The organism is Pseudomonas sp. 43NM1 (assembly GCF_002836905.1).
GTDB classification, from domain to species: Bacteria; Pseudomonadota; Gammaproteobacteria; order Pseudomonadales; family Pseudomonadaceae; genus Aquipseudomonas; species Aquipseudomonas prosekii.
Genome location: NZ_MKGS01000162.1, coordinates 1 through 112454 on the forward strand (window position 1 = coordinate 1; position 112454 = coordinate 112454).

The 112454-nt window shown below is 59.5% G+C and carries 109 protein-coding genes and 1 pseudogene (1 of these 110 running past the window's edge); 52 read left to right on the plus strand and 58 right to left on the minus strand.

Features of this window, described 5'->3' with window-relative positions; translation table 11 throughout:
* Nucleotides 1–621 (minus strand): DEAD/DEAH box helicase (locus tag BI292_RS19425; RefSeq protein WP_157831283.1); only part of this gene is annotated, 621 nt, incomplete at its 3' end.
* A 273-nt stretch (nt 622–894) separates the two neighbouring features.
* Between BI292_RS19425 and BI292_RS19430 the strand changes: the two genes are divergently transcribed.
* Together BI292_RS19430 and BI292_RS19435 are read left to right on the plus strand one after the other, a co-directional pair.
* On the plus strand, nt 895–1314 hold the full coding sequence (locus BI292_RS19430; RefSeq protein WP_092277683.1) for a polyribonucleotide nucleotidyltransferase: 420 nt from the start codon (nt 895–897) through the stop codon (nt 1312–1314).
* Nucleotides 1315–1343: 29 nt separating this feature from the next.
* Nucleotides 1344–2249: a cation diffusion facilitator family transporter gene (locus tag BI292_RS19435; RefSeq protein WP_092277681.1), complete on the plus strand. Its 906-nt coding sequence runs from the start codon at nt 1344–1346 to the stop codon at nt 2247–2249.
* On the opposite strand, the gene BI292_RS19440 is transcribed toward BI292_RS19435, so the two are convergent.
* Nucleotides 2234–3277 carry a DUF6515 family protein gene (locus tag BI292_RS19440; RefSeq protein WP_101208830.1) on the minus strand — a complete coding sequence of 348 codons (1044 nt, stop codon included), beginning with the start codon at nt 3275–3277 and terminating at the stop codon, nt 2234–2236. The genes BI292_RS19435 and BI292_RS19440 overlap by 16 nt on opposite strands.
* Before the next feature lie 452 nt (nt 3278–3729).
* Between BI292_RS19440 and BI292_RS19445 the strand changes: the two genes are divergently transcribed.
* Together BI292_RS19445 and BI292_RS19450 are read left to right on the plus strand one after the other, a co-directional pair.
* Nucleotides 3730–4209 carry an Lrp/AsnC family transcriptional regulator gene (locus BI292_RS19445; protein ID WP_007937367.1) on the plus strand — a complete coding sequence of 160 codons (480 nt, stop codon included), beginning with the start codon at nt 3730–3732 and terminating at the stop codon, nt 4207–4209.
* A 147-nt stretch (nt 4210–4356) separates the two neighbouring features.
* The gene (locus tag BI292_RS19450) at nt 4357–4566 is read left to right on the plus strand and encodes a DUF2788 domain-containing protein (protein WP_092277677.1); all 210 of its coding nucleotides are present in this window, start codon (nt 4357–4359) and stop codon (nt 4564–4566) included.
* Here BI292_RS19450 and BI292_RS19455 read toward each other — a convergent pair.
* The 4 genes and pseudogenes from BI292_RS19455 to BI292_RS19475 all read right to left on the minus strand — a co-directional run bounded on the left by BI292_RS19455 (nt 4561) and on the right by BI292_RS19475 (nt 11063).
* The gene (locus BI292_RS19455; protein ID WP_101208831.1) at nt 4561–5196 is read right to left on the minus strand and encodes a pseudouridine synthase; all 636 of its coding nucleotides are present in this window, start codon (nt 5194–5196) and stop codon (nt 4561–4563) included. The genes BI292_RS19450 and BI292_RS19455 overlap by 6 nt on opposite strands.
* A 72-nt stretch (nt 5197–5268) precedes the next feature.
* Nucleotides 5269–6768: an AMP nucleosidase gene (gene amn / locus BI292_RS19460; protein ID WP_167370433.1), complete on the minus strand. Its 1500-nt coding sequence runs from the start codon at nt 6766–6768 to the stop codon at nt 5269–5271.
* A gap of 190 nt (nt 6769–6958) precedes the next feature.
* Nucleotides 6959–8605 carry an acyl-CoA dehydrogenase family protein gene (locus tag BI292_RS19470; RefSeq protein ID WP_101208833.1) on the minus strand — a complete coding sequence of 549 codons (1647 nt, stop codon included), beginning with the start codon at nt 8603–8605 and terminating at the stop codon, nt 6959–6961.
* Nucleotides 8606–8659: 54 nt separating this feature from the next.
* Nucleotides 8660–11063: pseudogene (locus BI292_RS19475) on the minus strand (7TM diverse intracellular signaling domain-containing protein).
* Nucleotides 11064–11500: 437 nt separating this feature from the next.
* On the opposite strand from BI292_RS19475, the gene BI292_RS19480 reads away from it, so the two are divergent.
* The 4 genes from BI292_RS19480 (at nt 11501) to BI292_RS19495 (ending at nt 15086) form a co-directional block, all read left to right on the plus strand.
* Complete coding sequence (locus tag BI292_RS19480) at nt 11501–12298, plus strand: hydroxymethylpyrimidine/phosphomethylpyrimidine kinase (RefSeq protein ID WP_101208835.1); 798 nt, start codon at nt 11501–11503, stop codon at nt 12296–12298.
* A gap of 70 nt (nt 12299–12368) precedes the next feature.
* A complete protein-coding gene (thiE, locus tag BI292_RS19485) occupies nt 12369–12995 on the plus strand; it encodes a thiamine phosphate synthase (RefSeq protein WP_101208836.1) in 627 nt (208 codons plus the stop codon).
* Between the two features lie 28 nt (nt 12996–13023).
* Nucleotides 13024–14307: a glutamate-1-semialdehyde 2,1-aminomutase gene (gene hemL, locus BI292_RS19490; RefSeq protein WP_101208837.1), complete on the plus strand. Its 1284-nt coding sequence runs from the start codon at nt 13024–13026 to the stop codon at nt 14305–14307.
* A 224-nt stretch (nt 14308–14531) separates the two neighbouring features.
* Nucleotides 14532–15086, plus strand: a complete 555-nt coding sequence (locus BI292_RS19495; protein WP_092277663.1) for a tetratricopeptide repeat protein — start codon at nt 14532–14534, stop codon at nt 15084–15086.
* 178 nt (nt 15087–15264) lie between these two features.
* Here BI292_RS19495 and BI292_RS19500 read toward each other — a convergent pair whose 3' ends face one another.
* The gene (locus BI292_RS19500; protein WP_007894425.1) at nt 15265–15594 is read right to left on the minus strand and encodes a DUF1820 family protein; all 330 of its coding nucleotides are present in this window, start codon (nt 15592–15594) and stop codon (nt 15265–15267) included.
* A 134-nt stretch (nt 15595–15728) separates the two neighbouring features.
* On the opposite strand from BI292_RS19500, the gene miaB reads away from it, so the two are divergent.
* From miaB to lnt, 5 genes are all read left to right on the plus strand, one after another.
* Nucleotides 15729–17057, plus strand: coding sequence for a tRNA (N6-isopentenyl adenosine(37)-C2)-methylthiotransferase MiaB (gene miaB / locus BI292_RS19505; RefSeq protein WP_167370432.1), 1329 nt, complete (start codon nt 15729–15731; stop codon nt 17055–17057).
* Between the two features lie 229 nt (nt 17058–17286).
* Nucleotides 17287–18291, plus strand: coding sequence for a PhoH family protein (locus BI292_RS19510; RefSeq protein WP_101208838.1), 1005 nt, complete (start codon nt 17287–17289; stop codon nt 18289–18291).
* On the plus strand, nt 18284–18778 hold the full coding sequence (gene ybeY / locus BI292_RS19515) for an rRNA maturation RNase YbeY (RefSeq protein WP_092277657.1): 495 nt from the start codon (nt 18284–18286) through the stop codon (nt 18776–18778). The genes BI292_RS19510 and ybeY overlap by 8 nt, the downstream gene beginning before the upstream one ends.
* Nucleotides 18779–18783: 5 nt before the next feature.
* Nucleotides 18784–19623: an HlyC/CorC family transporter gene (locus BI292_RS19520; protein WP_045062079.1), complete on the plus strand. Its 840-nt coding sequence runs from the start codon at nt 18784–18786 to the stop codon at nt 19621–19623.
* Between the two features lie 14 nt (nt 19624–19637).
* Complete coding sequence (gene lnt, locus BI292_RS19525; protein ID WP_101208839.1) at nt 19638–21161, plus strand: apolipoprotein N-acyltransferase; 1524 nt, start codon at nt 19638–19640, stop codon at nt 21159–21161.
* Nucleotides 21162–21293: 132 nt separating this feature from the next.
* Here lnt and BI292_RS19530 read toward each other — a convergent pair whose 3' ends face one another.
* Nucleotides 21294–22055, minus strand: coding sequence for a YdcF family protein (locus BI292_RS19530; RefSeq protein WP_101208840.1), 762 nt, complete (start codon nt 22053–22055; stop codon nt 21294–21296).
* A gap of 88 nt (nt 22056–22143) precedes the next feature.
* The gene (locus tag BI292_RS19535; protein WP_092277651.1) at nt 22144–22482 is read right to left on the minus strand and encodes a hypothetical protein; all 339 of its coding nucleotides are present in this window, start codon (nt 22480–22482) and stop codon (nt 22144–22146) included.
* Between the two features lie 281 nt (nt 22483–22763).
* Here BI292_RS19535 and leuS point away from each other — a divergent pair, with 281 nt between their 5' ends.
* The 5 genes from leuS to BI292_RS19560 all read left to right on the plus strand — a co-directional run bounded on the left by leuS (nt 22764) and on the right by BI292_RS19560 (nt 28899).
* Nucleotides 22764–25370 (plus strand): leucine--tRNA ligase, encoded by a 2607-nt coding sequence (leuS, locus tag BI292_RS19540; RefSeq protein ID WP_101208841.1) that lies wholly within the window; start codon nt 22764–22766, stop codon nt 25368–25370.
* Between the two features lie 87 nt (nt 25371–25457).
* Nucleotides 25458–26063 carry an LPS assembly lipoprotein LptE gene (gene lptE / locus BI292_RS19545; RefSeq protein WP_092277647.1) on the plus strand — a complete coding sequence of 202 codons (606 nt, stop codon included), beginning with the start codon at nt 25458–25460 and terminating at the stop codon, nt 26061–26063.
* Nucleotides 26064–26102: 39 nt separating this feature from the next.
* The gene (gene holA, locus BI292_RS19550; protein ID WP_101208842.1) at nt 26103–27140 is read left to right on the plus strand and encodes a DNA polymerase III subunit delta; all 1038 of its coding nucleotides are present in this window, start codon (nt 26103–26105) and stop codon (nt 27138–27140) included.
* 210 nt (nt 27141–27350) lie between these two features.
* Nucleotides 27351–27515, plus strand: a complete 165-nt coding sequence (arfA, locus tag BI292_RS19555; protein ID WP_092277643.1) for an alternative ribosome rescue factor ArfA — start codon at nt 27351–27353, stop codon at nt 27513–27515.
* Nucleotides 27516–27576: 61 nt separating this feature from the next.
* Nucleotides 27577–28899: a lytic murein transglycosylase gene (locus BI292_RS19560; RefSeq protein WP_101208843.1), complete on the plus strand. Its 1323-nt coding sequence runs from the start codon at nt 27577–27579 to the stop codon at nt 28897–28899.
* Nucleotides 28900–28993: 94 nt separating this feature from the next.
* Here the strand turns inward: BI292_RS19560 and BI292_RS19565 are convergent, their stop codons facing one another.
* The 13 genes from BI292_RS19565 to BI292_RS19625 all read right to left on the minus strand — a co-directional run bounded on the left by BI292_RS19565 (nt 28994) and on the right by BI292_RS19625 (nt 41609).
* Complete coding sequence (locus BI292_RS19565; RefSeq protein WP_092277639.1) at nt 28994–29944, minus strand: LD-carboxypeptidase; 951 nt, start codon at nt 29942–29944, stop codon at nt 28994–28996.
* 174 nt (nt 29945–30118) lie between these two features.
* Nucleotides 30119–31144, minus strand: a complete 1026-nt coding sequence (lipA, locus tag BI292_RS19570) for a lipoyl synthase (protein WP_054052430.1) — start codon at nt 31142–31144, stop codon at nt 30119–30121.
* A 1-nt stretch (nt 31145) separates the two neighbouring features.
* Entirely contained in the window at nt 31146–31793 is a 648-nt protein-coding gene (gene lipB, locus BI292_RS19575; RefSeq protein ID WP_101208844.1) for a lipoyl(octanoyl) transferase LipB, read from the minus strand.
* Nucleotides 31793–32068: a DUF493 domain-containing protein gene (locus BI292_RS19580; RefSeq protein WP_092277635.1), complete on the minus strand. Its 276-nt coding sequence runs from the start codon at nt 32066–32068 to the stop codon at nt 31793–31795. The genes lipB and BI292_RS19580 overlap by 1 nt, the downstream gene beginning before the upstream one ends.
* A gap of 80 nt (nt 32069–32148) precedes the next feature.
* Complete coding sequence (locus BI292_RS19585) at nt 32149–33306, minus strand: D-alanyl-D-alanine carboxypeptidase family protein (protein ID WP_101208845.1); 1158 nt, start codon at nt 33304–33306, stop codon at nt 32149–32151.
* 211 nt (nt 33307–33517) lie between these two features.
* The gene (locus BI292_RS19590; protein WP_092277631.1) at nt 33518–34537 is read right to left on the minus strand and encodes a septal ring lytic transglycosylase RlpA family protein; all 1020 of its coding nucleotides are present in this window, start codon (nt 34535–34537) and stop codon (nt 33518–33520) included.
* On the minus strand, nt 34537–35544 hold the full coding sequence (gene mltB / locus BI292_RS19595) for a lytic murein transglycosylase B (protein WP_092277629.1): 1008 nt from the start codon (nt 35542–35544) through the stop codon (nt 34537–34539). Before mltB ends, BI292_RS19590 begins: the two co-directional genes overlap by 1 nt.
* A gap of 17 nt (nt 35545–35561) precedes the next feature.
* Nucleotides 35562–36665, minus strand: coding sequence for a rod shape-determining protein RodA (gene rodA, locus BI292_RS19600; protein WP_167370477.1), 1104 nt, complete (start codon nt 36663–36665; stop codon nt 35562–35564).
* Nucleotides 36666–36696: 31 nt separating this feature from the next.
* Nucleotides 36697–38592: a penicillin-binding protein 2 gene (mrdA, locus tag BI292_RS19605; protein WP_092277625.1), complete on the minus strand. Its 1896-nt coding sequence runs from the start codon at nt 38590–38592 to the stop codon at nt 36697–36699.
* 10 nt (nt 38593–38602) lie between these two features.
* Nucleotides 38603–39070, minus strand: a complete 468-nt coding sequence (gene rlmH / locus BI292_RS19610) for a 23S rRNA (pseudouridine(1915)-N(3))-methyltransferase RlmH (protein ID WP_003185785.1) — start codon at nt 39068–39070, stop codon at nt 38603–38605.
* A 9-nt stretch (nt 39071–39079) separates the two neighbouring features.
* Complete coding sequence (gene rsfS, locus BI292_RS19615) at nt 39080–39574, minus strand: ribosome silencing factor (RefSeq protein WP_092277623.1); 495 nt, start codon at nt 39572–39574, stop codon at nt 39080–39082.
* A 72-nt stretch (nt 39575–39646) separates the two neighbouring features.
* Complete coding sequence (gene nadD, locus BI292_RS19620; RefSeq protein WP_092277621.1) at nt 39647–40336, minus strand: nicotinate-nucleotide adenylyltransferase; 690 nt, start codon at nt 40334–40336, stop codon at nt 39647–39649.
* 1 nt (nt 40337) lies between these two features.
* On the minus strand, nt 40338–41609 hold the full coding sequence (locus BI292_RS19625; protein WP_101208846.1) for a glutamate-5-semialdehyde dehydrogenase: 1272 nt from the start codon (nt 41607–41609) through the stop codon (nt 40338–40340).
* 177 nt (nt 41610–41786) lie between these two features.
* Here BI292_RS19625 and BI292_RS19630 point away from each other — a divergent pair, with 177 nt between their 5' ends.
* The gene (locus BI292_RS19630; RefSeq protein ID WP_101208847.1) at nt 41787–42485 is read left to right on the plus strand and encodes a DNA-3-methyladenine glycosylase; all 699 of its coding nucleotides are present in this window, start codon (nt 41787–41789) and stop codon (nt 42483–42485) included.
* A 160-nt stretch (nt 42486–42645) separates the two neighbouring features.
* Nucleotides 42646–43962, plus strand: a complete 1317-nt coding sequence (locus tag BI292_RS19635; protein ID WP_092277615.1) for a bifunctional DedA family/phosphatase PAP2 family protein — start codon at nt 42646–42648, stop codon at nt 43960–43962.
* Nucleotides 43963–44031: 69 nt separating this feature from the next.
* On the opposite strand, the gene BI292_RS19640 is transcribed toward BI292_RS19635, so the two are convergent.
* The 5 genes from BI292_RS19640 to BI292_RS19660 form a co-directional block, all read right to left on the minus strand.
* Complete coding sequence (locus tag BI292_RS19640; protein ID WP_101208848.1) at nt 44032–44610, minus strand: hypothetical protein; 579 nt, start codon at nt 44608–44610, stop codon at nt 44032–44034.
* Between the two features lie 95 nt (nt 44611–44705).
* Nucleotides 44706–44921: a hypothetical protein gene (locus tag BI292_RS19645; RefSeq protein WP_101208849.1), complete on the minus strand. Its 216-nt coding sequence runs from the start codon at nt 44919–44921 to the stop codon at nt 44706–44708.
* Nucleotides 44922–45127: 206 nt separating this feature from the next.
* Complete coding sequence (locus tag BI292_RS19650; RefSeq protein ID WP_092277609.1) at nt 45128–45718, minus strand: LON peptidase substrate-binding domain-containing protein; 591 nt, start codon at nt 45716–45718, stop codon at nt 45128–45130.
* Between the two features lie 10 nt (nt 45719–45728).
* The gene (locus BI292_RS19655) at nt 45729–46445 is read right to left on the minus strand and encodes an LrgB family protein (protein WP_101208850.1); all 717 of its coding nucleotides are present in this window, start codon (nt 46443–46445) and stop codon (nt 45729–45731) included.
* Nucleotides 46442–46804, minus strand: a complete 363-nt coding sequence (locus BI292_RS19660) for a CidA/LrgA family protein (protein ID WP_092277605.1) — start codon at nt 46802–46804, stop codon at nt 46442–46444. Before BI292_RS19660 ends, BI292_RS19655 begins: the two co-directional genes overlap by 4 nt.
* Nucleotides 46805–46998: 194 nt before the next feature.
* On the opposite strand from BI292_RS19660, the gene BI292_RS19665 reads away from it, so the two are divergent.
* The 3 genes from BI292_RS19665 (at nt 46999) to BI292_RS19675 (ending at nt 49953) form a co-directional block, all read left to right on the plus strand.
* Nucleotides 46999–47454 carry a MaoC family dehydratase gene (locus tag BI292_RS19665; RefSeq protein ID WP_092277603.1) on the plus strand — a complete coding sequence of 152 codons (456 nt, stop codon included), beginning with the start codon at nt 46999–47001 and terminating at the stop codon, nt 47452–47454.
* Between the two features lie 111 nt (nt 47455–47565).
* Nucleotides 47566–49284 carry a C13 family peptidase gene (locus BI292_RS19670; RefSeq protein WP_101208851.1) on the plus strand — a complete coding sequence of 573 codons (1719 nt, stop codon included), beginning with the start codon at nt 47566–47568 and terminating at the stop codon, nt 49282–49284.
* A 27-nt stretch (nt 49285–49311) separates the two neighbouring features.
* Nucleotides 49312–49953, plus strand: coding sequence for an oxidoreductase (locus BI292_RS19675; RefSeq protein WP_092277599.1), 642 nt, complete (start codon nt 49312–49314; stop codon nt 49951–49953).
* A gap of 117 nt (nt 49954–50070) precedes the next feature.
* Here the strand turns inward: BI292_RS19675 and BI292_RS19680 are convergent, their stop codons facing one another.
* The 4 genes from BI292_RS19680 to BI292_RS19695 all read right to left on the minus strand — a co-directional run bounded on the left by BI292_RS19680 (nt 50071) and on the right by BI292_RS19695 (nt 54576).
* Entirely contained in the window at nt 50071–50367 is a 297-nt protein-coding gene (locus BI292_RS19680) for a YceK/YidQ family lipoprotein (RefSeq protein WP_101208852.1), read from the minus strand.
* A 20-nt stretch (nt 50368–50387) separates the two neighbouring features.
* Nucleotides 50388–51020 carry a flavin prenyltransferase UbiX gene (ubiX, locus tag BI292_RS19685; protein WP_092281636.1) on the minus strand — a complete coding sequence of 211 codons (633 nt, stop codon included), beginning with the start codon at nt 51018–51020 and terminating at the stop codon, nt 50388–50390.
* Nucleotides 51021–51031: 11 nt separating this feature from the next.
* Complete coding sequence (gene mpl, locus BI292_RS19690; protein ID WP_101208853.1) at nt 51032–52381, minus strand: UDP-N-acetylmuramate:L-alanyl-gamma-D-glutamyl-meso-diaminopimelate ligase; 1350 nt, start codon at nt 52379–52381, stop codon at nt 51032–51034.
* A gap of 263 nt (nt 52382–52644) precedes the next feature.
* On the minus strand, nt 52645–54576 hold the full coding sequence (locus BI292_RS19695; RefSeq protein WP_101208854.1) for a sigma-54-dependent Fis family transcriptional regulator: 1932 nt from the start codon (nt 54574–54576) through the stop codon (nt 52645–52647).
* Nucleotides 54577–55057: 481 nt separating this feature from the next.
* Here BI292_RS19695 and BI292_RS19700 point away from each other — a divergent pair, with 481 nt between their 5' ends.
* The 10 genes from BI292_RS19700 (at nt 55058) to BI292_RS19745 (ending at nt 66282) form a co-directional block, all read left to right on the plus strand.
* The gene (locus tag BI292_RS19700) at nt 55058–56578 is read left to right on the plus strand and encodes an aldehyde dehydrogenase family protein (protein WP_092277591.1); all 1521 of its coding nucleotides are present in this window, start codon (nt 55058–55060) and stop codon (nt 56576–56578) included.
* A 178-nt stretch (nt 56579–56756) separates the two neighbouring features.
* Complete coding sequence (gene eat, locus BI292_RS19705; protein ID WP_101208855.1) at nt 56757–58205, plus strand: ethanolamine permease; 1449 nt, start codon at nt 56757–56759, stop codon at nt 58203–58205.
* Between the two features lie 73 nt (nt 58206–58278).
* Entirely contained in the window at nt 58279–59673 is a 1395-nt protein-coding gene (locus BI292_RS19710; RefSeq protein WP_092277587.1) for an ethanolamine ammonia-lyase subunit EutB, read from the plus strand.
* Between the two features lie 8 nt (nt 59674–59681).
* The gene (gene eutC, locus BI292_RS19715) at nt 59682–60506 is read left to right on the plus strand and encodes an ethanolamine ammonia-lyase subunit EutC (protein ID WP_092277585.1); all 825 of its coding nucleotides are present in this window, start codon (nt 59682–59684) and stop codon (nt 60504–60506) included.
* A gap of 113 nt (nt 60507–60619) precedes the next feature.
* Complete coding sequence (locus tag BI292_RS19720) at nt 60620–61078, plus strand: N-acetyltransferase (protein WP_092277583.1); 459 nt, start codon at nt 60620–60622, stop codon at nt 61076–61078.
* Between the two features lie 354 nt (nt 61079–61432).
* Nucleotides 61433–62089, plus strand: a complete 657-nt coding sequence (locus BI292_RS19725; RefSeq protein ID WP_092277581.1) for a DedA family protein — start codon at nt 61433–61435, stop codon at nt 62087–62089.
* 10 nt (nt 62090–62099) lie between these two features.
* Entirely contained in the window at nt 62100–62912 is an 813-nt protein-coding gene (locus BI292_RS19730; RefSeq protein WP_101208856.1) for a zinc-dependent peptidase, read from the plus strand.
* Between the two features lie 113 nt (nt 62913–63025).
* Nucleotides 63026–63553, plus strand: coding sequence for an inorganic diphosphatase (gene ppa / locus BI292_RS19735; protein WP_045061525.1), 528 nt, complete (start codon nt 63026–63028; stop codon nt 63551–63553).
* Nucleotides 63554–63783: 230 nt separating this feature from the next.
* Complete coding sequence (locus BI292_RS19740; RefSeq protein ID WP_101208857.1) at nt 63784–64521, plus strand: helix-turn-helix transcriptional regulator; 738 nt, start codon at nt 63784–63786, stop codon at nt 64519–64521.
* Between the two features lie 552 nt (nt 64522–65073).
* The gene (locus BI292_RS19745; RefSeq protein ID WP_101208858.1) at nt 65074–66282 is read left to right on the plus strand and encodes an integrase arm-type DNA-binding domain-containing protein; all 1209 of its coding nucleotides are present in this window, start codon (nt 65074–65076) and stop codon (nt 66280–66282) included.
* A 289-nt stretch (nt 66283–66571) separates the two neighbouring features.
* Here the strand turns inward: BI292_RS19745 and BI292_RS19750 are convergent, their stop codons facing one another.
* From BI292_RS19750 to BI292_RS19760, 3 genes are all read right to left on the minus strand, one after another.
* On the minus strand, nt 66572–67684 hold the full coding sequence (locus BI292_RS19750; protein ID WP_101208859.1) for a hypothetical protein: 1113 nt from the start codon (nt 67682–67684) through the stop codon (nt 66572–66574).
* A 46-nt stretch (nt 67685–67730) separates the two neighbouring features.
* Nucleotides 67731–69158, minus strand: a complete 1428-nt coding sequence (locus BI292_RS19755; protein WP_101208860.1) for a DUF3987 domain-containing protein — start codon at nt 69156–69158, stop codon at nt 67731–67733.
* A 64-nt stretch (nt 69159–69222) separates the two neighbouring features.
* Nucleotides 69223–69474, minus strand: a complete 252-nt coding sequence (locus BI292_RS19760) for a helix-turn-helix transcriptional regulator (protein WP_371918741.1) — start codon at nt 69472–69474, stop codon at nt 69223–69225.
* Between the two features lie 328 nt (nt 69475–69802).
* Here BI292_RS19760 and BI292_RS29215 point away from each other — a divergent pair, with 328 nt between their 5' ends.
* From BI292_RS29215 to BI292_RS19775, 3 genes are all read left to right on the plus strand, one after another.
* The gene (locus tag BI292_RS29215) at nt 69803–70075 is read left to right on the plus strand and encodes a hypothetical protein (protein ID WP_256592713.1); all 273 of its coding nucleotides are present in this window, start codon (nt 69803–69805) and stop codon (nt 70073–70075) included.
* 78 nt (nt 70076–70153) lie between these two features.
* Nucleotides 70154–71122 carry a DUF932 domain-containing protein gene (locus BI292_RS19770; RefSeq protein ID WP_101208863.1) on the plus strand — a complete coding sequence of 323 codons (969 nt, stop codon included), beginning with the start codon at nt 70154–70156 and terminating at the stop codon, nt 71120–71122.
* 334 nt (nt 71123–71456) lie between these two features.
* Nucleotides 71457–71666 (plus strand): hypothetical protein, encoded by a 210-nt coding sequence (locus BI292_RS19775; RefSeq protein WP_101208864.1) that lies wholly within the window; start codon nt 71457–71459, stop codon nt 71664–71666.
* A 40-nt stretch (nt 71667–71706) separates the two neighbouring features.
* On the opposite strand, the gene BI292_RS19780 is transcribed toward BI292_RS19775, so the two are convergent.
* Nucleotides 71707–72054: a helix-turn-helix domain-containing protein gene (locus tag BI292_RS19780; RefSeq protein ID WP_101208865.1), complete on the minus strand. Its 348-nt coding sequence runs from the start codon at nt 72052–72054 to the stop codon at nt 71707–71709.
* A 139-nt stretch (nt 72055–72193) separates the two neighbouring features.
* Here BI292_RS19780 and BI292_RS19785 point away from each other — a divergent pair, with 139 nt between their 5' ends.
* Together BI292_RS19785 and BI292_RS19790 are read left to right on the plus strand one after the other, a co-directional pair.
* The gene (locus BI292_RS19785; protein ID WP_101208866.1) at nt 72194–72547 is read left to right on the plus strand and encodes a hypothetical protein; all 354 of its coding nucleotides are present in this window, start codon (nt 72194–72196) and stop codon (nt 72545–72547) included.
* 126 nt (nt 72548–72673) lie between these two features.
* Nucleotides 72674–73465 (plus strand): hypothetical protein, encoded by a 792-nt coding sequence (locus tag BI292_RS19790; RefSeq protein ID WP_101208867.1) that lies wholly within the window; start codon nt 72674–72676, stop codon nt 73463–73465.
* A 138-nt stretch (nt 73466–73603) separates the two neighbouring features.
* Here the strand turns inward: BI292_RS19790 and BI292_RS19795 are convergent, their stop codons facing one another.
* Entirely contained in the window at nt 73604–74281 is a 678-nt protein-coding gene (locus tag BI292_RS19795; protein WP_101208868.1) for an inovirus-type Gp2 protein, read from the minus strand.
* Between the two features lie 1154 nt (nt 74282–75435).
* Between BI292_RS19795 and BI292_RS19800 the strand changes: the two genes are divergently transcribed.
* Nucleotides 75436–76416, plus strand: coding sequence for a DNA cytosine methyltransferase (locus tag BI292_RS19800; RefSeq protein WP_101208869.1), 981 nt, complete (start codon nt 75436–75438; stop codon nt 76414–76416).
* On the opposite strand, the gene BI292_RS19805 is transcribed toward BI292_RS19800, so the two are convergent.
* From BI292_RS19805 to BI292_RS19820, 4 genes are all read right to left on the minus strand, one after another.
* Nucleotides 76387–77559, minus strand: coding sequence for an HNH endonuclease (locus BI292_RS19805; RefSeq protein WP_101208870.1), 1173 nt, complete (start codon nt 77557–77559; stop codon nt 76387–76389). The genes BI292_RS19800 and BI292_RS19805 overlap by 30 nt on opposite strands.
* Entirely contained in the window at nt 77556–77789 is a 234-nt protein-coding gene (locus BI292_RS19810; protein WP_101208871.1) for a helix-turn-helix domain-containing protein, read from the minus strand. Before BI292_RS19810 ends, BI292_RS19805 begins: the two co-directional genes overlap by 4 nt.
* Before the next feature lie 219 nt (nt 77790–78008).
* Entirely contained in the window at nt 78009–79631 is a 1623-nt protein-coding gene (locus BI292_RS19815; protein WP_101208897.1) for a hypothetical protein, read from the minus strand.
* Nucleotide 79632: 1 nt separating this feature from the next.
* Nucleotides 79633–80388, minus strand: a complete 756-nt coding sequence (locus tag BI292_RS19820) for a hypothetical protein (RefSeq protein ID WP_101208872.1) — start codon at nt 80386–80388, stop codon at nt 79633–79635.
* Nucleotides 80389–80868: 480 nt separating this feature from the next.
* Here BI292_RS19820 and BI292_RS19825 point away from each other — a divergent pair, with 480 nt between their 5' ends.
* Nucleotides 80869–81108 carry a type II toxin-antitoxin system RelB/DinJ family antitoxin gene (locus BI292_RS19825; protein ID WP_054616768.1) on the plus strand — a complete coding sequence of 80 codons (240 nt, stop codon included), beginning with the start codon at nt 80869–80871 and terminating at the stop codon, nt 81106–81108.
* Nucleotides 81098–81400: a type II toxin-antitoxin system RelE/ParE family toxin gene (locus BI292_RS19830; protein WP_101208873.1), complete on the plus strand. Its 303-nt coding sequence runs from the start codon at nt 81098–81100 to the stop codon at nt 81398–81400. The genes BI292_RS19825 and BI292_RS19830 overlap by 11 nt, the downstream gene beginning before the upstream one ends.
* Nucleotides 81401–81437: 37 nt before the next feature.
* Here BI292_RS19830 and BI292_RS19835 read toward each other — a convergent pair whose 3' ends face one another.
* The 6 genes from BI292_RS19835 to BI292_RS19860 are packed head-to-tail and all read right to left on the minus strand — an operon-like array spanning nt 81438 to nt 91636.
* On the minus strand, nt 81438–82247 hold the full coding sequence (locus BI292_RS19835; protein WP_101208874.1) for a YfaP family protein: 810 nt from the start codon (nt 82245–82247) through the stop codon (nt 81438–81440).
* 3 nt (nt 82248–82250) lie between these two features.
* Nucleotides 82251–83870 (minus strand): DUF2300 domain-containing protein, encoded by a 1620-nt coding sequence (locus BI292_RS19840; protein ID WP_101208875.1) that lies wholly within the window; start codon nt 83868–83870, stop codon nt 82251–82253.
* 1 nt (nt 83871) lies between these two features.
* Entirely contained in the window at nt 83872–88437 is a 4566-nt protein-coding gene (locus tag BI292_RS19845) for an alpha-2-macroglobulin (RefSeq protein ID WP_101208876.1), read from the minus strand.
* Nucleotides 88434–89099, minus strand: a complete 666-nt coding sequence (locus BI292_RS19850; protein ID WP_371918742.1) for a DUF1175 domain-containing protein — start codon at nt 89097–89099, stop codon at nt 88434–88436. Before BI292_RS19850 ends, BI292_RS19845 begins: the two co-directional genes overlap by 4 nt.
* Nucleotides 89069–90793 (minus strand): DUF2138 domain-containing protein, encoded by a 1725-nt coding sequence (locus BI292_RS19855; protein WP_101208877.1) that lies wholly within the window; start codon nt 90791–90793, stop codon nt 89069–89071. Before BI292_RS19855 ends, BI292_RS19850 begins: the two co-directional genes overlap by 31 nt.
* 51 nt (nt 90794–90844) lie before the next feature.
* The gene (locus tag BI292_RS19860; RefSeq protein WP_101208878.1) at nt 90845–91636 is read right to left on the minus strand and encodes a YfaP family protein; all 792 of its coding nucleotides are present in this window, start codon (nt 91634–91636) and stop codon (nt 90845–90847) included.
* A gap of 278 nt (nt 91637–91914) precedes the next feature.
* Between BI292_RS19860 and BI292_RS19865 the strand changes: the two genes are divergently transcribed.
* The 5 genes from BI292_RS19865 (at nt 91915) to BI292_RS19885 (ending at nt 98447) form a co-directional block, all read left to right on the plus strand.
* A complete protein-coding gene (locus BI292_RS19865; RefSeq protein WP_101208879.1) occupies nt 91915–93060 on the plus strand; it encodes a Fic family protein in 1146 nt (381 codons plus the stop codon).
* A 260-nt stretch (nt 93061–93320) separates the two neighbouring features.
* Nucleotides 93321–93563 carry an exodeoxyribonuclease VII small subunit gene (locus BI292_RS19870; RefSeq protein WP_056743654.1) on the plus strand — a complete coding sequence of 81 codons (243 nt, stop codon included), beginning with the start codon at nt 93321–93323 and terminating at the stop codon, nt 93561–93563.
* Nucleotides 93560–94447, plus strand: a complete 888-nt coding sequence (gene ispA / locus BI292_RS19875; RefSeq protein WP_101208880.1) for a (2E,6E)-farnesyl diphosphate synthase — start codon at nt 93560–93562, stop codon at nt 94445–94447. The genes BI292_RS19870 and ispA overlap by 4 nt, the downstream gene beginning before the upstream one ends.
* Nucleotides 94448–94538: 91 nt before the next feature.
* Nucleotides 94539–96437 (plus strand): 1-deoxy-D-xylulose-5-phosphate synthase, encoded by a 1899-nt coding sequence (dxs, locus tag BI292_RS19880; RefSeq protein WP_101208881.1) that lies wholly within the window; start codon nt 94539–94541, stop codon nt 96435–96437.
* Between the two features lie 129 nt (nt 96438–96566).
* Entirely contained in the window at nt 96567–98447 is a 1881-nt protein-coding gene (locus BI292_RS19885) for a TonB-dependent receptor domain-containing protein (protein ID WP_101208882.1), read from the plus strand.
* A gap of 168 nt (nt 98448–98615) precedes the next feature.
* Here the strand turns inward: BI292_RS19885 and BI292_RS19890 are convergent, their stop codons facing one another.
* From BI292_RS19890 to nrdR, 11 genes are all read right to left on the minus strand, one after another.
* Nucleotides 98616–99428, minus strand: a complete 813-nt coding sequence (locus tag BI292_RS19890) for a cobalamin-binding protein (protein ID WP_101208883.1) — start codon at nt 99426–99428, stop codon at nt 98616–98618.
* Nucleotides 99428–99847, minus strand: a complete 420-nt coding sequence (locus BI292_RS19895) for an MFS transporter (protein WP_092277515.1) — start codon at nt 99845–99847, stop codon at nt 99428–99430. The genes BI292_RS19890 and BI292_RS19895 overlap by 1 nt, the downstream gene beginning before the upstream one ends.
* The gene (gene ribA / locus BI292_RS19900; protein WP_092277512.1) at nt 99844–100461 is read right to left on the minus strand and encodes a GTP cyclohydrolase II; all 618 of its coding nucleotides are present in this window, start codon (nt 100459–100461) and stop codon (nt 99844–99846) included. The genes BI292_RS19895 and ribA overlap by 4 nt, the downstream gene beginning before the upstream one ends.
* A gap of 251 nt (nt 100462–100712) precedes the next feature.
* Nucleotides 100713–101471 carry an ABC transporter substrate-binding protein gene (locus BI292_RS19905; protein WP_101208884.1) on the minus strand — a complete coding sequence of 253 codons (759 nt, stop codon included), beginning with the start codon at nt 101469–101471 and terminating at the stop codon, nt 100713–100715.
* A gap of 222 nt (nt 101472–101693) precedes the next feature.
* Nucleotides 101694–102659 (minus strand): thiamine-phosphate kinase, encoded by a 966-nt coding sequence (gene thiL / locus BI292_RS19910; protein ID WP_092277506.1) that lies wholly within the window; start codon nt 102657–102659, stop codon nt 101694–101696.
* 18 nt (nt 102660–102677) lie between these two features.
* On the minus strand, nt 102678–103178 hold the full coding sequence (gene nusB / locus BI292_RS19915) for a transcription antitermination factor NusB (protein ID WP_092277503.1): 501 nt from the start codon (nt 103176–103178) through the stop codon (nt 102678–102680).
* Complete coding sequence (ribE, locus tag BI292_RS19920; RefSeq protein WP_003185938.1) at nt 103175–103651, minus strand: 6,7-dimethyl-8-ribityllumazine synthase; 477 nt, start codon at nt 103649–103651, stop codon at nt 103175–103177. Before ribE ends, nusB begins: the two co-directional genes overlap by 4 nt.
* Before the next feature lie 91 nt (nt 103652–103742).
* Nucleotides 103743–104834, minus strand: coding sequence for a bifunctional 3,4-dihydroxy-2-butanone-4-phosphate synthase/GTP cyclohydrolase II (ribBA, locus tag BI292_RS19925; RefSeq protein ID WP_101208885.1), 1092 nt, complete (start codon nt 104832–104834; stop codon nt 103743–103745).
* 28 nt (nt 104835–104862) lie between these two features.
* Nucleotides 104863–105528 carry a riboflavin synthase gene (locus BI292_RS19930; protein ID WP_101208886.1) on the minus strand — a complete coding sequence of 222 codons (666 nt, stop codon included), beginning with the start codon at nt 105526–105528 and terminating at the stop codon, nt 104863–104865.
* Nucleotides 105529–105574: 46 nt separating this feature from the next.
* Nucleotides 105575–106708, minus strand: coding sequence for a bifunctional diaminohydroxyphosphoribosylaminopyrimidine deaminase/5-amino-6-(5-phosphoribosylamino)uracil reductase RibD (gene ribD / locus BI292_RS19935; RefSeq protein WP_101208887.1), 1134 nt, complete (start codon nt 106706–106708; stop codon nt 105575–105577).
* Nucleotides 106705–107169, minus strand: coding sequence for a transcriptional regulator NrdR (gene nrdR, locus BI292_RS19940; RefSeq protein WP_003228656.1), 465 nt, complete (start codon nt 107167–107169; stop codon nt 106705–106707). Before nrdR ends, ribD begins: the two co-directional genes overlap by 4 nt.
* A gap of 128 nt (nt 107170–107297) precedes the next feature.
* On the opposite strand from nrdR, the gene BI292_RS19945 reads away from it, so the two are divergent.
* The 3 genes from BI292_RS19945 (at nt 107298) to trxA (ending at nt 109459) form a co-directional block, all read left to right on the plus strand.
* The gene (locus tag BI292_RS19945) at nt 107298–107762 is read left to right on the plus strand and encodes a YbaY family lipoprotein (RefSeq protein WP_101208889.1); all 465 of its coding nucleotides are present in this window, start codon (nt 107298–107300) and stop codon (nt 107760–107762) included.
* The gene (locus tag BI292_RS19950) at nt 107759–108415 is read left to right on the plus strand and encodes a methyltransferase (RefSeq protein WP_101208890.1); all 657 of its coding nucleotides are present in this window, start codon (nt 107759–107761) and stop codon (nt 108413–108415) included. Before BI292_RS19945 ends, BI292_RS19950 begins: the two co-directional genes overlap by 4 nt.
* 171 nt (nt 108416–108586) lie before the next feature.
* A complete protein-coding gene (gene trxA, locus BI292_RS19955; protein ID WP_101208891.1) occupies nt 108587–109459 on the plus strand; it encodes a thioredoxin in 873 nt (290 codons plus the stop codon).
* 237 nt (nt 109460–109696) lie between these two features.
* On the opposite strand, the gene BI292_RS19960 is transcribed toward trxA, so the two are convergent.
* Complete coding sequence (locus tag BI292_RS19960) at nt 109697–110047, minus strand: hypothetical protein (RefSeq protein WP_101208892.1); 351 nt, start codon at nt 110045–110047, stop codon at nt 109697–109699.
* A gap of 135 nt (nt 110048–110182) precedes the next feature.
* Between BI292_RS19960 and BI292_RS19965 the strand changes: the two genes are divergently transcribed.
* The 3 genes from BI292_RS19965 to BI292_RS19975 form a co-directional block, all read left to right on the plus strand.
* Nucleotides 110183–110773, plus strand: coding sequence for a DUF2796 domain-containing protein (locus tag BI292_RS19965; protein WP_101208893.1), 591 nt, complete (start codon nt 110183–110185; stop codon nt 110771–110773).
* A 138-nt stretch (nt 110774–110911) separates the two neighbouring features.
* Nucleotides 110912–111622: an ABC transporter ATP-binding protein gene (locus BI292_RS19970; protein WP_092277477.1), complete on the plus strand. Its 711-nt coding sequence runs from the start codon at nt 110912–110914 to the stop codon at nt 111620–111622.
* A 1-nt stretch (nt 111623) separates the two neighbouring features.
* Nucleotides 111624–112454 carry the 5' portion of an ABC transporter permease gene (locus BI292_RS19975; protein WP_101208894.1) on the plus strand. The gene runs 435 nt beyond the window's last position, so 831 of the gene's 1266 nt are visible here — the first part of the coding sequence; the start codon lies at nt 111624–111626; the stop codon falls past the right edge of the window.

The following is a 112454-nucleotide window of genomic DNA, read 5'->3' on the forward strand; positions in this document are numbered from 1 at the left end:
GGTCTGGACCAAACGTGGTTCGATGAATTCACCGGGCTGAAACGGCCGGCCCCAGCGCATCGCCACCGGGTACATCCGGCCTTCGCTGCGCAGGATCGGCGCACCGTCGAGCAACCCGGCGAGGCGCTCGCCTTCCAGCGTCGCTGACATCAGCAGGATTTTCAGCGGCTGGTCGTCACGAAACAGTTCGCGGCCATTCAGGCTCAGAGCCAGCGCCAGATCGGCGTCGAGGCTGCGTTCGTGAAATTCATCGAAGATCAGCAAACCGACGCCATCCAGTGCCGGATCATCCTGCAAACGCCGGGTGAGAATGCCTTCGGTGACCACTTCGATGCGCGTGTTCGGCCCGACTTTGCTGTCCAGCCGAATGCGATAACCGACGGTTTCGCCGACCTTCTCGCCGAGCTCACTGGCCAAGCGCTCCGCCGCCGCCCGCGCCGCCAGCCGCCGTGGTTCAAGCATCAGGATGGTCTGCCCGGCAAGCCACGGCTCATGCAACAAGGCCAACGGCACGCGCGTGGTTTTACCGGCACCGGGCGGCGCTTCGAGCACCGCTTCGTGGCGCGTCGCCAAGGCTTCACGCAGCGCGGGTAAAACTTCATCAATCGGCAGAGAATTCATGCTGGCTCCACAGGGCGTGCCCACAGTAAATTGCGAGTCGCAATTTCAGCCCGAAGGGCCGAACCGCAAAAAAATTCATTGGCCTTTACACGTTGTCGATCTGAAAAAAACAACTTCAATCCTCAGCGATTGCACTAGGGGTGAGACGCGGGCGCAATTTACTGTGGGCACGCCCTGCCGCCGCGAGTATAACGGCGAACTGCCAAGTGTTCGTTGCGGTCCTAATTCGTATCGACGACGCTTCGTTTCCAGATGACTCAGGAGATTTTTTCCATGCGTATTCCTTTTCGCCTGATCGGCGGTGTGCTGGTCGCGACCTTGCTGACCCAAGTCACCGCTTGCGGATCGATTTTCTATCCTGACCGGCGTGGCCAGATCGACGGCAAGATCGACCCGGCGATTGCCGTGCTCGATGCCGTCGGCCTGCTGTTTTATGTGATTCCCGGGCTGATTGCGTTTGCCGTGGACTTTGCCACTGGCGCGATTTATTTCGAGCCAGGCAAGACTGCGCAAGTGGCGCCGGAAAAACTCAAGGAAGCCATCGGCCCGGACGGTCAGGTGGATAACCGCAAGTTGCAGACCATTCTTGAAACCGAACTGGGCCGCAGCTTCCCGCTCGACGACCCACGCCTGATTCAGCACAAGGGCAGCACGCAGCAACTGGCGATGTTCGGCCTGCAACCTGCCGCCTGATTTGCGCACTTAAAGGACATGCCGCAGCTATGACCACCAGCCTCGAACACGCTCGCCTGCTGCGATTGGCGACCCGCGCCTCAGTGGCGGTGGCTTGCACGTTGATTGTTGCCAAAGCCATTGCCTGGTGGTTGAGCGGCTCGGTGAGCATGCTCGCCGGGCTGACCGACTCGGCGCTCGACGGCATCGCCTCGTTGCTCAATTTGCTCGCGGTGCATTACGCCTTGCGCCCGGCGGATGACGATCACCGTTACGGCCACGGCAAGGCTGAATCGTTGTCGGGCATGGCGCAGGCGTTGTTCATCGGTGGCAGTGCGGTGTTGATCGCGTTTCACGCGTTTGATCGCTTGCAACATCCGGAGCCGGTCGGCGCGCCGTGGGTGAGCATCGGCGTGATTGTTTTCTCCCTGGCGCTGACCGTGGCGTTGCTGATGTTGCAGCATCGGGTGATCAAGGCCACTGGCTCCAACGCCGTGCGCGCCGACTCGCTGCATTACCGTTCCGACCTGATGCTCAACGGCAGCATTTTGCTGGCGCTGGTGCTCGCCGGGTTTGGTTTCAACCAACTGGATGCGTGGTTTGGTCTGGGGATTGCCGCGTACATTCTCTGGAGCGCGGTGCAGATCGCCCGGGAAAGTTTTGCCGTGCTGATGGACGAGGAGCTGCCGACGGACGTCAGCCAGCACATGCTCGAATTGGCCTGCGCGGTGCCCGGCGTGTTGGGCGCGCATGACCTGCGCACACGGATTTCCGGTAATCACTGGTTTGTGCAGTTGCATCTGGAGTTGCCGGGGGAACTGACGCTGTCAGTCGCCCACGGCATCAGCGATCAAGCCGCCGAGGCGATTCATGCCGCTTACCCGCGAGCCGAAGTGCTGGTGCACGCCGACCCGCAGGAAGTGGTGTTGGCCGCCAAGGCTCAGAACGTCACCTGATAACCGCGACTGGCCAGGCAGTTGCCCTGCGCCTGTCGATAGGCCTGCACCACCGATGGATCAGGCTGATACGTGGCGGTTTGCGGGTTGAAGCCACTTTGCTGCGTCGCGTATTGCGAGCACTCGTAACCGTCCTGGGCGACTTGCTGCGGCGACTGGCCATTGGCCGGGTACGCCGTCACGTCGATCCCAGTGCTGGTCGGTTGCTGCGGCGCAACGCCGACCGGCGGCTCGACCACCACGTAATCCTGAGTGCTTTGCTGGTAGGCGTAATACGAACCGGCGGCAAGGAACAGCAGCGCGCCACCGACCCACACTTCGCGCGCGTAATCGGGCATGTATTGCACGCGAATCCCGCGCGGCGGCTGCACCACCACATAACGCGGACCTTGCGGGCGATACCAGTAGCCGCCGGAATAGTAGTAATCCTGGCCACGGTACGGCACGCGGAAATCGCGGTCCGGGAAGCGGTCGACCATCTGTCCGGGGCGATACTGCGGGCCCGGTCCCCAACCGTTGCCGTGGCCAGTCGGGCGACCTACCCAACGATAATCGTCGGGACGTGAACCAGGGCCGCCAGCCTGCCAATGCTGGTTGTTATCGTTGCGCCGCGGGATGTCCTGATAGTAACCACGGCGCGGTTCCTGGGTCTGGCGCACGGCGTCGGGCCGGGGCTGGATCGGCAGGCTGTTGGCCGGCAGCTGCGGCGGTGGCGGCGCCGGGCGAACTTGCGTATTGGCATCCCGTGGGCCACGGTTCTGCCATTGGCTGTTCTGGTTATGATCGTGGTTCTGGTTCTGACCGTCGTGCTCGAACTGGCGGCTGTTGTCGCCACGAATAATCTGGTTATTCTGCGGTCGCGGCTGATTCTGCTGCTCACCACCACGGCCCTGATTGTTACCCTGCTGCTCCGGCCCGCGCTGTCCACCCTGCGGGCCGCGACTTTGCGGGTCATCGGCGAGCGTTTGCGCGCTGACACTTACACACAGCAAACCAACACCGGCCAAACGCCAGATGCGCGACTTCATGCTCTTCCTCACTGCGGGTTAGGACCTGTACGTAAGACTGGGAAAGCACAGGCTCGTTCTGCAACAGGTTATCAGTCACGCAACTTATTTATTGAGCGCTGATTGGCTCAACGTCCTGCAATAAATCGCGGGCAAAAGAAAAGGGAGACCCGTCGGCCTCCCTTTGAGAACTTCGTCCGTGCTCAACGCTTTTGACGTTGGCTCACCTCACGCCGTCTTCTGGACAGTGTGTAGCTCGGGGGCCGGCGCATCCCCGGTGGGGGCTGGCGGCCGCAGCTGGCCTGATTGGGCGAGCCGCTGTGGACTGTTTGTCCGAGCAGTGATTCTGGTGTTAAGAATAGGCTCGAGGCGCTGGCACAGGATTGCGAAGATTGCTGAATTAAACATCACTTGCGCAATTTTTAACCCTGGATAGATAATCCGCCGCAATAGTTACGACAAAGGACTGATTGATGAGCAAACTCGACCGATACGACCTGAGCATTTTGGCGGAATTGCAGCGTGACGCGCGCATTTCCAACCAGGAGCTGGCCGAACGCATCGGCCTGTCGCCTTCACCCTGCTCGCGCCGCGTTAAACAGCTGGAGGACGACGGTTACATCTCGCGTCAGGTCGCGCTGCTGGACCGCAAGATGCTCGGCCTGAGCCTCACGGCGTACGTGTTGATCGGCATGGACCGGCACACGCCCGAGCGTTTCGAGAACTTCGAAGCGGCGATCCGCACCTTGCCACAAGTGCTGGAATGCAGTTTGGTGACGGGAATGGATGCCGATTACCAGTTGAAAGTGGTGGTGCCGGACATGGATCACTATCAGAAACTGCTATTGGGGCATTTGACCCGGATTGAAGGCGTGACCAGCGTTCGCTCGAGTTTTGTGTTGAATCAGGTGTTGAACAGCACCGAATTGCCGCTGACCCATCTGCGCAGTTAATCGTGGCGAGGGGGCTTGCCCCCGTTGATCGTTCCCAAGCTCTGCATGGGAACGATCAGCTTCCCGACGCAGGTCAATGCCCCGCGATCAGCGCATGGCGTATACTCGCCCCCGCCCTTTTAGCCCTGCCCGCGCTGGAGATGTTCGATGGATCCTGCACTATTCGAAGAGTGGATGATGACCGGCCTGGTCACCATCCTGATCGGTTTCATGGGTTTCATCGTCTGGGATCTGGCGAAAAAGTCCAAGGCCGGCAAGTTCGGCACGTTCATTCTGTTCTTCGTGCTGGGCCTGGGGATTCTCGCGTTCATCATCAAAAGCGTGGTTATCGCCTACATAGAAAACGGCTCGTCATAAGCGCGCCGGCACATCCTTCCACTGGCCCTGATCGAGCCCATCGATCGACCAGTCGCCGATTTTGACCCGCACCAGACGCAACGTCGGCAAACCCACCGCCGCCGTCATGCGCCGCACCTGCCGATTGCGCCCCTCACGAATCACCAGTTCCAGCCAACTGGTCGGCACGCTTTTGCGAAAACGCACTGGCGGGTTGCGCGGCCACAGCTCAGGTTCTTCAAGCTGCCGTGCCTCGGCGGGCAAGGTCATGCCATCGTTCAGCTCGACGCCATCACGCAAGCGCTGCAACTGCTCGGCGCTCGGCTCGCCTTCCACTTGCACCCAATAGGTCTTGGCCAGTTTGTGTTTCGGGTCAGCGATGCGCGCCTGCAGTTGTCCGTCATTGGTCAGCAACAGCAAGCCTTCGCTGTCACGGTCCAGGCGCCCGGCCGGGTAAATCCCCGGAATCTCGATGTAATCCTTGAGCGTCGCCCGCCCTTCGCCGTCGCTGAATTGCGTCAGCACATCAAACGGTTTGTTGAACAGGATCAGCTTCGGCTCGGCCGGCGGCGCTTTAGCAACACGGCGCGCGGCAGATTGCGGAGTATTCGCGCCAGGGCGGCGGGAAACGGGACGTTGAGGACGGGACATGGCAAAAGGAACATCTAACGGTCAGGGCTGCTAATGCTAGTGCCCCGACCGCCAAATGACCATGACCAACCGTTAGCGGAACGGCGGCTCGTCGAAGCTGCGCAGTTTGCGCGAGTGCAGGGAGTTGAGCTCGGTGCGCAACAGGTCCACCGCTTCGATGCCGATCTTCAAGTGCTGGCTGACCGCGCGTTCATAGAAAGCGTTGGCCGAACCCGGCAGTTTGATTTCACTGTGCAGCGGTTTATCGGAAACGCACAACAAGGTGCCGTAAGGCACGCGCAAACGATAACCCTGGGCGGCGATGGTGCCGCTTTCCATGTCCACGGCAACCGCGCGGGACAGGTTGATCAACGGCCGTTCCTGGGCCCAGCGCAGTTCCCAGTTGCGGTCGTCGTAGGTCAGCACAGTGCCGGTGCGCAGGCGTTTCTTCAGCTCGTCGCCCTTCTCGCCGGTGACGTTGGCCGCTGCTTGTTGCAAGGCCATTTGCACTTCGGCCAGCGCCGGGATCGGGATGTTCGGCGGCACCACACGGTCGAGAATCCCGTCGCGGCGCATGTAGGCGTGGGCCAGCACGTAGTCGCCAATGGTCTGCGACTGCCGCAGGCCGCCGCAGTGGCCGATCATCAGCCAGCAATGCGGGCGCAGCACGGCCAGGTGATCGGTGATGTTCTTGGCGTTGGACGGGCCGACGCCGATGTTCACCAGCGTCACGCCGTGGCCATCGTTGGCGATCAGGTGATAGGCCGGCATCTGGTAACGGTGCCAGACCACGCCGGCAGCAATCGCCGACGCCTCGCCATGGTCCATGGTTTTTTCGATGATCACGTTGCCCGGCAACACCATGCGCACAAAACGCGGATCGCTGCGCAACTGCTCCAGACCGTGGACGATGAACTGGTCGACGTAACGGTGGTAGTTGGTCAACAGAATCCACGGCTGCACATGACGCCAGTCGCTGCCGGTGTAGTGCACCAGTCGGCGCAGGGAGAAATCCACACGTGCCGCATCGAACAGCGCCAGCGGCAGCGGATCGGTGTTTTCCCAATCGTAGAGGCCATCGGCGATGCCATCGGTGGCGGCGGACAGGTCGGTACTCGGGAACACCCGCGCCAGCACCGCAGCGGTGACGCCGGAACCGGCCAGCTCATCGCCCTGCTCGACCACGTACGGATACGGAATGTTTTGCTGGCTGACGCCGACTTCGACCGTGACGGTGAAGTCGTGCATCAACGGCACCAGTTGCTCCAGCAGGTACTTACGAAACGCCGCCGGATGGGTCACGGTGACGCTGTAAGTGCCGGGCAACTGCACTTTGGCGTAGGCGCGAGTGGTTTGTGGGACTTCGCCCTGGCACAGGTAGGTCAGGCGCAATTCGGGATAACGAAACATCGCACGCTGTTCGGCGTCGGGTTCGATACGGTCCTTGAGGTAACGCTTGAGCGCCTGATTCAGCGCAGAGGTTGCCTGCTCATGCAGGACGGCGAGCCGGTCGACGGCTTGTTCGGCGGTTTGAACAACAATAAACGCTTCGGTCACGATCAGCTTCCTGTGTTCTGACTTGCAGGCGTTCATCTTGCCTGCATCGTCGGCGGACGGGAACAGTGACGTGTTGATACAAATCGCCGCAATCAGCGCAGTCCCCTTCAGCACAAGCCCCTGTGGGAGCGAGCTTGCTCGCGATGACGGTGTAACAGGCGACTTTGTTGTCGACTGTCTTACCGCTATCGCGAGCAGGCTCACTCCTACAGGGGATTTGTGTTGTTTAGAGAGGTGGGGTTGAGCGCGCGACGAGCGCTTCGACATCCAGCCCGCGCGGCAACGCGCCATACACGCGCCCCGCCGAGCCGAGGCGGCTGGCGATAAACCCATCGCTGACCGCCGCGTTCCCCGCTTCCAGCAGCAGCTTTGCCTGCAAACCGAGGGCAATGTCTTCGGTCAATTGCCGGGCGCGGTACTGGATGTCGCTGGTGTCCTTGAACGCGCTGTGCAATTGGCTGATATGCGCGGCCAGACGCTTGTCGCCGTGGCCATCGCCGAGTTCACTGAACAGCACATCAAGCACGCCCGGCTCTTTCGACAAGGCGCGCAGCACGTCGAGGCATTGCACGTTGCCGGAACCTTCCCACGTCGAATTGACCGGCGCCTCACGGTACAGGCGCGGCAAGATGCTTTCTTCGACATAACCGGCGCCGCCCATGCATTCGGCGGCTTCGTTGATCATTCCCGGCGCGCGTTTGCAGATCCAGTATTTGCCCACCGCCGTCACCAGTCGGGCGAATTTGGCTTCGTGGCTGTCGTCCAGATGATCCAGAGCCTGGCCCATGCGCAAGCTCAATGCCAGCGCGGCTTCGCTTTCCAGCGCGAGGTCGGCCAGCACGTTTTGCATCAATGGTTGTTCGCTGAGCAACTTGCCGCCGACGCTGCGGTGCGCGCAGTGATGGCTGGCCTGGGTCAGCGCCTGACGCATCAAAGCGCTGGAGCCGACCATGCAATCGAAGCGCGTCATCGCGACCATTTCGATAATCGTCGGTACGCCGCGCCCTTCTTCGCCGACCATCCATGCCAGCGCGCCGCGAAATTCGACTTCGCTGGACGCGTTCGAGCAATTGCCGAGCTTGTTTTTCAGACGCTGGATGTAGAACTGATTGCGCGTGTCGTCCGGGCGATGGCGCGGAAGCAGGAAGCAGGTCAGGCCTTTGTCGGTCTGGGCCAACGTCAGAAACGCATCGCACATCGGCGCCGAGCAGAACCACTTGTGCCCCACCAGTTCATAAGCCTGACCCGGCCCGGCAGCGCCCACCGGAAAGGCTTTGGTGGTGTTGGCGCGGACGTCGGTGCCGCCCTGTTTTTCGGTCATCGCCATGCCGATAGTGACGCCGGCCTTGTGCGCCATGCCGACGTTACGCGGGTCGTACTCGGTGGCGAGAATCTTCGGCAACCAGTGCTCGGCGAGGTCCGGTTGCAGGCGCATGGCCGGGACGCTGGCAAATGTCATGGTCAGCGGACAACCGCTGCCTGCCTCGGCCTGACTGTGCAGATAAGTCATGGACGCGCGGGCGACATGCGCGCCGGGCTGCGGCTGGGTCCATGGCAACGAGGTCAAACCGTGCTCGACCGCCGTGCGCATCAACTGGTGATACGCCGGGTGAAATTCCACCAGATCGATGCGATGGCCATAACGGTCATGGCTGACGAACACTGGTTTGTTCTGATTGGCGAGGAACCCGGCTTCCATCAGCGGCCCGCCGGCCAGCGCGCCATAGGCGTCAATCCGCGACTCGGCCCAACCGGCGCCAAACCGTCGCGACCACTCCTGCAACGGCAGGTCGATGCGATAGAGGTTGCTGCCGTCCAGCGACGGTGGCTGGTTGGTGACTTCGTGGGTTTCGGCGAACTGATGCAGGTTCATGACGGGGTTCCTTGGGTCAGCCAGAGGGCCAGTTAAGCACCGCCCCTCGGCTGATCAAAGTGTCATAAGCGCCGAACTGTCGGCGCTTTCACCCTGCCTCGCTGCACAGCACGCGGCGATGCAGCGCGGCTTGCAGGTCTTCGAATTTCAGCGGTTTGTTCAGGAAATCAATCAGCGCGCCGCTCGGGCACTGTTCGCGGTCAACACTCGGGGCAAGCATGAACACCGGCAAGTCGGCACAACCCGGCACACCGCGAATCTGGCAGCACAACGACGCGCCGTTCTGCGCCGGCAACTGGCAATCGAGCAGCACCGCGTCGAAGCGCTCGCGTTCCAATAGCTGCAACGCAGTCGCGGCGCTGTCAGCGGTACGCACGCGAAAGCCGAGTTTCAGCAGCATGCCGCGCATGACCAGTTGATTGATGCCGCTGTCATCGACCAGCAACACCGTGCAGTCCTGCGGCAACCGCGAACGCGGCAAATCGCGGCTCATGTACGGTGCCGGCGCGGATTCGACCACGGGCAATTCGACTTCTATATCCAGTTGAAAACGGCTGCCGCTGCCCGGCTCGGAACGATGGGTCAGTCGGCCGCCAAGCAATTCGACCAGTTGCCGACAAATCGCCAGGCCCACGCCGAGGCCGCCATATTCGCGAGTCATCGAACCGTCGAGCTGGAAGAAGCGCTGATACAGAGTCGCCTCGCCCAGATCGGTGAAACCGATGCCGGTGTCGATCACCGCGAAGGACAGCGCCATCCGCCCGGTTTCCAGCGGTTTGCCGCTGACCCGCAGCGCAACGCCGCCGACGCGGGTGAACTTGATTGCGTTGTCGAGCAGGCATTCGAGGCATTGCGCGAGTTTGCTGCTGTCGCCGATCAAACGATCCGGCAGCCCGGGCGTGACATCGACTTTCAGATCGAGGGATTTGCCCGAGGCATTGCCGTCGAACTGCACGCGCAAGGCTTCGACCACACCGCGCAAACTGAAAGTCGCCGCAGACGCCTTGAGCTTGCCGGCCTGCAATTCGGTGAGCGTGAGAATGCCGTTGACCATGCGCATCATGTCCCGCGCCGAACCGGCGGCGGTTTGCTGGTATTGCTCCAGTTCCGGGTCCATCTCGACGGTTTGCATCAACTCCAGCGAACCGATCACGCCATTCATTGGCGTGCGCAATTCGTGGGTCAGGGTGGCGAGGAATTCGTCTTTGAGCTTGTTGCTGCGCGCCAGTTGCTGGTTGAGCACTTCAAGCTTTTGCCCGGCATCGAACAGCGTTTGCGCCTGTTGCTCGCGCATGGCGTTGATGCGGTCGGCCAGCGCCAGCGACAGCAGCGCCACTTCAATGGCCGAGCCGATCTGGCTGGCGTACATGGTCAGGAACACGTTCGGCAGGTAACCCAGGACCATCAGCGTATTGACGATGCCGCCGAGCAAAAACGCCGACCAGGCAATGATGAAATACCGCGCCACCCGCAAGCCGCGCAGCCAGACCAGAATACCGGCGGCGAAAATCACCACGGTAAACAGCAACGCCAGGGTCGTCGCCAACCGCAGCGCCAGCGCATAACTGGTCATCAGCGACAACCCGACCACTACCGCGCCAAACGCGATCAGCCCCAGCAACAAACGATCGAGCCAGCGACTGTGCTGGGCGGTTTGCAGGAAGCTGCGAGCAAACTGGCTGCCGAACAGCCCCGCGCAACCAATGAAAAACGGCGTCGCGGCGTTGGCCCACCACGGGTTGTTCGGCCAGAAATACTCGACTGCCGCGCCGTTCACTGACAGCTGATACAAGCCGAACGAGGCGATATAGAAGATGTAATAGAGGTAACTGGTGTCGCGCACGCTGAGGAAGATGAACAGGTTGTAAACCACCATCCCCAGCAGCACGCCATAGATCAGCCCGAGCACATAGAGGCGCACCGGCTGTTCTTCGAGGTATGCGGTGCTCGACCATAAAGTCACCGGCGCCTGGATCGAACCTTGGCTTTGCAGGCGCAGGTAAACGGTGCGCGCCTGTTCGGGTTTGAAGTTCAGATTGAACAGGTAGTTGTTCTGGCGAATTTCGCGGCTGTCGAACGGCAGCGCATCGCCGGTGCGGCGGCTGAGCTGATAGTCGCCGGCGGCATCGGGCAGGTACAGGTCGAGATGATCGAGCGGCGGATACGCCAGTTCGAGCAACCAGGTGCGGCGCGCCTCGGGGTTGGTCGGACGATAAAGCAGGTCGATTTTCAGCCAGAACACCGAACGCGAATAACCGGCGTTGAGCGTGGCTTTGTCGTGGGGTTTGAAGTTTCCGGCAGCGTCTTGCGCGCGAACATCGGCAATGGTCGCCTGACCGTCCGCGTCCTCGAACACCTGCATGTCCCGACCCAGGGGCAGGCTCTGGGTGAACTCATCAAATTCAACGGCACTCGCCAGGAGGGGCAAGCACAACAGCAACATCAGCAAATAGCGCATTTAAGCCCCAGCGTGGCCTGTCCGGTCCTGTCAGGAAGCCCCCCCATTCCTTTTGAGTAGACGTAAAACCGGTAATACCTGTTATTAGTTTGGATCCACTCTAGCATAGCCGTTGATGGCCATTGAGCACCATTGAAATTTTTCCTACAAGGGCTCTAGCACGGGCGTTCCAGCGCTATGCATTGAGATAGAGCCGTCGGCATGCCGCCCGGAGTTCGCTTGGGTATGTAGCAGCTGCCGAGGTACGAGGCTGCGTTCGGCTGCGAAGCAGTCGTGAAATCAGGCGATGCGGTGTATCAGGAAGACCGCGTGCTCAGGTTTGACGACTGCTGCGCAGCCGAACGCAGCCTCGTGCCTCGGCAGCTGCTACGGGGTGCTTTGCCGTTGCTACTGGGCGCTCATGACTCGCTGGTCGTCTGGTGGTAAGCTCGCGCACCATGAATATCTACAGCTCTCGCCCCGTTGTCCTCTGTCTCTCCGGCCACGACCCAAGTGGTGGCGCCGGCTTGCAGGCAGATATCGAAGCCCTGCTCGCTCAGGGTTGTCATGCGGCCCCGGCCGTCACTGCGCTGACTGTGCAAGACACGGTCAACGTCACTGACTTCCGCGTCCTCGACCGCGAGTGGGTGTTGGCTCAGGCCAATGCCGTGCTCAACGACTCCGAAGTCGCGGCAGTGAAACTGGGCATGCTCGGTTCGCTGGCCATGGTCGACACCGTGGTCGAGCTGCTCTCGGCGCATCCGCATTTGCCAGTGGTCTGCGACCCGGTGCTGCGGGCCGGTGGCGGCGGACGCCTGGGCAAGGACGAGGTCGGCTACGCCATGCGCGAACGCCTGCTGCCGCTGTCGATCATTGCCACGCCCAACCTGCCCGAAGCGCGGATCCTCGCCGAACTGCCTGAAGGCACCGCCGACGAGTGCGCGGAAAAACTCCTGCCGTTCGTCAAACACCTGCTGATCACCGGCGGCCATGGCGATGAGCTGGAAATCCACAATCGCCTGTACAGCCGCGACGGTCGCCGCGAAACCTTCACCTGCCAGCGTTTGCCCGGCAGTTATCACGGTTCCGGTTGCACCTTGGCCAGCGCGTTGGCCGGTCGTCTGGCCCAGGGTGAAAACCTCGCCAGCGCCGTGCAGACCGCGCTTAACTACACGTGGCGGACCCTGCGCGATGCCGAGCAACTGGGCAAAGGCCAGTTCGTGCCGCGCCGCTTGCCGCTGGATTTCTGTTCATAACGCTGGTTCGCCAATGCGTTCGAAACAGCTTGTTCGACACTTTGATGCGTAAAGCGCAGAGGCTTGCCCGATGAAACTACGTGGCCTGTACGCCATTACCGACAGCCAGTTGCTGGCCGGTAAATTCCTGTCCTACGTCGAGGCGGCGCTGGAAGGCGGCGTCACCCTGCTGCAATATCGCGACAAAAGCAGCGATGACGCCCGCCGCTTGCGTGAGGCCGAAGCGCTGCGCGAGTTGTGTGATCGCTACAAGACAACATTGATCATCAACGACGACGCCGAACTCGCCGCGCGCCTTAACGTCGGCGTGCACCTGGGCCAGACCGACGGCCCGCTGACGCCGGCACGCGCCTTGCTCGGTCGCCTGGCGATCATTGGCTCGACGTGCCACGCGCAACTCGAACTCGCCGAGCAAGCGGCCAAAGAAGGCGCCAGTTATGTCGCGTTCGGGCGCTTTTTCAATTCCAATACCAAACCCGGCGCGCCGACCTGCAGCCTCGACTTGCTCGACCAGGCGCGCAGCAAACTGCACCTGCCGATCTGCGCGATCGGCGGCATCACCCTCGACAATGCCGCGCCGCTGGTGGCCCACGGCGTCGATCTGCTGGCGGTGGTGCATGGCCTGTTTGGCGCCGAGAGCACGGCTGAAGTGACCCGCCGCGCCCGCGCCTTCAACGAACTGCTTTGCATTAAGTAGCTTAAAAATTCTGATTAGAGAGCCCAACATGTCTCGTTCCGAAACGCTGTTTGCCAATGCCCAGAAACACATCCCCGGTGGCGTCAACTCGCCGGTCCGCGCGTTCAAGAGCGTGGGTGGCACGCCGCTGTTTTTCAAACACGCTGAAGGCGCCTACGTCACCGACGAAGACGACAAGCGTTATGTCGATTACGTCGGCTCGTGGGGCCCGATGATCCTCGGCCACAGCCATCCGGACGTGCTGGACGCGGTGCGCAAACAACTGGAACACGGCTTGTCCTACGGCGCGCCGACGGCGATGGAAACCGAGATGGCCGACCTGGTCTGCTCGATCGTGCCGTCGATGGAAATGGTACGCATGGTCAGCTCCGGCACCGAAGCGACCATGAGCGCAATTAGGCTGGCCCGTGGTTTCACCGGCCGCGACGCCATCATCAAATTCGAAGGCTGCTACCACGGCCACTCCGACAGCCTGCTGGTCAAGGCCGGTTCGGGCCTGCTGACCCAGGGCGTACCGAGCTCCGCAGGTGTGCCGGCGGACTTCGCCAAACACACGCTGACCCTGCCGTTCAACGACATCGACGCGGTCGAAACCATGCTCGGCGAAGTGGGCCAGGACGTGGCGTGCATCATCGTCGAGCCCGTCGCTGGCAACATGAACTGCGTGCCGCCGGCGCCAGGTTTCCTCGAAGGTTTGCGGACTCTGTGCGACAAGCACGGCGTGGTGCTGATTTTCGACGAAGTGATGACCGGTTTCCGTGTCGCTCTTGGCGGCGCCCAGGCGCATTTCGGCGTGAAGCCAGACCTGAGCACGTTCGGCAAAATCATTGGCGGCGGGATGCCGGTCGGCTGTTTCGGCGGCAAACGCGAAATCATGTCGCACATTGCGCCGCTGGGCCCGGTCTATCAGGCCGGCACCTTGTCGGGTAACCCGCTGGCGATGGCCGCTGGCCTGACCACGCTGCGCCTGATCAGCCGTCCGGGTTTCCATGACGAGCTGACCGACTACACCAGTCGCCTGCTCGATGGCCTGCAGCAACGCGCCGATGCCGCGGGTATTCCGTTCGTGACCACGCAAGCGGGTGGCATGTTCGGTCTGTACTTCAGCGGCGCCGACGACATCGTGACCTTCGAGGACGTGATGTCCAGCGACGCCAATCTGTTCAAACGCTTCTTCCACTTGATGCTGGAAGGTGGCGTGTACCTGGCGCCGAGTGCGTTCGAAGCCGGTTTCACCTCGATTGCCCACGGCGAAACCGAGTTGCAACTGACGCTGGACGCTGCCGAACGCGCCTTCGCCGCATTGAAATAAAGCTGTGCCGCTGACGTTGGCGATTGCCAGCGTCAGCATTTACCTACATTTGCCGGTCTTTTCCTGTGCGTGTGCCGATAATCTTCCACAAACTGGACGATATATTCCCCACGCAGCAGAAAAACGAGTAAAGACTTTGTAAGGTTGGCCCTGCTTATTTCATAATGCGCGCTTATTGGATCCCTCGATGGGTCCGCGCGCCCTTCAGAGGTAAGTCGATTCCCATGAACCGCACCGGCCGCACCCTTGCATTGGGCTGCCTGTTGCTCCTTCAGCCCCTGCTCGCGCACGCACAAGCAGGCGGCAACTCGTTGTTGATCCCAGCGATGGGTCGCTGCACCCTCAATACTCAGCCGCAAGACCTGACGCAAGCGCTTGCCGCCTGCCAGAAAGCGGCGGATGAAGGGGATGCGCAAGCACAATACGAGTTGGGTGAGTTCTACTACGACGGCCAAAATGCGCCGCGTGACCTCGATAAAGCGCTGAAATTTTTCGAAAAGGCCTCGCTGCAAGGTCACGCCCAGGCGCAATACAAACTCGGCAGCATGTTTTTCCACGGCGAAGGCGTACCGGCCAATAACGTTCAGGCGTACATCGTGCTGAAAATGGCGGCGGTCAATGGCGCCGAAGATGCGCTGGACACGGCTGACGAAGTCGCCGAGAAAATGCCCCGCGAAGATCTGGAAGTTGCCACGCAAGTGCTGGGGCAAATCTTCCGTAAATACCTGATGGAATTGCAAAGCGCGGATGGGCGAACGCCGTTTTCGCCATTGCCTTGACTGCCGCGAGGGCATTTGTGGCGAGGGGGCATGCCCCCGTTCGGCTGCGTAGCAGTCGTAATGTCAGCAAACGCGGTGTGTCTGAAGGGTAGCGTTGGATGATTTCAGGGCTGCTTCGCAACCCGACGGGGGCAAGCCCCCTCGCCACAACAAGCTCCGCTAGCCAATCAACTCGCTTCTACTTCTCAGGCATCGGCATCGGGAACGGCATGACGTTGCCGACTGCACCGCGGGCTTCGCTGATTTTCGGCGTGCCGAGGCGCTCGACTTCATCGATGCGCACAATCGAATGCATCGGCACAAAACTGCGCACCACGCCTTCGAACTGAGCCTTGAGTTTTTCTTCGCTCGGGTCGACGACCACTTGTGTGCGCTCGCCAAAGACGAACTCTTCCACTTCCAGAAAACCCCACAGATCACTTTGATAGATCTGCTTGGCATACATTTCGTACACCTGGCCCTGGTTGAGGAAAATCACCTTATAGATTGGGGCTTCACGTTTGGTCATGGTGGGCGGGCAACACATCGGGGATAAAAATGAGGGCGCGAACTATAGCATAGCCACCGGACGCACAGCGGTAGGAACCTTGGGACATGTTCCCTATAATGCGCGGTTCTTTGAATCACGTGATGACTCTTTCCATGGCCAAGAAGCTTTACATCGAAACCCACGGTTGCCAGATGAACGAGTACGACAGCTCGCGCATGGTCGATCTGCTGGGCGAACATCAGGCCCTGGAAGTCACCGCTCGCGCTGAAGATGCCGACGTGATCCTGCTCAACACCTGCTCCATCCGCGAGCGCGCCCAGGATCGGGTTTACTCGCAGCTAGGCCGCTGGCGCGAACTGAAACTGGCCAACCCGGACATGGTGATCGCCGTCGGCGGTTGCGTGGCCAGCCAGGAAGGCGCGGCGATCCGCGACCGCGCACCGTACGTCGACGTGGTTTTCGGCCCGCAAACCCTGCATCGCCTGCCGGAAATGATCGACGCCGCGCGCGCCACCAAGCTGCCGCAAGTCGACGTCTCGTTCCCGGAAATCGAAAAGTTCGACCATTTGCCCGAGCCGCGTATCGACGGCCCGAGCGCTTATGTGTCGGTGATGGAAGGCTGCAGCAAATACTGCACGTTCTGCGTAGTGCCTTACACGCGTGGCGAAGAAGTCAGCCGGCCATTCGACGACGTGATTGCCGAGATCATTCACCTCGCCGAAAACGGTGTGCGCGAAGTGACCCTGCTCGGGCAGAACGTCAACGGCTATCGCGGGACCACCCACGACGGGCGCCTGGCGGACCTCGCCGAGCTGATCCGCGTCGTCGCCGCCGTCGATGGCATCGACCGGATTCGCTACACCACCTCGCACCCGCTGGAGTTTTCCGACAGCCTGATTCAGGCGCACGCCGACGTCCCGGAACTGGTGAAACACCTGCATTTGCCGGTGCAATCGGGTTCGGACCGCATTCTGTCGGCGATGAAGCGCAACCACACTGCGCTCGAATACAAGTCGAAACTGCGCAAACTGCGCGCCGCCGTGCCGGGGATTTGCATCAGTTCGGACTTCATCGTCGGGTTCCCCGGCGAAACCGAGAAAGACTTTGAGCAGACCATGAAGCTGATCGAAGACGTCGGTTTCGACTTCTCCTATTCCTTCGTTTATAGCCAGCGCCCGGGCACACCCGCAGCTGACTTGGCCGACGAAACGCCGGAAGCGTTGAAAAAGGAACGCTTGAACGCGCTGCAACATCGCTTGAACCAGCAGGGTTTCGAGATCAGCCGACAAATGGTCGGGTCGACTCAGCGCATTCTGGTCACCGATTATTCGAAAAAAGACCCGGGCGAGCTGCAGGGGCGGACCGAGAATAACCGCATCGTCAACTTCCGCTGCGACAACCCGACATTGATCGGCCAGTTCGCCGATGTGCACATCGACGCCGCGCAACCGCACTCGCTGCGGGGCTCGTTGATCCAATAATCACCACCATTACCTGTGGGCGCGGGCCACTGTGGCGAGGGGGCTTGCCCCCGTTCGGCTGCGAAGCAGTCGCAAATTATTTGGGACCGCTTCGCGATCCAACGGGGGCAAGCCCCCTCGCCACAGGTTGAGGGCAAAAATCAGCATCTTATTTAAGAGCTTTCGCACCCAGCCCTCTGGCGTTATCCTTGATTTCATCCTAATTGCCCCAGGGCGGCTAAATACGACCTTGAACGCACCCATCGAACCACATCGTTTTATTCTCGAGCCCTTTGAGGCTCGCCGCTTCGCCAATCTGTGCGGGCAATTCGACGAGCATTTGCGCTTGATCGAACAGCGCCTGACCATCGAGATCCGCAATCGCGGAAACCAGTTCGAGCTGATCGGCGACCCCAAGCACACCACTTCCGCGGAAAATCTGATTCGCCGCTTGTACCGGGAAACCAAAGGTACCGAGCTGTCGCCGGATATGGTTCACCTGTTCCTGCAGGAATCGGCCGTCGAGGAAATGGACAACATCTCCCCCGCCGAACCGTCCGTCGCGCTGCGCACCAAAAAAGGCATGATTCGCCCTCGCGGCTTGAATCAGCTGCGCTACGTGAAGGAAATCCTCGGTAACGACATCAATTTCGGCATCGGCCCCGCCGGTACCGGCAAGACCTATCTGGCCGTTGCCTGCGCGGTGGATGCGCTGGAACGCGAGCAGATCCGCCGCATCCTGCTGGTGCGTCCGGCGGTTGAGGCCGGCGAAAAGCTCGGTTTCCTGCCCGGCGATCTGTCGCAGAAGATCGACCCGTACCTGCGCCCGCTCTACGACGCACTCTACGAAATGCTCGGCTTCGAATACGTGGCCAAGCTGATCGAGCGTCAGGTCATCGAAGTCGCGCCGCTGGCCTACATGCGCGGTCGCACGCTGAACAACAGTTTCATCATTCTCGACGAGAGCCAGAACACCACCGTCGAGCAAATGAAAATGTTCCTGACCCGGATCGGCTTCGGCTCCACGGCCGTGATCACCGGTGACATTACCCAGGTCGACCTGCCGAAAGGCACCAAGTCCGGGCTGCACCATGTGATCGAAGTGCTCAAAGACGTGCCGGGCATCAGCTTCACCCACTTCATGCCCAAAGACGTCGTGCGCCATCCATTGGTCCAGCGCATCGTCGAAGCCTACGAGCGCTTCGAGAATCGCCTCGACGATCAAGCGCCGAAGGACAAACGCCACGATGCTTGAGCTTGATCTGCAACTGGCCACCGAAGCGCCTGCGCCCAGCGAAGCCGAGTTCCGCCAATGGTGCGAACTGGCGCTGCGCCAGCGCACGGCGGATTCGGAAATGACCATTCGCCTGGTCGATGAAGAAGAGGCGCGCGAGCTCAATTCGACGTGGCGGCAGAAAGACTACGCGACCAATGTGTTGTCGTTCCCGGCCGATGTGCCCGATGAGTTTCTCGACATTCCGCTGCTCGGCGATCTGGTGATCTGCGTGGCAGTGGTCGAGCGCGAAGCGGCGGAACAAGGCAAGGAACTAAAAGCGCACTGGGCGCATCTGGTCATTCACGGCTGCTTGCATCTGCTTGGTTACGACCATATAGATGACGAGGAAGCCGAGGAAATGGAAGCACTGGAACGAACGTTGCTTGCCGAGTTGGGCTATCCCGACCCTTACGCCGACGACGAAACCGACACCCCCCCTATCGTTACAACAAAGGATTCAGAGTAATCGCTATGAGCGAAGATCGATCGAGCAACGGGCAGAAGTCATGGCTGGGTAAGCTCACCCAGGCTTTTGCCCACGAGCCGAAGAACCGCCAGGAGCTGCTGGAGCTGCTGCGCGACGCACACCAGAACAAACTGTTGGACAGCGAAGCGCTGGCCATCGTCGAAGGCGCCATCCAGGTCGCTGACCTGCAAGTACGGGACATCATGGTCCCGCGCTCGCAGATGATCAGCATCAAGGCGACCCAGACACCTCGCGAGTTCCTGCCCGCCGTGGTCGATTCGGCCCACTCCCGCTACCCGGTGATCGGCGAAAGCCACGATGACGTGATGGGCGTGTTGCTGGCCAAGGACTTGCTGCCGTTGATCCTCAAGGAAAACGGCGACAGCTTCAACATCAAGGATCTGCTGCGCCCGGCCACTTTCGTGCCGGAGTCCAAGCGCCTGAATGTGCTGCTGCGTGAATTCCGCGCCAACCACAATCACATGGCCATCGTCATCGACGAATACGGCGGTGTGGCCGGCCTGGTGACGATTGAAGACGTGCTGGAACAGATCGTCGGCGACATCGAAGACGAACACGACGTCGAAGAAGACAGCTACATCAAGCCACTGCCCAGCGGTGATTTCCTGATCAAGGCACTGACGCCGATCGAGAACTTCAACGAGTTCTTCGACAGCGAATTCTCCGATGACGAGTTCGACACGGTGGGCGGCCTGGTGATGAGCGCGTTCGGGCACTTGCCGAAACGCAACGAAATCACTGAAATCGGCCCGTATCGCTTCCGTATTTTGAATGCTGACAGCCGTCGGATTCATCTGCTGCGCCTGACACCTATTGCCCGGTAACTCTAAGGATTGAAATGCATCGTCTGACCCGCCCCGGCTGGCCCGGTAACCTGCTGGCCGTGGTGGCCGGTGCACTCACTACCCTGGCGTTGGCGCCGTACGATATCTGGCCGCTAGCGTTGCTCGCGGTCGGTTTTTTCTATGCCGGTTTGCGTGAACTGAGCCCGCGTCAGGCCTTGGGCCGTGGCTGGTGTTTCGGTTTCGGCCTGTTCGGTGCCGGCACCAGTTGGATCTATTACAGCATCCACCATTTCGGCGGCGCTTCGGTGCTGCTGGCCGGTTTCCTGATGCTGATCTTCACCGCCGCGATTGCCTGGTTCTTCGCCCTGCCCGCCTGGCTCTGGGCGCGCTGGTTGCGCCGTAACGAAGCGCCGCTGGCGGATGCCTTGGCGTTCGCCGCGTTGTGGGTCGGCCAGGAAGCGTTTCGCGGCTGGTTCCTCACCGGTTTCCCGTGGCTCTATTCCGGTTACAGTCAGTTGGACGGGCCGCTGGCCGGGCTGGCGCCGCTGGGTGGCATGTGGCTGATTTCCTTTGCGCTGGCGCTGACGGCTGCGCTGCTGTGGAATGCTCCGCGCCTGCTCCGCACCGGGCGCAAAGGCTTTATTGCTGCCGGCGTATTGCTGCTGGTCGGGCCGTGGATCGCCGGTATCGCGCTCAAGGAACACGCCTGGACCAGCCCGGCCGGTGCGCCGCTGAGTGTCGCGGCGATTCAGGGCAATATCGAACAAAGCATGAAGTGGGACCCGGCGCAGCTCAATTCGCAGTTGGCGCTGTACCGCGACATGAGTTTCAGCGCCAAACGCGTCGACCTGCTGATCTGGCCGGAAACCGCGGTGCCGGTGCTCAAGGAGTCCGCCGAGGCTTACCTGAGCATGATGGGCACCTTCGCCGCAGAGCGTAAAACGGCGCTGATTACCGGTGTGCCGATTCGTCAGGAAGTGCGCCACGAGCGGCGCTTCTTCAACGGTATTACAGTGGTCGGCGAAGGCGATGGCACGTACCTGAAGCAGAAACTGGTGCCGTTTGGCGAATACGTGCCGTTGCAGGACGTGTTGCGCGGCTTGATCGCGTTCTTCGATCTGCCGATGTCGGACTTCGCGCGCGGCCCGGCCGATCAGGCGATGCTGCAAGCCAAGGGTTATCAGATCGCCCCGTTCATTTGTTACGAAGTGGTTTACCCGGAGTTTGCCGCAAGCCTCGCCGCTCGCAGCGATTTGCTCCTGACGATCAGCAACGACACGTGGTTCGGCCGCTCGATCGGGCCGTTGCAGCATTTGCAGATGGCGCAGATGCGTGCGCTGGAAGCAGGTCGCTGGATGATCCGCGCGACCAATAATGGCGTAACGGCGCTGATCAACCCGTTCGGCCAGATCACCACGCAGATTCCGCAGTTCGAACGCGGGATTTTGTACGGCGAAGTGGTGCCGATGCACAACCTCACGCCTTATCTGCAATGGCGCTCGTGGCCGCTGATCATCGTTTGTGTGCTGCTGTTTGGCTGGGCGCTGGTGGCGAACCGGATGGCTAAAACTGTCTAAGTGATCGCACAACGGTGGCGAGGTGGCTTGCCCCCGTTCGGCTGCAAAGCAGTCGTTCTTGAGCAATGTCACTCAAAGAATGCCGGGGCCGCTTCGCGCTCCTACGGGGGCAAGCCCCCTCGCCACGAGTGCTCAGCGATAAAACACTGAATACCCGACCTGCCCCACCGCTTCATTGAGCAGTTGCCCGCTCTGCCAGATCGATTTGAATTCCGGCATCCAGCCGCCCAGCGGCCGGGCGTTGTCCGTTCCGAGGAATCCGACTGGCGCCGCCACCACCTCAAAACCCGCCGCCTCAAAACTCCAGACCGCGCGCGGCATGTGCCAGGCCTGCGTCACCACCACCACACGCTTGACCCCTGCCGGCAACAATATCTGTGCGCTGAACTGCGCGTTTTCCCAGGTCGTGCGGCTGCGTTCTTCCTGCCAACGCACGCTCACGCCGAAATCATCGAGCAGCGAATCCGCCATCAATTTCGCCTCACTCGGCGGCGTGCCGTAATGCAGGCCGCCGGTGGTCAGGATTGGCAAACCGGAAGCTTTCGCCAGCCGCGCTGCGTATCGCTCGCGCTCCAGGCCAACGCCGGTCGGTTGATCCGCGCCCCACGCGAGGTCGCCGCGCTCGCGCCCCGAACCCAACACCACGATCGCGTCCGCACGCTGCGCCAGCGTCGCCCACTCTTCGCGCGCCAGCGGCGGCTCGCGCTCCAGCAGTTTGGCGCTCCATTGCACCACCACCGGCAAACTCATCAGCAAAAAACCGCCAAAACCCAAGGTGAAGCACACCGCCGCCAAGCGCGGGCGCGAGCGGCGGAACCACCACGCAAGCGCCAGCAACAGCAGAAGAATGCCGGGCGGCAATAGAAGTTGTTTAACGAAATAACGAAAAGGCATCGAGCATCTCCAAAAGATGCCCGAAGCCTAAGTGGGTTGATGCAACGCGACAACTGATGTGCAGAACTAAACTGCAAAAAACCCTACGTCACGGTTTCAAGTGCCCTTGCTTGAATGGCAGCGACCGGACCTTTACCGCGTCCCTGCCGGGTGCCTTGTCCTTTAGCCAGATGATCTTGGCCGAACGTGGGGCGTCGAGCTGCTTCACTGCTTCAGACAAGCATCCGTGTGTCTCACGTTCACTGCGGTCCAGATACGCTTTGACCAGTGCAAACTCTGCGGGGCTCAGGCCACGCAACTCCAGCTCCAATGGACGTTCATCACGCAACCGATCAGCAGTTTTCGCCGCGTCCAGGGCCATCCCCAGACGGTCGATCAATCTTTCGTACAGCTCCGGTTTTGTAACTTTACGTTGTGACTCAACCATCCCTCACCTCATTGAAGATATGACTCACTCCCCAATTAGGAGCTTAGCTTCCATCAACAAACCGGCTGAACGCTGCGACCAACGGCCCTCGCGGCGTGATTTGCGCGAGCGCGTGCCTGTAATCAGGGTTTCCCTCGATAGAGTGCGGTCATGTATGCTACGGCGCTTCCTGTAACTCCACTTCCAGCTCGCCTGGACAGCGAAACGCCGATTTGGCGTGATCAGCGTCCGGCATTGCATCGAAGAGGATTAGGCCACCCCTATTCAGTTCAAAAGTAGCCATGCACGAACAATATCAGCCCCGTGAAATCGAAGCCGCCGCCCAGTCGTTCTGGGACGAGCAAAAGTCCTTTGAAGTCAGTGAACAGCCAGGCAAGGAGACTTTCTACTGCCTGTCGATGTTCCCTTACCCCAGCGGCAAGCTACACATGGGGCACGTGCGCAACTACACCATCGGCGACGTGATCTCCCGCTATCAGCGCATGCTCGGCAAAAACGTTCTGCAACCAATGGGTTGGGACGCGTTCGGCATGCCGGCGGAAAACGCCGCGATGAAAAACAACGTAGCGCCCGCCAAGTGGACCTACGAAAACATCGCCTACATGAAAACCCAGCTGCGCAGCCTGGGCCTGGCGGTGGATTGGTCGCGTGAAGTGACCACCTGCAAGCCGGATTACTACCGCTGGGAACAATGGCTGTTCACTCGCCTGTTCGAAAAAGGCGTGATCTACAAGAAGAGCGGCACCGTGAACTGGGACCCGGTCGACCAGACCGTCCTGGCCAACGAACAAGTGATTGACGGTCGCGGCTGGCGTTCCGGCGCGCTGATCGAAAAGCGCGAAATCCCGATGTACTACTTCAAGATCACCGCGTACGCGGATGAGCTGCTGTCGAGCCTCGACGATCTGCCGGGCTGGCCTGAACAGGTCAAGACCATGCAGCGCAACTGGATCGGCAAGTCGCGCGGGATGGAAGTGCAGTTCCCGTACAACGTCGATTCGATCGGCGAAAGCGGCGTTCTCAAAGTCTTCACCACCCGCCCGGACACGTTGATGGGCGCGACTTACGTTGCGGTCGCCGCCGAGCACCCGCTGGCCACCCTGGCCGCGCAGAACAATCCTGAGCTGCAAGCGTTCATCGCTGAATGCAAGGGCGGCAGCGTCGCTGAAGCCGACGTCGCCACTCAAGAGAAAAAAGGCCTGCCGACCTCGCTGTTCGTCGAGCACCCGCTGACCGGCGAGAAGTTGCCGGTGTGGGTCGCCAACTACGTGCTGATGCATTACGGCGACGGCGCAGTGATGGCAGTCCCGGCGCACGACGAACGTGATTTCGAGTTCGCCACCAAGTACAGCCTGCCGATCAAGTCGGTCGTACGCACCAGCTCCGGCGACAGCAACCCTGCCCCGTGGCAAGACGCCTACGGCGAGCACGGCACGCTGATCAATTCCGGCGAGTTCGACGGCCTCGACTTCGAAGGCGCTTTCGACGCGATGGAAGTCGCGCTGATCAAGAAAAACCTCGGTGCCTCGCGCACGCAGTTCCGCTTGCGCGACTGGGGCATCAGCCGCCAGCGCTATTGGGGCTGCCCGATCCCGATCATTCACTGCGAAACCTGCGGTGATGTGCCGGTCCCGGAAGATCAACTGCCTGTCGTACTGCCGGAAGACGTGGTGCCGGATGGCGCCGGTTCGCCACTGGCGCGCATGCCCGAGTTCTACGAGTGCAGCTGCCCGAAATGCGGCCAGCCTGCCAAACGTGAAACCGACACGATGGACACCTTCGTCGAGTCCTCGTGGTACTACGCTCGCTACGCCTCGCCGCACTATGAAGGCGGGCTGGTGGAAAAATCCGCAGCCGATCATTGGTTGCCGGTCGATCAATACATCGGCGGCATCGAACACGCAATTTTGCACCTGCTGTACGCGCGCTTCTTCCACAAGCTGATGCGTGACGAAGGCCTGGTGAGCTCGGACGAACCGTTCAAGAACCTGCTGACCCAAGGCATGGTGATCGCCGACACTTATTACCGTCGCGAAGCCAATGGTGCCTACACCTGGTTCAACCCGGCGGACGTCGAACTCGAACGCGACAGCAAAGCCAAGGTTGTCAGCGCCAAGCTGATCGCCGACGGTCTGCCGGTGGAAATCGGTGGCACCGAGAAAATGGCCAAGTCGAAGAACAACGGCGTTGACCCGCAGTCGATGATTGACCAGTTCGGCGCGGACACCTGCCGACTGTTCATGATGTTCGCTTCGCCGCCCGACATGAGCGCCGAATGGTCCGACTCCGGCGTCGAAGGCTCGCACCGCTTCCTCAAGCGCGTCTGGCGTCTGGCGCAGGCGCACGTGACTCAGGGCCTGCCGGGCAGACTCGACGTCGCTTCGCTGAACGATGCGCAGAAAGTCATTCGTCGCTCGATTCACCAGGCGATCAAGCAAGCGAGCCATGACGTTGGCCAGAACCACAAATTCAACACCGCCATCGCCCAGGTGATGACGCTGATGAACGTGCTGGAAAAAGCCCCGCAAGGCACCGAACAGGATCGCGCGCTGATTCACCATGGCCTCGAAACCGTGGTCCTGCTGCTGGCGCCAATCACTCCGCACATCAGCCATGAACTGTGGAATCAACTGGGTCACGCCGACCCGGTGATCGACGCAGGCTGGCCGGTGCTGGACGAGAGCGCGCTGGTGCAGGACAGCCTGCAACTGGTTATTCAAGTCAACGGCAAGCTGCGCGGCCAGATCGAAATGCCCGCCAGCGCCAGCCGTGAAGAAGTCGAAGCCGCCGCACGGGCCAATGAAAACGTGCTGCGTTTTGTCGATGGCCTGACTATTCGTAAAGTGATCGTAGTGCCCGGGAAACTGGTCAATATCGTCGCCAGCTAATTGGATCAGGCGCCAGGTGAGCCTGGCGCCGAGTTAAACCTTTCGGGCCGCACGGTCGGCCCACCTGGTTTCAAGGGGAGCAACAAGATGATCAAACGCAATCTGCTGGTGATGGGCCTCGCGGTCCTGTTGAGCGCCTGCGGTTTCCAGCTGCGCGGTACCGGCACCAACGAACTGGCGATCAAGGAACTCGACGTCAGCGCGCGCAATGCCTACGGCGAAACCGTGACCCAACTGCGCCAGGTGCTGCAGAGCAGCGGCGTCAACGTCTACACCGGTGCGCCGTACAAACTGGTGTTGACCGACGAGCAGGAAGGCCAGCGCATCCTCAGCTACGCCGGCGCCGGTCGGACTGGCGAGTACCAGGTGACCACCGTTCTGAGCTACGACATCCGTGGCGAGAACAACCTGAGCCTGATGAGCGACAAGCTTGAAGTGCAGAAGGTGTTCATCCACGACGGCAACAACCTGGTGGGTTCCGATCAGGAAGCCAATACCGCCAAGACTGAAATCCGTCGCGAACTGGTTCAGCGCATGATGCTGCGCCTGCAACAGATCACGCCGACCCAGCTGGATCAGTTGCAACAGACCGCCAACGCACGGGCCAAGGCTGAAGCCGACGCCCTCGAAGCGGCGCAGAAGGCTGAAGCGGAAACGCCGCGCCAATCGCCGATCGAAGTCCCGCAGCAATAAGACTTACGGGGCGCTCAGGCGCCCCGTTTGCACTCTCTTATGAAACTCGCCCCCGCCCAACTCGCCAAACACCTGCAAGGTGCCCTCGCGCCGGTCTACATCATCAGCGGCGATGACCCGTTGCTGTGTCAGGAAGCGGCGGACGCCATTCGCGCCGCTGCCCGTCAGCAGGGTTTCGATGAACGCCAAGTGTTTGCCGCCGACGCCAGTTTCGACTGGGGAACGCTGCTGCAGGCCGGCGCGAGCATGTCGCTGTTCGCTGAAAAGCGTCTGCTGGAATTGCGTTTGCCTTCCGGCAAGCCCGGTGACAAAGGCGCGGCAGCGTTTATCGAATACTGCTCGCGCCCGGCGGAAGACACCGTGTTGCTGATCAGCCTGCCGAAACTCGACGGCGCCGCGCAGAAAACCAAGTGGGGCAAGGCGCTGGTCGACGGCGCGCAAACCCAGTTCGTGCAGATCTGGCCGGTGGATGCCAACCAGTTGCCGAGCTGGATTCGTCAGCGTTTATCGCAGGCCGGTTTGTCGGCGACGCAGGACGCGGTGGAGCTGATCGCGGCGCGGGTCGAGGGCAACTTGTTGGCCGCCGCGCAGGAAATCGAAAAGCTCAAGCTGATGGCCGAGGGCGGGCAGATTACCGTCGAAACCGTGCAGGCGGCCGTCGCCGACAGTGCGCGTTTTGATGTGTTTGGCCTCACCGACGCGATTCTCAACGGCGAAGCCGCCCATGCCTTGCGCATGCTCGAAGGGCTGCGTGGCGAAGGCGTCGAGCCGCCGGTGATTCTCTGGGCGCTGGCCCGCGAGTTGCGGCTGCTGGCCAATCTGTCGCTGCAATACAGCCAGGGTGTGCCACTCGACAAAGCGTTCAGCTCGGCCCGGCCACCGGTCTGGGACAAACGCAAACCGCTGATGAGCAAAGCCCTGCAACGCTACTCGGCGCAACGCTGGGCGCAGTTGTTGCTGGAAGCGCAGCGCATCGACGCGCAGATCAAGGGGCAAGCGCCAGGTTCGCCATGGATGAGCTTGAGCCGGCTGTCGTTGTTGATGGCTGGGCAGCGGCTGTCATTGCCCGCCGAGTAAGGTCTTTTGTGGCGAGGGGGCTTGCCCCCGCTGGGGCGCGAAGCGGCCCTCAAATATGCAACCGAGTTTTTCCAGGCACTAAGTGGACGCAGGTTTTGCGACTGCTTCGCAGCCGAACGGGGGCAAGCCCCCTCGCCACAAGGGACTGGACAGACCTTCAACTTCGGCAGATTATTCGCAGCGCAAACCCACTCCGTCGAGAGAATCATCATGAGCAAAAAGCCATCTGAAAATGGCCCGAACAAGGCCAAATCCATCATCGCCCAGCCACTGTTCCGCAGCCGTCAGGAACGAGCCGGCAAGGGCAAAGGCAGCTACCGCCGCGAAGCCTTCCAGTCTAATAGCTGGGAGGCTTCTTACTTTCTGGCTGCTTGAAGCCGAACCCCCCTTCTCCATGTTAAGGTCTGCACCTGATTCGTATTCCCTGGACCTGTGCATGCCCCTTCGTCTTTCCCGTCGTTGGCCCCTTCGCCAATTGATTGCCGCCTCCAGCCTCATTCTGCTTGTCGCCTGCGCCGAAAAACCGACCGCCGCCGACGCCCAACCGCTCAAGACTGTTCCCGTCGCAACCGCGCCTGCGGTGATCCAGCCCGTGGTGCCGACCGGCGACAACCTCGACCTGCAACCGACACAGACCTTCGCTGAATGGCAGGCCGGTTTCCGCAAGGACGCCCTGGCCGCCGGCATCCGCGCCGACCTGTTCGACCGCGCGTTCGCCAATATTAGCTTCGACGACAGCGTGATCCGCGCCGACCGCAGCCAACCTGAGTTCTCCCGCCCAGTGTGGGAATACCTTGATGGCGCACTGTCGCCACTGCGTGTGCGCAAAGGTCAGGCGCTGGTCAACCAGTACGCCGAGATCTTGCAAAGCATCGAACAGCGTTACGGCGTCGACCGCCAGGCACTGGTCTCGGTGTGGGGCATGGAAAGTAATTTCGGGCAGTTTCAGGGCAGCAAGTCGGTGATCAATTCTCTGGCGACCCTCGCCTATGAAGGTCGCCGTCCCGCGTTCGCTCACGCGCAATTGATCGCCGCGCTGCAGATCCTGCAACAGGGCGACATCACTCCGGAGAAGATGCTCGGCTCCTGGGCCGGCGCCATGGGTCAGACCCAGTTCATTCCGACCACCTACAACACCCACGCCGTGGATTTCGATGGCGACGGTCGCCGCGACATCTGGGGCAGCCCGGCCGATGCCTTGGCCTCGACCGCGCACTATCTGCAAAGCTCCGGTTGGCAGCGTGGCCAGCCGTGGGGTTACGAAGTGCAGCTGCCGGGCAGCTTCGATTACGTGCTGGCTGACGGCACGATTCGCAAGAGCGTCGCCGAATGGCGGCAACTGGGTGTGAACATGCCGAATGGCCGCCAGGTTCCGCCAGGCACCGAGAACCTGTCCGCTGCCCTGCTGTTGCCGGCCGGTTATCGCGGCCCGGCGTTTCTGGTGTTCGACAACTTCCGCGCGATCCTCAAGTACAACAATTCGTCGTCCTATGCGTTGGCGGTGAGTCTGTTGTCCGAGCGTTTCAGCGGTGGTGGCCTGATCAACGGCAGTTGGCCGAAGGATGATTTGCCGCTAAGCCGCAGCGAGCGGATCGAGCTGCAAAACCTGCTGAGCGCGCAGAACTACGACGCCGGCACGGCTGACGGCATTATCGGCGCCAATACGCGCAAAGCGATCCGCAGCGCCCAGCAGTCGTTTGGCTGGCCGGCAGATGGCTATCCGACGCATAAGTTGCTGGAAGGATTGCGTAACCGTTAAAAGCTTCGCGGGCAAGCCTCGCTCCTACAGGACTGTGTGATCCGTGGGAGCGAGCTTGCTCGCGATGACTGACTGACTGACTGGCGACTACGCTCTAACGCTTGACCACCACATCCTGCTCCAACACCAACACTTTATTCCCCGCATCCAGCTTGACCAGCGCGCCCATCGGCAAGGTCAGGTTCGGATCACAATGCCCGCTGCGCCACCCCGCCAGCACCGGAATCCGCAAGGGTTCGAAGGTCTGCTTGAGCAGCCGTGCCAGCGCCGCGCTTTCCACGCCCGCCACATCCCCGACCAGAACCCCGCGCAGCTTGCCCAGCGTGCCTGCCAGGCGCAGATGCGTAAGCAGCCGGTCGATGCGGTACAGCGGCTCGTTGATGTCTTCGATAAACAGAATCGCGCCTTCGGCCTCGATTTGGTAAGGCGTGCCCATCACCGCGGCGATCATCGACAGATTGCCGCCCAGCAAACGCCCATGAGCGATGCCCGGCTCGATCGTCGTCAACGGATAGGCCACCGGGTGCGCCAGCACGCTGCCAGCCTTCACTTGCCCGCGCAGCATGTTGAAGAATGACGACTCGGTAGGTTTCTGTTTATCGCCCAGCAGATCGGCGTTGAGCAGCGGCCCATGAAAGGTCACGAACCCGGCATATCGGCTGATCGCCAGATGCAGCGCGGTAATGTCGCTGTAGCCAATGAACGGCTTGGGATTGGCGCGCAGCACGTCGAAGTCGATGCCATCCAGCAGCCGCGGCGTGCCGTAACCGCCGCGCAGACAAATGATCGCGTCGACGTCGCTGTCGGCGAATGCTGCGTGCAGATCATTCAGCCGCGTCTGGTCGCTGCCGGCCAGGTAACCGTCAGATTGGTAAACACCGGGAAATACACGCAGGGAATAACCACGGGCGCGCATCCATTGCACGGCTTTGTCGGTGTCCAGCGGCGCAGGCCCGGCGGGCGCGATGACGCCAATCAGGCCTTCCGACGGCAGCGCCGGGACAGGCGCGTGGGGGAACAGCGTGTGGGTCGGTCGAACGGTCATCCTTGAATCTCCCAGCGTAAAAACTTCTGCACACAGTAGTCAGGAATGCACATAAACAGAAGGCTTGAAATGCGCCACGGCCTGCGGGGAAAACCGGCAATGCCTGCAGGCGAGGCAAAAAAACGCCCGCGTGGCGGTAAAGCCATGCGGGCGATTGTGCACGTCAGCGGCGAATTACAACGCCGAGATCAGCTCGGCTTTAACCAGCTTCGCTTGCTCGTCGGCGTGGTACGAGGAACGTACCAACGGGCCGGACGCGACGTTCTTGAAGCCCATCTTGTAGCCTTCCTCGGCGAACCAGGCAAACACGTCCGGGTGCACGAAACGTTGCACCGGCAAGTGGCTGCGTGACGGTTGCAGGTACTGGCCGAGGGTCAGCATGTCGATGTCGTGTTCGCGCATGCGCTTCATGACTTCGATGACTTCTTCGTCGGTTTCGCCCAGGCCGAGCATCAGGCCGGACTTGGTCGGAATGTGCGGCATCATCTGCTTGAAGCGTTGCAGCAGGGTCAGCGACCACTGGTAATCGGAGCCCGGACGCGCAGCCTTGTACAGACGCGGCACGGTTTCGAGGTTGTGGTTGAACACATCCGGCGGCTCGGCGGCGGTGATTTCCAGCGCCACGTCCATGCGTCCACGGTAATCCGGGACCAGGGTTTCCAGCTGCACGTTCGGCGACAGTTTGCGGATCTCGCGGATGCAATCGGCAAAGTGCTGGGCACCGCCGTCACGCAGGTCGTCGCGGTCAACCGAGGTGATTACCACGTACTTGAGTTTGAGGTCGGCGATGGCAATCGCCAGGCTCTCCGGCTCGTTGACGTCCAGTGGTTTCGGACGACCGTGGCCGACGTCGCAGAACGGGCAGCGACGGGTGCAGATGTCGCCCATGATCATGAACGTCGCGGTGCCGCCAGAGAAGCACTCGCCCAGGTTCGGGCAGGACGCTTCTTCACAAACGCTGTGCAGCTTGTGTTTGCGCAGCAGGGCCTTGATGCGGTCGACTTCCGGCGACACCGGGATGCGCACGCGAATCCAGTCGGGTTTCTTCGGCAGTTCGGTGGTCGGAATGATCTTTACCGGGATGCGTGCAACCTTCTCGGCGCCGCGCAGCTTGACGCCGGCTTCAACCTTGGCACGTGGGGCCGGGCGCTCGGTAACATCCAGCGTCGGGATCATGGTTTGCACTGCATCAGTAGTCATATCAGTCGATTCCGCCCGTAAGGGTCGTCTGCTCAGCATAGTCGAGGTGTTTGACGAGCTGCGCGCGCAGCCGGGCACTTACCTCGGCAAATACAATCGATCCTGCGTGATCACTCAGCTGGGTCATCGCCAGCCCGGCGTAGCCGCAGGGATTAATTCGTCGAAACGGTTCCAGGTCCATGTCCACGTTCAGGGCCAAGCCGTGAAAGGAACAACCATGGCGGATCCGCAGCCCCAGGGAAGCGATTTTCGCCCCGTCGACGTAGACACCCGGCGCGTCTGGCTTGGCAGCGGCAGTAACGCCGTAGCTGGCCAGCAACTCGATCAGGCAGTGTTCCATGCGGGTGACCAGGTCACGCACGCCGAAACCCAACTTGCGTACATCCAGCAACAGGTAGGCCACCAACTGGCCCGGACCGTGGTAGGTCACCTGACCACCGCGATCGACCTGCACCACCGGAATATCGCCCGGCAATAACAAGTGTTCAGCCTTGCCGGCCTGGCCCTGGGTGAACACCGGTGGGTGCTCGACCAGCCAGATTTCGTCCGCGGCGTCAGTGCCGCGTTCGTTGGTAAAACGTTGCATGGCATGCCAGACCGGCTCGTAAGCCATCTGGCCAAGCTCGCGAAAGCCCACCGCGCCAGACATCACAACACCATGTGCACGAAACCGGTAGCCCGCAACTCGCTGTTGATGTCGTACAGCTGTTCTTGACCGGTGGCGACGATGTGCAACTGGATAGTGGTGTACTTGCCGTTGGTGCTTTGACGCTCGTCGATGCGTTCATCGTTGATGGTCGCGTGTTTCTTGACGATGTCGATGATCTGGTCTTTGTTACCCGCGCCGGTATCGCTGATCACTTTGACCGGATAATCCTTCACCGGGAATTCGATCTTTGGCGCCTTTACTTCGGTATCTGTCATGGCGTAACGGCCTCGTAAGCCGTGGCAACGGACATGGCCGCGTCCCGGATCGGAACGCGGCCATGCAAGTCCACACTAAATCAGTTGAACAAGCCGTAGAAGAATAGACGGATGCTATCCCACATGCGGCGGAAGATACCACCCTCCTCGACGCCATCCAGAGCGATCAGGTCAGCGCTGTGCACAACCTTGTCGTCCAGTTTGACTTCGACTTTACCGATCACGTCGCCCTTGGCGATTGGCGCGATCAGTTGCGGGTTCATGGTCATGCTGGCGGCGAGCTTCTTCAGCTGGCCTTTTGGCAGGGTCATGGTCAGGTCTTGGGCCAGGCCGGCCTTGACTTGATTGGTGGTGCCTTTCCAGACAGGTGCCTGAGCCAGCTCGGCGCCTTTCTGATAGAAGGTCTGGGTTTCGAAGAAGCGGAAACCGTAAGTCAGCAGTTTTTGCGTTTCGGAGGCGCGAGCCACTTCGCTGTTGGTGCCGAACACCACGGCGATCAGGCGCATGCCATCACGTACAGCCGAAGACACCATGCAGTAGCCGGCTTCGTCGGTGTGACCGGTTTTCAGACCGTCAACGGTCTTGTCGCGCCACAGCAGCAGGTTGCGGTTAGGCTGCTTGATGCCGTTCCAGAAGAACTCTTTCTGCGAGTAGATCGCGTAGTGAGCCGGGTCTTCGTGGATGATCGCGCGAGCCAGCACGGCCATGTCATGAGCCGACGAGTAGTGCTCCGGGTTTGGCAGACCGGTCGGGTTCATGAAGTGGCTGTTGGTCATGCCCAGGTCGGCCACGGTTTTGTTCATCATGTCGGCGAACGCGTCTTCGCTGCCGGCAATGTGCTCGGAGAGCGCAACACTGGCGTCGTTACCCGACTGAATGATGATGCCGTGCAGCAAGTCGCTGACGGTTACCTGCGAGCCGACCTTGATGAACATCCGCGAACCGCCGGTGCGCCAGGCGTTTTCGCTGACCGTCACCGGGTCGTTTTCGCCGATCTGGCCACGACGGATTTCCAGCGTCGCAATGTACGCGGTCATCAGTTTGGTCAGGCTGGCTGGCGGCAGGCGCTGGTCACCGTTGTTCTCGACCAGCACGTTGCCGCTGCTGGCGTCCATGAGCACGTAGGATTTGGCGGCCAGTTGAGGTGGCGACGGCATCATTTCTACCGCAAAAGCGGCAGGCGTGATGAACAGCGGGACTAACAGGCACAGGCGTTTGGCAAAGGTGGTGATGTTCATCCGTCTCTCGAAATCGCTAATGGAAACTGCCCTAGGGCAAAACTAATCAGACGGCTTCTAACAGGCCGTCGCGTGTTCAGTCGTTCACTCACAACCCTTGCCGGGCTTTTGTTCTTGACGAGCCAACAACCAGGTTCTCCCCCCAAACCGCAAGCGAACCTTAAATCTAGTGAACCTTGAATCAAGCAAACCTTGAAACAAATAACGCGTATTACTCGGCGGTGACCAGGCTCGGCGAACCGAGATTGGCCAATCGCACGCTGTTCTGCACTTGCTGGATTTCACCCGGTGAGCCCATCGGCCCCAGGCGCACCCGATGCAGTGTCTGTTGGTTGCGCACTATCGAGCTGATGAACACCGGAGCGCTCACCATCCCGCTGAGCTTCGATCTCAGCAGTTCTGCAGCGTCCGGGTTGGCGAACGCGCCCACCTGCAGATACTGGCCAGACGCTGGTACAGAAGCGTTTTTTTTTGCATCAATCTGCACGGGCACTACGGCGGCGGCGTGTTGCTGCGGCGGTGGTGTCCATTGTTCGACCTTGCCGGTCGACGCGGTAATGGTCGGCGCGGCATTTTGCGCCACTTGCGGCTCGTTGAGCATCAACGGCGCCGGACGGCCCTTCTGCGCCCACCACTGCTGCGGATCGATGCCTTCGACCTTGACCCGCGCGGTGCCGGTTTCGGCATAACCGAGCTTCTTAGCTGCCGCGTAGGACAAATCGATGATGCGGTCGGAGTAGAACGGCCCACGGTCGTTGACCCGCAGAACCACAGTCTTGTGGTTGTCCAGGTTGGTCACCCGGACGTAACTCGGCAGCGGCAAGGTCTTGTGCGCGGCACTCATGCCGTACAAGTCATAGACTTCGCCGTTGGCAGTGTTCTGGCCATGAAACTTGGTGCCGTACCACGACGCCGTGCCCGAGGCCACGTAGGTCTTGGATTCCTGCAACGGGAAATAGGTCTTGCCCAACACCGTGTACGGGTTGGCTTTATAAGGACCGCTGTGCAGGGTCGGCGTGGCGTCCGGGATGCGCGAAACATCGACGTCCCACCACGGCGCGCCATCTTTGTGGGCGCGGTTGATGTCCAGCCCCGGCGTCGCGCGCACGGCGGTGGAAGTGGATTTCTGCGCCGGTGCGCGAGTGGTGGTGGTCGAACAACTGGCGACCAGCACCGCCAACCCGGCGAATGCCATCAGCTTCAGGGGTTTATTCATAGGCAATGCCCGCATTACTTGACGCCCCGTGCTTGGACCAGCTGTTCAGACAGTTGATGTACGGCCATGGCGTACATCACGCTGCGGTTATAACGCGTAATTGCGTAAAAATTCTTCAGGCCCATCCAGTACTCGGGGCCCTTGTCACCTTCCAGGCGGAAAGCGGTGACCGGCATATCATCGCGCAGCGCATCATGACTCGACCACCCCAACGCTCGCAACTCCCCGACGGTTTTAGTCGGTTCGATGCCCGTGGTCAAACCCTCGTCAATCTGCTCGCCACGCACATCGGCGCGGCTGACTACCGGTTCGCCGGCGACCCAGCCGTGATGCTTGAAATAACTGGCAACGCTGCCAATGGCATCGTCCGGATTGGTCCAGATATTAATGTGGCCGTCGCCGTCGAAGTCCACGGCGTAGGCGCGAAAGCTGCTCGGCATGAATTGCGGCAGGCCCATCGCGCCGGCATACGAGCCTTTCAACGTCAGCGGGTCGACTTGCTCTTCGCGGGCCAGCAGCAGGAATTCACGCAATTCCTTGCGGAAGAATTCGGCACGCGGCGGATAGTCGAAACCCAAGGTCGACAAGGCGTCGATCACTCGGAAGTTGCCGGTGTTGCGCCCGAAGAACGTCTCGACACCGATGATCGAAACGATCACCTGGGCCGGCACGCCGTATTCCTGCTCGGCACGCGCCAGAACGGCTTCATGCTGACGCCAGAAGTCCACACCACGGGCGATGCGCGCGTCGGTGATGAACATCGGGCGATATTCGTTCCACTGCTTGACCCGCTCGGCAGGTTTCGAGATCGCGTCCAGAATCGACTGCTTGCGCTCGGCCTCACGGAACACGCCCATCAACTGTTCACCGGCGAAACCGTAGTCGCGGGTCATTTCACCGACGAATTCGGCCACCTGAGGTGAACCTTCGTAATCGCCGGCCCGCGTTTCCGCAGTACCAAGGATGCCTACCAGGCTGACCCACGGAGCGTATCGAGTCGCCCAGCCACGCATTGCTTGCATTGAAATCTTCACCTTATTCAAACCTGCGCGATCCACTTACGATGGGTATGGATCGACATCAAAACCCCAAACGCTGACAGCAGCGTCACCAACGAAGTTCCTCCGTAGCTAATGAACGGCAACGGCACCCCCACAACCGGCAACAGGCCACTGACCATACCGATGTTGACGAAAACGTAAACAAAAAACGTCATGGTCAGGCTGCCCGCGAGCAATTTGCCGAACAATGTCTGGGCCTGAGCGGTAATTACCAGCCCGCGACCGATCAACAGAAGGTAAATCAGCAGCAGCGCGCAAATCCCCACCAGGCCGAATTCTTCGCCGAGCACCGCAATAATGAAGTCGGTGTGGCTTTCCGGCAGGAAGTCCAGGTGCGACTGGGTGCCGAGCAGCCAGCCCTTGCCGAATACCCCGCCGGAACCGATCGCAGCCTTGGACTGAATGATGTTCCAGCCAGTGCCGAGCGGATCGCTTTCCGGGTCGAGGAAGGTCAGGATTCGCTGCTTCTGGTAGTCGTGCATGATGAAAAACCACATCGCCACCGCCACCGGCACTGCGGCGGCCAGCACGCTGATGATCCAGCGCCAGCGCAGCCCGCCCATGAACAGCACGAACGCGCCGCCGGCGAGGATCAGCAACGAGGTGCCGAGGTCGGGCTGGCGGACGATCAGGATAAATGGCAAACCGATCAGGAACAGGCTGATCCCGACGTGCTTGAGCTGCGGCGGCAAGGTGCGTTTGGACAAATACCAGGCGATGGTCGCCGGCATCAGGATCTTCATGAATTCCGAAGGCTGGAAGCGAATCACCCCCGGAATGTTGATCCAGCGCGTGGCGCCCATGGCGTTGTGGCCCATGACGTCCACCACCACCAGCAACAGCACGCCGATCACATAACCGACCGGCACCCAGCGGGCCATGAAACGCGGTTCGAACTGGGCGATGACAATCATCGACACCAGGCCGATGCCAAAGGACGTCGCTTGTTTGGCCAGCAGATCCCAACTCTTGCCGCTCGCCGAATACAGCACGAACAGGCTGCCCGCCGCGAGGGTCAGCAGCAGGATCAACAATGGGCCGTCGATGTGCAAACGTTGCAGCAACGTCGCGCGGCGACGCATCACATCCTCGCTGGAGAGCATGCGATCAAAATTATTCATCACGGGCCGTAGCCTCCGCACTGATAGGGCTGGCGTATTCGGCTTTGAGATGGCCTTCCTGATTGAGCAGCCAGGCGTCCATGATTTGACGTACCACTGGCGCGGCGACCCCGGAACCGGATTCGCCGTTCTCGACCATCACCGACACCACGATTTTCGGGTTATCGGCCGGCGCGAAGCCGACAAACAAGGCGTGGTCGCGGTGGCGTTCCTGAACCTTGGAGCGGTCGTACTTCTCGCCCTGCTTGATTGCGACCACCTGGGCCGTACCACTTTTGCCGGCAATCCGGTATTGCGCACCGGCCGCCGCTTTGCGCGCCGTACCGCGCGCGCCGTGCATCACCTGCTGCATGCCGTGGTTGACCTTGGCCCAGTCGGACGGGTCGCGCAGGACGATGTCCGGCATCGGGTTGTCATCCTTGGGTTTCTCGCCTTCGACGGTTTTTGCCAGGTGCGGACGGTTCCACACACCTTTGTTGGCCACCAGCGCCGTGGCCTGGGCCAATTGCAGCGGGGTCGATTGCATGTAGCCCTGGCCGATCCCGAGAATCAGCGTTTCGCCCGGGAACCAGGCCTGGCGCCGCGTGGCGCGCTTCCATTCACGGGAAGGCATCAGCCCCGGCGACTCTTCGAACATGTCCAGCGAGACTTTTTCGCCGATGCCGAACTTGCCCATGTACGCCGACAACCGATCAATCCCCAGCTTGTGCGCGAGGTCATAGAAGTAGGTGTCGTTGGAACGCATGATCGCCGTGTCGAGATCGACGTAGCCGTCGCCGGAACGGTTCCAGTTGCGGTACTTGTGATCGTAATTGGGCAGTTGGTAGTAACCGGGGTCGTAAACCCGCGTCGACGCGGTGACCACGCCGGAATCGAGGCCGGCAATCGCCACCGCCGGTTTGATCGTCGAGCCCGGCGGGTACAGACCGCGCAGCACGCGGTTGAACAGCGGCCGGTCAATGGAATCGCGCAGCTCGGCGTAAGCCTTGAAGCTGATGCCGGTGACGAACAGGTTCGGGTCGAAACTCGGCTGGCTGACCATCGCCAGCACTTCGCCGGTCGCCGGGTCCAGCGCGACCACGGCACCGCGACGCCCGCCGAGTGCGGCTTCGGCGGCTTCCTGCAATTTGATGTCCAGGCTCAGGACGATGTCCTTGCCGGGAATCGGATCGGTACGCTTGAGCACGCGCAAGACGCGGCCCCGAGCGTTGGTCTCGACTTCTTCGTAACCCACCTGGCCGTGCAGCTCGGGCTCATAGAAACGCTCGATGCCGGTCTTGCCGATGTGGTGGGTGCCGCTGTAGTTGACCGGGTCCAGCGACTTCAGCTCTTTCTCGTTGATCCGGCCCATGTAACCCACCGAGTGCGCAAAGTGCGCGCCCTGCGGGTAATGGCGCACCAACTGCGCGACCACTTCCACGCCCGGCAGGCGGAACTGGTTCACCGCGATCCGCGCGATCTGCTCTTCGGTCAGCTCGAACAGGATCGGCACTGGCTCGAATGGCCGGCGCCCCTGTTTCATGCGTTTCTCGAAGATCACCCGGTCCTCGGGCGTCAGTTCCAGCACCTCGACGATCACGTCGAGCACTTGCTGCCAGTCGCCGGAGCGCTCGCGGGTCATGCTCAGGCTGAAGCTGGGCCGGTTATCGGCCACCACCACGCCATTACGGTCGAAGATCAGCCCACGGGTGGGCGGAATCGGCTGCACGTGCACGCGATTGTTTTCCGACAGGGTCGAGTGGTACTCGTACTGGATGACCTGAAGGAAATACAGCCGCGCGATCAGCACACAAATCAGCGCCACCACCGCAATTGCCCCGAACACGACGCGGCCACGCACCAGACGGGCGTCTTTTTCGTGGTCCTTGATGCGGATCGGCTGAGGCATGAGGGCAGAGCTACTTGTGGTAAGGGTGGCCGGACAGGACTGTCCAGGCACGATACAACTGTTCGCCGATGAGAATCCGCACCAGCGGATGCGGCAACGTCAGCGGCGACAACGACCAGCGCTGGTCAGCCCGCGCACAGACTTCCGGCGCCAGCCCTTCGGGGCCACCAACCATGAAGTTGACCGTGCGCGAATCCAGCCGCCAGCGATCGAGTTCGACCGCCAGTTGCTCGGTGCTCCAGGGCTTGCCGTGGACTTCGAGGGTGACAATCCGCTCGTTCGGCCCGACTTTCGCCAGCATGGCTTCGCCCTCCTGACGGATGAAGCGCGCCACGTCGGCGTTTTTGCCACGGGTGTTGAGCGGTATTTCCACCAGTTCCAGCGCCAGCTCGGACGGAAGACGCTTGGCATATTCATGCCAGCCTTCTTCCACCCATTTCGGCATGCGTGAACCGACGGCGATCAGTCGCAGTCGCACAGCGGTCCCTTACAACTGGTCTTTGTTGAGCTTGGTGAAATGCTCGTGGGTGTTTTCCGGGCTGTGGTGAGCAGCGCTGGCAGAACGGCTCTGCTCGGCACCGGCCCACAGACGCTCGAGGTCGTAGAACTGACGCGCCGAGGCGGTCATCATGTGCACGATCACGTCGTCCATATCCAGCAGGACCCAGTCGCTGTCGCCCTTGCCTTCTTCACCCAGTGGCTTGACGCCCAGGGCTTTGACGGCTTCGCGAACCTTGTCGAGCATCGCGCCGATCTGGCGGTTGGACGTACCGGTGGCGATGATCATGTAATCAGTGATGCTCTGCTTTTCGCGAACGTCGATGACCTGGATGTCCTGGCCCTTGACGTCTTCCAGGGCTGCAACGGCAACCTGGACCAGCGCGTCACCCTTCAGCGGCTCGGTAGTCAATACCGGCTCAGGCAGCGGAGCGCTCTTGAACGTGCCTTTGCGTTTTACTTTAGTTACGTCTTTGTTCGTCATATAAAACTCGTTTTGCTCGTATGTTCGGGCGCTTCGGTTCACGCGTTCACGTGGGTTGAAGCGCGCCCTTTTTCAGTTCGACGCACGGTACAGACCGTGCGCATCGATGTAGGCCAGGACCGCGTCAGGCACCAGGAAACGTACCGACTTACCGCTGGCCAGCAGTTGACGGATCTGGGTGGCGGATACCGCGAGCGGCGTCTGCCAGACGAATGCAATCTGTCCGCTCGGCCCTTTGAGGGCCAGCGGGTCGCTCACCGAGCGCGCCGCCAACAGATTGCGCAAGGCATCCGGCGGTTCGCTGTCGGCATCCGGGCGTTGCAGCACCAGGATGTGGCAATGCTGGAGCAACTCTTCCCAGCGATGCCAAGTGGGCAGGCCGCAAAATGCGTCCCAGCCCAAAAGTAGAAAAACCTGGGTGTCTGCGGCCATTTCGGCACGCATCAGCTCCAGGGTATCGATAGTGTAGGACGGTTTGTCCCGCTGCAATTCGCGGGCGTCCACCACCAACGGCGCCACACCGGCCACCGCGCACTCGACCATCGCCAGCCGGTCCTGCGCCGACACTTGCGGCGTGCTCCGATGAGGCGGCCTGGCACTGGGTGTCAGTCGCAGCTCATCGAGGCCCAGGTATTCGGCGACTTCCAGCGCACCGCGCAAATGGCCGATGTGCACCGGGTCGAACGTTCCGCCCAGCACGCCAATGCGCCGAGGCCCAGCCTCACCGGGAATGTCCGGGGCTGACGGGTCGAGGTCGGCCAAGTCAGACCGACTCCTGTCCGCGCAACTGGCCGTCACCGACCACGATGTACTTCTCGCAGGTCAACCCTTCGAGGCCGACCGGGCCGCGGGCGTGCAGCTTATCAGTAGAAATGCCAATCTCGGCACCCAATCCGTATTCAAAGCCATCGGCGAAGCAGGTCGGCGTGTTGATCATCACCGACGAGGAGTCCACTTCAGCGACAAAACGCCGGGTCTCGGCGAGGTTTTCGCTGACGATCGAATCGGTGTGATGCGAGCCATGCCGGTTAATGTGCTCGATCGCCTGGTCGAGCCCGTTGACTACGCGGATCGACAGGATCGGCGCCAGGTATTCGGTGTTCCAGTCTTCTTCGGTCGCGACCAGCACATCAACGATTGCCCGCGTGCGCTCGCAACCGCGCAGCTCGACGCCTTTTTCGCGGAACTGGGCAGCCATCAACGGCAAGAAATCTTTGGCAACGATTTGATCGACGAGCAATGTCTCCATCGCGCCGCAAATGCCATAACGGTAGGTTTTGGCATTAAAAGCGATGCGCTGGGCTTTCGGCAGATCGGCGTGGGCACTCACGTAAACGTGGCAAATGCCGTCCAGATGCTTGATCACCGGCACACGCGCGTCGCGGCTGACCCGTTCGATCAAGCCTTTGCCACCGCGCGGGACGATGACGTCGACGTACTCGGGCATGGTGATCAGTGCGCCGACGGCGGCACGGTCGGTGGTTTCGACCACTTGCACCACGGCGGCCGGCAGCTCGGCTTCGGCGAGACCGCGCTGGATGCACGCGGCGATGGCACGGTTGGAGTTGATCGCCTCGGAACCGCCGCGCAGGATCGTCGCGTTACCCGACTTCAGGCACAGGCTGGCGGCGTCGATGGTCACGTTCGGCCGCGATTCGTAGATGATCCCGATCACGCCCAGCGGCACGCGCATTTTGCCGACCTGAATCCCCGAAGGACGAAAGCTCATGTCGCGGATCGCACCGACCGGGTCCGGCAGCGCCGCAACCTGGCGCAAACCGACGATCATGCTGTCGATGCGCGCCGGGGTCAGCGCCAGACGTTCGAGCAATGCTGCTTCCAGACCATTGGCGCGACCGGCGGCCAGGTCCAGCTCATTGGCCGTCGTCAGCTCGTCGCGCGCAGCGTCCAGCGCATTGGCAGCAGCCTGCAAAGCGCGGTTTTTCTGCGCGGTGCTGGCACGGCCGATGATGCGCGACGCTTCGCGGGCAGCGCGACCCAGGCGGGTCATGTAGTCGAGGACGGACTCAGTCATTGTCGGATGGGGTCTTGGCAAAGATGAAAGCGGCAGATTATAGCTGTCGTGTCCCCTGACTAACAGCGGTGACGGGCGGATGGTCGAAATGGAGCGCAAATTGCCGACGTTCAGCCGTGATTAAGCTGCAAATTGTTATCATCGGCGCTCAATCAGCCTTGATAAACGCCGTTCATCATGTCCAACCTGACTGTTCGCGCTTCTGCATCCCCCCTGCCTACGGGGTTGCCGGACGCTTTTTTCGACCGCGACGCCCAAACGCTGGCCCGGGATTTACTCGGCAAAGTCATCCGCCATCGGGTCGGCGATTTGTGGCTGAGCGCACGAATTATTGAAACCGAAGCGTATTACTTCGACGAAAAAGGCAGCCATGCCTCTCTCGGCTACACAGAAAAGCGTAAGGCTTTGTTTCTGGATGGCGGGCACATCTATATGTATTACGCGCGTGGCGGCGATTCGCTGAACTTCAGCGCGCAAGGCCCGGGCAACGCCGTGCTGATCAAATCCGCGTATCCGTGGGTGGATGAGTTGAGCGGCCCGGCGGCGCTCGCGCAAATGCTCTTGAACAACCCCGACGCCTGCGGCCGCCCGCGCCCGTCGCAGAAGCTCTGCGCCGGCCAGACGTTGCTGTGCAAGGCACTGGGATTGAAAGTGCCGATGTGGGACGCCAAGCGTTTTGATCATGAAATGTTGCTGGTGGAGGACGTTGGGGCGACGCCGGCAAACATTATCCAAACCACGCGATTGGGCATTCCGCTAGGGCGGGATGAGCATTTGATGTACCGCTTCGTGGACGCGGCGTATGCGCCGTACTGCACGCGGAACCCGCTACGACGGGGGCAGGTCGAAGGTCGCGATTATTTTTTATTGTCTTGAATCACAGCTAATCCCTGTGGGAGCGAGCTTACTCGCGATGGCGGACTAATAGACGAAATGAAGTCGTCTGACACGTCGCTATCGCGAGCAAGCTCGCTCCCACAGGGGTTGGTGGTGTTTTGTAGATCGCATGAATCAAACATTCAATGGAGTGGCAGGTATGGGCCCATGGCTCGATAGCATCACCGGCTGGTTGACAGTCAATCCGCAGTGGCTGGCCGCTGCCGTGTTTATCGTGGCCTGCGTGGAATGCCTGGCGATTGCCGGACTCATCGTACCGGGCACGGTTTTGCTGTTTGCCGTGGCCGTGCTGGCCGGCAGCGGTGCGCTGTCGTTGGGGGAAACGCTGTTGCTGGGCTTCCTCGGCGGGATCCTCGGCGACGTCGTGTCGTACTTCCTCGGCCGCCACTTCCACCAGAACATCAGGCGCCTGCCAGGTTTGCGCCATCACCCGGAATGGATCGCCGGCGCCGAGGCGTACTTTCAGCGCTACGGCATCGCCAGCCTGCTGGTCGGCCGGTTCATCGGCCCGCTGCGGCCCATGCTGCCGATGGTCGCCGGGATGTTCGACATGCCCTTCCCGCGCTTCGCCGCCGTCAGCCTGCTGGCCGCCGCCGGTTGGAGCATCGCCTATCTGCTGCCCGGCTGGGCCACCGGGGCGGCGCTGCGTTTGCCGTTGCCGGAAGGTTTCTGGCCGCAGGCAGGAATTGTCGCCGGCAGCATCGCGGTGATGATCGGCATCAGCGTCACCAGCAGCCTGCGCCGACATCGTCACGCCAGCGCTTATATTGCCAGCCTCGGCGTGGCGATTTTGTTCGGGTTGTTCATCGGTTATCCGTACCTGACCGCGCTCGACCAAGGACTGATGGCGCTGGTGCAGGAACATCGCAACCCGATGATCGATGAAATCGCGGTGACGTTCACGCTGATCGGTGAGTTCCGCAACATGCTGATGTTCAGCGCCCTGCTGACCATTTTGCTGGTGCTGACGCGGCAATGGCGCCAGGCGATTTTCGCCGGCGGTGCGCTGTTATCCACAGCGCTGGCCAACACCGGGAGCAAGCTGTTTTTTGCCCGCGTGCGCCCGGAAGTGTTGAGCGATCCGTTGACCAGCTACAGCATGCCCAGCGGCCACGCCTCGGGGGCTTTTGCGCTGTTTCTGGTGCTCGCGGTGCTCGCCGGTCGCGGCCAACCACCGCGAATGCGCCTGACCTGGCTGTTCATTGCTTGTCTGCCGGCGCTGTCGATTGCCTTGTCGCGCGTTTATCTGGGCGCGCATTGGCCGACCGATGTACTGGCCGGCGCGATGCTCGCCGCGTGCGTGTGCGCCGCCAGTCTGTGGCTAAGCCAACGGCGCACCTCGCTGAACGCCATGCCTTTCAGGGTCTGGTGGCTGATATTGCCGTCCATGCTGGCGCTGTTCGCCTTCTTCGCCCTGCGCCATTTGCCGCACGCGATGCTGCGCTACGCGTACTAGACGCTGCGCGACGTGTAACAGCGGTCCACGCAAAAGCGCCATCGGCAGGCTCAACCGATGGCGCTTTTTTCATTGGTCGGCGGGCGCGGATTGATCGACCAGTTTTAAAACAAACGACACCGGCACGTGGTTGAAGGCGTCGTGACCGGTAGGATTGGGGTCAACATCCATGAAGTATTTTTTCCCGCCGTTATTTGCCATGTAGACAGCTTCGCCATTGCGCTTGCTGACCAACTGCACATAAGCCGGACCTGCTTGAAGGTCGTCGAATTTCGCATTTTCCACCGCATGTTTGCTGATTGAAAAATAGCTGGCCCCGGCAGTATCACTTACCGACAAGTGATGCGTGCCACCCTCGATCGTTATATAAAACCCGTCGTAAGCCCCGCGCAGAATCGTCCTCAGGACATACCCTCGGCCCTGCAACGCAAACTTCAGCAGCAACGGAGTTTCATCTTCATGATCGGCCACGGTCAGATAACTTGTTGCGTTTCTGTCCACCAGCGCAACTTCAACATCCAGACGTTCACGCCGGGTAATGCGCGGATCTTGCAACCGCTGCTCCAGCCGCTGCTGGTTCAGCACCACTGGCAACCCATTGACATAGAGATTTGCCATAAACGCACTATTATTATTTTCGATCGACATATAACCATCCAACTCATATTAAATTCAGCGAACCGCTGTGCGCGCCATCGCGCACTTGGAAAACTGGCCGCCTGTGCAGACAAAACAGCAAGCCTTTACGCGCCCAACGCGGCTGCATCTCTAGCGGCAGCAACCTCGGCAACGGGCAACTTGCTGCGCTTGCGCTTGCGACGCTCAAGCACCATCGAGTCGGCATAGAAACCGGCGCCTTCAATAATATGAGTCAAGTTGTGATCGGTGGACGCAACTTTCAACAAGTAGCGACCTACAATGTCATCCCAGAAAGCATATTCATCTTCATACAGCGTCATGATAACGTCCTTGTAGTTTTTGATTGACTCGCCCTCCGCGAGCAACTGGAAAACTAAAGACCTGACGCCCCAGTGACAATACTGGCAAAGTAGACCAGTTAATTCAAAATACAACTAACTCAAATAAAAAGCCCCGGACAATTAATCATCCGGGGCTTTCTCATAAACGCGCCAACATCAAGCGCTGGTAAAAATCTCATTGCGATTCAGGCAAACAACTCGCCTTGCAACTCATCCAGTAACGCTTGAATCGCATCCAGCCTTTGCTGCGGATCGTCGAGTTGCAGCAGGTTGATCTTGTCGACTTCGGCGAATGGCAGCAGATAAGCCAGTTGGTTGGCCAATGACTGTTGTCCGGTGGCCTCGGTGCCCATGTTCAGCGCCTCGACCATCGGGTGCTCGGCGAGCGCTTTGAGCAGCGCCACCAGATCAGCGTCTTCATCCTGCAACGGTTGCTCCGGCTCATCTTCAAGCCATTCGACGTCGGCCAAGGTCAGGTTGTCGCGCTGCACTTCGGCGCGCAATACCTGGAAACGCCGCCCGCCCTGCACGCGAATCCCCAGCAGGCCGTTGTCCTGTTGCTTGAAATCGGTGATCAGCGCTTCACAGCCGACCAGCGCGTAACCGGTCGGGGCGATTCCGACTTCCTCGCCATCGAGGAGGCAGACCACGCCGAAGCCGCTGCCCTGTTTCATGCAGCGGCCGATCATGTCCAGGTAGCGCGCCTCGAAAATCTGCAGATCGAGGATACAACCCGGAAACAGCACCGTGTTCAGCGGAAAAAGCGGCAAACTCATAGACATTTCCTTACACCACCATCGACACCGCCAACGGCAGGAAAACCGCCGTGGCCACGCCCATCAGACTCATCGCCAGCGCCGCGAAGGCGCCGCATTCTTCACTTTCCTGCAGGGCCACCGAAGTGCCGACGGCGTGGGCGGTCATGCCCAGCGCCATACCGCGCGCCTCTGGGCTATGGACACCAAGGCGAGTCAAAAGACTCGGTCCGAAAATCGCTCCGATCACCCCGGTGATCAGCACAAACACCGCCGCCAGCGCCGCGACGCCACCGATCTGCTCGGCGACCAGCATGGCAATCGGCGAAGTCACCGATTTTGGCGCCATGGTCATCAGGATCATGTGCTCGGCGCCAAAGCTCCAGCCGAGCAATACGCCCATACCCGTGGCCACCACGCCGCCTATCACCAGCGTAGTAAATATCGGCCAGAACAACTGCCGAATGCGCCGCAGGTTCAGATACAGCGGCACCGCCAGCGCCACCGTGGCCGGCCCGAGCAGAATACTGAGGATCTCGGTGCTCTTGCGGTACTCGGCGTAGGTCACGCCGCAAAGCAGCAGCACGCCGATCACCAGCAACATCGAGACCAGCACCGGTTGCAGGAACATCCAGCGGGTTTTCTCGAACGCCGCGAGCACCAGTTGATAAGCGCCGAGCGTGATGCCGATGCCGAACAACGGATGATGAATCACCGAATCCACGGCGCCCTGCCAATCGACCATCATGGACGCTCCTCGTGATGCGCGCGGCGCTTGACCATGCGCTGCATCAGCACGCCGACGAAGGCCATCGACAACACCAGCGACAACACCAGGGCACCGGTAATCGCCCAGAAATCCGCGGCAATATCCTTGGCGTAGACCATCACCCCGACCGCTGGCGGCACCAGCAGCAATGGCAGATAGCGCAGCAGACTGCTGGCGGCGAGGTTCAGCGGCTCACCGACTTCGCCACGGCAAATCAGGAACACCAGCAACAGCAGCAGACCGATAATCGGCCCCGGCAGCACCGGCAAAAACAGGTGGTTGATGGCTGTGCCCAGCAATTGGAACAGCACCAGCCAGGTCAGGCCACGTAGCAACATCCGGCATCTCCCGCAACTCGCCCCTCCCAGCAGGGGCCCGGCATTATAAGCACGCCGGGGCTATAGACCGGCATTCGCCAAAAGCATGGTCAGTTGACCGGAGCAAAATGCCATGTTGATCTAAAGTGGTTCACAGGGAGGCCCGAGCCGCCCACCTCAAAACTATAAAATCGATGAACCCAAGGAGAGTCTCAATGCCCTATGTTCCCGTTGCAGAGCTCAAAGATTATGTCGGCAAGGAACTCGGATGTTCCGAATGGCTCACCATCGATCAGGAGCGTATCAACCTGTTCGCCGAAGCCACCGGGGATTATCAGTTCATTCACGTCGACCCGGTCAAAGCCGCGCAAACGCCATTTGGCAGCACCATCGCCCACGGTTTCCTGTCGCTGTCGCTGATCCCCAAACTGATGGAAGACATTCTGATCCTGCCGGAAGGTTTGAAGATGGTCGTCAACTACGGCTTGGACAGCGTGCGGTTCATCCAGCCGGTCAAGGTCAATTCGAAGGTGCGACTGAAGGTCGAACTGACCGATGTCACCGAGAAAAAACCCGGCCAATGGCTGCTCAAGGCCACCGCGACCCTTGAGATAGAAGGCTCGGATAAACCGGCCTATATCGCCGAACCGCTGTCGCTGTGTTTCGTCTGACGCATCCAGATGCGAAGCAGCTCACGCTGTTTCGCGACTCTGTCGTTTCCCTCGCTATATAAGGACGCATAGCTGCGGCATACTCGGTCGCCTAATTGCCCGGATCCCGCTATGCGCTCACTTGCACTCCTCGCCTTGACCCTGTTGCTCACCGCTTGCGGCGATGGCGAATCGCTGTTGGCGCCCGACGCCCGCCTGCCGGACGGCGGACGCTATCGCGGCGATCTGGTCGACGGGTTGTTGCAGGGCCAGGGCCGCATCGACTACCCGAACGGCAGTTGGTACGCCGGCGAGTTCGACAAGGGCCAGTGGCACGGTCAGGGCGAATGGCACGGCAGCAACGGCGAGGTCTATCGCGGGCAATTCCAGCAAGGTTTATTCAATGGCCAGGGCGCGCTGACCACCAATGGCAGCAGCTACACCGGCGGTTTCAAACTCGGCCGGCGCGAGGGCGAAGGCACTCTCAAAGAAAACGGCATGACCTATCGCGGCGAGTTCAAGGCCGATCAATATTCCGGGCTCGGGCGGCTCGAACTCGAGGACGGCAGCTCGTACCAAGGCCAATTCGCCCACGGCAAACCCAACGGCGAAGGCCAGCGCGGCGATGCCAGCGGCAACCAGTTCAGCGGCCATTTCGTCAACGGCCAACTGGAAGGCAACGGCACCTTTAACAGCGCCGATGGCGATATCTACGTCGGCGGCTTCAAGGAAAACCAGCTCAGCGGCAAGGGTCGCTACGAAAACGCCGATGGCGATGTCTGGATCGGCCAGTTCAAGGAAGGCGCGCTCAGCGGCAAAGGCGAGTTGATCGGCGCCGATGGCAGCCATTACGTCGGCCAGTTCAACGACTGGCGCTTCACCGGGCCGGGCCGCTTGAACCTCGCTGATGGCAGTTTCTACGTCGGCGGTTTCGACGCCGACGCCTATTCCGGCCGTGGCACCCTGGTGCTGACCGATGGCACGGTGCTCAGCGGCACGTGGATCAACGGCCAGCGCGTGCGCGACGCCGATGGCAAGTTATTGCCCGACACCCTTGAGCTCGGCTTGCTGGCCCAAGGCCGCTTGCTCGATGAAGCGCTGGCCAACGTGCCCGCCTCGACGTCGGCGGTCGAGCTGTACACCCTGACACTCGGTGGCGACGGCAAGCAAAGCGTGTTCCTGCGCGAGTCCGACTACGTCGCCAACATGCTCGCCAGCCGCTTCGGCGCGCGCGGGCAGATTCGTCTGGTCAACCACCGCGAACACCTCAGCGACCGGCCGATGGCCACCCGCGAAAACCTGCGCCGCGCCGCGCAGACGCTGGCCGAGCGCAGTGGCCCGGAAGACTTGCTGTTCATCTACCTGACCAGCCACGGCACCAGCGAACACGAACTGGTGCTCGACCAGCCGCGCATGGAGCTGGCCGACCTGCCCGCCGACGAATTGGCCGCGGTGCTCGCGCCGCTGAAAAATCGCGACAAGATTATCGTCATCTCTGCGTGTTATTCCGGTGGCTTCATTCCGGCACTCAAAGATGAACGAACGCTGATCATGACTGCCTCAAGAGCTGACAGAGTGTCTTTCGGCTGTTCGGAAGAGGCCAACTTCACCTATTTCGGCGACGCCCTGTTCGCGCAGGCCTTGAACCAGACCGATGATCTGGAACAGGCCTTCAAACTGGCCAAGGCCACCGTTGCCGAGCGTGAGCTGGCGGACAACTTCGAAGCCTCGGAACCACAGATCTGGGCGCCGAAAACCGTGCTCTCGCACTGGCAGCTCTTGCGCAAGCAACAGGCACGAAAGGCATTACAAAGTGCTGCTATCAGCAGCAAGGATGCGAAGAGCAACTAAGCTGAACAGTATCAAGGGGGAAACACTATGTACTTGACGCCTCAGCATGTATTGCTTGCCGGAGCTACCGGATTAACTGGCGAACATTTGCTTGATCGCCTGCTCAACGAGCCAACGATTACACGGGTATTGGCACCTTCACGCCGGCCATTGGCCGAGCACCCTCACTTGGAAAATCCGGTCGGCGACCCAGCGGTGTTCTTGCCGCAACTCAATGGTCGAGTCGACATCGCCTATTGCTGCCTCGGCACCACAATCAAACAGGCAGGCTCGGAACAAGCGTTTCGCGCGGTCGATCTGGACATGGTCGTGGCGTTCGCCAAACGCGCGCGGGACATGGGCGCGCGGCATCTGATCGTGATCAGTGCGTTGGGGGCGGATCCGAAATCGTCGATCTTCTACAACCGGGTCAAAGGCGAAATGGAACAGGCCTTGCGCGCGCAGGACTGGCCGCAACTGACCATTTGCCGACCTTCGCTGCTGCTCGGTGACCGGGTCGAGCCGCGTCTGGCCGAGCAATTCGCCGGCCCGTTGTCGCGGTTGATCCCCGGCAAATATCACGGCATCGAAGCCTGCCAACTGGCCCGCGCAATGTGGCGCCTGGCGCTGGAAGAACAGGATGGCGTGCGAGTGGTCGAGTCGGATGAATTGCGCAAGTTAGGCAAGTAATTCTGCGGCGTCTGGCAGGACGCCATCGCGAGCAAGCTCGCTCCCACAGGGATTCTGTGTCGCTCACACATCCGCTGTGGGAGCGAGCTTGCTCGCGATAGAGCGCCAAGCGCTCTGTTACAACCCGCCAGTCGCCTGAAAACTCACGCCAATCACGGTGAGCAACGACAACGGCAGCAACAGCGTATCGAGCAACGCACTGCCCGGCAGGTCCAAACCCGGATAGCTCGGCGCTTCAGCGCCAAACCGATCCATCGCGCAACACCCGCCGTTCATCGCATACAAATCCAGCCGCGTTCCCGAATACACCACTGGCGCCCCCGGTTTGGCGGCATCGAGCGTGCGCGCCGTGGCGCAACCGGACAATTGCAACGCCAGCAGCACCGCCATCGCCGCAGCCAGCAGCTTACTCATCGCGGCTTACTCATCATTGCTTACTCATCATTGCTCAAGTGATGCTCGCCCCAGCGCGGCAGCATGTCTTGAGGGATGTTCAGCAGATTGAGAATCCGCGCGACGACGAAGTCGATCAGGTCGTCGATGGTTTGCGGCTGGTGATAAAACCCCGGCGACGCCGGCAGGATCGTCACGCCCATGTTCGACAACTTGAGCATGTGCTCCAGATGAATGCTCGAATACGGCGCCTCGCGCGGCACCAGAATCAACTGGCGGCGCTCCTTCAAGGTGACGTCGGCGGCGCGTTCGATCAGGTTATTGCAGGCGCCGGTAGCGATCGCCGACAAAGTCCCGGTCGAACACGGCACTACCACCATCGCCGCCGGCGCGCCGGAACCCGAGGCCACCGGCGACATCCAGTCTTCCTTGCCGTACACCTTGATCTGCCCGGCAGCGGCGCCGGTGTATTCGGTGAGGAAGGCCTGCATCATTTGCGGTTTCGGCGGCAGCGTGACGTCGGTTTCGGTGGCCATGACCAACTGTGCAGCCTTGGAAATCAGGAAGTGCACCTCGCGATCTTCACGCACCAGGCAATCGAGCAGGCGCAAACCGTACTGCGCGCCGGACGCGCCGGTCATCGCCAGGGTGATGCGCTCCGGGCCATGGCTCATCACGGCGCCGCTCATTGCAGCGCCTCGGCGAGTTTGCCGTGCAGGCCGCCGAAGCCGCCGTTGCTCATGATCACCACGTGCGTACCGGGCTGCGCCTGGCTTTTCACTCGTTCGATGATGCCTTCCAGCGAATCGCTGACAATCGACGGCACCGTGCACAGCGCCGCAGTGCCGGCCAGATCCCAGCCGAGGTTGGCCGGCGCGTACCAGATCACTTGATCGGCATCGACCACGCTTTCCGGCAAACCGTCACGGTGCGCGCCGAGCTTCATCGAGTTGGAACGCGGCTCGATGATCGCAATCAGCGGCGCATCGCCGATTTTCTTGCGCAAGCCATCCAGCGTGGTGGCAATGGCGGTCGGGTGGTGGGCGAAGTCGTCGTAAATGGTGATGCCGCGCACTTCGGCGACTTTTTCCATCCGCCGCTTCACGCTTTTGAACGCGCTCAACGCGGCGATGCCCATCGACGGCACAACGCCGACATGCCGCGCCGCCGCCAATGTCGCCAATGCATTGGCAACGTTGTGCTGGCCGGTCATGTCCCACTCGACCACGCCTTGCGCGACGCCTTCGAACATCACTTCAAACTTCGAACCGTCTTCGCTGAGCAACTTGACCTGCCACTGACCGCCGGCGCCGGTGGTTTGCACCGGGGTCCAGCAGCCCATTTCGATCACGCGTTGCAGCGCCGGCTCAGTGGTCGGATGAATCACCAGGCCTTCACTTGGAATGGTGCGCACCAAGTGGTGGAATTGCCGCTCGATGGCCGACAGATCGGGGAAGATGTCAGCGTGATCGAACTCAAGGTTGTTGAGGATCGCGGTGCGCGGGCGGTAGTGAACAAATTTCGAGCGTTTGTCGAAGAACGCGCTGTCGTATTCGTCAGCTTCGATGACGAAGAACGGCGTGTCACCCAAACGCGCGGACACCGAGAAATTCTGCGGCACGCCGCCGATCAGGAAACCCGGGCTCATGCCGGCGTGTTCCAGCACCCAGGCGAGCATGCTGCTGGTGGTGGTTTTGCCATGCGTGCCGGCGACGGCCAACACCCAGCGATTCTGCAGGACGTGATCCGCCAGCCATTGCGGGCCGGAAACGTAGGGCAGGCCTTTGTTCAGCACGTATTCGACGGCCGGGTTGCCGCGCGACATGGCGTTGCCGATGACCACCAGATCCGGCGCCGGCTCAAGCTGCGCCGGGTCGTAACCCTGGGTCAGCTCAATGCCTTGCGCCTGGAGTTGAGTGCTCATCGGCGGATAGACGTTGGCATCGGAGCCGGTGACGTGGTGGCCCAGCTCTTTGGCCAGAACCGCCATCGAACCCATGAAAGTGCCGCAGATACCAAGAATATGAATGTGCATAGTCGACCTCGTAAAACATCGCCGCAGGTTAGCGTAGGGTGGCGAAATTCGCACTCTTTAGCTGAGACCGGCTTAGCTGAGATCGGCGCACCCCTCTGTGGCGAGGGGGTTCACCCCCGTTGGGCTGCGCAGCGGCCCCCCGAACCTGCAGCTGCAGTTTGCCAGGCACAGTGCGAATCGAGATTTACGACTGCTGCGCAGCCGAACGGGGGTAAACCCCCTCGCCACAAAAGCCGCTAGCAGACGATGTGGGGTTGAGGTCATCACGCGGAACGGGCGATGTTGTGTTTGCGCAGCTTTCTATAGAGGGTATTGCGGCTGACGCCGAGTTGTTCGGCGGTGTGGGTCATGTGCCAGCGCTGCTGCTCCAGCGCATTAAGCAACGCCAGACGCTCGGCATCTTCCAGCGGATGCTCCGAAGACGTGTCCACCAACACTTCAACCGCTGCATCAACCGCCGGTCGTGCCTGACGAATCATCGTCGGCAAATCTTCCAGCCCTACTCGTCCGCCATCGCACAGCGCCGCCAAGGTGCGCAGCACATTGCGCAACTGCCGCACGTTCCCCGGCCAGGCAAAAGCAAGCAAGGCCTGACGCGCCGGTTCGTCGATCAGCACGGTTTCGCCGCCCGCCTCTTCCGCCAGCAGAAAATCCAGCAACTGCGATTTATCGCTGCGCTCACGCAGGGCCGGCAGCGCCACTTCCAAACCATTCAAGCGGTAGTACAAATCCTCGCGGAAGCTGCCGTCGTTCACCCGGTCGAGCAAATTGCGGTGGGTCGCGCTGATAATTCTGACGTTGACCGACTCCGGTTCGCCGCCAATCGGCACCACTTGCCGATCCTCCAAAACGCGCAGCAAGCGCGTCTGCAACGCCAGTGGCATGTCGCCGATTTCATCAAGAAACAACGTGCCGCCGTCCGCCTGCTGCAACTTGCCGCGCATGCCTTCCTTGCGCGCGCCGGTGAAACTGCCGCCGCGATAACCGAACAATTCGCTTTCGATCAGGCTTTCGGGGATGGCCGCGCAGTTCAGCGCGACGAAGGATTTCGGCGCGCGCTGGCTGGCCTGATGCACGGCTTTGGCGAAGGCCTCCTTGCCGGAACCGGTTTCACCATTGATCAGCAACGGCACGTCGCGCTCGAATACGCGCAAGGCTTTGCGGAAGTTCTCTTGCAACGCCGCATCGCCGAGACAGATGCCTGACAAGCGTGGACGCTCGGCCAGCAGCGGTTGCCCCGGCGCTGGCGCGGGGATACTGCGTGGCTGGCCGCGCAGCACCGCGAACAGATTGCGCCCATCGCGCGTGCGCAACGGCCAACTGGCGCTGGCATTGGCGCTGGCGCGGCCGAGCAATTGGTCCAGCGAGCAATCGAAAAACGCTTCCACCGGTTTGCCCAGCAGCCCGCCGCGAATATGCCCGAGCAGGTTCAGCGCACTTTGATTGACCGCGCTGATCCGCCCTTCGCCGTCAAACGCCAGCAGCCCTTCGCTGAACAGCCCGACCGATTCGGCCTGCAAGTGAAAACGCAGCAGCCATTGATTGTCGAAGTAGCGCAGGAAATAACAGCTCTCGATCATCTTCGCCGACAGATTGACCAGCGCCATGGTGTGAAACTGGCTCTGGCGCGAAACGTCGTGGCGCGCCGACGACACGTCGAGCACTGCGAGCAATTCGCCATGCGGGTCGAACACCGGGCTCGCCGAGCAGGTCAGGCCGGTGTGGCGGCCGCGGAAATGTTCGTCCTGGTGGATGGTCAGCGCCTGACGCTCGACCAGGCAGGTGCCGATGCCGTTGGTGCCTTCGCAGGCTTCGCTCCAGTCGGCGCCGAGCCAGAGCCCGGCGCGCTCGAAAATCTGCCGCTCGGCAGGGGCGGTGACGCAATTGAGGATGACCCCGCGCGCATCGGTCAGCAGCACGGCGTGGCCGGCGCCGGAGAGTTGCTGGTGCAGGCTGGTCATTTCGCTGCCGGCAATCTGCAGCACTTGCTGCAAACGTTCACGGCTTTCGAGCACGCGGCCATGTTCGAGCACGGTCGGCGCCATGGTCAGGGCCGGGTCGAGATGATAATCCTCAAGGCAGCGCAGCCACGAACGGGCAATCGACGGATCACTGCCGGGGCCGTGCAGGTGCGATTTGCCTTGGGTAACGGTCAAGACTTGTCGGGCATGGCGACTTAAATGGTTGTCGTGCATTTCTTATTGTTCTCCCCGAAAGGTGAGTACTTGCTATAGCCACAACCTGTGGCGAGGGGGTTTACCCCCGTTCGGCTGCGTAGCAGTCGTAAATCTTGAGCTTGCGGTCTCAGCATTACAGGTAAATCGAGGTGGCTGGGTTTGGGGTTGCTTGGCAACCCAACGGGGGTGAACCCCCTCGCCACAGATCCACGAAGCCACACGGAACCCTGTGTGGCAATTTGTCGCCCAGCATCCTCCAGGCTCTTTGGCATTGCAATGCTGGCAAGACTCATCAGTCACGCGCTGTGCCACAAGCGGTACAAACTGCCACCCACGCTGTACCAAACTCGCTACAGCGCCCCTCCGCCCGTCCGACAAAACCCGGCCAACCCCTTGGTTTCATTGCCCCGCAAGGCAGTGGCCCGACCTTTGCTCTACGCTTATAGCAGGCGCACATGCGCTCTCCCTTATAAGCACAAAAGCCAAGGAGAACTTCACCATGCGTTACGCTCACCCCGGTACTGAAGGCGCTATCGTTTCGTTCAAGAGCAAATACGGTAACTACATCGGCGGCGAGTTCGTCGCGCCTGTCAAAGGTCAGTACTTCACCACCACTTCGCCAGTCAATGGCCAACCGATTGCCGAATTCCCGCGCTCCACGGCTGAAGATATCGACAAAGCCCTCGACGCCGCCCACGCCGCTGCCGATGCCTGGGGCGCGACGTCCGTCCAGGCGCGCTCGCTGGTGCTGCTGAAAATCGCTGATCGTATCGAAGCGAATCTGGAAGTCCTGGCGATCACCGAATCCTGGGACAACGGCAAAGCCGTGCGCGAAACCCTCAATGCCGACATCCCGCTGGCGGCAGATCACTTCCGCTACTTCGCCGGTTGCCTGCGTGCGCAGGAAGGCAGCGCTGCCGAAATCGACGGCAACACCGTGGCGTATCACATTCACGAACCGCTGGGCGTGGTCGGGCAGATCATCCCGTGGAACTTCCCGATCCTGATGGCCGCGTGGAAACTCGCCCCGGCCCTCGCCGCAGGTAACTGCGTGGTGCTCAAACCTGCCGAGCAAACGCCGCTGGGCATCACCGTGCTGATGGAACTGATCGGCGACTTGCTGCCGGCCGGCGTGCTCAACGTCGTGCAAGGGTTCGGCAAAGAGGCCGGCGAAGCACTGGCCACCAGCAAACGTATCGCCAAAATTGCCTTCACCGGTTCGACGCCGGTCGGCTCGCACATCATGAAATGCGCCGCTGAAAACATTATTCCATCCACCGTGGAGCTGGGTGGCAAGTCGCCGAACATCTTCTTCGAAGACATCATGCAAGCCGAGCCGACCTTTATCGAAAAGGCTGCTGAAGGTCTGGTGCTGGCGTTTTTCAACCAGGGCGAAGTCTGCACCTGCCCTTCCCGCGCGCTGGTTCAGGAATCGATTTACGACGAGTTCATGAAAGTCGTGATGAAAAAAGTCCTGCAAATCAAACGCGGCGATCCGCTGGACACCGACACCATGGTCGGCGCGCAGGCGTCCGAGCAGCAATTCGACAAAATCCTTTCGTACCTGGAGATTGCCAAGGGCGAAGGCGCCGAGTTGCTGACGGGCGGCAAAGTGGAAAAACTCGAGGGCAATCTGGCGACCGGGTATTACATCCAGCCGACCCTGCTCAAGGGCACCAACAAAATGCGCGTGTTCCAGGAAGAAATCTTTGGCCCGGTGGTGAGCATCACCACGTTCAAGGATGAAGCCGAAGCGCTGGCCATCGCCAACGACACCGAGTTCGGCCTCGGCGCCGGGCTGTGGACTCGCGACATCAACCGCGCCTACCGCATGGGCCGCGCGATCAAGGCTGGTCGGGTCTGGACCAACTGCTATCACCTGTACCCGGCGCACGCGGCGTTTGGCGGTTACAAAAAGTCCGGCGTCGGCCGTGAGACGCACAAAATGATGCTCGATCACTATCAGCAGACGAAAAACCTGCTGGTGAGTTACGACATAAATCCGCTGGGCTTCTTCTGATTCGGCGCGCAGCCGCGTAACGGCAATCGCGGGCAAGCCTCGCTCCCACAGGATTGGGTTGCTCCTGTGGGAGCACGGCTTGCCGACGATGGCGGTTGTCAAGTTGCCGACGTTGCGAGCGTGAACTCTCCCGCCATCACCACTGCGGGTCAAAAACAATAAGAACAGGTGAACTCTTATGCCTAGCGATCAAACGGGAGTTCCGGCTACCGGCTCCTCCGTCGACTTCGAAAAAGTCGGCTCCGAATACTTTCAGCAACGCGAACTTAAAAAGGGTGCCGCCGGTTGGGTTCTGCTGGTCGGGCTCGGCGTTGCTTACGTCATCTCCGGCGACTACGCCGGTTGGAATTTCGGCCTCGCCCAGGGTGGTTGGGGCGGCATGTTTCTGGCCACGTTGCTGATGGCCACCATGTACCTGTGCATGTGCTTTTCCCTCGCTGAACTGTCCTCGATGATTCCTACCGCCGGCGGTGGTTACGGTTTCGCCCGCAGCGCATTCGGGCCGTGGGGCGGATTTCTCACCGGCACCGCGATCCTCATCGAATACGCCATCGCGCCAGCGGCGATTGCCGTGTTCATCGGCGCCTATTGCGAGTCGTTATTCGGCATCGGCGGCTGGATGATCTATCTGGCGTTCTACATCATCTTCATCGCCATCCACATATTCGGTGTCGGCGAAGCGTTGAAACTGATGTTCGTCATCACCGCCGTCGCCGCACTGGCACTGGGTGTGTTTCTGGTAGCGATGGTGCCGCACTTCAACGTGGCCAATCTGCTCGACATTCCAGTAACCGACGCCAAGGGCGCCAGCACTTTCCTGCCCTTCGGTTACGTTGGCGTCTGGGCGGCGATCCCCTACGCGATCTGGTTTTTCCTCGCGGTCGAAGGCGTGCCGTTGGCCGCCGAAGAAACCAAAAACCCCAAGCGCGACCTGCCCCGTGGCCTGATCGGCGCGATGCTGGTGCTGGTGAGTTTTGCCCTGTTGATCCTGGTCATCGGCCCGGGCGGCGCGGGCGCCAATGCCTTGTTGACCTCGGGTAATCCGCTGGTCGAAGCGTTGAGCAAAGCCTACGGCGGTTCAACGTGGATGGGCTCTTTCGTCAACCTCGTCGGTCTGGCCGGGCTGATCGCCAGTTTCTTCTCGATCATCTACGCCTACTCGCGGCAGATCTTTGCCTTGTCCCGCGCCGGTTACCTGCCGCGCAAACTGTCGGAAACCAATAAAAGCAAAGCGCCGGTGCTGGCGTTGATCATCCCCGGCATCATCGGTTTTGGCCTGTCGCTGACCGGCCAGGGCGATCTGCTGATTCTGGTGGCGGTGTTCGGCGCGACGATTTCCTACGTGCTGATGATGGCGGCGCACATCACCCTGCGCATCCGTCGCCCCAAAATGGACCGTCCGTACCGTACGCCGGGCGGCATTTTCACTTCCGGCGTCGCACTGGTTCTGGCGTGCATCGCTGTGGTGGCGGGGTTTCTGGTGGATCCACGGGTGGTCATCGGCGCGGCGATCATCTATGGAGTGTTAATTGCTTACTTTGCTTTCTACAGTCGGCATCACTTGGTAGCAGGCACGCCCGAAGAGGAATTCGCGGCGATTCAGCAAGCAGAAGAAGCCTTGCACTGACCGCCGCACCTCTCGGCGCAAACTTCGACGCAGCCCTGCAAACACAGAGGCTGCGTCGTCACGGAGAATCTGTATGGCTAGTTTTGCTCACACGGTCGGCGCCCAGACTTATCGCTTCGACAGCCTCAAAGACGTCATGGCCAAGGCCAGCCCGGCGCGGTCCGGGGACTTTCTGGCGGGTGTGGCCGCGCTCAACGACGGCGAGCGAGTGGCCGCACAAATGGCCTTGGCCGACATCGCGCTGACGCATTTTCTTCAGGAAGCGGTGATCCCTTACGAGGCCGATGAAGTCACCCGGCTGATCATCGACACCCACGATAAACAGGCTTTCGCCGTGGTCAGCCACCTCACCGTCGGCGGTTTTCGCGACTGGCTGCTCAGCGATGCCGCCGATGAACAGAGCCTGCGCGCCCTCGCCCCAGGGCTGACCCCGGAAATGGTCGCCGCCGTGTCGAAAATCATGCGCGTGCAGGACCTGGTGCTGGTGGCGCAGAAGATCCGCGTGGTCACCCAATTTCGCGGCACCATGGGCCTGCGCGGCCGCTTGTCCACGCGCCTGCAGCCCAACCACCCGACCGACGAACCGGCCGGCATCGCTGCGAGCATTCTCGACGGCCTGCTCTACGGCAACGGCGACGCGATGATCGGCATCAACCCGGCCACCGACAGCATCGCCTCAATCTGCGCGATGCTGGAAATGCTCGACGCGATCATCCAGCGCTACGACATTCCGACCCAGGCCTGCGTGCTGACTCACGTCACCACCTCGATCGAAGCGGTGAACCGTGGCGTGCCGCTGGACCTGGTGTTCCAGTCGATTGCCGGCACCGAAGCGGCCAACGCCAGTTTCGGCATCAACCTCAATTTGTTGCAGGAAGGTTACGACGCGGGGCTCAGCCTCAATCGCGGCACCCTCGGGCAAAACCTGATGTATTTCGAAACCGGCCAGGGCAGCGCCTTGTCGGCCAACGCCCACCATGGCGTCGATCAACAGACCTGCGAGACGCGTGCCTACGCGGTAGCGCGCCATTTCAAACCGTTTCTGGTGAACACCGTCGTCGGGTTTATCGGCCCGGAATACCTCTACAACGGCAAACAGATCATCCGCGCCGGCCTCGAAGATCACTTCTGCGGCAAGTTGCTCGGCGTGCCGATGGGCTGCGACATCTGCTACACCAACCACGCCGAAGCCGATCAGGACGACATGGACACCCTGCTGACCCTGCTCGGCGTGGCCGGCATCAACTTCATCATGGGCATCCCCGGCTCCGACGACATCATGCTCAACTACCAGACCACCTCGTTCCACGACGCGCTCTACGCGCGCCAAACGCTTGGTTTAAAACCGGCGCCGGAGTTCGAGCAGTGGCTGGAGAAAATGGGCATCTTCACCCAGGCTGACGGCAAGATTCAGTTCGGCAACAGCCTGCCGCCGGCCTTCCGCCACGCCTTGGCGCAACTGGGATGAGTGTTGAAATGGATAAACCACCTGTTGATCCGCAGAACCCGTGGCTGCAATTGCGCAACCTGACACCGGCGCGGATTGCCCTCGGTCGCACCGGCACCAGCATGCCCACCGGCGCGCAACTGGACTTCCAGTACGCCCACGCGCAGGCCCGCGACGCGGTGCATTTGCCGTTTGACCACGGCGCAATCAGCGCACAACTGGCCGAACGTGGACGCGAGAGTTTGTTGCTGCACAGCGCCGCCACCGACCGAAACAGCTATCTGCAGCGCCCGGACCTCGGGCGCAAGTTGGATGATCAATCGGCGCAAACCCTGCGTGATTACGCGGCGGCGCATCCCGGCGGGGTCGATCTGGTGATCGTGGTCGCCGATGGCTTGTCGGCGCTGGCCGTGCACCGGCACACCTTGCCGTTTCTGACGCGCATGGAAGAACAGGCTGGCGCCGACGGTTGGTCGCTGGCGCCGGTGATGTTGGTCGAACAGGGCCGAGTGGCCGTGGCTGACGAGATCGGTGAACTGCTCGGCGCAAAAATGGCGGTGATCCTGATTGGCGAACGCCCCGGTCTCAGTTCGCCGGACAGCCTGGGTTTGTATTTCACCTACAACCCGAAGGTCGGCCTCACCGATGCCTATCGCAATTGCATTTCCAACGTCCGATTGGAAGGCCTCAGCTACGGCATGGCGGCGCACCGTTTGCTGTATCTGATGCGCGAAGCCTGTCGGCGTCAGTTGTCGGGGGTCAATCTGAAGGACGAAGCGCAACTTCAGACGCTGGACTCGGAAAACGCCGCCGACATGAAAGGAAATTTCCTGCTCAGTCCGCCGCAGGCCTGAACCGTTTCCGCATTGCGTTTCTGCTCCGGTTTCAGGCAGGATCGACGCACGGCTGCCCGGGTAGATCGCCGTCAGCGCACGTGAAGACAGCCACTTGAAGACGAGAACAATCAATGCGGATTATTCAAGCGACCCTCGAACATCTGGACCTCCTGACCCCGTTGTTCGTCAAATATCGTGAGTTTTACGGCTCCCTGCCCTATCCGGACTCGTCCCGGGCGTTCCTCGAAAAACGCCTGCGCCGCAAGGAATCGGTGATTTACCTGGCGTTGTCCGATGACGACAACAAGCTGATGGGTTTTTGTCAGCTGTACCCGAGCTTTTCCTCGTTGTCGCTGAAACGCGTGTGGATCCTCAACGACATCTACGTCGCCGAAGACGCGCGCCGCCAACTGGTCGCCGACAACCTGATCCGCACCGCGAAGAAAATGGCCAAGGAAACCAACGCCGTGCGCATGCGTGTGTCGACCAGCAGCGACAACGAAGTGGCGCAGAAAACCTACGAGTCGATCGGGTTCAAGGAAGACACCGAATTCAAGAACTACGTGCTGCCGATCAGCGACGAGCTGTAACACTTTCAGCGCGGCGAGCAACCTGTAGCGAGAGCGCTTTTGTGGCGAGGGGGCTTGCCCCCGTTCGGCTGCGAAGCCGTCGTAAACCAAGACAACACGCTGCAACTGCTGGGGGCGCTTTGCGCCCAACGGGGGCAAGCCCCCTCGCCACAGGAGCTCAGACCTACAAAGTTTGGCGTGAGCCATGGGTCGCACCGTGACATCCCCCGCTACAAACTCGGCACGCTTTTGAGTGTTCCGGCCGTATAATCCCGAGCTTCCCGTCTTGTAAGAAAAACTACACCTGCTTGTAGCCTTACATGAAGTCATACGCACAGGTCTGCCGAGTCGGACCGCCTCAACAGGTGCCCCTCCATGGATTTCAACCCGATCGACCTTATCCTGCATCTCGATGTGTATCTCGACATGCTGGTGACCAATTACGGGCCATGGATCTACGCCATCCTGTTTCTGGTGATCTTCTGCGAGACCGGGCTGGTGGTAATGCCGTTCCTGCCGGGCGATTCCCTGCTGTTCATTGCCGGCGCGGTAGCGGCCGGTGGCGGCATGGACCCGGTACTGCTGGGCGGCCTGCTGATGTTGGCGGCGATCCTCGGCGACAGCACCAATTACGTGATCGGCCGAACCACCGGGGAGAAGCTCTTCAGCAACCCCAACTCGAAAATCTTCCGCCGCGATTACCTGCAAAAAACCCACGATTTCTACGATAAGCACGGCGGCAAAACCGTCACGCTCGCGCGTTTCCTGCCGATCATCCGCACGTTTGCGCCGTTCGTCGCCGGTGTGGCGAAGATGCCTTATCCACGCTTTTTCGGCTTCAGCGTCCTCGGCACGATTCTTTGGGTCGGTGGCCTGGTGACCTTGGGTTACTTCTTCGGCAACGTACCGTTCATCAAGAAAAACCTGTCGCTGCTGGTCGTCGCCATCATCCTGCTGTCGCTGGTGCCGATGATCATCGGCCTGGTCCGCAGCCGTTTCGGCGGTTCGAGCTCCAAAGCCGAAACCCGCTAAGCGCCTGTCTATGTGGTCCCTGAGCGCCTGGCGTCGCCGGCGCATTCTGGCCAGGCACCCGATTGCCGACGACGTATGGCAGCGGGTGCGCCAGCACTTGAGTTTTCTCGACGGCCTCAGCGCCGCCGAAGACCAATGGCTGCGTGAAGCCTGCGTGCTGTTCCTCGACGCCAAACACCTGACCGCCCTGCCCGGCGTCGAACTGCATCAGGAGCAACGCCTGTTGCTCGCCGCGCAAGCGCAATTGCCGCTGCTCAATCTTGGCGAGCTGAACTGGTATCAGGGTTTCCACGAAATCGTGTTGTATCCCGACGACTTCCTCAGCCCGCAGCGCCATCGAGACGCCAGCGGCGTCGAACACGAATGGGACGGCGAGCACAGCGGCGAGGCCTGGCAGCAAGGGCCGGTGATTCTCGCCTGGCCGGGCGTGATGGCCAGCGGCGGCTGGGAAGGCTATAACCTGGTGATCCACGAACTGGCGCACAAACTCGACATGCTCAACGGCGACGCCAACGGCCTGCCGCCGCTGCACCCGAGCATGCGCGTCAGCGACTGGGCGAGCGTGATGCAACAGGCCTTCGACGACCTGAATCGGCAACTCGACCACGACCCCGACGCCGAAACCGCGATCGACCCGTACGCCGCCGAGAACCCGGCCGAATTCTTCGCCGTCACCAGCGAATACTTCTTCAGCGCCCCGGATTTGCTCCACGAGGCTTATCCGCAAGTCTACGAGCAGCTAATGCTTTTCTATCGCCAGGATCCGCTGGCCCGGCTGCGGCAACTTCTCGCCGAGAACCCGGTCTATCAGGCACACGACTAAGGTCTCTACGACCTCTGGTACGTGGCGTCGCCGGCAGAATATGCCTATAATCGCCGCCACTTTTTGGTCAATCCGGCCAAGTGTTTTTGGTCAACTAACGGGGGCACCGCCCAATGAGCTACAGCAAGATTCCGGCTGGCAAAGACCTGCCGAACGACATCTACGTCGCGATCGAGATCCCGGCCAACCACGCGCCGATCAAATACGAAATCGACAAAGACAGCGATTGCCTGTTCGTTGACCGTTTCATGGCCACCCCGATGTTCTACCCGGCCAACTACGGTTTCATCCCTAACACTCTGGCTGACGACGGTGATCCCCTCGACGTGCTGGTCGTGACCCCTTACCCGGTTGCTCCAGGCTCGGTGATCCGCGCGCGTCCAGTCGGCATCCTGCACATGACCGACGACGGCGGCGGCGATGCCAAAGTCATCGCAGTGCCACACGACAAGCTGTCCCAGCTGTACGTCGACGTGAAGGAATACACCGATCTGCCAGCCCTGCTGCTGGAACAGATCAAGCACTTCTTCGAGAACTACAAAGACCTCGAAAAAGGCAAATGGGTGAAGATCGAAGGTTGGGGCGACGCAGAAGCCGCTCGCACCGAGATCATGAAGTCGGTTGCTGCTTACAAAGGCTGAGCACAGCTGTGAGCCTTGAGCTTCAAGCTGCAAGAAAAACCCCGGTGCTCCGGGGTTTTTTGTGGGCGCTGATAACAGCGCTGGCAAACAGAGCGTTTAAGGATTTTCTTGTACGGTTTTTGGCTGTGTAGCGTTCCTTAAAACCGGCTTACATCCAGTCGTAAAATTCCCGCGCAATTTGAACAGTTCGTTTATTCAAAGCCCTCTCCAGCGCCCGTAGACTCGCGCTCATGAAAAAAAACACTAGCGGTCCACGGTTTAAAGCGCTGCTCAAAGCAGCGAACATCACGACGACAGGATTCGCCGATTTCCTGGACACGCCTCCGCAAAATGTACACAACTGGTACACCCGCGGAGTGCCCGCTTACTGCATGGAAGAAGTCGCGCGCAAACTGTCAGTTCACAGCACCTGGCTGAAAACCGCCGAAGGGCCGAAAGACCTGTGCCTGATCGACGAGACCGGCAACCTCTACGACGCCCAGGCGATTCGCGGTTCCTACAGCGTGCTCGAACCGACCGACGTCGAGCTGCCCTTCTATAAAGAAGTGGCCATTGCCCCCGGCTCCAACAAAACTCACGTGATCGAAGACGACAGCCAACCCATGCGCCTGTCCCGCAGCGATCTCGACTCACTGGACATCAACTACAAGGACGCCATCTGCGCCCACATGATCGGCAACAGCATGGCCGAGAAAATCGAAGACGGCTCGATCATCGCAATCGATCGTGGCTTGACCCAGATCGTCGACGGCGAAATCTACGCGATCGAGCACGACGGCATGTTGCGGATCAAATACCTGCACCGGATGCCCGGCAACGGCCTGCGATTACGCAGCCACAACAGCTCGCAATACCCGGACGAAGTATTCCGGGCGGCACAGATCGAAGAGCAAAACATCCACGTGCTGGGCTGGGTGTTCTGGTGGTCGACACTGCACAAACGACGGCCGCCATTGCCATTCCTGTAACGCATTACCCTATAGCACCTGGCAAAGCCTGCGTCCGGCTGCGCAGCAGTCGTAAATCCGCTAATCGCGGTTATTCAGTCACACCGGGGGCCATGACCTTACGACTGCTACGCAGCCGGACGCAGCCTTCGGCAGCTGCTACACATCAGTGCAATCGCTCTACCCGGCACTTCCCACTGGGAATCCGCTAAAAAAATCAGTATGCTGCGCCCCACATTTGCGCTCACCCCGCCCCGCGGCGCTGAGCGCACCCGACCCGGCAGATGACTTTCTCGCCGAGTCCCACAGCCGGACGCAAGAGCCGGGTGTACGTTTTGAAGGCTGGCGCGGTTTACCAAAAATAAACCAAGCCAGTCCCCGAGAAGCCGGCCACAAGCCGGCTTTTTAATTGTCCAAAATAATCCTATCCCGTCCGAGAATCTTCCTGATAGCTTAGCTATTCCGGGGGTTTCAAGCATTCCCCTGTCCGATGGTGTTTAACGCCATCTGACCTCATCCGAGGTGGAAGTGGGGGGACAGGTGGGGGGACAAAGGGACAGTAAGGGGAAATCCATGAGCAAACTGAATCCGAAACAAGTCGAGAACCTGACCGAGCCTGGCACTTACGAAGATGGCGATGGCCTCCGCTTGGTCGTCAAACCTACCGGACGTAAATCCTGGCTACTTCGCTTTCAATTGGCGGGGCGTCGTAGGGAGATGGGCTTGGGCTCATTCCCTGAAGTCAGCCTAAAGAAAGCCAGACAAGCAGCCAGCACCAAACGCAGTCAATTGAACGATGGCATTGATCCCCTGACAGCCAGAGACGTGGAGCGTGCAGCTCAACGGGAAGCTCAGCGTGCAAATGAAGCCAAGCAACTAAAATTCGAGACGCTCGCAACGCAATACCGTGACGCTCACGGCGCGGCGTGGTCGGAAAAGTGGCGTAAAGGGTGGCTGCGGAAACTGGAGCTGTACGCGTTTGATCACATAGGCAAGCTGTCAGCCGAAGACATAGGCACTCCCGAAGTGCTTAAGGTGTTGCAACCCATCTGGGCCACCAAGACCAGAACCGCTGACGAGGTACGCGGGCAAATAGAACAAGTCCTGGACGCAGCCAAGGCACGTAACCTGCGACAAGGTGAGAACCCTGCTCGCTGGCGCGGGCACTTAGACAACCTGTTGAGCCGTTCTGAAAAGAGGAAAGCTCGGAAGCGTGAGCACTTTGAAGCTTTGCGCTGGCAGGAAGTGCCTGAGCTGATGATGAAGCTCAGGGCGAGCTCCACACCTCCATCATGGGCTGCTCAACTGCTTATCATGACCAGCGCACGCGCCCACATGGTCAGGTTCGCTCGTTGGGATGAGTTTGATCTAGAAGCTAAAACTTGGTCACTGCCAGATGAGAGAATGAAAATGCGGGTAGCTTTCGTCATTCCGCTCGCCGAGGACGTCGTAAAACTGGTGAAAAGTATTCCGCGAGATGAAGGAAGTCCTTTTCTGTTCCCAGGACAAGGCAAGACTGGGGCAATGCATGCAAATGCTGTACGAACTCTACTGCATGACATGGGGTACAAGCACATCACTCGCCATGGCTTTCGATCTTCATTTCGTGACTGGGCCGGTGAATGCACCCATTATCCTCGTGAAGTCTGTGAAATGGCGTTAGCACATGACGAGCGTGATCAGACCGAGGGAGCGTACTCTCGCTCGGACTTTCTTGATAAGAGGCGCTTACTCATGAATGACTGGAGCTTATTTGTAACACTCCCACCCACGTCAACCTGAGCACTAATCAATTTATTGATTAGTCTCAGAAAAAACGCCCCTCCAGTAGGTGATATCATCCCCTCTCGCGCATGCGCAGCCTAGCACGAGAGGTCTTCAACTTTTGCACCATAGACGTCTCGGTTCGGTTGATCATCGCGCAACTAAAAAACCAACAACTAAGCGACTCACCTCAAGTGACAGATCAATACAACTTCGACGCCTCTGCGCTGAAACTCATATAACCATCCCAAGCACAGACTGACCGCACAGAAATTTTATTCTGAAGTTAATTTAAAATCACTTAAAACTACCGAAACTTAACAATTTTCTTAGCCACGACATCTTCTGCTAGCATATTTAGGACACAACCACACAGATCGTCACGATTACGCTCAATCCCCTGACATTTAACACCATGATAAACGTCATCAATTATCATATCCACAATAGATACATAAGTGGCGCGTGCACGATAAGGAGCGTGCGCACGGAGGGCGTTCAGAATAGTTTGACGAATGAGACTTTCACTCATACCAATCTTACGACTAATTTCCGCACTCGTCTTCGCCTTACCAGTCCCGCCTTTAAATCCCCTCTCTCGCCGCGCCCGCCCCTCCCCCGGATATGATCGATCGTATATATCGACATACTTTAGAACACTCAGACATTCCTCATTGCAACCAACAGAATTCCCGCTCAATAAGAAATCATAAGCCCTAGCTGTATATATTGAAATAGTCTCTATCAAATAGCGCTCATGCTTCTTAGATCTAGAATCTCTACCAACAAGAGCAAGAATATTTTGTTCATACTCAGAATCTATTTCCCCGCAACTAATTCGCTTTTGAGTTTCATCCAACATTCCGATTACCAGGTCCGAGCTTATTCCGCGCCTCCAAAAATCACCAGAACCACCCGATAAAATTCTTTCGACATCAACACAGATGTCTTTAAAGCTCTCAAATTCTGAACTTTCAATCACCCCCTTAAACTTCTCATCAACTAGAGCACCACTCATTTCAACAATATTTGAAGCTACGACTAAAACAGATCTTTCCAACTCAAATTCACTATCACTCTTCAAGCCCGATATCAGATTAGCCGCCCCCTCAATGCTGTACCAGTCAACCGAAAACCCATCCAACCCAACAGCTTCCTCAGAGCCAACTATTTTAACAACAAAATACCCACACATTCCTCTCGCACCAAAATAAACACCTTCCCCAACAGCGTCCACCTTCACCTTCAACCCACTTTCATTAAATACCGATTCGATAATCGCACTTTCTGGAGACTTATCTACAGACAACTCAACCCTTATAAAGAACCCTCCAACCAGGCCAGGTTCTGTGCGTAATAAAACACGACCATTAGAGCCAACCAGGATCGCCAAGTACTCTATCGCTTCAGGCACGTCCATTCATCACCCACCAAACCTTAAGATACTAAAAAAATACAAAATCATATTAAATTAACTCAATCTCCGCTACTCGCCCATACACAACCTCCTTCACTCGCCCCTTTTCCACCAGATAATCAACTGCGCGATTTAGCCGTGTAGCACGACGCAAGGCTGCTGGCCCCCGCTGCAAAACGTCATTTCGCTTAGTCCGCCTAAAAAGTGGGCTATCACACCTAGACTGCAACCAAGAGATTAGCGCATCAGCATCAGTAACAACTTGAGGCGAAAACGAAAAAAGCCCCTTATACATCACAGAGCACCCCATAACAATTTTCTCAGCAGACGACAACTCGGACAGGGAAATTTCAGTTCCACCAGACTCAAAGAAGTGAAGTAAAGCGGCAACTCTAGAAATATTTTCCACCAACTTTGACGCATGATCACGAGCCCGCTCATAGCTACCACCAACCCTCATTTCTCTCTCGATCTTATTGTGAAGCCATATCAACTCCTCGCTAGCCTCAGCTGAAAAACCAACCACTGACTTACTCGCATCACGGCTATCAAACTTTTTAACATTCTCTTCGAGAAGTTCTTCTATTCTCTTTTCATATCGACTTAAATCGACCCGAACCTCACCTTCAATAAATCGAGTACCCTGAGTAGACTCTGGATAAAAAATCAATGACCTCGCAAAAAATCCTGATGCCTTACCAAGCTCGCCTTTTCTTTCTAAATAGTCCTCAAACACCCTTGGCTGGACCCCAACACCAATACTAAACCGCACGTCTGCCAATGAGAAATCCCCTGAATAAGCCCGCCCAACTTCAAGACCGGAGCCGCTCCATAAAGCGTTCATCATGCCTACCTGATTTACAACGCCCCTTAGGGCTATATCACCCTCACTCGTAAACAATGCTGCGGACGGACAGTCTTGTGCCAATGCTTTAGATAACGCAGCAGCAGTGACATCTTGATGAGTCATCTTAAACATTGGCGGGCGGGCAGGTTCTGATTTAGCGTGCACCAAAAGATCGCTTTCAAGCTGTTTATAACTGCTCAATGTTAAGCTTTCATCAAGCATCTTTTTTTGAATTTTCTTTTTCTGCTTTTCCCACAATTCCAACAAAACCGACCATTCTCTGATTTTTTGAGAATCCGACAATTTTCGTTTCTTTTCAAACGCTCTTAGAGCTTTAACTGCAATATCTTCAATCGCGGTTTTCCTCTCACCTGAAAGCGCTATCGAAAAAATCATTAGTGATACCGGCCCAAGACTCCCCCACGGCCTTCTTACATCTATTAGATACTGACAAACCAACGAAACAACTGAAAGAACAACCGACAAAACCAACTCAACCGGCGCCAGAGTCTGTTGTGCAATACTTACTACCGCATCTTTAAAAATTGGGAATGAGTCGATTTCTTCCATATCAGTGGACGAGCACCCAGACTCATTATCACCAAACTTACCACCATCGATAGAACTCATGACTTCACACCTATTTACTTAGCCTAAAATAATTAGGCTATTAGTTATTCAAATTGTTAATTTTTCATTTTCTATTACTGAGCCAACGAATAACGTCATCAAGAAACCACCCAACCGCTACTCCTTTTGCAGACAGGCGTACCGGCCTCGGGAATTCTGAGTCATAACGAGGACTACTTGGATTTAACCAGTCATACAGGGTTGATCTCGAAACCGAGAGCATCTCGCTTAACCGCTTCATACGGATCACCCTCACAACAGGCCCACCTGCCCCACACACTGCATCGACACCCTGATTTCTATGTTCACAGTTCACGATCCACCTCCAAATCGGTTAAGGCGTCATCGTATTTCGGGCATCCCAGCACCTCATCTGCACTGCTTAAAAGTTATACAGAACCCCTAAGCACAGACCTTGACATTTATAAAAAACTAGAAATCAAAACGCAGATAAATCGCAAATCTAATACCGCGCACCTGCTATTCCAGCTACCGAGTAGCTGGAATAGCAGGGGCCTCGCAGTCCATTCGAAAAAATCTCATTGATACATAACCACCTTGACTACCCCACCCACGAGGTTCGCCCCATGTCATTGCAGTGCCCTCGCTGCCACTCTCCAAAAGTCGACTCCTCCCATCACGCCATGAAAATTGGTGCCGTCATCGGTACCGTGGGCGGCGCTACGCGTGGCGTCAGCGCCGCCCTCGCAGGCAGCCAGGCTGGCGCGATCATCGGTGCCATTGCCGGCCCACTCGGCATCACACTCGGCTCTATATCGGGCGCCATCCTTGGCGGACTGGCCGGTGGCATAGGTGGCTGCGCGCTCGGCGCTCAGCTCGGTGAGTCGCTCGACCGCCACGTCCTGGCCCACAACCTCTGCCTGCTCTGCGGTCATCGCTTCAATCTTCCCACCTAACTTTCTATGTATTACGTCCTTCTGGTGCTGCGCCTTGCGCAGCATTGATGCAGACGTGCACCCCAAGGAATCTGAACCATGGCTCACCTCATCGAAACAATGGCCTACGCTGGCGCTACACCGTGGCATGGTCTGGGCAATCAGCTCACGCAGAAACAACCGATCGAAATCTGGCAACGCGAGGCCGGTATGGACTGGGAGATCCAAGAGAGCCCCGTCCACTTTAAATCTAGCGCCGTCGGCCACCTTGGCGCCATCCACTCCTTCCCCGAGCAGAAGGTGCTCTTTCGTTCGGATACCAAGGCCCCGTTGTCGGTGGTATCCCGGCGCTATCACATAGTGCAACCAAAGGAGGTGCTGGAGTTCTATCGAGATCTTACTGATGTATCGGGCTACGAACTGGAAACGGCCGGCGTGCTCAAGGGCGGTCGCAAGTTCTGGGCACTGGCGCGTACAGGGCAAGGTGCCGCACTCAAGGGTAAAGACCATGTTAACGGCTATCTGCTGCTGGCCACGTCCTGCGACGGCACCCTGGCCACCACCGCAACGCCGACTACCGTACGCGTTGTCTGCAACAACACCCTGACCATTGCTTTGGATGGCACCAGCCGCGCCATCAGGGTGTCGCACAACACTCGCTTTGATCCCAAGGCGGTGAAGAAACAACTTGGTATAGCGGTCTCGCAATGGGATGACTTCATGTATCGCATGAGGGAGCTAGCCGAACGTAAGGTGCAGTGGAGTGAGGCATTGGGGTTCTTTATGAACGTACTCTGCGAAACAACGCCGACCGCCACATTGCCAGAAGTACTGCCCAACGAACGCGCTCTGCGCAAAGTCCAGGAACTGTACGAAGGCCGTGGCCGTGGCAGTCAGCTGGACTCTGCACGCGGCACCGCCTGGGGGCTGCTCAACGCCGTGACCGAATACGTCGATCATGAGCGTCGTGCCCGCAGCAACGAATACCGCATGGACTCGGCCTGGTTCGGCCAGGGTGCGCAGATCAAACAACGTGCCCTGGACACAGCTCTGCAACTGGTCGCCTGACCGCATACCTCTTCCAACCCATAACGCCCGATCAGCCTCATCACTGATCGGGTAGTCCTATTTCCAAAAGGTAAAGGTTATGCAATCTAATCCATTGAAAAGTATCACCAAAACATGCCCGGTGCTGCGCTTGATCAGCACCAAGAAATGCCCCACGAAAATTGGTTGGAAGCAGGCAAGCACGGTAGTGGCAGCCCGGATGTTGCGTCCATCAAGGGCCATGCAAAGCAACGCAGGCGAATCCCAGCTCACTAGACGGCAAGCTCCAAGTGCTCGCCACTAAACCCACTGGCCTAAAAGTTGCCTGCTTCCTTGTAGGTTTTGGAGATCTGAAATGACCCTACTGCGATTTCTGCTGTGCCTATTTGCGTTCATTGGCGCATTAGCGGCAGCCGGGGCGCTCGTCGCAAGCTTTGTACTGATGTTGCGCTTCCCGCCACTCCTAGTTGCCGTGCTGCTGGCGTGCTGGATCCTGAATCGCCTGCTCAAGGTGCTGAGCACATCATCCATTTGGAACCATCCCACCAAAAATACAACGATTTAACAGTCGCCTCTTCAGCCTTTAACAGTCGGACACCGAATGCTCAATCACGGCCAAGTCGGTCAACAAGGCGCTCCACCATTTCCATGACGAGTGCCCGGTCATCCAGTGCCAGCGGGGACAGCAAATCGTAAAGCCTGCGCGCTTGATCTTCTGGACGTGAACTCACCTCGGTCAGTAAGTCGGCTGTATCGCAGCCGAAAATCGTCGCGAGCTCAACCAGCCGCTCGACGTTGGGCATCACGACCCCGCGCTCTATGCGCGATACAGCCTCACTGCCAATCCCAAGCCTCTCGGCAATCTGCTCCTGACTCAACTGGCAGCGTACACGTTGACGAGCAATCGCTTGCCCAACCAACTCTGCCAGTTGCTTCGATTCAGTTTTTGACATGCCACCCTCCAGTTCAACCCGGATGGTTGGCGATCAACCCGTTGACATGAAGGACCTTACAGGCCGAGACTCACCCCAAACGGTTGATATTCGGCTTATTCCCCAATCCACCACCTCATGCAGGGAGCTCAGAAAAAACATGATCGTCGTAACAGGTCTGAATGAAGCGCAGATTGAAGGTCTCGTGAAGAGCAAAGCGTCCTTCGAGATCCATGGCCTCAGAGGCAATTTCATGGTGGGCATCAAACTTGTCGAAACCAAGATTGAAAGCCTGGGACTGAAGTGTCGAGTCACAAGTGACGTGAAGAGCACCGTGGTACAGGGCGGCGCACTTGGCGCTGTATTCAGCGTCCTCACAACACCTGCAACATTGACCATAGCAACATTGACGGCCGTAGCAGGTGTGGGCCATGCGCTAGTCACTTACAACCCCGACTACGAAATCCGCAAAGACTACGTCAATAAAAAGCTCAGGGTCACGTACAAGAAATAGCTCTCAAATAGTTACCGGAAGCAACATTGATTGCCCCCACGACACGCTGGCGTTCGCCTTTATCATCGGCTGTTAAACGACCTGCTCTTATTTCACACTCGACAAAAGCAACAAACTGGAGAACCTATGAAACGGATACTCAGCATCCTTCTGCTCGCTTTCTGCGCCAACGCAAATGCCGTCGTGGATCATTACGCATGGGGCAACATCGCCTTCCCAGACGAGACCTCTACCAACGGTCTTCCCGAAGCAATTCCGTGTATCGCCAAGAAATCTTTCAACGGCCAACCTATGATCAAATGCACTTGGCTGGAGAACTCCCGCGAGGTACTTATCTGGGATGCCCAGCGCCAGCAGGACCGACGCTATGTCAACCAGGTAAGTGGTACGTGTCTACGCGGTAAGTGCCGGACAAACACTAGCTTGGTAGGTGAGTGGAATCAGGATGCCTTCTTCGCGCTGTCGATTTGGTACCGTATCGGCATCAGCACCGACGGTAAGCCAGTGGCTTACCGTATCGACACCTCTCAGCAAATGTCGTACGCGAAAGCCGGCTCTATGCTGTACCAGTTCTACCTGGATATTGGCGTCCCTGATAATCAGCTCATCGCTACGTTTGACGGGCGCTATGAAGGCGGGTACGCAGCTTGGCAAGCAGAGAAAGGAAGTATTAAAAAAGCGGCTGTACCGTCACCAGCTGCCCAGCAGCAATTCGAATGGCCGGACGTAAAAAGCGCTTGGTGCAACCCGCGCATGGATGATGACTGCTACATCAACGAGAAGAAGGCCCCAGTCGCGGAATTGGGTAAGTACCTGCCTTCGGTGAGTGAGTCTAACGTCGATCAGATCGGTGGTCACTGCGAAACCATCCTCTGCTTCGATAAGGATGACCAACCGATGGGCTACCTACTACAATAACGACCCTGAGCCACCTGACTAAAGGCACCAGCCTTCCACTCCAGACTGACATCAGCTGAGCGATAGATACGCTACTCTCCCCCTAGCCAGTTGCATCCTAGGTATCTATCGCGTGGCTCGGCCGCATTTGATCATCCTTCAGCACCGACTTCCTCCACAGCCATGCTGACCATCGCCATAGTGTTTGGTTGCTACTTTGCAAAGGTAGCTTGACCGACGAAAGAACTCATCCTGCCCGAAGTAATCTGTACGAGTTAAGTGGTGGGTAGCCCCCAGGGGAACATGAACCGCGCCACGTACCTCTGCCACTTGCAGGCGAAGAGCCCTAGCCCAAGCCAATTCAATACGGTTGTGCATGTTGCTACGCTCTGAGCCTATACCTCCCATCGAGCGATAGGCATCACGATTGAGAAACACAATACAATGATAATGAGGGCGCTCTCTCACCCTACCTAGCTCTCTGACCCAAAACATCCGAACTTTGGAATCATGGGCTGATCTATTGCGGTTTCGAGCACGTTGACGATCCCAGAGAATCTGTTCACCCAACGACGCCTTAAATCTCCGAATCACCTGATTGGTCAGTGCATCGCTAGGTAAAGGTTTTCCATGCGGTATTCTCAAATCAAATCTGAAAGCGAATACGCGAGAATAATCACCCAACGCGTATTGCATGGTCTGGTAGAGTTTTTCCAAGTACTGCTCAACAAATGGACCGGCATCCACCATGAGGGGGTAACCATCATAGGTGGCGTCGCGCCAATAACGAAGATTCGTGTTTCCAGGGATACGTTTTGATTTGAATGAAACGCTCATTGCAGTATGTCCTCGTGGTAGGTCATACCGAGTGTTGGTTAAGTAATTTTTTAACCATGAGCGCTTACTGGATAATTACCAGCAGACTTGTGAATGAGGGATATCAGAGTGATTGGAAGCGTAGTACCTATACCCGAGGACCACTTTTCCAGCATTTGCAATACATAAAAACAAAATCCCCAGAAACTATGGAGATTTCCGCCGCTTTAACGATAAAGATCACTCCAACAAATTATCACCAACTACGGAGATTTATCACTGCAATAAATGGCAATTTTTATCGGTATTCGTATATCGATGACCCAACACTTCAAAATACCCGAAATATCTAAAACCACACCTGCTGACGCATTCTCGGGCAAAAACTACATGCTGAAATTTATTAATATATTCTATTAAGAACATGAACTTATCCATGCAATACGGAGTGAACGGTACTTCGATGACAAGTTGATCTTTAGAGACCAAGCTCGCGGAAAAATGTACGAGGGGGGAGCCGAGTTACCTAACAAGCGTATTCATTGAAAATTAAGAAATCAGGATCGACATGGCGGGTATCCACTAGAATGAGGGCATGCCAGGCCTTCACCACCTACAAAGAACGCCACCCGTCGAAATTGCATTTCAGGGCTTGATAGGACTGGAGAAATCACTGTATAAAAAAACAGTACCCCGATAGAGTGTTAGAGATAACGCTCTCACGAGCTAGGCGATTGAACGCTGGGTAGGAGTCCAGTGCTCAAGATCTACAGATACGTACCGACAGCCTATCCGATTGAGGTAATGGGCTGCGCTGTCTAGGGTTTTAAAACGGCGAATATGACCTCGCTTTGCTTGCAAGGCACATTTCGTCAACCCCGTACCTACCAGCACCACAAAGGCGTCCCGCTCAGCCGAGATAGTGACATCGACCTGAGCGCCCACGCCAAGCATTTCCCTGAGGGATTCACATTTTATCATGCCTTCTATAGCCATAGCGCCAACCTCGCAGGTTGTCAGCTTATGCCAATCCCCCAAAAATACCAAGACGGGACCCCGAAAGCACAAAAACGGGATCCACTATTGCCGAAAATGAGCCTAACTGCTAATGTTAGCAGCATGAGTATTAATAGCAAAGCCTTTAGAATTCACTCTTCAGGCCAGGGGCAAAACGTATGACGCTACGAGTAGCTTCCTTTTTCGCAGGCATCGGTGGCTTCGATCTTGGTTTCGAACGCGCCGGCATGGAAGTCGTCTGGCAATGCGAGGTTGAACCGTTTTGCCAGAAAATCCTTTCGCAGCATTGGCCACACGTTCCGTTGGCAAAAGACATTACAAAGGTGACCCCAGATGAAATCCCAGATGCAGATGTTTGGGTGGGAGGATTCCCCTGCCAAGATGTCTCCCTCGCCCGAATGGGCCCCAGAAGCGGACTTAGAGGAAAAAAGTCTGGACTCTTCTACGACTATGCAAAGCTTATTGAAAGCCGCCGCCCCTCTGTTGTCGTTATCGAAAACGTATCAGGTCTCCTCTCTTCCCACGAAGGACGCGACTTCGGAATCGTCATTCAAACGCTGGCCGAACTCGGGTATGGCGTGGCGTGGCGAGTGCTTAACAGCCGCTACTTCGGAGTCCCCCAGTCTCGCCAAAGAGTCTTTATTGTTGCCACTTATAGAGACCCAGGACTTGCCGGAGAAATACTTTTTGAGCCCCAATGCAGCGAAGGGAGCGATTCGGCGGGCAGACCAAATGGGCAGAAGCCTATTTCCCCCTTTAAGACAAGCTATGGAGATCCTGTCAACGGCCCCATCGTCCAAGGAATAGCATACTGTTTGTATGCTTGCTCAGCGCGTCATACAGGGACGGACTGGAGTCGCACCTACGTATCCTACCCCGCAGGCCGTGTACGCCGCCTTACGCCACTGGAATCAGAGCGAATCCAAGGCTTCCCCGACAATTGGACATTGCCGCTAGACAACGACGATGATTCAGACAGGATTGAATCAAAGCGTTATCACGCAGCGGGCAATGCAGTAACAGTGAACGTAGTGGAATGGCTTGGTAACCGGGTACGGAGCGTAATAGAAAGCAAGCAGGCCTCAAACTTGAAGCCCGCCACAAAACGCTCAAAAGTCGACGCGGACGTCCTCGTATAGCTGACCTAGTAATTTCGGACTAGGCCATTCTAATTTGTTAGCTGGTAGCCGGACCAAGGGAATTGGACCGGCAACAGCTTCAAAACTTTGCATTACCACTGGAGAGTTAGCAAATGCGGTTTTTGCCAATTCTGTAATGACGACCTCGTAGCCAACTCCGTCGAATCTCAGAGCTAATAAGTACTGATCAAACGCCCAGTGATGCAATTTACAAAGACATAAACCATTAACAACAACATCTGCCTCGTATTGCGACCAAGGGATAATGTGCGCAGCGTCAACACCAGCTATCCGAACACCTTCTGACGTCGGAAGTTTTAGGCCACAGAACAAACATCCGGAATCATAAGCCCGTCTGACATCTCTTCTGAACTGTGTAGATGCCGGCCCACGATCTTTTTGAAGACGCCATCGATCAGCAACCCTTCTACGGATTTCGATGTCTGCCGGATCGATTTCGTCAAGAGGAGGAGTCTCAACCATCGGTTGTGATCGCAGCATATCAAGCAACAACGGAACGGGATCTTCCCCAGGAATCAGGACTGCATCACTGTCCTTCGCCGCCTCTTCAGTCGCCCTGATCACATCCAGCACAAGACGCTCTGTAACGCTACTGATAACACTGCCTGTCTGGATATTTGCATGATGCGCTCGCAAAGCTTGCGCTACACGAGGCGGAAGGCTTTCGACCTTCTGGTAAAGGTGCATAAGCTGAGAGATTCGTTTTGAAAAATCGATCTCTTGAGTCACGCTGTCATTTACGCAGTCAATTCCACCAAGCTTGATAATTGCCTGGTCATCAAGGACTAATACTGACTTTATCTCAACGCTTGAAAGAATGTACCGCTCAGCGATAATTACCGGCTGACCACCAAGTAACTGACTCTCTTCCCGAATAGACTTCGGCATTAGCAGCAATGCCTCAAGCTGTCTCTGAATGTGTATGCCGGTATTACTGAGACGGCGTAGTCGTGGCTTACCGCCTTGTTTTTTTAATGCGATGTTTGTAGGTATTTTTCCAAGTTCCGGACCTGCATCAATCACCAGCTGTTTTTCTATTAGCATAGTGGTGCTGTAACCATCAACTGCACCAGCCAACTCGTACTCGCCGCGACCATTACTGGAGCGTTTGTGGATTTTCATTTAGCAATCTCATCAGCATCGGCGAATAAATCGCTTATGCCAATTCCAAGCCCTTCCGAAAGCGCATGAAGAACTGTCACAGTGGGATTTCGCACTCCTCGCTCGATGCCGCTGATATAGGTGCGGTCCAGATTTGAACGCGCACCAAGCTCCTCTTGAGACCATCCTTTTGCTAAGCGACGGGCTCTGACACGCGTACCAAGCGATATGCAAACTTCGTTATCATTCATCTCATGACTTTCATTGAAATGATGACAATCAGTCTACGGACTATGAGTCACACTACGAGCGAACGGTCTTGTTCTCCGCGAAATAGCGAAATTGCCTGCCTGCGAAGACACAGGAATCGTGGGGGGACGCGGTTAAAATTGCATCCCCCCCACGGCGTTGTCTAACACAACTCGATACTGACCCGCCCTGGAACACGCCCTCCCTGGCGGCGATAGTGATTAGCCGGATAGAAACTCCAACACAGCAGCCGTGACAATATTCATCATCTTTCTTGATCGAACCGGTCCTATATACGAGGCTCTCTGAAACGTAGCTTCGGACGAGGTCAAAGCTTGACCCACTGTCAATATTCCAACCGTACGGAGCGCAGACTGTTGATGGTCTGTCAGATCAAGTGCCGAAACCGGCTTTGCGAGCAGACGTTCTAGCTCAGTTGAAAGATCGGCATCAGCCATCGTGCCCACCCGATTTGCGACTTCTACAAACACCGGGAGGTTCTGGCCATACTCCGTGAAACGCTTGACTGTGAGCCCCTTTCGAATCTCCGTGATGTAGGCAACCGGGTTCGCCGATGGAGCAGCAAGACAACCTATATTGATTGCATAACGAGAACCCACATTACCGCGAGTAGCGACCACACCTGAGTCTAATTTTGCGATTACACCGGTATACGCTAAAAGTCGAAGTGCCTCTTTCACAGCCTCAGGGGCATCACGATGAACCCAGAAATAACAGGTTCGCTCAGGTTTCCCCTCAGCTTTCCACGCATCATTTTTCTGTATTGCATCGGGGATTGCATGCTGCTCAACAAACCAGCGTCCCCAGTCGATCAATTCCTTATGACCGGGGTATCGCTCTGCTAGAGCACTGTGCTCAGCCCAAATTGAGTTCCTGTAAAAGTCTTTAAGAACACTCTGTACATCTGACGAGCGTAGACGCCCAGCAAGTGATACCGTTTTAAGGAGCAGTCTTGGATTTCCGCTAACAGCAAGCGCAAGAGCGTCAAAATTCTCGCCATTTTTTTCTATATCAACCTGCAATTCTGCGCCAGATTGTTTAATAACAATTTCGCGCATCTGCTCGCGATAGGTTGCCTCGTGCACGTCACGATTCAGCGATTCGATCTGTGCATCATGCACTGCTTCAAACGAAGAGCCGTAGGAAGTTACACCAGGATATACCGCAGCGTTGCATGTCATGTACGGAGAACGAAGATCGCGAAATAGGGTAAAGAATTGCCTTTGATGCTCGGGTCTAAAAATGTGAGCGGCCTCATCGAATAGGACATTAATTCGACGCAACCCAAGTTCCTTGCAAAGATCTTCTATGGCATCTTTGAAAGATTCAACGTCCGGCACGGGCCCATCATCAACGATACTTCCAGGGGTCTTAAAGGAATCTTCAAAATGCTGTGCCACTTTTTCGAGCTGAGTCTCTTCCCCTACAACACCTAGCGCTCCACCTGCAAGCACGGCGGCGGATAAGGAAGGTTTTGCCAGTAGCCCGAACTGGTACAGCGTGCGGAGAATACGAGACGAAAGACGAGCAAGCATCCAATGCTGAAATTGCTGGTCATTTCTTGTGCTAAGGAGCGAGCTTTTCTGAAACGAAACGTATACAGGCAAAACCTTGGTGGCCGAGTACTCCCTGACCTGCTGTTGCTCACATACCCGTAACAGGAATGATTTGCCAGTTCCCCGGCTGCCTTCCAAAATCAGCGGACTAGCTGACTTTAAACCCGAGACCAACTGCAGATCCCGCTCCGTGGGAACAAACAGACCAAGCACCTCCTCCGGGCGTAGGTCCTCGGTTCGAATTACGAAGCTTTTTGAATCATTCATGTTAGGCATCTACAGTGCACTCCGTACGGATGGCTGCTATGTGGCCGAGCTGCTCTATCAATACAGGCTCTATTTCTAATCTCTTCGGTTTCGGCAGAGCTCGCAGATAGCGCAACGTGAAGGCAAAATGGATGACAAGACGGACTGATGCAGCTTTTGCATGCCACAGCTCAAAGGTATCTTGGGAAAACTCCAAACTAGAAGGCAGCGGAATGTGATTGGGTGTATTCCCATGGATACACTCCGAAAGCTCTCGGTACAACGTTTTTGCTAACTCCCTGTAATGGCTTGTATGTTCAGATAGCTCAGCAAAAAAGGCTCGACAAAATCTCGTGCTCAAAGGGCCGTCTTGGTGATCTACCAAGACGGCCCAGATGGTGTCCTTTTCGCCTTTTATCCACTCTTCGCGCAGAACGAGATCCGCTGACAAATGGATGCTCTGCATGCAAAGCTCAAGCACCAGCCGCAATCCCTTGAACCCATTCCTGTATTGCCCTTGGCAGACGTTGAGCATGGCCAAGACGTATTCGCTCGACGCGGTAGCGACCAGGCTAGACTCAGCGTAGCCGGAAATCGCCTTGCACCAGCTATCTAGGTCATTTGCGAAAAGGTAGCTTTCACCAATACACGCTTCGTTCCTTTCACTTAAGGACAAATCTACGACGCTATGGCACTGTAAATGGAGTCGGCGCAGCACTTCTCTTGGGCCGAGAAGACCATGGAGCCCGGAAGCATTTTGGTTGGTTTGATCTGTCAAGGCCTTTCCCTAGGTAATGGCAAGTAATTGCTATCAGATCGCCCAGCTTAACTGATCAGTTATCGCGACAGTAGAGTCAACAAATAACCCATCGCATCTAGCTATGCACGACACGCCCTAAGCTCCGAACCGCAACTTATGAGCGAAAGTAGTCAAATGGGAACAGCCCCGAATTCATCTAGTTTCCGGATGCTCGGCCCCATCATTCAAGCACGTAATTTCTCTTGTGCTACATATGACTACCTCGATGCGCACGCGCTACGTGAGCTCCATGTGGGGGGACAAATGGGGGGATAGAAATTAAAAATACGACAAAACCCAACAAAACCTGCTTAAAATACGTAAATAACGCCGCCCACAAGCCGGCTTTTTAATGTCTGGAAGAAAGCCTGCCTGTCATCTGAAACCGCTGAATGAGGGGTTGTCGGACCAAGAACTCATTGCTACCGTAACGACAAACGTCATTACAGGTATTTCACCATGGCTTCCATCAACATCCGCATCGACGATGATCTGAAACAGCGTTCATTTGCCGAGCTGGAAAAGCTTGGGGTAACACCTTCCGAACTCCTGCGCCAAACTCTTCAATACGTCGCCGAACGCGGAAAACTGCCTTTCAAAGCAGCATTGCTCAGCGAAGAGGATGAAGCCCTCATCGCAGTGGTCACTGAACGCCTGGCCGCCCCTCAGCGAGTCAAGGTAAGCCTGGATGACCTATAGCCTCGAATTTGATCGTCGCGCGCTGAAAGAATGGAACAAATTGGGCGACACCTTGCGCCAACAGTTCAAGAGGAAACTTGCTGAAGTACTCGAGAACCCTCGCATTGAAGCCAATCGGCTTCGCCAACTACCCGACTGCTACAAACTCAAATTGCGTAGCGCCGGATATCGACTGATCTATCAGGTTTTGGATCAGGAGGTCGTAGTCTTTGTGGTTGCGATCGGAAAGCGTGAGCGAGAAGCCGCTTACCAGGATGCGCAGGACCGAATCGGTCAGCAGCCTGCTGACTAATTTGAGTCAATCGCAGCACTGCTGCGACATTCCTCTTTCACGGATAACTAAACCCCTTAACCAACGTCAACTCCCCCACCGCCCGCATCGGCACCAAGAAAGTCTCCATCTTCTCGTTCGGCGTCCCTTCTTCGGTAATCACCGTCACCTGCGCAGTCGTCAGCGCTTGCACTGCGTCTTCCTGCCCTTCTTCATCATTGCGATACCCGCCGCCAAAATAATTCACGTACACCAAATACTGGCCTTTGAGCGGTGCCGGCATGGCGAAGATTTCCGGGCCGTAGCCGGTGGTGACGTCGACGTCCAGTGCGGCGCCGTTGGGGGCGGCGCGTTCGCCGTACCAGATGTGTGCGCCATCCGGGGTGATCAGGTGCAGGTCGAGGTCGGTGCCGTCGCTGTCCCATGCCAGCAACACGCGCAATTTGGCTGGGGTGGCGCCGCCGCTGGTGTTGAGGAATTGGGTGCGATGGCGCTGCTGGCCGTCCGGGCTGCGGACTTCGACGCTGTTGCTGCCGTTCGGAAAGGAGAACGGGCGGTCAAAACCGCCAGCCGCATCAATCTTCAGCGGCATGCTCACGCCGTTGACGATCAATCGGCCCGGCTCGCTGGATTTCGGCGTGGCGTTGATCTGGCCGGTGATGCGCGCGGTGTTGGCTTGGCCGACCGGGGTGTTCACCGAGGAGGCCGGGTAATTGACCGGCTGACGAAAGTTCTCACCTTCGCCTTCAGCGGCGCCGGTGCGCCAGCCGCCGACCGGGGTGTCGAGGGTGACGGCGGCGGCGAAGGTCGTCGGCAGTACGGCGAAAGTACAGAGGAACAGGAGGACCTGTGGATAACGGAGTTTCATGGCCTATTCCAGCAAGAGGTGGCGGGCGAGCCCTTCGATGTAGTTTTCATCCTGGCCGTTGGGGTGTGCTTCGAAGGCCAGGTGCAGGTATTCGTGGGTCAGGTCGAGGCGGTCTTGCAGCGACAGCACGCCGCGCACGTAAATGCGCTGGCGTTCGCGGTCGACATAGGGGCGGCCGAAGGCGAGGCGGCAAACGGCAAAACTGCTGATTTCGTTGTAGCCGACCTCGCCCTCCAACCGCGCACGCCAGCCACGCCGCTGTTTCTGCAGCCAGTCTTGCGCGGCGGGCAATGCTTCGCAGGAGGCCACGGGATTGTCCCAGCGGCTGAGGCTGGCGCGCGGGTAGGCGTGCAGCAGGATGGCGTCGTAGCGTTGACCGGCGTTGGCTTGTTCGACGGCTTGCTGCCAAGACAGTTTGTCCGGGCCGGGCTGGTCGGAGTGATAGGTGACCGTGCTGCCGGCCAGGACCAGGTCGCTGGTCCATGCGGCGATGTTGCGCGATTGCGTGGTGGCCGGGCGTGGCGCAACGCGTTGGCGGCTGCTGCTGTCGTCGATGCTCAGGCAGTCGCCGTTGCGCGTGGCGTTTTGCAACAGGTAAGTGCGGATCGCGATGGCCAGCGCTTTGGCAGCCTCTGCGGGTTCGGACTTGGCCTCGCGCTGCAGCACACGGGCGACGTATTCCTCGCGATCCAAGCGGGCGACAAGTTTGTCACCGAGCAAAAACAGCTCGCCATCGCTGTGAATATCCAGCTGATTGCCATTGGCGAATTCAACTCGATAGTCGCCCTGCAACGGCCCGCCAGACACCACCCGATCACCCGCCAACACCCGGCCAATCGGATAGCGGGAAAACAGCCCGACTTCCACACAGCGCCCGGCATCCAGCGGCCATGCAACCGGCAGCACCGCCGCCAGCGCTTCGCCGTAATGGCGCAGGACCATTTGACTGGTGCCGCGACCACCGGCCCAGATCGGTGTGCCGTCCGCCAGCCAACCGGCAAAACCACCTTGGCGCGACGCCGGGTCCTGGTCGCCCAGCCAGCTCCAGGTTTTCACCCGCAAGCGGCCGCCGAGTTCACCGACGACATTGCCGTCCGCCGCGCTCAACACCACGTCCAGCAACACGCGCCGCGCTTGATCCTGCGCCGGCATCAGCGCCAGCACTTTCAACAGTTCAGCCACGGAAACCCGCGTCGCCGGTTGCAACGACGGCAAGCTCAGCAACCACTCCGGCGCCTTGCGCGACTGCCAATAGCTGCGCCAATCCGCAGCATTAATGCCCAACCGCGCGGGCTCAAAATACAACCCACAGGATTTGACCAACGCCTGATCGCGCGAAATCTTGCCGCCAGCCGTGCAGCAATAAACTTCTTCCTTCGACTGGCCGCGACATGCATAAGCGGGTTCATCAGCGCCGGTATCGACCAGCCACGCGTAGACAAACAGCTTCCACAGGCTGCCCAACGGCGTTTGCAGATCCGCTGGCAGCGGTTCGCGCGAGATCAATTGCGTGCGGTTCAGCGACAGCAATTCACCGTTGAAGCCCAGTCGCAAGGGTTCGTCCTGCGCTGTCGCCAGCGCAGGGAGCAAACACAGCAGCCACCAGACCAGCCGCCGGGTCATGTCAGTTGACCGTGACCTGGCCGAGCGCCGGTTTCTGTTCCTGGGCCTGATGCTGTGGTGCGTAGACCTGGGTGAAACGCACTGGTGGCAGGTTGAACTGGCCTTTTTGCGAGAAACGCACCAAGTGGCGCACGCGCAATTCGCCGCTCAGCGCGTCCACCGGAATGGCGTAGGCCAACTGGCCCGGCTCGAAGCGCGCCTTCTCCAGCGCCGTCGGTTCGGTGCCGGCCTTGCCCGACAGTTTGATGCCCCACGTGGTGCGCTCGACATCGGCGCCCGGTGGCAGCGGCACTTCGATCATGCCGTAGCGCAGCGGTTTCGCGGCTTTGCTGGTGATGATCACTTCGTCGAGGTACAGGCTGTCGCTGGACAGCGGTTTAGAGCCGACCGCTTCAAGTTTGAATTCGAACGCTTCGTCACCCGGCACCAGACGCGACAGGCGTCGGGTGATGGTCACGGCCATCGGATCAACCGGCGGTTGCTGACTCTGGAAGCTCAACGCCGCGCGCAATGGACGTTCCTGCGTCCCGGCCAGCGACAACACGGTTGGCACCGGCGTAGCGCCCTGCCATGTCCAATACATCTCGCCGGTCGCGCCGTAGTTTTTCTTCCAGCCTTCACCCGGTGCCAGAGCGATGGTCGGCGACGCCTGCTCGATGCTGCGTTGCAACCAGCTCAGGGCCAAGGCGCGTTCGAGGGTCGATTGCTGCGGCAACAGACGCTGCAACAACTGCTGCGCTTGCGCTTGATCGAACGGTTGCAGCGACAGGTTGAGGGCTTCAGCGAATGGCTGCGAACTCACGGCCAGACGCTGTTGCGCATCAGCGACTTGACGGCTGAAAGCCTCAGGCATCGTCACTTTCGACTGCTTCGCCAACGAAGCGGTCAACGCTCGCGCCGCTGCCAGGCCGAGCGCCGAATCCGGATCGCTCATCACCAGGCTGTCTTGACCATCGTCCATCAGGGTGGCGCCGTTGCCGTCGCCAGCCTTCGCCAGATCATCCATCAAGCCGCTGAGCAGCGTGTTCACCGGCAATTGCATTTGTTTGGCGAACGACAGGATCAGCGCCCGTTGCAGCAGCGGCGTGTTCGGCGCTTGCTTGGCGTACACCTCCAACACCCGCTGCCAATGCTCCGGCGGCAGGCTCAGTTCCAGGGCTTTGCTGGCGTACCAGTCGGCGTAATAGGCGTAAGCGGTGAGGAACGCGTCCGGCTCGCCGTCCTGGCCCCACCAAGTGAAACTTGCCGATGGCCCGGCCATTTGCACCAGGCGCAGACGGCTGTTTTGCATGATCAGGCGCAAGCGATCGCGAATCTGCGGGTTGCTCGACAACGCCGGATAGGCGATGCCCAGCGGCAACAACCGACTGGCCGTCTGTTCGACGCCGCCATACGGATAGCTGAGCAAATCATCCAGCGCCGAGCGGAACAGCGCTTGCGGACTGTCATCCAGACGCAGGCGAATGTCGGTAGCGTCGGCCGGCAAGGTCAGCGGCGTATCACCGCTGGCCACGTCCAGACTTTGGCTCTGCGTCACTTGCCAGCCTTCACCGGTGGCGGTCAGGCGCACGGCCAGCGCATCTGCGGTTTTGCCGTCCAGCAGCAGCTCTGCGGACCAGTCGCCGGAGGCCAGCGCAAACGCCGGCAGCGCGATGTAATTGATGCCGTTGTTGAGGTTTACCGGAACCCGTTGTTCGGTGCCGGCGTAATGAATCACCAGCTCGGCTTTGACCGGTTTTTCCGCCTGACTGAAGGCGAATACACCGAGTGCCGGTTTGTCGCCATTGCGGAATTTGCTCGGGCCGCTCCACTTCAGGTACAGCGGTTTTTCCGAACGGACGAATTGCTTTTTCTGCCCGACCTGGCCGTCATCGGCGATGGCGCGGGCGGTGATGCGCCAGCGGGTCAGCGAGTCCGGCATCTTGAAGGTGAAACGGGTTTTGCCGTTGGCATCGGTGATCAATTCCGGCTGCCACGCGGCGGTGTCGACGTCTTCACGACGCGGCCGCTCCAGCACTTTCACCCCGCGCTCGCTGCGGTTGGCTTTGCCCGGCGCGCCGGGGCTGCCCGGCAACGCGACGTCGTAGCTGATGAACGACAGGCTGGCGCTGGTGCGCACGTTATTGCGGCGCGGGTGGTAGAAGAACTGGTCGATAGTCGGCGCGACTTCCGGTTGCAGCGCGTAGACCATTTCGTCGACGACGCTGACCGTCAGGTGCGCCGGAATCGGCTTGCCGGCGAACTGCGTTGTCAGGTCAACAGAAACGGTATCGCCCGGCTGATAAGCATCTTTATCGGTGGCGATCGCCACGTCGATTTGCGGCGCAATCACCTTGATGCCGGCGTTCTGGAAGCTGTATTGACCGCCCTTGGTGTACAGGACCGAGAACGTCAGGTTCGGCGCAAAATTGTCCTTCACCGCAATGCGCGCGCGGTATTGGGTTTCGCTGAGTTTTTCCATCTTCAGCCAGTCGCCGCCCTTGGACAGCAGCGCCGTGGCCTCGACTTTGTCGCGCTCCAGTGACAACAGCGCATCGCTGATCGGCTCGGGAAAAGTGATCAACGCGAGGGCTTCGTCGCCAGCCTTGTACTCGGCTTTGTCGAAGACAATTTCGACGGTGCCCGGCACGGCTTTGACGCCGTCGCCGGTGACCGAATGCCCGGTCGCGCCGATCACGCGGCCGTGTTCATCCTTCAACGTCAGGTTGTAGGTGCCCGGCCGCTCGAACGCGAGGCTGAAGCCTTTGTCCTTGGACGAGAGTTTGCCTTCGCCAGTGCTCTGGTCTTCCAGACGCACCCAGCTGTAGCTGCTCGGCGTGACCGCTTTGGTTTGCTCGCTGCCACCCTCGTTGGCGTATTTGAACGCAACCTTGTCGCCCACCGCGCTGAACCGTTGCGGCGCGCGCAGGCTGAAGTTGGCGGCGCCACGGTCGATGAGGATTTCCTTGGTGGTCTTGACCCGATACGCCGCGCCATCGCTGGCGAACACGCTGAGCATGTAGCGGCTCGGTTTGTCGGTGGCCGGCAGGTCGAGGGTCGCGCTGCCCTTGGCGTCGGTGGTCAGTTCGGTGCTGGTCAGCTCGATCGGGAATTGCCCGAGGTATTGCAGCTCGTTATCGACCATCGACAGTTGCTGGGCGCGCAGGCTCAGGGTCAATTTGGCCCCGACCACCGGTTTGCCGTCCGGGTACAGCAGCACCAGATTGCCCTTCACCGGTTCGCCGGTGCGGTAATCCTGTTTGGCCAGGTTCAGCGAAATCTCGAAGTGCGGCTTGATGTATTCAGCCACGCGGAAGGCACTGCTGTAGGCCTGATCCTTGTAGCTGAAACGCAGCTCATAACCGCCCGCCACCGCGTTGTCCGGCAACTGGAAACGCCCTTGCGTGCCGGATTTGGAATCAAGTTTCAGCGCCAGCGTTTGCAGGGCAGTGCCGGTGGCATCAAGCACGGTGACGTTGACGTCGGCAGCGCTCGGCGCCACCGAATCGCGGGCGTTCTTGAACTCGCGACCGACGATTTTCAGCGACACCCAATCGCCCGGCCGATACAGCGGCCGGTCGGTGAAGGCGTAGAGTTTGGTGTCGTAGATTTCGCTGTCGTAATAGAAGTTTTCCGAGACGAACACCCCGCCCTCTTCGTCTTCACCGATCACGAACGAACGCTCCGGGCTGACGTGTTTGAGACGCAGCAAACCATCGGCGTCAGTCGCGCCGCTGCTCATCACACCGAGGCCGTCGGTCCACAGCACATTGACCTTCGGCACCGAACTGCCTTCGTGTTTGCGCGCGGCCCACACCAGCAGTTCATCGCCGGCAATTTTGCTCACGGCGACGGTGTTGGACACGAAGACCATGGTGGTCGCGCGGTACTTGCCGATCAGCGCTTCGACCAGGTACAGGCCCGGCTTCAGATGACCCAACGGAATGTAGACGTTGCCCGGCGAGACGCTGACGAATTCGCTGGAAGAACCGTCCAGATTGACCCCGGTCGGCGGCTGGATCGGTTTGGCCTCCCACAGCGGATAGCGGAATTGGCTGACCACCGGCAGGCCCGGAATCAGCGCGAATTGCGGCTGAGCGTCGTAGGGCGTTGGCGCGGCAATCGCGTTGCCCATCTTCAGTTCGGGCACTTCCTCGGTGACTTGTTTACGCGACTCGTAGGAAAACGCCCGTTGCATCACGCGACGGGACTTGCGGTACCAGTTGTCCCACAGGTACGCGAGGGTGTTCGACAGCCCTTCACCCTTGAACTGGCCGTCGCTGACCACGCGATGCAGGTTCTTCTGGCGCTTGAGGAAATCCAGCGGTTTGTCGATGCGATACACGCGAATGTCGGCACCGCCATAAGGCTCCATGCGGAAGCGGCGATAATCGCGGCCCGGCGCTTCGAGGCGCACCATCGCTTGTTCGTCGGCGGCGAAACTGCTGTCCGCCAACAGGAAAAAGCTTTCACCGGAGACCGGCGTGTAGCCGCTCGGCTCGACGGTGTCTTCGGCATTCACCGCCGAAAATGGCAGCGCTAAAACCAACAGCAGAGGCAGTAAACGCAACATGCGGGCACCGATCATTGGGAGAGAAAGTTCAGTCGATAGACGCCGATGAAGTTGGGGTTGGCTGCGTCGGGTATCCATCGGGTGTCCTTCCATGTCATGAGTTGCTGCAGGCTCGCGGATCGCATGCCGTTGTCAGTGGGGGTGGTGGTGCCGGTGTGATAGGCGATGAAGCGGCCCATCCAGATCATCAGGTGCTGGTCGTCGCCCTGATCGAAAAACATCAGGTCGCCGGGCCGGGCCTGGGCCACGTCGCGGCCCACCAGATGGCTGTTGAACTGAATCAGTTTGATTGCGTTGACGTAGGGCCCGACCTTGCCGCCACCCTGCTGCCATTGCTGGGCGAGGCTGCGTTGCGCGTCGCTCAGTTGCAGCTCCGGCGGCAGGTAGCGATTGGACAGACCATTGCTGCGCAGCCATTTGTCGTCATGCACTTTCAGCGCTTCGTTGGCGGCAAACCGCACCAGTCCCGCGCAATCCTGCTGGAACCAGCGCGGGCTCGGGCCTTGGGTCAGTTGCTCTTGGGCAATGCGCACGAACCAGGCGCGGAACACCTGCGATTGCTGCACATCCAGCGGCGGCGCCTCAGTGGCAAACGCGCGACTGCCGAGCAACATCGCCAGCAGCCCGAGGCCTCGGATAAGGGTGGTCACAGGGCTTTCCACTCCAGCGGCAACCATTGCCAATGGCCGTCCGGCTCGCTGCCTTCGGGCAGGGTCAGCGCGTACTTGCCGTAACCGCCGAGCTTGCGCAGTTTCGGCATCAGGTAAGTTTGCGCGGCGTTGTAGAACACCGGCTCCATGTCCTGCGGCAGGCTGTCGAGGGTTTCCTGTTGCATCAGTTGCGCCATCGAATCCGGGCCGAAATACACCGGCATCAGCAGGTCTTTCGGCACCACGTCGGCCATCGGCGGGAAGCGTTTGTCGAGCGTGCCGAGGGCCTTGTCGACCAGTTTGTCGTCGAGGGAAAACAGCAGCGTCGAGCCGTGACGGGCGAGGCTGACTTTCATGAAAGCCTTGCCGGTGATCGCGTCCGGGTTCTCGGCGTCCTTGGCTTTATACGGGCCGAAATTGGAGCTGACCTGACGCAGCCACTGGCGCGTTTCACCTTGCTGTTTCTCGACCACCGGGAACGCGTGTTCCTCGACGTTGCCTTCGTAGGCGCCGACCATCGAACCGAACAGCTTGCCCAGATCGCCATCGAGTTTGGCACTGTCACTATCGTCTAGGCTGGCCACCAGCAACGGCATATACAGCCGCGAATCGGCGTACCAGCACAGGCCCGCCGCGCCGGCCATGTGTTCGGTCAGGGCTTGCGCTACTTGTTCTTCGGCGCCGAGTTTTATCAGCAGCGGTTTCTGTTGTTCGGCGGCGAGCGGCAAGGCTACGCAGGCGCTGGCGCCCATCGGCATGGCTTGCCAGATCGGTTTGAAATCGAAGTCCGGCTGGTTCTCCAATTCGTCCATCGCCAAGAAGCTGTGCCAGCCTTTGTCGTCCATGTCGAAACGCAGACCGGCGAAGTTCGGGATGAAGCGCTGATAACCCATGGCCAATACGCTGGAATTCACCGACAAACGTTGCTTCACTTCCGGCGCACGCGGTGGCAGACCGAAGGCTTCGGGGAACAGTTTGTCGCCGTTGAGCAGCGCGGCGATGGACTTGGTGGACACCGCGCCCGACTCTTCAGAAACACCACTTTCGGCGTCATAGAGTTTGGCCGGGTTCGACAGCACCACCAATTTGTCGCCATGCGAAGCGAACAGCAGCGCTCGCCTGGCGTTGTAGGTCAGTTGATAAAGCGCCACGTCATCGGCGCCGACTTTCACCGTGCCGACCTGGGTCAGTTGCGTGTCATCCAGCGCAACTTTGGCCAGCGGCTCCAGCACTTTCGCCAGACCACCGCGATCCATCACCAGCAAAAAGTCTTTCAGGCGACCATCCGCCCCCCGCCACAGCGCTACGTCTGCCGGTTGATCGAAGAGTTGCTCGATCAGGCTGTCCTGCAGCTTCAAGTCATGTTCGTAAATGATCCGCCGCAAGCTGCCGATCAAACCGAGGCGATCGGCGTGCGCTTCGTAATAGAAGACGAAATCTTCGGTGAGGGTTTCCTTGAGGAAAGGCACCGCCAGCAGGTCTTTGGGCAATTGGCTCAGGGAATGGGTTTCGAGCAGGCCGTCCGGGCGGCTCATGCCCAGTTTGTCACTGGCCAGTTCCACCGGCGGCGCTTTGGGTTTTTGCATGAACCAGCCCAACCCCGCCGCCACCCCGGCGACCAGGCACAGCCCGATCAGCACGGCTGGCCAGCGCCGGGAAGGTTTGCCGGCAGGCGTTTCGGCGGCCGGGGCAACTGCTGGTGAAGTAGTGTTATCGCTCATGTTCACGCTCATGTTCCCAAAGCTCAGCAATTCATCCGTGGAGCGGGATGCTTAATAGTTGAAAGTCTTGACCAGCAACAGATCACCGATGGCCCGCAGGGGCACGATGAATGTTTCGCGTTTTTCGTCGACGGTGTTTTCGTTGAGCACCAGGTTGATCTGCGAGGTAATCACCTCGTTCTGGTTGCTGGCCTCGTCAAAGTTATAGCCGCCGTTGCCGAAGTTGCCCCAATAGTTCACGTAAACCAGATAGGTGCCATGCATCGGCGCGGTCATGGTGAACATTTCCGGACCGGGGCCATCGACGCCATCGGGGTCGAGGCCGCCGCCATTGCTCATCGCCGGGCGCGCCCAGAACGCGTGCTGACCGTCGGGCGTGACGATGTGCAAGTCGAGTTCGGCTTTCGGATCGTCCCAACCCAGCACCACGCGAATGCGCGCCGGGGTGCGCAGATTGTTGGCTTCGTAGAATTGAACGCGTTTCAGCGATTTGCCTTCGGCGCTGCGCACTTCGACGCTGTTGGAACCGGCGCCGAACGCATACGGCCGGGCGAAACGGCCGGCGTCGTCGGTGTAGAGATTCAAGGGATTGCCGTTGACCGCCAGGGTGTGCGGCCCGCGCTGGGTGCCGATGGCCTTGAGCTGGCCTTCGATCATCGTGCGGTTACGCTGCACGCCGCGATCGATCGGCGGCGTCGGGTAGGCCACCCGCGGGTTTTCACTGCGATCGAGCAAGCCGTTGAAACGCCAGCCGCCCACCGGCTCCGACAGCTCGGCCGTCGGCTCGGCCCAAGCCGCGCTGGCCCAGACCGTGATCATCAGCAGTGAAAGAAAACCACGCATGCAACGCCTCCTGCCATGCACAACGAAACCCTGCGCCCGATCCTCGGCGCGTCACAGATACCAAAACTGTGTTTCGTCAAAATGACCCGTGACGATCGGGTCGTAGAAGCCGCGAAGATTAGCCATTCGGCAGTTTTTTAACAATCGGATACATCGCTATTTGCGGCAGGAATCACGGCAACTGACGGGCGTGAGCCGAATAGCCGAGTTATTCGGCTCACTAGATGAGCCGAATAGGACTATTATTCGGCTCATCACCCCTTCGAGCCCGCGCATACATGGCATCTCACTGGATCTGGCAACAATCTGACTGGCCGACTTTCAACTGGCAGGCCGACCGCTTGGCGCCGTTGCTGCGCGAGTGCGTGCAGGCGCAAGGTCAATTGATTGGCATGGCCGGTTCTGTCGACGCCTCGCTGAATGCGCAAAACGAGCTGGATGCGTTGTTACAGAACATCGTCACGTCATCGGCGATCGAGGGTGAGCAACTGAACGTCGGTTCGGTGCGCTCTTCGCTCGCGCGGCGCCTGGGTTTGCAATTGACTGAAGGCGATCACGTCAGCCAACGCAGTGAAGGGTTGGCGCAATTGCTGCTGGATGCCACGCAGCATTTTGCGCAGCCGCTGACGGTGCCGCGATTGCTGGAATGGCATCAATGGCTGTTTCCCGATCAACGCACAGACTTCGCCGCCCGTGCGATCCGCGTCGGCGCATTGCGCGGCGATGAGCCGATGCAGGTGGTTTCCGGTCGACTCGACCGGCCAACGGTGCACTTCGAGGCGCCGCCGCGCGCAGGGCTTGAGCAGCAACTGGAGACATTTCTTGTCTGGTTTGACAGCACTCGCCATCAGCCTGACCTCGACCCATTGCTGCGGGCCGGCATTGCGCACTTCTGGTTCGTCACGCTGCACCCGTTCGACGACGGTAACGGGCGGCTGACACGGACCATTACCGACCTCGCACTGGCGCAGGGCGAGGCGCAAGCGATTCGTTTTTATGCAATGTCGGCGAGCATACTTGAGGATCGTTCGGGCTATTACCGGGTGCTGGAAAACAGCCAGAAAGGCACATCGGATATCACCCAATGGCTGGAGTGGTTTCTGCAAACTCTGCTGCGCAGTTTGCAGCAAGCGATGGAGCGGATTGAGTCGGTGCTGGGCAAGGCGCGTTTCTGGCAGGCACATCGCGCGTCTGCGCTGTCGCTGGAGCAGACCAAAGTACTGAATCGCTTGCTGGATGGCGGCGAACGCGGCTTCGAGAACGGTCTCAGCGCGGCGCAGTATCAGGCAGTGGCCAAGGTCTCGAAGGCGACGGCGACACGTCATCTGAGTGAATTGCTGGAGAAGGGCTGCCTCAAACGGCTGCCCGGTGGCGGACGGAGTACTCGCTACCAAATCCGCTATCCCGATGCCTCCACCGAATAATCAGGATTGAACCTGATCCTGTGGCGAGGGGGCTTGCCCCCGTTCGGCTGCAAAGCAGTCGCCAGCTAAATGCGATACGTCTGACAAAACGCGGCGCCTGGTTTTAGGGCCGCTTTGCGACCCAACGGGGGCAAGCCCCCTCGCCACAATGATAGCGTTCACTCCCCATGATTTCGTGGCAGAACACCCCGCTCATTTGCCCATAACCCCCATGTCTGCTAGTGTCGCGCCGGTTTAACGTCAACCGGAAATAGCCGCCCATGGCCCGCAAAAAAGCTGCACTGGATTTCGAACAATCCCTCGCTGACCTGCAAACGCTGGTCGAGCGGCTGGAGAATGGCGAGTTGTCGCTGGAAGATTCGCTGACGGCTTTCGAGCAAGGCATCGGTCTGACCCGCGATTGCCAGGCAGCGCTGGCTCAGGCCGAGCAAAAAGTCCAGGTGCTGCTCGAGCGTGATGGCGAGCTGGCCGAGGAACCCTTCGAAGCGGATCAGCCAGAATGATCGCAGCGTATTCGGCGACCAGCCAGGCTCGCGTCAACGCAGCGCTGGAAACCCTGTTCAACCCGCCGAGCGCTGAACTCGCGCGCCTCTATGAAGCCATGCGTTACAGCGTGATGAATGGCGGCAAACGCGTGCGTCCGCTGCTGGCATACGCCGCATGCGAAGCGCTCGGCGGCAAGGCTGAACAGGCGAACGGCGCGGCGTGTGCGGTGGAGTTGATCCACGCGTATTCGCTGGTGCACGACGACTTGCCGGCGATGGACGACGACGACTTGCGTCGCGGCCAGCCGACTACGCACAAGAAATTCGATGAAGCCTGCGCCATTCTCGCCGGTGACGGTTTGCAGAGCCTGGCGTTCAGCGCCCTGCTCGACCCGCGCCTGAGCGCCCCGGAGGCGCAAATTTCGCTGCAAATGGTCAGCGCTCTCGCGGTGGCTGCAGGCCCGGCGGGCATGGTCGGCGGGCAAGCCATCGACCTCGGTTCGGTCGGTTTGAAGCTCGATCAGAAAGCCCTCGAATACATGCACCGGCACAAGACCGGCGCGCTAATCGAGGTCAGCGTCAAGCTTGGCGCCCTGGCCAGTGGCCGCGCCGAGAAGGACGAACTGAAGTCGTTGCAGACTTATGCACAGGCGATCGGCCTGGCGTTTCAGGTGCAGGACGACATTCTCGACGTCGAAAGCGATACCGAAACCCTCGGCAAACGCCAGGGCGCCGATATTGCCCGGGACAAGCCGACTTACCCGGCGTTGCTCGGTCTCGATGCGGCCAAGGCTTATGCCTTGGAACTGCGCGATCAGGCCCTGCATGCGCTGCGACCGTTTGACGCGGCTGCCGAGCCTTTGCGCGATCTGGCCCGTTACATTGTCGAGCGCCGCAGCTGACAGCGCATCCGCCAAAAAAACGCAACGCGTGGGCAGGGGCCGATGCATCAGGTAAACTGCCGCCTCTTCTATACCTATAACGATTCGCCTGATGCCCACGACGTTTCATGAGATTCCCCGCACGCGCCCGACCACGCCCTTGCTCGACCGCGCGAATACGCCGGACGGCCTGCGCCGGTTAGGCGAAGCCGAGCTGGAAACCCTGGCCGATGAATTGCGCCTGGAATTGCTCTACACGGTCGGCCAGACCGGTGGGCATTTCGGCGCCGGCCTGGGCGTCATCGAGCTGACCATCGCGCTGCATTACGTCTTTGACACCCCGGACGACCGGCTGGTGTGGGACGTTGGTCATCAGGCGTATCCGCACAAAATCCTCACTGGCCGTCGCGAGCGCATGGCCACGCTGCGCCAGAAGGACGGCGTCGCAGCCTTCCCGCGGCGCTCCGAGAGCGAGTACGACACCTTTGGCGTCGGCCACTCCAGCACTTCGATCAGCGCTGCGCTGGGCATGGCCATCGCCGCCCGCCTGCAAAACAGTGATCGCAAAGCCATCGCAGTGATCGGCGACGGCGCGTTGACCGCCGGCATGGCGTTCGAAGCGCTGAACCACGCGCCGGAAGTGAACGCCAACATGTTGGTGATCCTCAACGACAACGACATGTCGATTTCGCGCAACGTCGGTGGCCTGTCGAATTATCTTGCAAAGATTCTCTCCAGCCGCACTTACGCGAGCATGCGTGAGGGCAGCAAAAAGGTCCTGTCGCGCCTGCCCGGCGCCTGGGAAATTGCCCGGCGTACCGAAGAATACGCCAAGGGCATGCTGGTCCCCGGCACGTTGTTCGAAGAGCTTGGCTGGAACTACATCGGCCCGATCGACGGCCACGACCTGCCGACGCTGATCGCCACGTTGCGCAACATGCGCGACCTCAAAGGCCCGCAATTCCTGCACATCGTCACCAAGAAAGGCAAAGGCTTCGCCCCGGCGGAAGTCGACCCGATCGGTTATCACGCGATCACCAAACTGGAACCCGTGGACGCCCCGGCCGCTGCGCCGAAAAAGGCCAGCGGGCCGAAGTATTCCGGTGTGTTCGGTGAATGGCTGTGCGACATGGCCGAAGCTGATCCGCGCCTGGTCGGGGTTACTCCGGCAATGAAGGAAGGCTCGGACCTGGTGGCGTTCAGCGAGCGCTTCCCGTTGCGCTATTTCGACGTGGCGATTGCCGAGCAACACGCAGTGACGTTCGCTGCCGGCATGGCTTGCGAAGGCGCGAAACCGGTGGTGGCGATTTATTCGACGTTCCTCCAGCGCGGCTATGACCAATTGGTGCACGACGTGGCGGTGCAAAACCTCGACGTCTTGTTCGCCATCGACCGCGCAGGTTTAGTGGGCGAAGACGGCCCGACGCACGCCGGCAGTTTTGACCTGTCGTACCTGCGCTGCATCCCCGGCATGCTGGTGATGACCCCGAGCGATGAAAACGAATTACGCAAAATGCTCACCACCGGCCACCTGTACAACGGCCCGGCGGCGGTGCGTTACCCGCGCGGCAACGGCCCGAATGCAGTGATCGAAAAGGACCTGCAACCGATTGAAATCGGCAAAGGTGTAGTGCGCCGCCAAGGCCAAAACGTCGCCCTGCTGGTGTTCGGCGTGCAATTGACCGAAGCGCTGAAAGTCGCGGAAACGCTGGATGCGACCGTGGTCGACATGCGTTTCGTCAAACCGCTGGACGAAGCACTGGTCCGCGAAATCGCCGGCAGTCACACGTTGCTGGTGACCCTCGAAGAGAACGCGATCATGGGCGGCGCCGGTGGCGCAGTCAGCGAGTTCCTGGCGCGGGAAAACATCCTCAAGTCGATGCTGCACCTCGGCTTGCCGGACACCTACGTCGAACATGCCAAACCTGCGCAAATGCTCGCCGAGTGCGGATTGGATGAAGCCGGGATCGAAGCGTCGGTGCGTGAGCGTTTACAACTGCTTGCCAAGTAATTCCCCCGCCCCTGTAGGAGCGAGGCTTGCCCGCGAAGGCGTTTTAACAGGCAACGCAAATGTTGGATGTTAGGGCCTCTTCGCGGGCAAGCCTCGCTCCTACAAGTACCGTGTTTGCTACGGATATCTATGAAACTCTCTCCTCTCGCCCTGACGCTGACACTCTTGCCGGCCGGCCAACTCCTGGCCGACACCTTCGAGCGTGATCAGGCGCTGAAGCTGCCCGACGTGTTGATCAGCGCCAACCGCCAGGTCGAAGCGCGCAACGACAGCAGCGCGGCCAACACCGTGTTCACCCGCGACGACATTGATCGCCTGCAACCAAGCAGCGTCACCGACCTGTTGCGCCGCGTGCCGGGCGTGCAAGTCGGGCAGACCGGGGGTCGCGGCAGTTTGCCGGGGATTTACATTCGCGGGACCAAATCGGCGCAGAGCCTGGTGTTGGTCGACGGCCAGCGCATCGGCAACTCGACGTCCGGCGACAGCAACCTGCAACACATCAACATCGAACAGGTCGAGCGTGTGGAAGTATTACGCGGCTCGCGCTCGGTGATTTATGGCAGCGATGCGATTGGCGGGGTAATCCAGATCTTCACCCGACGCGGCGCCGAACCGGGCTTGCAGCCGCGCCTGCACGTCGGTTTCGGCAGCAATCAAACGTGGGAACGCAGCCTCGGCGTGTCCGGCGGCGACGACAAAACCCGCTTCAACCTCGGCACCAGCCTCGATGAAACAGCCGGGATCGACCGCACGACCGAATCGTATCCGAGCGACGGCGATCATGATGAATACCGCAACAAATCGCTGAGCCTGAGCCTCAGTCATGCGCTTACCGACGACGTCGAAATTGGCGCCAACCTGCTGGATAACCGCGGCAGAAGCGAATTCGACAACCCGTTCGGGCGCTTCGACCTGAACACCTTCGAATCGCTGCAGCAGCAGCCGTACAGCGATTTCAACGTCAGCAGCCTCAGCAGTTACGTCGATGCGCGCATCAATGACGTGTGGAAAACCCGCCTCGAATTCGGCCACAGCGAAAACCGCGAAAAGACTTTCGACAAACTCAGCGATGAGCGCAGCGTGTTCAACACCTACCGCGACTCGGTGAACTGGCAGAACGACCTGACGCTCGACGCGCGCAACAGTTTGATCGTCGGCGGCGACTGGTACGAAGACCGGGTCAACAGCAGCACGCCGTTCGACGAGGACAGCCGCTGGAACCGCGCCGCGTTTATCCAGCATCGCTACAAGGCCGACAGTTTCTCCACGGAGCTGGGTTTGCGCCGCGACCAGAACCAGCAGTTCGGCGGCCAGAACAGTTGGAGCGGCACCTTCACCCTGCCGCTGAACCCGAACAACGACGTGCTGCTGACCTACAGCGAAGGCTTCCGCGCGCCGACCTTCAATGACTTGTATTACCCGGATTTCAGCAACCCGAACCTCAAGCCCGAGCGTTCGAAAAGCTACGAATTGCAGTGGCGCAGTCAGTTGACCGAGAGCAGCCGACTGGAAGCCTCGCTGTACCGCACCGACCTTGAAGACGCGATTATCTTCGGCGGCAACGGCCCGCAGAACGTCGCTTCAGCGCGGATCAACGGGTTCGAAGCGGCGCTCAAACAGGAATTGTTCGGCTGGCAGAGCAACCTCGGCGTGGCGATCATCGACCCGCGTGATCGCGACAGCGGCCACACCCTGGCCCGGCGTGCGCGGCGCACATTGAGCCTGGATCTGGATCGACAATTTGATCGGCTGGGTCTGGGCGCCAGTTGGCAAGCAGTCAGCAGCAGTTACGACGACGAGAACAACGGGCAAGCCTTGGGCGGTTACGCGCTGCTCGGTTTGCGCAGCAGTTGGGCGCTGAACCGCGAAGTGCAGCTTGAACTGAAGGTCGACAACTTGCTCGACAAGGGTTACAGCCGCGCGTTGTACAGCTATGGCAGCAGCCAATATGGCTATCGCGAAGAAGGTCGGGCATGGATGTTCGGGGTGACCTGGACGCCTGAGCTGTAAAGTCCAGCTCTAAAATCCGGCGCGATCAATTGTGGCGAGGGGGCTTGCCCCCGTTGGGCTGCGCAGCAGCCCCAATGCAGCCACCGCGTTTTGGCAGGCCGACCGCGGTGACTGGAATGCGGTCGCTGCGCAACCGAACGGGGGCAAGCCCCATCGCCACAGGGTTTTCTAACGCTCTGGCGCGATGATCTGGCAGAGCTTCGCGGTCGCTTCGATCATCTGCCCGCTCGGCCGCTCCAAGCCTTTGTCGGTCACCAACAACAATTGTCCGCGAGCCACTGCAGTCACTTGCGGCCAGGCTTTCCACGCATCCAACTGCGCCTGATCACTGGCCAGAATCACTTCGGGGTTGCGCTGCAACACCGCCTCGACGCTGATTTGCGGCGCCGGCAACGTCAGGTCGGCAAACACATTGCGCGCCCCGCACACCTGCAATGCGTCGCTGATGATTTGCCCGCCACCGACGGTGTACAGCGGCCGATCCCAGACTTGATAGAACACCTGCAACGGCGTGTCCCGACGATAGCGCTGGCGCAGGTTATCCAGTTTCTGCCGCAACTGCGCCGCCAACACCACGCCCCGCTGCGCTCGGCCGAGTTGCTCGGCGATCGCGGCAATTTGCGTGGTGAGTTGTTCGAGGTTGTGCGGTTCGGCGACGTAGGTGGGAATGTTCAAGCGCTTCAGTTGCTCACGCTGCGCCGGGCCGACGCTGCCAGGCCAGAGCAACAGCAAATCGGGTTTGAGGCTGAGCAGCCGCTCCATGTCCAACTGGCCATAGCGGCCAACCGACGGCAGGTCTTTGATCGCTGCTGGACGCTCGCCGGCATCCAGCACCCCAACCAGCAAGTCCGCTGAATCCAGCTCGACCACGATTTCCGTCAGGGACGGCGCGAGGCTGACGACCCGCGCAACCAAGCGCTCGTCCGCGAACACCGAACCGCTGACGGCCAACAGCAAAACCGCCAGCCAGACGCGAAGCATCAGCCGAGTTGACGCGGGATACGGTAGAGGTAAAACAGCACGGCGGTGGACAGCGCCAGCAACATCAGCGGCACCGCTTCGAGGCCGACGAACACTGCCAATGCGCCAATCCACGCCGGCAGACTGGCCGCCAGAAACGCGGTACGACGCTTGGCCGCGAGGGCAATCCACGCGGCCGGCTCTTCAGGTGTGTCGAGGGCTTTTTGTGTGGCGATCAGCGCATGTTTGTAGCCGCCGAAAAACTTCAGGCTGACAAACATTGAAGCCACGCCAGCAATGAACAACGGCATCGCCAGCACCGGCAGAATCGCCTCGGTCTGGCCAAACACGCCGTTGATCACGAACAACGGCACCAACGCCAGCGCCAGGTATTGCCACCAGTTAAAGGACAGTCGCCGCCGCACCTGACCGCGCGTCACGCCCGGTCTACCTCGCCCTGATGCTCGTTGCCCATCATGTGGTCGAGCTTTTTGGCCTTGGTCGCGAGATACAGTTTGTTGTGCGGGTTATGCCCGGTGTGCAGCGGCACGCGCTCGGCGACGACGATGCCCATGTCGGTCATGGCTTTGACCTTGCGCGGGTTGTTGGTCATCAATCGCAGGGATTTCACGCCCAGATGCTCAAGCATCGGCAGGCACATGGCGTAGTCGCGCTGATCGGCGGCGAAGCCCAGACGCTCGTTGGCTTCAACGGTGTCGGCGCCGCCATCCTGCAATTCATAAGCGCGGATCTTGTTCAGCAGGCCAATGCCGCGACCTTCCTGACGCAAGTACAGCAACACGCCACGGCCTTCTCGGGCGATGGCTTGCAGCGCCGCTTCAAGTTGCGAGCCGCAGTCGCAACGCTGGCTGAACAAGGCATCGCCGGTCAGGCATTCGGAGTGCAACCGACCGAGTACCGGGGCACCGTCGGCGAACTCACCCAGGCTCAGCACGACGTGCTCGCGCCCGTTCTCTTCATCGAGAAAGCCGTGCATGGTGAATTGCGCAAAAGGCGTTGGCAGCTTCGAAGCGGCGACAAAAACGACAGGCACCGTTGTGCTCCTGATCAATAAGTACTGGAGATTCGCAGAGGCGGCATTGTAACAGCAGGTTCCAACGGGCGCTTAGGCTGAATTATGGGGCATAACAATCAAAAAGTTTGATCAACCAGACAACTCATAGTCCCTGTAGGAGTGAGCCTGCTCGCGATAGCGTTGGCACATTCGACATAAGTGTGACTGACCCACCGCCATCGCGAGCAGGCTCACTCCTACAAGATTTGGTGTCGGCAGGGTGATCGGCGTCAATCCGGGTCAAACGGGTACGGTTGTTTCCACTTGGCGAAGATCGGCTTCAGCTCGCCGCTTTTCACCAGCAGGGCCATGCGCTGGTCGAACAACGCCATCAACGTGCGGGCCTTGGGGTTGTCGGCGAAGCACAGGTACAGCGGCAATTCGGCGATGTGCGTGCGGCGAAATTGCGCAGGATCTCTGGCGCGGGCGAGCAAGTAATCGATTTCGGTCAGGGCATCAATGTAATAGTCGGCGCGATTGTGGGTCAGCATCGAGAGGATTCCAGTGCGCCGCACCACTTCATTGAAGCTTTTCACGTTGGGCAGGTAATCCTGATATTTGTAGCCCCGCACCCAAGCCAGCCGATAGCTGCCGAGAGTGTCCAGGGTCGGTGGCGGGTTGCTCGCCAGGCCCAGGGCGTAGATGTGATCGGTGTCGAAGCTCCAATGCGGGTACAGCAGGTCGCTGGTTTCATCGCGATAAGCGCCGACACACGCGTCCACTTCGCCACGCTGGGCCAGGCCAAGGGCGCGGGTGTAGGGCTCGGTGCGAATATCCAGTTTGACCCCGGCCGGCTCGAACACGGCGCGCAGTACGTCCCAACCGAGACCGTGGCCGTCAGCAGCGGTGTATTCTTCCCAGTCTTCGCTGGCCAGATGAATCACCGACGGCGTTGGCGCGGCATCCCCCGCTTGAGCGAGCGAGCAGCACAGCGCGAAACTGAGCAATAACCAGCGCATCAAGCAGCGCATCAACCAGCGTCGAGCCATCCCCAGTCCCCTGTTTCACTCAGGCGAAAATTCGCAGAAGCCCCTGCATCCCCGGCCGGCAATCTCTGCCACACCGCAGAAAGGGTAGCGCAACTAACCGCCCCCAGTTGCCGCCAGCCTTGGGCAATGCAGCGGAACCGCAGCCGAACGTGATGAATGGCCAGCAATTACGCCAAACCGCAGCGGCGCCAGCATCTGCCGAAGTGTGTTGGCGCGGAGCGCTCACCGGGTTTCGCGGAAATGTTGATAGCCCCGGGTTTGCGGGGTGATGTCCTGTCCATCGGCGTCCAGCAACACCACGCCCTGCCCGCTTACAACGTGGCCGACCACATGGACCGGCCAGCCATCGGCCAGCAGTTGCGCCAATTCGACGGGTGGCAAAGTAAACGCTAGAACGTAATCATCGCCACCGCTGAGGGCCGCGTCCTGCGCGCCGGTTTGCCCGAGAAACGCCACCAGCGCCTCGGACAGCGGCAAGCGGTTCAGCTCGATCCGCAGGCCAACCTTCGACGCCAGCGCGATGTGCCCGCAATCGGCGAGCAGCCCATCAGAGATATCCAGCGCCGACGTGGCTTTGCCGCGCAATGCCTGACCGAGGGCCAGTTGCGGTTGGGGCGACCAGTAATGGCGCAGCAATGGATCGGCGATCGCGTCGGCGGCGCTGCGCTGGCCAAGCACCAGTGGCAAGGCGCCAGCGGCATTGCCCAACTCGCCGCCGACACACAGCAAATCGCCGGGCTGCGCGCCGCTGCGGGTCAGCGCCAGCGCGGCGGGCACGCGGCCGAATACGGTCAGGGTCAGGCTCAATGGGCCACGGGTGGTGTCGCCACCGACCAACGCCACGCCGCAGCTCTGCGCCATGACGTTCAAGCCACGGGCAAAAGCGTCCAGCCATTCGGCGGTCACCGTCGGCAAGGTCAGGGCAAGGGTAAAGGCAACGGGGGTGGCGCCCATGGCGGCGAGGTCGCTGACCGCTACAGCCAGCGAGCGCTGACCGAGCAAAAACGGGTCGCAGGGATCTGCGAAATGCACGCCGGCAACCAGCGTGTCGGTGGAAATGGCCAGCTGTTCCCCGAGAGGAACAGCGAGCAAGGCGCAATCGTCGCCGATCCCCAGTGCAACGCCCTCGCCGCCCTGCGCACAAGGCGCGGCGGCGAAGAAATGGCGGATCAGCTCAAACTCGCCCATCGCAGTTTCAAGCGCTGGTTAGCGCTTGAACGCCTTCACTTCAGCTTCACGCAGACGCGGGGCGAGCTTGTCGAGGACACCGTTGACGAACTTGTGGCCGTCGGTGGAACCGAAGACTTTCGCCAGCTCGATACCTTCGTTGATCACAACGCGGTACGGCACGTCGACGCGCTCCAGCAGTTCCCAGGTCGACAGACGCAGGACAGCCAGTTCAACCGGGTCCAGCTCTTCGATGGTGATGTCCAGGCATGGCGCCAGCGCAGCATCGATCTTGTCAACGCCTGCCGGGACCCCGTGAAGGATTTCGCGGAAGTAGGCGCTGTCGACATCGCTGAAATCGTTATCGACCCGGAATTGCGCTTCGATCTCGTTCAGCGATTGCTTGGCCATGTGCCATTGGTAAAGCGCCTGAGTCGCGAGCTGACGGGCTTCGCGACGCTTGACGCTTTTCGATGGCTTGCCGGCATCCGCAGGCTTTGGATCGCGCGGGTTGAACTGATCGCTGTCGTCGCTAATCACTTGGCCTCCAACTGTGCCAGCAGGCTGACCATTTCCAGAGCGGACAGGGCAGCTTCGGCACCTTTGTTACCGGCCTTGGTGCCGGAACGTTCGATGGCTTGCTCGATGGAATCAACGGTCAGCACGCCGAAAGCGACTGGAACGCCGAACTCCATGGACACCTGGGCCAGGCCCTTGGTGCATTCGCCGGCCACGTATTCGAAGTGCGGAGTACCGCCACGAATGACCGCGCCCAGGGCGATGATTGCCGCGTATTCGCCCTTCTGGGCTACTTTTTGCGCAACCAGCGGGATTTCGAAGGCGCCAGGCGCGCGGATGATGGTGATGTCGCTTTCGCTCACGCCGTGGCGAACCAGGGCATCAACTGCACCGCTGACCAGACTTTCAACAACGAAGCTGTTGAAACGGCCCACTACCAAAGCGTAGCGGCCTTTAGGGGCGATGAAGGTACCTTCGATGGTCTTCAGGGTCATTCGTTAGATCTCTTAAAGAGCCGGGACGCGTTTTCTACGCATCCCTCAGTGATGTGTTAACCGCGAATCAAGGACTGGAAACAACCGGTCATTATTCGGAGGGCACGTATTCTACAACTTCCAGATCGAAACCGGATATCGCATTAAATTTCATTGGCGCACTCATCAGGCGCATTTTGCGCACACCGAGGTCGCGCAGGATCTGCGAACCGGCACCGACGATGCTGTAGGTGGTCGGTTTTTTCGGCGGCGCCTGCTCGGCGGTTTCGCGGATATGCGCCAGCAAAACGTCGCCATCGAGCGGGTGACCGAGCAACAGCACCACGCCGCTGCCGGCGTCGGCGACCGCGGTCATGGCGGCGCGCAGGCTCCAGCGGCCGGGCTGCTTGACCATCAGCAAGTCGCGCAGCGGGTCCATGTTGTGCACGCGCACCAGCGTCGGTTCTTCGGCGCACACGGTGCCCAGGGTCAGCGCCATGTGCACGTCGCCTTCCACCGAATCACGATAGGTCACCAGGTTAAATTGGCCCAGTTCGCTGTCCAGCGGCTGCTCGGCAATCCGCTGAACGGTACGTTCGTGGATCATCCGGTAGTGGATCAGGTCGGCGATGGTGCCGATCTTGATGTTGTGTTCGGCGGCGAAGGTTTCCAGTTCGGCGCGACGCGACATGGTGCCGTCGTCGTTCATCACTTCGCAGATCACCCCGCTTGGCTCGAAACCGGCCATGCGCGCCAGGTCGCAAGCGGCTTCGGTGTGGCCGGCGCGAGCGAGGGTGCCGCCCGGTTGTGCCATCAGCGGGAAGATGTGGCCGGGGCTGACGATGTCCTCAGCCTTGGCGTCCTTGGCAGCAGCAGCCTGCACAGTGCGCGCGCGGTCGGCGGCGGAGATGCCGGTGGTCACGCCGGTGCTGGCTTCGATCGAAACGGTGAACTTGGTGCCGAACCCGGAACCGTTGCGCGGCGCCATCAGCGGCAGCTTCAACAGTTCGCAGCGCTCGCGGCTCATCGGCATGCAAATCAGGCCACGGGCGTGCTTGGCCATGAAGTTGATGTGTTCAGGCTGGCAGCACTCGGCGGCCATGATCAGGTCGCCTTCGTTCTCGCGGTCTTCGTCATCCATGAGGATGACCATCTTGCCTTGGCGGATGTCTTCAACCAGTTCTTCGATGCTATTGAGCGCCACAAGGCACCCCCTTTTTCGAAATTAGAGCTCAGGATTTGAGGTAGCCGTTTTGGGCCAGAAAGCTTTCGGTAATGGTGCCACCGGACGTCGACTCGGCAGCCTTGTCGCCCAACAGCAGGCGCTCCAGATAACGCGCCAGCAAGTCCACTTCAAGATTCACCCGGCGACCTGGCTGGTACGACGCCATGATGGTTTCGCTCAGGGTGTGCGGAATGATCGTCAGCAGGAATTCGGCGCCATCAACGGCGTTTACGGTCAGGCTGGTGCCGTCGACGGTGATCGAGCCTTTATGGGCGATGTATTTGGCGAGGTCTTTCGGCGCGCGAATGCGGAACTCCACGGCGCGCGCATTCTCGGTGCGGCTGACGACTTCGCCAACGCCATCGACGTGACCGCTGACCAAGTGCCCGCCAAGGCGAGTGGTCGGGGTCAGGGCTTTTTCGAGGTTGACCGGGCTGCCGCTTTTCAGGTCATTCATCGCGGTGCAGTCGAGGGTTTCGCGGCTGACGTCGGCGGCAAAGCCGTTGCCTGGCAGTTCAACCGCGGTCAGGCAGACGCCGTTGACCGCGATGCTGTCGCCGAGTTTGACGTCGCTCAAGTCGAGCTTGCCGGTTTCTACGTGAACCCGCACATCGCCGCCCTTTGGGGTCAATGCACGAATACTGCCGATGGATTCGATGATGCCGGTAAACATGGAGTCCTCCTCGAGAACAGGGCCGTCGCTGGGCTGCGGCCGGGAATTATACGCTCGCTGCTGGAGAAGGAATGGCAGTGACTCGCCAGTCATCGCCAACCGCGCGGATTTCGGTGATTTTCAGCTCGGGCGCGTCTTTCATCAGCGCCAGTGGCCAGTCGAGCAACGGCCGGGCGGAGGAGCCGAGGAACTTGCCGGCGATGAAGATCGTGAACTCGTCGACCAACCCCTGCTGGGCAAATGCCCCGGCCAGACGCGGACCGGCCTCGACCAACACTTCGTTGACCCCGCGATTGGCCAGTTCGACCAGCAACTTGCGCAGGTCCACCAAACCATCGTCGCCCGCGACAATGAGGCATTCCGGGCCGTTGGCGTATTGTTCTTCAATCGCCATGCAGGTCGCGACCAACGCCGGGCCAGCCTTGAAAAACGGCGCATCCAGCGGCACACGCAGGCGGCCGTCGATCAACACGCGCAGCGGCGGTCGGCTCATGGCCAGCGCAGTCTGCTCGGCGTCGAGGCCTAGTTCTTCGGCGCGTACGGTCAGCCGTGCGTTATCCGCCAGCACGGTGTCGGCGCCGGTCAGCACCACGCTGGCCTGGGCGCGCAGGCGTTGCACCGCCGAACGCGCGGCCGAGCCGGTGATCCATTGGCTTTCGCCGCTTTCCATCGCCGTGCGCCCGTCGAGGCTCATGGCCAACTTCACCCGCACGAACGGCAAGCCGTGTTCCATGCGTTTGAGGAAACCTTCATTAAGCTTGCGCGCCTCGCCTTCGAGCACGCCGCTTGCAATGGCAATCCCGGCCTGGGCCAAGCGCTGCATGCCGCGCCCGGCGACCGACGGGTTCGGGTCCTGCATCGCCGCGACTACCCGCGCGAGGCCGGCGTTCACCAGCGCATCGGCGCACGGCGGCGTGCGGCCATGGTGGCTGCACGGTTCGAGGGTCACGTAAGCGGTAGCGCCACGAGCCTTGTCACCGGCGGCGCGCAAGGCGTGGACTTCGGCATGCGGTTCACCGGTGCGCACGTGCCAGCCTTCGCCGACAATCTGCCCGTCCCGCACGATCACACAACCAACGCGCGGATTCGGGTGCGTCGTGTAGTGACCTTTGCGCCCCAGTTCCAGCGCGCGCGCCATGTAATGGGCGTCGAGGACGGCTTGCTCTGGGGAGGTGGTCATTCTTTCACCGGCTCACGGGCCAGGCGATCGATCTCTTCGCGGAACTCGTTGAGGTCCTGGAAGCGCCGATACACGGAGGCGAAACGAATGTAGGCGACTTCGTCGAGCTTTTGCAGCTCGGCCATCACCAGTTCACCGACCACGAGGGATTTGACCTCGCGCTCGCCGGTGGCGCGCAGTTTGTGTTTGATGTGCACCAGAGACGATTCAAGACGCTCGACACTCACCGGGCGCTTCTCGAGCGCACGCTGCATGCCGGCGCGCAGTTTTTCTTCGTCGAACGGCTGACGGCTGCCGTCGGTTTTGATCAGGCGCGGCAACACCAGTTCGGCGGTCTCGAACGTCGTGAAACGTTCGCCGCAGGCCAGGCATTCACGCCGGCGGCGCACCTGTTCGCCCTCGGCGACCAGACGCGAGTCGATGACCTTGGTGTCGTTGGCACCGCAGAAGGGACAGTGCATGGTGGCAGGCAACAAAAAAAGGGAGGGCCATGGTAGCGCATCCCCGTGGCAAGACAAGCCATGGGGTTTGCGGTATACAGACGAGCTATAAGCTTGATCCATGGATTTGACCCCTGCCGGAGCCCCAAATGTCGCTACGACCGCTCGTCCTGCTCAGTATTTTCAGCCTGCTGGTGGCCTGCAGCAGCGATGCGCCCAAGCCCCAGCCGCCGAAACCCGGCCCGGCGCCGCAACAAGCACAGAAAAAAGCCAAGGAAGCCGCCAATCTCGGGCCACTGCCGGCTTATCAACGTGAATTGAGCGGCACCCTGCAAGGCGTGCCGGCCGGCGCCGAGGTTGAACTGGCGTTGCTGGTGATCGATGCCCAGGACCGCCCGCAACAATTGCTCGCCAGTTCGAGCCTGATCGGCACCAATCAGATTCTGCCGTTTCACCTGCGCTTCAACCCGGAATCGTTCCCGGCCGGCTCGCGTGTTGAACTGCGTGGCCGCGCCAGCCAGTCCGGCCAGTTGATTTTGCATCTGCCATCGCAAGTCATCAGCCAGCCGACCACCCAGGCGATGGGCCAGCTGCAATTCGTCAAAGCCCCATGATTGCACCGCTCGACCTGCAACAGGCGTTGGCTGAATTGCTCGGTGACGCGCAACTGGTGCCAGTGCCGTTGCCCGACACCGAGCTGAAACTCTGGCTGATCGACGGCGACAACATGGACCGCGCCTTCAGCCCGGAAGAAACCCGGCGGATTCTCCACGAACCGCCGTACTGGAGTTTTTGCTGGGCCAGCGGCTTGGCGGTGGCGCGATACCTCGCTGAGTTTCCCGACTGGGTCAAAGGCAAACGAGTACTGGATTTTGGCGCGGGCTCGGGTGTGGCGGGGATTGCTGCGGTCAAGGCTGGCGCGCTGGAAGTGGTGGCGTGTGATCTGGACCCGCTGGCGATTGCGGCGTGTCGGGCGAACGCTCAGCTTAATGACGTAGAACTCAATTATTCGACGGATTTCTTTGCCGAGGCGGACCGCTTTGATCTGATCCTGGTTGCCGACGTGTTGTATGACCGGGCCAATCTGCCGTTGCTCGATGAATTCCTCAGTCGCGGCCGGGAAGCGCTGGTGGCCGATTCGCGCGTGAGGGATTTTCGCCATCCGCTGTATCAGCGCATTGAAATGCTGGAAGCGATGACGTTGCCGGATCTGGCCGAGCCTGAAGAGTTTCGGCATGTGAGCCTTTACCATGCTCGGCGCGGCTAAAAGCTTCGCGAGCAAGCTTCGCTCCTACAGGTCCGGCGTCGGTCTTCAAATCGGCGCGGACCTGTAGGAGCGAGGCTTGCCCGCGAAGGCGACCTGTCAGACTGCCCACCCTTTCAGCGACACCCTGCCAAGCCGTATAGTTGACCCATTCACGCTTTTACGAGATCCCCCATGAGTCAGGAAACGCCGTACATCTTCGACGCCACGACTGCTGATTTCGACCAGTCGGTGATCGAGAACTCTTTCCACAAACCGGTGCTGGTGGATTTCTGGGCCGAATGGTGTGCGCCGTGCAAAGCCATGATGCCGATGCTGCAAACCGTCGCCGAGAGCTATCAGGGCGAGTTGCTGCTGGCCAAGGTCAATTGCGACGCCGAGCCGGACATCGTCGCCCGTTTCGGCATTCGCAGCCTGCCGACCGTGGTGCTGTTCAAGGACGGGCAACCGGTCGACGGTTTTGCCGGCGCGCAACCGGAATCCGCCGTGCGCACGATGCTCGAACCGCATGTGCAAATGCCGCCGCCGGCCGCTGCCGATCCATTCGAACAGGCCCAGGCGCTGTTCGACGAAGGCCGTTTTGCTGACGCCGAAGCCGTGCTCGCAGTGCTGCTTGGCGAAGACAATACCAACGCCAAAGCGCTGATCCTCTACGCGCGCTGCCTCACCGAACGCGGCGAACTGGGCGAAGCGCAAACCGTGCTCGACGCGGTCAAGACCGATGAGCACAAAGCCGCCCTCGCCGGCGCCAAGGCGCAAATCCAGTTCCTCGGCCAGGCCAAGGACTTGCCCGACGCCGCAGATTTGAAAGCACGCCTGGCGAAAAACCCGCAGGACGATGAAGCGGTGTATCAACTGGCGATCCAGCAACTGGCGCGCCAGCAATACGAACCGGCGCTCGACTCGCTGCTGAAACTGTTCATCCGCAACCGCAGCTACAACGAAGGCCTGCCGCACAAAACCCTGCTGCAAGTATTCGAACTGCTCGGCAACGATCATCCGCTGGTGACCACGTACCGCCGCAAACTGTTCGCCGCGCTGTACTGATCCGCCGAAACACCCCTGCTCCCGTGCCCCTGCAGGAGCAGAGCTTGCTCGCGATGGCAGTGCTTCTGATCTTGTGGGAGCAGAGCTTGCTCGCGATGGCGGTGCTTCTGATCTTGTAGGAGCAGAGCTTGCTCGCGAAGGCCGTGCTTCTGATCTTGTGGGAGCAGAGCTTGCTCGCGATGGCGTCCTTGAGATCGCCATCGCGAGCAAGCTTTACTCCCACAGGCTCCAGCGCTCTTAAGCAGGCCCGACCCAACTGTAAATCGGCGTATCCGCCCCGCTCACCACCTTCACTTCGGCGCAATGGCGCAAGCGCACCAACAGGCGTTTGCCCGACCCGGCATTACCGGTCAGCCCTTCCAGTTGCTCAAGCAAATCCGGCCCGCTCAACTGCCCGGCCTTGCGCAGCAAATCCTTGGCGATCTGCCAGGACGTATCGTCCTGACTCGACGCCTTGGCCACCGGCGCACTGACCTCCTCGGTTTTACTCACCTGCAACTGCGCACCAAGCCTCGCCCAATCGCCGTCATCCATCTCCAGCGTCAAATCCACCGGCCAGTCGCCGATGCTTCCGCGTATACGCAACATGAGTCCGCTCCTGCACATTTCTGACGTGCATGCTCCCATGGCTCTTGTACAACGCCAAGCAGCCGGGCAAACTCCGCGCACTTTCGTTATAAGATTACATAACAGACCTTTTCCTCACTTCCCCGGAGACTCGCCATGCGTCGTCTGCTTCTTGCTTTGCCGTTTGCCCTGTTGCCGCTGGCCGCCGCCCATGCTGTGGATGAACATGATCACGACCATGAGCATGGCAGCCTCAGCGCTCACGAACATGGGGTCGGTCGTTTGAACGCGGCGCTGGATGGCCAGACGCTGGAGTTGGAGCTGGAAAGCCCGGCGATGAATCTGGTGGGTTTTGAACACGCGGCCACCACTGATGCCGACAAGACCAAAGTCGCCGCCGCGCGCGCGAAACTGGAAAATCCGTTGGCGCTGTTCAATCTGCCGAAAGCTGCCGGTTGCAAAGTCGCGACTCAGGAACTGGAAAGTCCGCTGTTCGGCGACAAGCCGGATGCCGATGATGACCACGACGAGGCGGACAAGGACGCTCACGAGCATCATCACGACCACAGCGAAATCCACGCGCATTACCAATTCAGTTGCTCGGCGCCAGGTGCGCTGAAGACCCTGGATCTGGCGAACATTTTTAACACCTTCCCGGCAACGCAGAAGATTCAGGTACAACTGATCAGCCCGAGCGGCCAGCAAGGCGTCGAAGTGACGGCCAAGGCTGCTGCGCTGAAATTCTGACCCACCACAAATCCCCTGTAGGAGCGAGGCTTGCCCGCGAAGGCGTCGTCACATTCAACATCTGTGGCGACTGACACACCGTCTTCGCGGGCAAGCCTCGCTCCTACAAAGGCTAACCATCAACCTGACCGGTTTCACATGACCCAAGCACTCATCGAACTGTCCGACCTGGGCTTCAGTTGGCCCGGTCACCCGCCGCTGCTGGACATCCCGGCGTTTCGCCTCGAACCCGGTGAAACCCTGTTCCTCAAAGGTCCCAGCGGCAGCGGCAAAACCACCTTGCTCGGCCTGCTCGGCGGCGTGCAGAAGCCTGATCGCGGGAGCATTCGTCTGCTCGGCCAGGAACTCACCGAACTCGGCGCCGGTGCGCGCGATCGCTTTCGCGTCGATCACACCGGCTACATTTTTCAGCAGTTCAACTTGCTGCCCTTTCTGTCGGTGCGCGAGAACGTCGAGCTGCCCTGCCACTTCTCCAAATTGCGCGCCGAACGGGCGAAACAGCGCCACGGCAGCGTCGATCAGGCCGCCGCGACGCTGCTCGCGCATTTGGGTTTGAAGGATGAAAGCATCCTCGGCCGCCGCGCCGATTCGTTGTCCATCGGCCAGCAACAACGGGTCGCCGCCGCGCGCGCGTTGATCGGTCAGCCGGAACTGGTGATCGCCGACGAACCGACCTCGGCGCTGGATTACGACGCACGGGAAAACTTCATTCGCCTGTTGTTCGCCGAATGCCGCGAGGCCGGATCGAGCCTGTTGTTCGTCAGCCATGACCAGAGCCTCGCGCCGCTGTTCGACCGCAACCTGTCGCTGGCCGAGCTCAATCGCGCCGCCACCCCGTTCGAGGTCTGAGATGTATTTGTTTCGTCTAGCCCTGGCCAGCCTGGCTAACCGCCGCTTTACCGCGATTCTCACCGCGTTCGCCATCGCCTTGTCGGTGTGCCTGTTGCTGGCCGTGGAACGCGTGCGCACCGAGGCCAAAGCCAGTTTTGCCAGCACCATCAGCGGCACCGACCTGATCGTCGGCGCCCGTTCCGGTTCGGTGAATCTGCTGCTGTATTCGGTATTCCGCATCGGCAACGCCACCAACAACATTCGCTGGGACAGCTTCGAACACTTCGCCAATAACCCGAAAGTGAAGTGGGCGATCCCGATGTCGCTCGGCGATTCACATCGCGGTTATCGAGTGATGGGCACCACCGAGGCCTACTTCGAGCATTACCAGTACGGCCGCCAACAACACCTGGCGATCGCCGATGGCCGCGCATTTGCCAGCGATCCGTTTGAAGTGGTGCTCGGCGCCGAAGTCGCCGATGCGCTGCATTACAAACTCGGCGACAAACTGGTGCTGGCCCACGGCGTGGCGGTGATCAGCCTGGTCAAGCACGATGACAAACCGTTCACCGTGGTCGGCATTCTCAAGCGCACCGGCACCCCGGTGGACCGCACGTTGCACATCAGTCTCGGTGGCATGGAAGCGATTCACGTTGACTGGCATAACGGTGTGCCCGCGCAGGGCAAGGGCCGGATCAGCGCCGATCAGGCGCGCAACATGGACCTCACGCCGCAAGCGATTACCGCGTTCATGCTCGGGCTCAACAGCAAGATTTCGACCTTCGCGGTGCAACGCGAGATCAACGAATTCCGTGGTGAACCGATGCTCGCGATCCTGCCGGGCGTCGCG

What these genes read in the sequence shown, in the direction of transcription:
- BI292_RS19430 (WP_092277683.1), top strand. Translation starts at nt 895, where the DNA reads ATGCGTATTCCTTTTCGCCTGATCGGCGGTGTGCTGGTCGCGACCTTG.
- BI292_RS19435 (WP_092277681.1), top strand. Translation starts at nt 1,344, where the DNA reads ATGACCACCAGCCTCGAACACGCTCGCCTGCTGCGATTGGCGACCCGC.
- BI292_RS19440 (WP_101208830.1), bottom strand. Translation starts at nt 3,277, where the DNA reads ATGAAGTCGCGCATCTGGCGTTTGGCCGGTGTTGGTTTGCTGTGTGTA.
- BI292_RS19445 (WP_007937367.1), top strand. Translation starts at nt 3,730, where the DNA reads ATGAGCAAACTCGACCGATACGACCTGAGCATTTTGGCGGAATTGCAG.
- BI292_RS19450 (WP_092277677.1), top strand. Translation starts at nt 4,357, where the DNA reads ATGGATCCTGCACTATTCGAAGAGTGGATGATGACCGGCCTGGTCACC.
- BI292_RS19455 (WP_101208831.1), bottom strand. Translation starts at nt 5,196, where the DNA reads ATGTCCCGTCCTCAACGTCCCGTTTCCCGCCGCCCTGGCGCGAATACT.
- amn (WP_167370433.1), bottom strand. Translation starts at nt 6,768, where the DNA reads ATGAACGCCTGCAAGTCAGAACACAGGAAGCTGATCGTGACCGAAGCG.
- BI292_RS19470 (WP_101208833.1), bottom strand. Translation starts at nt 8,605, where the DNA reads ATGAACCTGCATCAGTTCGCCGAAACCCACGAAGTCACCAACCAGCCA.
- BI292_RS19480 (WP_101208835.1), top strand. Translation starts at nt 11,501, where the DNA reads ATGAATATCTACAGCTCTCGCCCCGTTGTCCTCTGTCTCTCCGGCCAC.
- thiE (WP_101208836.1), top strand. Translation starts at nt 12,369, where the DNA reads ATGAAACTACGTGGCCTGTACGCCATTACCGACAGCCAGTTGCTGGCC.
- hemL (WP_101208837.1), top strand. Translation starts at nt 13,024, where the DNA reads ATGTCTCGTTCCGAAACGCTGTTTGCCAATGCCCAGAAACACATCCCC.
- BI292_RS19495 (WP_092277663.1), top strand. Translation starts at nt 14,532, where the DNA reads ATGAACCGCACCGGCCGCACCCTTGCATTGGGCTGCCTGTTGCTCCTT.
- BI292_RS19500 (WP_007894425.1), bottom strand. Translation starts at nt 15,594, where the DNA reads ATGACCAAACGTGAAGCCCCAATCTATAAGGTGATTTTCCTCAACCAG.
- miaB (WP_167370432.1), top strand. Translation starts at nt 15,729, where the DNA reads ATGGCCAAGAAGCTTTACATCGAAACCCACGGTTGCCAGATGAACGAG.
- ybeY (WP_092277657.1), top strand. Translation starts at nt 18,284, where the DNA reads ATGCTTGAGCTTGATCTGCAACTGGCCACCGAAGCGCCTGCGCCCAGC.
- BI292_RS19520 (WP_045062079.1), top strand. Translation starts at nt 18,784, where the DNA reads ATGAGCGAAGATCGATCGAGCAACGGGCAGAAGTCATGGCTGGGTAAG.
- lnt (WP_101208839.1), top strand. Translation starts at nt 19,638, where the DNA reads ATGCATCGTCTGACCCGCCCCGGCTGGCCCGGTAACCTGCTGGCCGTG.
- BI292_RS19530 (WP_101208840.1), bottom strand. Translation starts at nt 22,055, where the DNA reads ATGCCTTTTCGTTATTTCGTTAAACAACTTCTATTGCCGCCCGGCATT.
- BI292_RS19535 (WP_092277651.1), bottom strand. Translation starts at nt 22,482, where the DNA reads ATGGTTGAGTCACAACGTAAAGTTACAAAACCGGAGCTGTACGAAAGA.
- leuS (WP_101208841.1), top strand. Translation starts at nt 22,764, where the DNA reads ATGCACGAACAATATCAGCCCCGTGAAATCGAAGCCGCCGCCCAGTCG.
- lptE (WP_092277647.1), top strand. Translation starts at nt 25,458, where the DNA reads ATGATCAAACGCAATCTGCTGGTGATGGGCCTCGCGGTCCTGTTGAGC.
- holA (WP_101208842.1), top strand. Translation starts at nt 26,103, where the DNA reads ATGAAACTCGCCCCCGCCCAACTCGCCAAACACCTGCAAGGTGCCCTC.
- arfA (WP_092277643.1), top strand. Translation starts at nt 27,351, where the DNA reads ATGAGCAAAAAGCCATCTGAAAATGGCCCGAACAAGGCCAAATCCATC.
- BI292_RS19560 (WP_101208843.1), top strand. Translation starts at nt 27,577, where the DNA reads ATGCCCCTTCGTCTTTCCCGTCGTTGGCCCCTTCGCCAATTGATTGCC.
- BI292_RS19565 (WP_092277639.1), bottom strand. Translation starts at nt 29,944, where the DNA reads ATGACCGTTCGACCGACCCACACGCTGTTCCCCCACGCGCCTGTCCCG.
- lipA (WP_054052430.1), bottom strand. Translation starts at nt 31,144, where the DNA reads ATGACTACTGATGCAGTGCAAACCATGATCCCGACGCTGGATGTTACC.
- lipB (WP_101208844.1), bottom strand. Translation starts at nt 31,793, where the DNA reads ATGTCTGGCGCGGTGGGCTTTCGCGAGCTTGGCCAGATGGCTTACGAG.
- BI292_RS19580 (WP_092277635.1), bottom strand. Translation starts at nt 32,068, where the DNA reads ATGACAGATACCGAAGTAAAGGCGCCAAAGATCGAATTCCCGGTGAAG.
- BI292_RS19585 (WP_101208845.1), bottom strand. Translation starts at nt 33,306, where the DNA reads ATGAACATCACCACCTTTGCCAAACGCCTGTGCCTGTTAGTCCCGCTG.
- BI292_RS19590 (WP_092277631.1), bottom strand. Translation starts at nt 34,537, where the DNA reads ATGCGGGCATTGCCTATGAATAAACCCCTGAAGCTGATGGCATTCGCC.
- mltB (WP_092277629.1), bottom strand. Translation starts at nt 35,544, where the DNA reads ATGCAAGCAATGCGTGGCTGGGCGACTCGATACGCTCCGTGGGTCAGC.
- rodA (WP_167370477.1), bottom strand. Translation starts at nt 36,665, where the DNA reads ATGCGTCGCCGCGCGACGTTGCTGCAACGTTTGCACATCGACGGCCCA.
- mrdA (WP_092277625.1), bottom strand. Translation starts at nt 38,592, where the DNA reads ATGCCTCAGCCGATCCGCATCAAGGACCACGAAAAAGACGCCCGTCTG.
- rsfS (WP_092277623.1), bottom strand. Translation starts at nt 39,574, where the DNA reads ATGACGAACAAAGACGTAACTAAAGTAAAACGCAAAGGCACGTTCAAG.
- BI292_RS19625 (WP_101208846.1), bottom strand. Translation starts at nt 41,609, where the DNA reads ATGACTGAGTCCGTCCTCGACTACATGACCCGCCTGGGTCGCGCTGCC.
- BI292_RS19630 (WP_101208847.1), top strand. Translation starts at nt 41,787, where the DNA reads ATGTCCAACCTGACTGTTCGCGCTTCTGCATCCCCCCTGCCTACGGGG.
- BI292_RS19635 (WP_092277615.1), top strand. Translation starts at nt 42,646, where the DNA reads ATGGGCCCATGGCTCGATAGCATCACCGGCTGGTTGACAGTCAATCCG.
- BI292_RS19640 (WP_101208848.1), bottom strand. Translation starts at nt 44,610, where the DNA reads ATGTCGATCGAAAATAATAATAGTGCGTTTATGGCAAATCTCTATGTC.
- BI292_RS19645 (WP_101208849.1), bottom strand. Translation starts at nt 44,921, where the DNA reads ATGACGCTGTATGAAGATGAATATGCTTTCTGGGATGACATTGTAGGT.
- BI292_RS19650 (WP_092277609.1), bottom strand. Translation starts at nt 45,718, where the DNA reads ATGAGTTTGCCGCTTTTTCCGCTGAACACGGTGCTGTTTCCGGGTTGT.
- BI292_RS19655 (WP_101208850.1), bottom strand. Translation starts at nt 46,445, where the DNA reads ATGATGGTCGATTGGCAGGGCGCCGTGGATTCGGTGATTCATCATCCG.
- BI292_RS19660 (WP_092277605.1), bottom strand. Translation starts at nt 46,804, where the DNA reads ATGTTGCTACGTGGCCTGACCTGGCTGGTGCTGTTCCAATTGCTGGGC.
- BI292_RS19665 (WP_092277603.1), top strand. Translation starts at nt 46,999, where the DNA reads ATGCCCTATGTTCCCGTTGCAGAGCTCAAAGATTATGTCGGCAAGGAA.
- BI292_RS19670 (WP_101208851.1), top strand. Translation starts at nt 47,566, where the DNA reads ATGCGCTCACTTGCACTCCTCGCCTTGACCCTGTTGCTCACCGCTTGC.
- BI292_RS19675 (WP_092277599.1), top strand. Translation starts at nt 49,312, where the DNA reads ATGTACTTGACGCCTCAGCATGTATTGCTTGCCGGAGCTACCGGATTA.
- BI292_RS19680 (WP_101208852.1), bottom strand. Translation starts at nt 50,367, where the DNA reads ATGAGTAAGCTGCTGGCTGCGGCGATGGCGGTGCTGCTGGCGTTGCAA.
- ubiX (WP_092281636.1), bottom strand. Translation starts at nt 51,020, where the DNA reads ATGAGCCATGGCCCGGAGCGCATCACCCTGGCGATGACCGGCGCGTCC.
- mpl (WP_101208853.1), bottom strand. Translation starts at nt 52,381, where the DNA reads ATGCACATTCATATTCTTGGTATCTGCGGCACTTTCATGGGTTCGATG.
- BI292_RS19695 (WP_101208854.1), bottom strand. Translation starts at nt 54,576, where the DNA reads ATGCACGACAACCATTTAAGTCGCCATGCCCGACAAGTCTTGACCGTT.
- BI292_RS19700 (WP_092277591.1), top strand. Translation starts at nt 55,058, where the DNA reads ATGCGTTACGCTCACCCCGGTACTGAAGGCGCTATCGTTTCGTTCAAG.
- eat (WP_101208855.1), top strand. Translation starts at nt 56,757, where the DNA reads ATGCCTAGCGATCAAACGGGAGTTCCGGCTACCGGCTCCTCCGTCGAC.
- BI292_RS19710 (WP_092277587.1), top strand. Translation starts at nt 58,279, where the DNA reads ATGGCTAGTTTTGCTCACACGGTCGGCGCCCAGACTTATCGCTTCGAC.
- eutC (WP_092277585.1), top strand. Translation starts at nt 59,682, where the DNA reads ATGGATAAACCACCTGTTGATCCGCAGAACCCGTGGCTGCAATTGCGC.
- BI292_RS19720 (WP_092277583.1), top strand. Translation starts at nt 60,620, where the DNA reads ATGCGGATTATTCAAGCGACCCTCGAACATCTGGACCTCCTGACCCCG.
- BI292_RS19725 (WP_092277581.1), top strand. Translation starts at nt 61,433, where the DNA reads ATGGATTTCAACCCGATCGACCTTATCCTGCATCTCGATGTGTATCTC.
- BI292_RS19730 (WP_101208856.1), top strand. Translation starts at nt 62,100, where the DNA reads ATGTGGTCCCTGAGCGCCTGGCGTCGCCGGCGCATTCTGGCCAGGCAC.
- ppa (WP_045061525.1), top strand. Translation starts at nt 63,026, where the DNA reads ATGAGCTACAGCAAGATTCCGGCTGGCAAAGACCTGCCGAACGACATC.
- BI292_RS19740 (WP_101208857.1), top strand. Translation starts at nt 63,784, where the DNA reads ATGAAAAAAAACACTAGCGGTCCACGGTTTAAAGCGCTGCTCAAAGCA.
- BI292_RS19745 (WP_101208858.1), top strand. Translation starts at nt 65,074, where the DNA reads ATGAGCAAACTGAATCCGAAACAAGTCGAGAACCTGACCGAGCCTGGC.
- BI292_RS19750 (WP_101208859.1), bottom strand. Translation starts at nt 67,684, where the DNA reads ATGGACGTGCCTGAAGCGATAGAGTACTTGGCGATCCTGGTTGGCTCT.
- BI292_RS19755 (WP_101208860.1), bottom strand. Translation starts at nt 69,158, where the DNA reads ATGAGTTCTATCGATGGTGGTAAGTTTGGTGATAATGAGTCTGGGTGC.
- BI292_RS29215 (WP_256592713.1), top strand. Translation starts at nt 69,803, where the DNA reads ATGAAAATTGGTGCCGTCATCGGTACCGTGGGCGGCGCTACGCGTGGC.
- BI292_RS19770 (WP_101208863.1), top strand. Translation starts at nt 70,154, where the DNA reads ATGGCTCACCTCATCGAAACAATGGCCTACGCTGGCGCTACACCGTGG.
- BI292_RS19775 (WP_101208864.1), top strand. Translation starts at nt 71,457, where the DNA reads ATGACCCTACTGCGATTTCTGCTGTGCCTATTTGCGTTCATTGGCGCA.
- BI292_RS19780 (WP_101208865.1), bottom strand. Translation starts at nt 72,054, where the DNA reads ATGTCAAAAACTGAATCGAAGCAACTGGCAGAGTTGGTTGGGCAAGCG.
- BI292_RS19785 (WP_101208866.1), top strand. Translation starts at nt 72,194, where the DNA reads ATGATCGTCGTAACAGGTCTGAATGAAGCGCAGATTGAAGGTCTCGTG.
- BI292_RS19790 (WP_101208867.1), top strand. Translation starts at nt 72,674, where the DNA reads ATGAAACGGATACTCAGCATCCTTCTGCTCGCTTTCTGCGCCAACGCA.
- BI292_RS19795 (WP_101208868.1), bottom strand. Translation starts at nt 74,281, where the DNA reads ATGAGCGTTTCATTCAAATCAAAACGTATCCCTGGAAACACGAATCTT.
- BI292_RS19800 (WP_101208869.1), top strand. Translation starts at nt 75,436, where the DNA reads ATGACGCTACGAGTAGCTTCCTTTTTCGCAGGCATCGGTGGCTTCGAT.
- BI292_RS19805 (WP_101208870.1), bottom strand. Translation starts at nt 77,559, where the DNA reads ATGAAAATCCACAAACGCTCCAGTAATGGTCGCGGCGAGTACGAGTTG.
- BI292_RS19810 (WP_101208871.1), bottom strand. Translation starts at nt 77,789, where the DNA reads ATGAATGATAACGAAGTTTGCATATCGCTTGGTACGCGTGTCAGAGCC.
- BI292_RS19815 (WP_101208897.1), bottom strand. Translation starts at nt 79,631, where the DNA reads ATGAATGATTCAAAAAGCTTCGTAATTCGAACCGAGGACCTACGCCCG.
- BI292_RS19825 (WP_054616768.1), top strand. Translation starts at nt 80,869, where the DNA reads ATGGCTTCCATCAACATCCGCATCGACGATGATCTGAAACAGCGTTCA.
- BI292_RS19830 (WP_101208873.1), top strand. Translation starts at nt 81,098, where the DNA reads ATGACCTATAGCCTCGAATTTGATCGTCGCGCGCTGAAAGAATGGAAC.
- BI292_RS19835 (WP_101208874.1), bottom strand. Translation starts at nt 82,247, where the DNA reads ATGAAACTCCGTTATCCACAGGTCCTCCTGTTCCTCTGTACTTTCGCC.
- BI292_RS19840 (WP_101208875.1), bottom strand. Translation starts at nt 83,870, where the DNA reads ATGACCCGGCGGCTGGTCTGGTGGCTGCTGTGTTTGCTCCCTGCGCTG.
- BI292_RS19845 (WP_101208876.1), bottom strand. Translation starts at nt 88,437, where the DNA reads ATGATCGGTGCCCGCATGTTGCGTTTACTGCCTCTGCTGTTGGTTTTA.
- BI292_RS19850 (WP_371918742.1), bottom strand. Translation starts at nt 89,099, where the DNA reads ATGGTTGCCGCTGGAGTGGAAAGCCCTGTGACCACCCTTATCCGAGGC.
- BI292_RS19855 (WP_101208877.1), bottom strand. Translation starts at nt 90,793, where the DNA reads ATGAGCGATAACACTACTTCACCAGCAGTTGCCCCGGCCGCCGAAACG.
- BI292_RS19860 (WP_101208878.1), bottom strand. Translation starts at nt 91,636, where the DNA reads ATGCGTGGTTTTCTTTCACTGCTGATGATCACGGTCTGGGCCAGCGCG.
- BI292_RS19865 (WP_101208879.1), top strand. Translation starts at nt 91,915, where the DNA reads ATGGCATCTCACTGGATCTGGCAACAATCTGACTGGCCGACTTTCAAC.
- BI292_RS19870 (WP_056743654.1), top strand. Translation starts at nt 93,321, where the DNA reads ATGGCCCGCAAAAAAGCTGCACTGGATTTCGAACAATCCCTCGCTGAC.
- ispA (WP_101208880.1), top strand. Translation starts at nt 93,560, where the DNA reads ATGATCGCAGCGTATTCGGCGACCAGCCAGGCTCGCGTCAACGCAGCG.
- dxs (WP_101208881.1), top strand. Translation starts at nt 94,539, where the DNA reads ATGCCCACGACGTTTCATGAGATTCCCCGCACGCGCCCGACCACGCCC.
- BI292_RS19885 (WP_101208882.1), top strand. Translation starts at nt 96,567, where the DNA reads ATGAAACTCTCTCCTCTCGCCCTGACGCTGACACTCTTGCCGGCCGGC.
- BI292_RS19890 (WP_101208883.1), bottom strand. Translation starts at nt 99,428, where the DNA reads ATGCTTCGCGTCTGGCTGGCGGTTTTGCTGTTGGCCGTCAGCGGTTCG.
- BI292_RS19905 (WP_101208884.1), bottom strand. Translation starts at nt 101,471, where the DNA reads ATGGCTCGACGCTGGTTGATGCGCTGCTTGATGCGCTGGTTATTGCTC.
- thiL (WP_092277506.1), bottom strand. Translation starts at nt 102,659, where the DNA reads ATGGGCGAGTTTGAGCTGATCCGCCATTTCTTCGCCGCCGCGCCTTGT.
- ribE (WP_003185938.1), bottom strand. Translation starts at nt 103,651, where the DNA reads ATGACCCTGAAGACCATCGAAGGTACCTTCATCGCCCCTAAAGGCCGC.
- BI292_RS19930 (WP_101208886.1), bottom strand. Translation starts at nt 105,528, where the DNA reads ATGTTTACCGGCATCATCGAATCCATCGGCAGTATTCGTGCATTGACC.
- ribD (WP_101208887.1), bottom strand. Translation starts at nt 106,708, where the DNA reads ATGACCACCTCCCCAGAGCAAGCCGTCCTCGACGCCCATTACATGGCG.
- nrdR (WP_003228656.1), bottom strand. Translation starts at nt 107,169, where the DNA reads ATGCACTGTCCCTTCTGCGGTGCCAACGACACCAAGGTCATCGACTCG.
- BI292_RS19945 (WP_101208889.1), top strand. Translation starts at nt 107,298, where the DNA reads ATGTCGCTACGACCGCTCGTCCTGCTCAGTATTTTCAGCCTGCTGGTG.
- BI292_RS19950 (WP_101208890.1), top strand. Translation starts at nt 107,759, where the DNA reads ATGATTGCACCGCTCGACCTGCAACAGGCGTTGGCTGAATTGCTCGGT.
- trxA (WP_101208891.1), top strand. Translation starts at nt 108,587, where the DNA reads ATGAGTCAGGAAACGCCGTACATCTTCGACGCCACGACTGCTGATTTC.
- BI292_RS19960 (WP_101208892.1), bottom strand. Translation starts at nt 110,047, where the DNA reads ATGTTGCGTATACGCGGAAGCATCGGCGACTGGCCGGTGGATTTGACG.
- BI292_RS19965 (WP_101208893.1), top strand. Translation starts at nt 110,183, where the DNA reads ATGCGTCGTCTGCTTCTTGCTTTGCCGTTTGCCCTGTTGCCGCTGGCC.
- BI292_RS19970 (WP_092277477.1), top strand. Translation starts at nt 110,912, where the DNA reads ATGACCCAAGCACTCATCGAACTGTCCGACCTGGGCTTCAGTTGGCCC.